The 114,696-nt window shown below is 45.6% G+C and carries 118 protein-coding genes and 2 riboswitches (2 of these 120 running past the window's edge); of the genes, 79 read left to right on the top strand and 39 right to left on the bottom strand.

What is annotated here, in order from left to right; genetic code table 11:
- Both AC4CV5_RS18395 and AC4CV5_RS18390 read right to left on the bottom strand, forming a co-directional pair.
- Positions 1-140 carry the 5' portion of a YcxB family protein gene (locus tag AC4CV5_RS18395; protein ID WP_248602429.1) on the bottom strand. Its footprint begins 418 nt before the window's first position, so the window shows 140 of its 558 coding nt (coding positions 1-140); the start codon lies at positions 138-140; the stop codon falls past the left edge of the window.
- 53 nt (positions 141-193) lie between these two features.
- Complete coding sequence (locus AC4CV5_RS18390) at positions 194-1,132, bottom strand: DMT family transporter (protein WP_373924199.1); 939 nt, start codon at positions 1,130-1,132, stop codon at positions 194-196.
- 126 nt (positions 1,133-1,258) lie between these two features.
- Here AC4CV5_RS18390 and AC4CV5_RS18385 point away from each other — a divergent pair, with 126 nt between their 5' ends.
- Positions 1,259-2,593 (top strand): aminotransferase-like domain-containing protein, encoded by a 1,335-nt coding sequence (locus AC4CV5_RS18385; protein WP_490923534.1) that lies wholly within the window; start codon positions 1,259-1,261, stop codon positions 2,591-2,593.
- Here the strand turns inward: AC4CV5_RS18385 and AC4CV5_RS18380 are convergent.
- The 8 genes from AC4CV5_RS18380 to bsdA all read right to left on the bottom strand — a co-directional run bounded on the left by AC4CV5_RS18380 (position 2,588) and on the right by bsdA (position 9,325).
- Complete coding sequence (locus AC4CV5_RS18380; protein ID WP_166854316.1) at positions 2,588-3,262, bottom strand: 4'-phosphopantetheinyl transferase; 675 nt, start codon at positions 3,260-3,262, stop codon at positions 2,588-2,590. The two genes, AC4CV5_RS18385 and AC4CV5_RS18380, sit on opposite strands and share 6 nt — an antisense overlap.
- Before the next feature lie 53 nt (positions 3,263-3,315).
- On the bottom strand, positions 3,316-4,182 hold the full coding sequence (locus tag AC4CV5_RS18375) for a TIGR03943 family putative permease subunit (protein ID WP_326222657.1): 867 nt from the start codon (positions 4,180-4,182) through the stop codon (positions 3,316-3,318).
- A gap of 3 nt (positions 4,183-4,185) precedes the next feature.
- Complete coding sequence (locus tag AC4CV5_RS18370; protein ID WP_222143656.1) at positions 4,186-5,181, bottom strand: permease; 996 nt, start codon at positions 5,179-5,181, stop codon at positions 4,186-4,188.
- A gap of 130 nt (positions 5,182-5,311) precedes the next feature.
- Positions 5,312-5,959: a YczE/YyaS/YitT family protein gene (locus AC4CV5_RS18365; protein ID WP_166854314.1), complete on the bottom strand. Its 648-nt coding sequence runs from the start codon at positions 5,957-5,959 to the stop codon at positions 5,312-5,314.
- Positions 5,960-6,082: 123 nt separating this feature from the next.
- Entirely contained in the window at positions 6,083-6,826 is a 744-nt protein-coding gene (gene tcyC / locus AC4CV5_RS18360; RefSeq protein ID WP_490923533.1) for a cystine ABC transporter ATP-binding protein TcyC, read from the bottom strand.
- 13 nt (positions 6,827-6,839) lie between these two features.
- A complete protein-coding gene (tcyB, locus tag AC4CV5_RS18355; protein WP_014112631.1) occupies positions 6,840-7,544 on the bottom strand; it encodes a cystine ABC transporter permease TcyB in 705 nt (234 codons plus the stop codon).
- On the bottom strand, positions 7,531-8,337 hold the full coding sequence (gene tcyA, locus AC4CV5_RS18350; RefSeq protein ID WP_166854312.1) for a cystine ABC transporter substrate-binding lipoprotein TcyA: 807 nt from the start codon (positions 8,335-8,337) through the stop codon (positions 7,531-7,533). The genes tcyB and tcyA overlap by 14 nt, the downstream gene beginning before the upstream one ends.
- Positions 8,338-8,452: 115 nt before the next feature.
- Positions 8,453-9,325: a transcriptional regulator BsdA gene (gene bsdA / locus AC4CV5_RS18345; RefSeq protein ID WP_166854311.1), complete on the bottom strand. Its 873-nt coding sequence runs from the start codon at positions 9,323-9,325 to the stop codon at positions 8,453-8,455.
- A gap of 89 nt (positions 9,326-9,414) precedes the next feature.
- Between bsdA and AC4CV5_RS18340 the strand changes: the two genes are divergently transcribed.
- From AC4CV5_RS18340 to AC4CV5_RS18320, 5 genes are all read left to right on the top strand, one after another.
- Entirely contained in the window at positions 9,415-10,029 is a 615-nt protein-coding gene (locus AC4CV5_RS18340; protein WP_166854310.1) for a non-oxidative hydroxyarylic acid decarboxylases subunit B, read from the top strand.
- A 2-nt stretch (positions 10,030-10,031) separates the two neighbouring features.
- Positions 10,032-11,453 carry a phenolic acid decarboxylase BsdC gene (bsdC, locus tag AC4CV5_RS18335; RefSeq protein WP_248602433.1) on the top strand — a complete coding sequence of 474 codons (1,422 nt, stop codon included), beginning with the start codon at positions 10,032-10,034 and terminating at the stop codon, positions 11,451-11,453.
- A gap of 17 nt (positions 11,454-11,470) precedes the next feature.
- Positions 11,471-11,698: a phenolic acid decarboxylase subunit BsdD gene (gene bsdD / locus AC4CV5_RS18330; protein ID WP_019257455.1), complete on the top strand. Its 228-nt coding sequence runs from the start codon at positions 11,471-11,473 to the stop codon at positions 11,696-11,698.
- A complete protein-coding gene (locus AC4CV5_RS18325; RefSeq protein WP_490923530.1) occupies positions 11,695-12,159 on the top strand; it encodes a pyridoxamine 5'-phosphate oxidase family protein in 465 nt (154 codons plus the stop codon). The genes bsdD and AC4CV5_RS18325 overlap by 4 nt, the downstream gene beginning before the upstream one ends.
- A gap of 67 nt (positions 12,160-12,226) precedes the next feature.
- Complete coding sequence (locus AC4CV5_RS18320; RefSeq protein WP_166854307.1) at positions 12,227-13,093, top strand: alpha/beta fold hydrolase; 867 nt, start codon at positions 12,227-12,229, stop codon at positions 13,091-13,093.
- Between the two features lie 15 nt (positions 13,094-13,108).
- On the opposite strand, the gene AC4CV5_RS18315 is transcribed toward AC4CV5_RS18320, so the two are convergent.
- On the bottom strand, positions 13,109-14,587 hold the full coding sequence (locus tag AC4CV5_RS18315) for a peptide MFS transporter (RefSeq protein WP_166854306.1): 1,479 nt from the start codon (positions 14,585-14,587) through the stop codon (positions 13,109-13,111).
- Positions 14,588-14,866: 279 nt separating this feature from the next.
- Here AC4CV5_RS18315 and AC4CV5_RS18310 point away from each other — a divergent pair, with 279 nt between their 5' ends.
- A complete protein-coding gene (locus AC4CV5_RS18310; RefSeq protein WP_490923529.1) occupies positions 14,867-16,621 on the top strand; it encodes a right-handed parallel beta-helix repeat-containing protein in 1,755 nt (584 codons plus the stop codon).
- A 13-nt stretch (positions 16,622-16,634) separates the two neighbouring features.
- Here AC4CV5_RS18310 and AC4CV5_RS18305 read toward each other — a convergent pair whose 3' ends face one another.
- On the bottom strand, positions 16,635-16,856 hold the full coding sequence (locus AC4CV5_RS18305; RefSeq protein WP_166854304.1) for a YczF family membrane protein: 222 nt from the start codon (positions 16,854-16,856) through the stop codon (positions 16,635-16,637).
- A gap of 125 nt (positions 16,857-16,981) precedes the next feature.
- On the opposite strand from AC4CV5_RS18305, the gene gerKA reads away from it, so the two are divergent.
- From gerKA to gerKB, 3 genes are read left to right on the top strand one after another with little or no spacing between them, the layout of a single operon-like run.
- Positions 16,982-18,610, top strand: a complete 1,629-nt coding sequence (gene gerKA / locus AC4CV5_RS18300; protein WP_222143539.1) for a spore germination protein GerKA — start codon at positions 16,982-16,984, stop codon at positions 18,608-18,610.
- The gene (locus tag AC4CV5_RS18295; RefSeq protein ID WP_166854302.1) at positions 18,600-19,823 is read left to right on the top strand and encodes a Ger(x)C family spore germination protein; all 1,224 of its coding nucleotides are present in this window, start codon (positions 18,600-18,602) and stop codon (positions 19,821-19,823) included. Before gerKA ends, AC4CV5_RS18295 begins: the two co-directional genes overlap by 11 nt.
- A 23-nt stretch (positions 19,824-19,846) precedes the next feature.
- Complete coding sequence (gene gerKB, locus AC4CV5_RS18290) at positions 19,847-20,971, top strand: endospore germination permease GerKB (RefSeq protein WP_166854301.1); 1,125 nt, start codon at positions 19,847-19,849, stop codon at positions 20,969-20,971.
- Positions 20,972-21,073: 102 nt separating this feature from the next.
- On the opposite strand, the gene AC4CV5_RS18285 is transcribed toward gerKB, so the two are convergent.
- Together AC4CV5_RS18285 and AC4CV5_RS18280 are read right to left on the bottom strand one after the other, a co-directional pair.
- Positions 21,074-21,754 carry an ABC transporter ATP-binding protein gene (locus AC4CV5_RS18285; protein WP_490923527.1) on the bottom strand — a complete coding sequence of 227 codons (681 nt, stop codon included), beginning with the start codon at positions 21,752-21,754 and terminating at the stop codon, positions 21,074-21,076.
- A gap of 15 nt (positions 21,755-21,769) precedes the next feature.
- A complete protein-coding gene (locus AC4CV5_RS18280) occupies positions 21,770-23,236 on the bottom strand; it encodes an ABC transporter permease (RefSeq protein WP_490923525.1) in 1,467 nt (488 codons plus the stop codon).
- Positions 23,237-23,448: 212 nt separating this feature from the next.
- Here AC4CV5_RS18280 and yclJ point away from each other — a divergent pair, with 212 nt between their 5' ends.
- The 4 genes from yclJ (at position 23,449) to phrC (ending at position 26,951) form a co-directional block, all read left to right on the top strand.
- Positions 23,449-24,132 carry a two-component system response regulator YclJ gene (yclJ, locus tag AC4CV5_RS18275; RefSeq protein ID WP_003224983.1) on the top strand — a complete coding sequence of 228 codons (684 nt, stop codon included), beginning with the start codon at positions 23,449-23,451 and terminating at the stop codon, positions 24,130-24,132.
- The gene (gene yclK, locus AC4CV5_RS18270) at positions 24,119-25,534 is read left to right on the top strand and encodes a two-component system sensor histidine kinase YclK (protein WP_166854298.1); all 1,416 of its coding nucleotides are present in this window, start codon (positions 24,119-24,121) and stop codon (positions 25,532-25,534) included. Before yclJ ends, yclK begins: the two co-directional genes overlap by 14 nt.
- A gap of 162 nt (positions 25,535-25,696) precedes the next feature.
- Positions 25,697-26,845, top strand: coding sequence for a response regulator aspartate phosphatase RapC (rapC, locus tag AC4CV5_RS18265; RefSeq protein WP_166854297.1), 1,149 nt, complete (start codon positions 25,697-25,699; stop codon positions 26,843-26,845).
- On the top strand, positions 26,829-26,951 hold the full coding sequence (gene phrC, locus AC4CV5_RS18260) for a phosphatase RapC inhibitor PhrC (RefSeq protein ID WP_003224994.1): 123 nt from the start codon (positions 26,829-26,831) through the stop codon (positions 26,949-26,951). Before rapC ends, phrC begins: the two co-directional genes overlap by 17 nt.
- Positions 26,952-27,043: 92 nt before the next feature.
- On the opposite strand, the gene AC4CV5_RS18255 is transcribed toward phrC, so the two are convergent.
- Together AC4CV5_RS18255 and AC4CV5_RS18250 are read right to left on the bottom strand one after the other, a co-directional pair.
- Positions 27,044-27,151 carry a YjcZ family sporulation protein gene (locus AC4CV5_RS18255; RefSeq protein ID WP_071578333.1) on the bottom strand — a complete coding sequence of 36 codons (108 nt, stop codon included), beginning with the start codon at positions 27,149-27,151 and terminating at the stop codon, positions 27,044-27,046.
- 150 nt (positions 27,152-27,301) lie between these two features.
- Positions 27,302-28,666: an aspartate kinase gene (locus AC4CV5_RS18250; RefSeq protein WP_490923524.1), complete on the bottom strand. Its 1,365-nt coding sequence runs from the start codon at positions 28,664-28,666 to the stop codon at positions 27,302-27,304.
- Between the two features lie 385 nt (positions 28,667-29,051).
- Between AC4CV5_RS18250 and yclN the strand changes: the two genes are divergently transcribed.
- From yclN to AC4CV5_RS18230, 4 genes are read left to right on the top strand one after another with little or no spacing between them, the layout of a single operon-like run.
- Entirely contained in the window at positions 29,052-30,002 is a 951-nt protein-coding gene (gene yclN / locus AC4CV5_RS18245; protein WP_490923523.1) for a petrobactin ABC transporter permease YclN, read from the top strand.
- On the top strand, positions 29,995-30,942 hold the full coding sequence (yclO, locus tag AC4CV5_RS18240; protein WP_490923521.1) for a petrobactin ABC transporter permease YclO: 948 nt from the start codon (positions 29,995-29,997) through the stop codon (positions 30,940-30,942). The genes yclN and yclO overlap by 8 nt, the downstream gene beginning before the upstream one ends.
- Complete coding sequence (gene yclP / locus AC4CV5_RS18235) at positions 30,936-31,694, top strand: petrobactin ABC transporter ATP-binding protein YclP (RefSeq protein WP_373924185.1); 759 nt, start codon at positions 30,936-30,938, stop codon at positions 31,692-31,694. The genes yclO and yclP overlap by 7 nt, the downstream gene beginning before the upstream one ends.
- Positions 31,695-31,715: 21 nt before the next feature.
- Positions 31,716-32,672 (top strand): siderophore ABC transporter substrate-binding protein, encoded by a 957-nt coding sequence (locus AC4CV5_RS18230; protein WP_222143547.1) that lies wholly within the window; start codon positions 31,716-31,718, stop codon positions 32,670-32,672.
- A 48-nt stretch (positions 32,673-32,720) separates the two neighbouring features.
- On the opposite strand, the gene AC4CV5_RS18225 is transcribed toward AC4CV5_RS18230, so the two are convergent.
- The 4 genes from AC4CV5_RS18225 to AC4CV5_RS18210 all read right to left on the bottom strand — a co-directional run bounded on the left by AC4CV5_RS18225 (position 32,721) and on the right by AC4CV5_RS18210 (position 36,253).
- Positions 32,721-34,139, bottom strand: a complete 1,419-nt coding sequence (locus AC4CV5_RS18225; protein WP_166854291.1) for an MDR family MFS transporter — start codon at positions 34,137-34,139, stop codon at positions 32,721-32,723.
- 19 nt (positions 34,140-34,158) lie between these two features.
- Positions 34,159-35,037 (bottom strand): TetR/AcrR family transcriptional regulator, encoded by an 879-nt coding sequence (locus tag AC4CV5_RS18220; protein WP_166854290.1) that lies wholly within the window; start codon positions 35,035-35,037, stop codon positions 34,159-34,161.
- Positions 35,038-35,199: 162 nt separating this feature from the next.
- Positions 35,200-35,949 (bottom strand): oxygen-insensitive NADPH nitroreductase, encoded by a 750-nt coding sequence (nfsA, locus tag AC4CV5_RS18215; protein ID WP_166854289.1) that lies wholly within the window; start codon positions 35,947-35,949, stop codon positions 35,200-35,202.
- 16 nt (positions 35,950-35,965) lie between these two features.
- A complete protein-coding gene (locus tag AC4CV5_RS18210; RefSeq protein ID WP_003225015.1) occupies positions 35,966-36,253 on the bottom strand; it encodes a putative quinol monooxygenase in 288 nt (95 codons plus the stop codon).
- A 139-nt stretch (positions 36,254-36,392) separates the two neighbouring features.
- Here AC4CV5_RS18210 and AC4CV5_RS18205 point away from each other — a divergent pair, with 139 nt between their 5' ends.
- Complete coding sequence (locus AC4CV5_RS18205; protein WP_010330808.1) at positions 36,393-36,707, top strand: ArsR/SmtB family transcription factor; 315 nt, start codon at positions 36,393-36,395, stop codon at positions 36,705-36,707.
- A 1-nt stretch (position 36,708) separates the two neighbouring features.
- On the opposite strand, the gene gabR is transcribed toward AC4CV5_RS18205, so the two are convergent.
- On the bottom strand, positions 36,709-38,148 hold the full coding sequence (gene gabR / locus AC4CV5_RS18200) for a MocR-like transcriptional regulator GabR (protein WP_166854288.1): 1,440 nt from the start codon (positions 38,146-38,148) through the stop codon (positions 36,709-36,711).
- Positions 38,149-38,253: 105 nt separating this feature from the next.
- On the opposite strand from gabR, the gene gabT reads away from it, so the two are divergent.
- The 4 genes from gabT to gdh all read left to right on the top strand — a co-directional run bounded on the left by gabT (position 38,254) and on the right by gdh (position 42,813).
- Entirely contained in the window at positions 38,254-39,564 is a 1,311-nt protein-coding gene (gabT, locus tag AC4CV5_RS18195) for a 4-aminobutyrate--2-oxoglutarate transaminase (RefSeq protein WP_490923519.1), read from the top strand.
- A 69-nt stretch (positions 39,565-39,633) separates the two neighbouring features.
- Positions 39,634-41,022: a succinate-semialdehyde dehydrogenase gene (gene gabD / locus AC4CV5_RS18190; RefSeq protein ID WP_166854286.1), complete on the top strand. Its 1,389-nt coding sequence runs from the start codon at positions 39,634-39,636 to the stop codon at positions 41,020-41,022.
- Between the two features lie 123 nt (positions 41,023-41,145).
- Positions 41,146-42,009, top strand: a complete 864-nt coding sequence (gene glcU / locus AC4CV5_RS18185) for a glucose uptake protein GlcU (RefSeq protein WP_490923517.1) — start codon at positions 41,146-41,148, stop codon at positions 42,007-42,009.
- Positions 42,010-42,027: 18 nt separating this feature from the next.
- Positions 42,028-42,813, top strand: coding sequence for a glucose 1-dehydrogenase (gene gdh, locus AC4CV5_RS18180; RefSeq protein ID WP_222143552.1), 786 nt, complete (start codon positions 42,028-42,030; stop codon positions 42,811-42,813).
- Between the two features lie 42 nt (positions 42,814-42,855).
- On the opposite strand, the gene AC4CV5_RS18175 is transcribed toward gdh, so the two are convergent.
- The 3 genes from AC4CV5_RS18175 to cutR are packed head-to-tail and all read right to left on the bottom strand — an operon-like array spanning position 42,856 to position 45,715.
- Positions 42,856-43,470, bottom strand: a complete 615-nt coding sequence (locus AC4CV5_RS18175; protein WP_248602441.1) for a YcnI family copper-binding membrane protein — start codon at positions 43,468-43,470, stop codon at positions 42,856-42,858.
- 13 nt (positions 43,471-43,483) lie between these two features.
- A complete protein-coding gene (gene ycnJ / locus AC4CV5_RS18170; RefSeq protein ID WP_490923515.1) occupies positions 43,484-45,109 on the bottom strand; it encodes a copper transporter YcnJ in 1,626 nt (541 codons plus the stop codon).
- 33 nt (positions 45,110-45,142) lie between these two features.
- On the bottom strand, positions 45,143-45,715 hold the full coding sequence (cutR, locus tag AC4CV5_RS18165; RefSeq protein ID WP_166854281.1) for a copper uptake transcriptional regulator CutR: 573 nt from the start codon (positions 45,713-45,715) through the stop codon (positions 45,143-45,145).
- A 164-nt stretch (positions 45,716-45,879) separates the two neighbouring features.
- On the opposite strand from cutR, the gene AC4CV5_RS18160 reads away from it, so the two are divergent.
- The 5 genes from AC4CV5_RS18160 to AC4CV5_RS18140 all read left to right on the top strand — a co-directional run bounded on the left by AC4CV5_RS18160 (position 45,880) and on the right by AC4CV5_RS18140 (position 50,763).
- Complete coding sequence (locus tag AC4CV5_RS18160) at positions 45,880-46,233, top strand: hypothetical protein (RefSeq protein WP_166854280.1); 354 nt, start codon at positions 45,880-45,882, stop codon at positions 46,231-46,233.
- A gap of 368 nt (positions 46,234-46,601) precedes the next feature.
- On the top strand, positions 46,602-48,032 hold the full coding sequence (locus AC4CV5_RS18155; protein WP_490923514.1) for a PTS mannitol transporter subunit IIBC: 1,431 nt from the start codon (positions 46,602-46,604) through the stop codon (positions 48,030-48,032).
- 24 nt (positions 48,033-48,056) lie between these two features.
- Complete coding sequence (locus AC4CV5_RS18150; protein ID WP_326222630.1) at positions 48,057-48,488, top strand: PTS mannitol transporter subunit IIA; 432 nt, start codon at positions 48,057-48,059, stop codon at positions 48,486-48,488.
- Position 48,489: 1 nt separating this feature from the next.
- Positions 48,490-49,611 carry a mannitol-1-phosphate 5-dehydrogenase gene (locus tag AC4CV5_RS18145; RefSeq protein WP_166854277.1) on the top strand — a complete coding sequence of 374 codons (1,122 nt, stop codon included), beginning with the start codon at positions 48,490-48,492 and terminating at the stop codon, positions 49,609-49,611.
- Between the two features lie 87 nt (positions 49,612-49,698).
- A complete protein-coding gene (locus tag AC4CV5_RS18140) occupies positions 49,699-50,763 on the top strand; it encodes a tartrate dehydrogenase (RefSeq protein ID WP_222143557.1) in 1,065 nt (354 codons plus the stop codon).
- Here the strand turns inward: AC4CV5_RS18140 and AC4CV5_RS18135 are convergent.
- Positions 50,749-51,357: a dienelactone hydrolase family protein gene (locus AC4CV5_RS18135; RefSeq protein WP_326222629.1), complete on the bottom strand. Its 609-nt coding sequence runs from the start codon at positions 51,355-51,357 to the stop codon at positions 50,749-50,751. The two genes, AC4CV5_RS18140 and AC4CV5_RS18135, sit on opposite strands and share 15 nt — an antisense overlap.
- Before the next feature lie 84 nt (positions 51,358-51,441).
- Between AC4CV5_RS18135 and AC4CV5_RS18130 the strand changes: the two genes are divergently transcribed.
- Complete coding sequence (locus AC4CV5_RS18130; RefSeq protein WP_166854274.1) at positions 51,442-51,834, top strand: 3-hydroxyacyl-ACP dehydratase FabZ family protein; 393 nt, start codon at positions 51,442-51,444, stop codon at positions 51,832-51,834.
- A gap of 34 nt (positions 51,835-51,868) precedes the next feature.
- On the opposite strand, the gene AC4CV5_RS18125 is transcribed toward AC4CV5_RS18130, so the two are convergent.
- Complete coding sequence (locus AC4CV5_RS18125) at positions 51,869-52,033, bottom strand: YczO family protein (protein WP_373924174.1); 165 nt, start codon at positions 52,031-52,033, stop codon at positions 51,869-51,871.
- A 132-nt stretch (positions 52,034-52,165) separates the two neighbouring features.
- On the opposite strand from AC4CV5_RS18125, the gene AC4CV5_RS18120 reads away from it, so the two are divergent.
- The 9 genes from AC4CV5_RS18120 (at position 52,166) to AC4CV5_RS18080 (ending at position 59,590) form a co-directional block, all read left to right on the top strand.
- On the top strand, positions 52,166-52,915 hold the full coding sequence (locus AC4CV5_RS18120) for a phosphoglycolate phosphatase (RefSeq protein WP_166854272.1): 750 nt from the start codon (positions 52,166-52,168) through the stop codon (positions 52,913-52,915).
- A 206-nt stretch (positions 52,916-53,121) separates the two neighbouring features.
- Positions 53,122-53,895, top strand: a complete 774-nt coding sequence (locus AC4CV5_RS18115) for a 5-oxoprolinase subunit PxpA (RefSeq protein ID WP_222143560.1) — start codon at positions 53,122-53,124, stop codon at positions 53,893-53,895.
- 14 nt (positions 53,896-53,909) lie between these two features.
- Positions 53,910-55,124 carry an NRAMP family divalent metal transporter gene (locus AC4CV5_RS18110; RefSeq protein ID WP_222143561.1) on the top strand — a complete coding sequence of 405 codons (1,215 nt, stop codon included), beginning with the start codon at positions 53,910-53,912 and terminating at the stop codon, positions 55,122-55,124.
- Positions 55,125-55,129: 5 nt separating this feature from the next.
- Positions 55,130-55,921, top strand: coding sequence for a putative hydro-lyase (locus AC4CV5_RS18105; protein WP_282707825.1), 792 nt, complete (start codon positions 55,130-55,132; stop codon positions 55,919-55,921).
- Between the two features lie 44 nt (positions 55,922-55,965).
- On the top strand, positions 55,966-56,688 hold the full coding sequence (gene pxpB / locus AC4CV5_RS18100; RefSeq protein ID WP_222143562.1) for a 5-oxoprolinase subunit PxpB: 723 nt from the start codon (positions 55,966-55,968) through the stop codon (positions 56,686-56,688).
- Positions 56,689-56,690: 2 nt separating this feature from the next.
- Entirely contained in the window at positions 56,691-57,698 is a 1,008-nt protein-coding gene (pxpC, locus tag AC4CV5_RS18095) for a 5-oxoprolinase subunit PxpC (RefSeq protein WP_222143658.1), read from the top strand.
- A 15-nt stretch (positions 57,699-57,713) separates the two neighbouring features.
- On the top strand, positions 57,714-58,466 hold the full coding sequence (locus tag AC4CV5_RS18090) for an IclR family transcriptional regulator (RefSeq protein ID WP_456520994.1): 753 nt from the start codon (positions 57,714-57,716) through the stop codon (positions 58,464-58,466).
- A gap of 63 nt (positions 58,467-58,529) precedes the next feature.
- On the top strand, positions 58,530-59,171 hold the full coding sequence (gene lipC, locus AC4CV5_RS18085; RefSeq protein WP_222143563.1) for a spore germination lipase LipC: 642 nt from the start codon (positions 58,530-58,532) through the stop codon (positions 59,169-59,171).
- 173 nt (positions 59,172-59,344) lie between these two features.
- Positions 59,345-59,590, top strand: a complete 246-nt coding sequence (locus AC4CV5_RS18080; protein ID WP_003225068.1) for a YczI family protein — start codon at positions 59,345-59,347, stop codon at positions 59,588-59,590.
- A 2-nt stretch (positions 59,591-59,592) separates the two neighbouring features.
- Here AC4CV5_RS18080 and AC4CV5_RS18075 read toward each other — a convergent pair whose 3' ends face one another.
- Positions 59,593-59,883, bottom strand: a complete 291-nt coding sequence (locus AC4CV5_RS18075) for an antibiotic biosynthesis monooxygenase family protein (protein ID WP_222143564.1) — start codon at positions 59,881-59,883, stop codon at positions 59,593-59,595.
- 151 nt (positions 59,884-60,034) lie between these two features.
- Here AC4CV5_RS18075 and pbpC point away from each other — a divergent pair, with 151 nt between their 5' ends.
- From pbpC to AC4CV5_RS18055, 4 genes are all read left to right on the top strand, one after another.
- Positions 60,035-62,041 (top strand): penicillin-binding protein 3, encoded by a 2,007-nt coding sequence (gene pbpC / locus AC4CV5_RS18070; protein WP_490923509.1) that lies wholly within the window; start codon positions 60,035-60,037, stop codon positions 62,039-62,041.
- 100 nt (positions 62,042-62,141) lie between these two features.
- On the top strand, positions 62,142-63,044 hold the full coding sequence (locus AC4CV5_RS18065) for an aldo/keto reductase (protein ID WP_166854265.1): 903 nt from the start codon (positions 62,142-62,144) through the stop codon (positions 63,042-63,044).
- Positions 63,045-63,234: 190 nt separating this feature from the next.
- Complete coding sequence (gene mtlR, locus AC4CV5_RS18060) at positions 63,235-65,319, top strand: mannitol operon transcriptional activator MtlR (protein ID WP_166854264.1); 2,085 nt, start codon at positions 63,235-63,237, stop codon at positions 65,317-65,319.
- Between the two features lie 211 nt (positions 65,320-65,530).
- Positions 65,531-67,042, top strand: coding sequence for a class I adenylate-forming enzyme family protein (locus AC4CV5_RS18055; RefSeq protein WP_166854263.1), 1,512 nt, complete (start codon positions 65,531-65,533; stop codon positions 67,040-67,042).
- 17 nt (positions 67,043-67,059) lie between these two features.
- Here AC4CV5_RS18055 and AC4CV5_RS18050 read toward each other — a convergent pair whose 3' ends face one another.
- Positions 67,060-67,656, bottom strand: a complete 597-nt coding sequence (locus AC4CV5_RS18050; RefSeq protein ID WP_490923507.1) for a class I SAM-dependent methyltransferase — start codon at positions 67,654-67,656, stop codon at positions 67,060-67,062.
- 150 nt (positions 67,657-67,806) lie between these two features.
- Between AC4CV5_RS18050 and AC4CV5_RS18045 the strand changes: the two genes are divergently transcribed.
- The 5 genes from AC4CV5_RS18045 to amj all read left to right on the top strand — a co-directional run bounded on the left by AC4CV5_RS18045 (position 67,807) and on the right by amj (position 71,639).
- A complete protein-coding gene (locus AC4CV5_RS18045) occupies positions 67,807-68,667 on the top strand; it encodes an SDR family oxidoreductase (RefSeq protein WP_490923506.1) in 861 nt (286 codons plus the stop codon).
- Between the two features lie 15 nt (positions 68,668-68,682).
- A complete protein-coding gene (lyxE, locus tag AC4CV5_RS18040; RefSeq protein ID WP_490923505.1) occupies positions 68,683-69,186 on the top strand; it encodes a D-lyxose ketol-isomerase in 504 nt (167 codons plus the stop codon).
- Between the two features lie 87 nt (positions 69,187-69,273).
- The gene (locus AC4CV5_RS18035) at positions 69,274-69,825 is read left to right on the top strand and encodes a GNAT family N-acetyltransferase (protein WP_490923504.1); all 552 of its coding nucleotides are present in this window, start codon (positions 69,274-69,276) and stop codon (positions 69,823-69,825) included.
- Positions 69,826-69,902: 77 nt separating this feature from the next.
- Positions 69,903-70,325, top strand: a complete 423-nt coding sequence (locus AC4CV5_RS18030) for a pyridoxamine 5'-phosphate oxidase family protein (protein WP_166854259.1) — start codon at positions 69,903-69,905, stop codon at positions 70,323-70,325.
- Positions 70,326-70,829: 504 nt separating this feature from the next.
- A complete protein-coding gene (amj, locus tag AC4CV5_RS18025) occupies positions 70,830-71,639 on the top strand; it encodes a lipid II flippase Amj (RefSeq protein ID WP_166854258.1) in 810 nt (269 codons plus the stop codon).
- Positions 71,640-71,686: 47 nt separating this feature from the next.
- Here amj and AC4CV5_RS18020 read toward each other — a convergent pair whose 3' ends face one another.
- Entirely contained in the window at positions 71,687-71,977 is a 291-nt protein-coding gene (locus AC4CV5_RS18020; protein WP_003240278.1) for a DUF3817 domain-containing protein, read from the bottom strand.
- A gap of 185 nt (positions 71,978-72,162) precedes the next feature.
- Here AC4CV5_RS18020 and lrpC point away from each other — a divergent pair, with 185 nt between their 5' ends.
- From lrpC to AC4CV5_RS17970, 10 genes are all read left to right on the top strand, one after another.
- Positions 72,163-72,597, top strand: a complete 435-nt coding sequence (gene lrpC, locus AC4CV5_RS18015; protein WP_326222622.1) for a transcriptional regulator LrpC — start codon at positions 72,163-72,165, stop codon at positions 72,595-72,597.
- Positions 72,598-72,661: 64 nt separating this feature from the next.
- Positions 72,662-74,848, top strand: coding sequence for a DNA topoisomerase III (locus tag AC4CV5_RS18010; protein ID WP_166854256.1), 2,187 nt, complete (start codon positions 72,662-72,664; stop codon positions 74,846-74,848).
- Positions 74,849-75,049: 201 nt separating this feature from the next.
- Positions 75,050-76,138 (top strand): lipoprotein YdaJ, encoded by a 1,089-nt coding sequence (locus AC4CV5_RS18005; protein WP_490923502.1) that lies wholly within the window; start codon positions 75,050-75,052, stop codon positions 76,136-76,138.
- Entirely contained in the window at positions 76,119-76,970 is an 852-nt protein-coding gene (locus AC4CV5_RS18000; RefSeq protein WP_490923500.1) for a diguanylate cyclase domain-containing protein, read from the top strand. Before AC4CV5_RS18005 ends, AC4CV5_RS18000 begins: the two co-directional genes overlap by 20 nt.
- A gap of 10 nt (positions 76,971-76,980) precedes the next feature.
- Entirely contained in the window at positions 76,981-78,690 is a 1,710-nt protein-coding gene (locus AC4CV5_RS17995) for a DUF2334 domain-containing protein (RefSeq protein ID WP_490923542.1), read from the top strand.
- Complete coding sequence (locus tag AC4CV5_RS17990; protein ID WP_003240289.1) at positions 78,683-79,945, top strand: glycosyltransferase family 2 protein; 1,263 nt, start codon at positions 78,683-78,685, stop codon at positions 79,943-79,945. Before AC4CV5_RS17995 ends, AC4CV5_RS17990 begins: the two co-directional genes overlap by 8 nt.
- 5 nt (positions 79,946-79,950) lie before the next feature.
- The gene (locus AC4CV5_RS17985; protein WP_490923499.1) at positions 79,951-82,062 is read left to right on the top strand and encodes a cellulose biosynthesis cyclic di-GMP-binding regulatory protein BcsB; all 2,112 of its coding nucleotides are present in this window, start codon (positions 79,951-79,953) and stop codon (positions 82,060-82,062) included.
- Between the two features lie 135 nt (positions 82,063-82,197).
- A riboswitch (cyclic di-AMP (ydaO/yuaA leader) is annotated at positions 82,198-82,341 on the top strand.
- Positions 82,342-82,532: 191 nt separating this feature from the next.
- Positions 82,533-84,356 (top strand): potassium transporter KimA, encoded by a 1,824-nt coding sequence (gene kimA, locus AC4CV5_RS17980; protein ID WP_490923497.1) that lies wholly within the window; start codon positions 82,533-82,535, stop codon positions 84,354-84,356.
- 56 nt (positions 84,357-84,412) lie between these two features.
- Entirely contained in the window at positions 84,413-84,862 is a 450-nt protein-coding gene (locus AC4CV5_RS17975) for an NUDIX hydrolase (protein ID WP_490923496.1), read from the top strand.
- A 66-nt stretch (positions 84,863-84,928) separates the two neighbouring features.
- A complete protein-coding gene (locus AC4CV5_RS17970) occupies positions 84,929-86,653 on the top strand; it encodes a pyruvate oxidase (RefSeq protein WP_490923494.1) in 1,725 nt (574 codons plus the stop codon).
- Positions 86,654-86,850: 197 nt separating this feature from the next.
- Here AC4CV5_RS17970 and AC4CV5_RS17965 read toward each other — a convergent pair whose 3' ends face one another.
- From AC4CV5_RS17965 to AC4CV5_RS17950, 4 genes are all read right to left on the bottom strand, one after another.
- Entirely contained in the window at positions 86,851-87,117 is a 267-nt protein-coding gene (locus AC4CV5_RS17965; RefSeq protein WP_490923492.1) for a hypothetical protein, read from the bottom strand.
- A gap of 104 nt (positions 87,118-87,221) precedes the next feature.
- A complete protein-coding gene (locus AC4CV5_RS17960) occupies positions 87,222-88,499 on the bottom strand; it encodes an Nramp family divalent metal transporter (RefSeq protein ID WP_166854249.1) in 1,278 nt (425 codons plus the stop codon).
- Positions 88,500-88,727: 228 nt separating this feature from the next.
- Positions 88,728-88,985, bottom strand: coding sequence for a GlsB/YeaQ/YmgE family stress response membrane protein (locus AC4CV5_RS17955; protein WP_003225121.1), 258 nt, complete (start codon positions 88,983-88,985; stop codon positions 88,728-88,730).
- 77 nt (positions 88,986-89,062) lie between these two features.
- Positions 89,063-89,515: a DUF2188 domain-containing protein gene (locus tag AC4CV5_RS17950; protein ID WP_490923489.1), complete on the bottom strand. Its 453-nt coding sequence runs from the start codon at positions 89,513-89,515 to the stop codon at positions 89,063-89,065.
- 118 nt (positions 89,516-89,633) lie between these two features.
- Here AC4CV5_RS17950 and AC4CV5_RS17945 point away from each other — a divergent pair, with 118 nt between their 5' ends.
- The 4 genes from AC4CV5_RS17945 (at position 89,634) to AC4CV5_RS17930 (ending at position 91,778) form a co-directional block, all read left to right on the top strand.
- Positions 89,634-90,452, top strand: a complete 819-nt coding sequence (locus AC4CV5_RS17945) for an EcsC family protein (RefSeq protein ID WP_326222615.1) — start codon at positions 89,634-89,636, stop codon at positions 90,450-90,452.
- Between the two features lie 127 nt (positions 90,453-90,579).
- Complete coding sequence (gsiB, locus tag AC4CV5_RS17940; RefSeq protein WP_014112711.1) at positions 90,580-90,951, top strand: glucose starvation-inducible protein GsiB; 372 nt, start codon at positions 90,580-90,582, stop codon at positions 90,949-90,951.
- 132 nt (positions 90,952-91,083) lie between these two features.
- Positions 91,084-91,425 carry a cupin domain-containing protein gene (locus AC4CV5_RS17935; protein WP_166854246.1) on the top strand — a complete coding sequence of 114 codons (342 nt, stop codon included), beginning with the start codon at positions 91,084-91,086 and terminating at the stop codon, positions 91,423-91,425.
- On the top strand, positions 91,419-91,778 hold the full coding sequence (locus AC4CV5_RS17930) for a YdbC family protein (protein WP_373924158.1): 360 nt from the start codon (positions 91,419-91,421) through the stop codon (positions 91,776-91,778). Before AC4CV5_RS17935 ends, AC4CV5_RS17930 begins: the two co-directional genes overlap by 7 nt.
- Positions 91,779-91,814: 36 nt before the next feature.
- Here AC4CV5_RS17930 and AC4CV5_RS17925 read toward each other — a convergent pair whose 3' ends face one another.
- Together AC4CV5_RS17925 and AC4CV5_RS17920 are read right to left on the bottom strand one after the other, a co-directional pair.
- Positions 91,815-92,636 (bottom strand): manganese catalase, encoded by an 822-nt coding sequence (locus tag AC4CV5_RS17925; protein WP_490923487.1) that lies wholly within the window; start codon positions 92,634-92,636, stop codon positions 91,815-91,817.
- An 86-nt stretch (positions 92,637-92,722) separates the two neighbouring features.
- Complete coding sequence (locus AC4CV5_RS17920; protein WP_490923485.1) at positions 92,723-93,775, bottom strand: TRAP transporter substrate-binding protein; 1,053 nt, start codon at positions 93,773-93,775, stop codon at positions 92,723-92,725.
- Positions 93,776-93,844: 69 nt separating this feature from the next.
- Here AC4CV5_RS17920 and dctS point away from each other — a divergent pair, with 69 nt between their 5' ends.
- The 9 genes from dctS (at position 93,845) to AC4CV5_RS17875 (ending at position 103,686) form a co-directional block, all read left to right on the top strand.
- On the top strand, positions 93,845-95,452 hold the full coding sequence (gene dctS / locus AC4CV5_RS17915; protein WP_490923484.1) for a two-component system sensor histidine kinase DctS: 1,608 nt from the start codon (positions 93,845-93,847) through the stop codon (positions 95,450-95,452).
- The gene (dctR, locus tag AC4CV5_RS17910; RefSeq protein ID WP_166854241.1) at positions 95,442-96,122 is read left to right on the top strand and encodes a two-component system response regulator DctR; all 681 of its coding nucleotides are present in this window, start codon (positions 95,442-95,444) and stop codon (positions 96,120-96,122) included. Before dctS ends, dctR begins: the two co-directional genes overlap by 11 nt.
- Before the next feature lie 119 nt (positions 96,123-96,241).
- Positions 96,242-97,507, top strand: a complete 1,266-nt coding sequence (gene dctP, locus AC4CV5_RS17905) for a C4-dicarboxylate transporter DctP (protein ID WP_222143576.1) — start codon at positions 96,242-96,244, stop codon at positions 97,505-97,507.
- Positions 97,508-97,656: 149 nt separating this feature from the next.
- Positions 97,657-98,709, top strand: a complete 1,053-nt coding sequence (locus AC4CV5_RS17900) for an AI-2E family transporter (protein ID WP_166854239.1) — start codon at positions 97,657-97,659, stop codon at positions 98,707-98,709.
- A gap of 48 nt (positions 98,710-98,757) precedes the next feature.
- A riboswitch (cyclic di-AMP (ydaO/yuaA leader) is annotated at positions 98,758-98,888 on the top strand.
- Between the two features lie 74 nt (positions 98,889-98,962).
- Positions 98,963-100,201, top strand: a complete 1,239-nt coding sequence (locus tag AC4CV5_RS17895; RefSeq protein WP_166854238.1) for a dicarboxylate/amino acid:cation symporter — start codon at positions 98,963-98,965, stop codon at positions 100,199-100,201.
- A 91-nt stretch (positions 100,202-100,292) separates the two neighbouring features.
- The gene (locus AC4CV5_RS17890) at positions 100,293-101,219 is read left to right on the top strand and encodes an ABC transporter ATP-binding protein (protein WP_490923481.1); all 927 of its coding nucleotides are present in this window, start codon (positions 100,293-100,295) and stop codon (positions 101,217-101,219) included.
- Positions 101,212-101,979, top strand: coding sequence for a DUF2705 family protein (locus AC4CV5_RS17885; protein WP_490923479.1), 768 nt, complete (start codon positions 101,212-101,214; stop codon positions 101,977-101,979). The genes AC4CV5_RS17890 and AC4CV5_RS17885 overlap by 8 nt, the downstream gene beginning before the upstream one ends.
- A gap of 94 nt (positions 101,980-102,073) precedes the next feature.
- Positions 102,074-102,409: a hypothetical protein gene (locus tag AC4CV5_RS17880; RefSeq protein ID WP_019257527.1), complete on the top strand. Its 336-nt coding sequence runs from the start codon at positions 102,074-102,076 to the stop codon at positions 102,407-102,409.
- 131 nt (positions 102,410-102,540) lie between these two features.
- Complete coding sequence (locus AC4CV5_RS17875) at positions 102,541-103,686, top strand: acyl-CoA dehydrogenase family protein (RefSeq protein WP_490923478.1); 1,146 nt, start codon at positions 102,541-102,543, stop codon at positions 103,684-103,686.
- Between the two features lie 23 nt (positions 103,687-103,709).
- Here AC4CV5_RS17875 and fbpB read toward each other — a convergent pair whose 3' ends face one another.
- The gene (gene fbpB, locus AC4CV5_RS17870; RefSeq protein WP_166854234.1) at positions 103,710-103,889 is read right to left on the bottom strand and encodes a Fur-regulated basic protein FbpB; all 180 of its coding nucleotides are present in this window, start codon (positions 103,887-103,889) and stop codon (positions 103,710-103,712) included.
- Entirely contained in the window at positions 103,843-104,007 is a 165-nt protein-coding gene (locus AC4CV5_RS17865; protein WP_003225157.1) for a Fur-regulated basic protein FbpA, read from the bottom strand. The genes fbpB and AC4CV5_RS17865 overlap by 47 nt, the downstream gene beginning before the upstream one ends.
- 246 nt (positions 104,008-104,253) lie before the next feature.
- On the opposite strand from AC4CV5_RS17865, the gene AC4CV5_RS17860 reads away from it, so the two are divergent.
- Entirely contained in the window at positions 104,254-105,126 is an 873-nt protein-coding gene (locus tag AC4CV5_RS17860) for a cation diffusion facilitator family transporter (protein WP_166854233.1), read from the top strand.
- A gap of 14 nt (positions 105,127-105,140) precedes the next feature.
- On the opposite strand, the gene AC4CV5_RS17855 is transcribed toward AC4CV5_RS17860, so the two are convergent.
- Entirely contained in the window at positions 105,141-105,461 is a 321-nt protein-coding gene (locus tag AC4CV5_RS17855; protein ID WP_003225161.1) for a thioredoxin family protein, read from the bottom strand.
- Positions 105,462-105,614: 153 nt separating this feature from the next.
- On the opposite strand from AC4CV5_RS17855, the gene AC4CV5_RS17850 reads away from it, so the two are divergent.
- The 5 genes from AC4CV5_RS17850 to AC4CV5_RS17830 all read left to right on the top strand — a co-directional run bounded on the left by AC4CV5_RS17850 (position 105,615) and on the right by AC4CV5_RS17830 (position 112,152).
- Positions 105,615-106,700: a D-alanine--D-alanine ligase gene (locus AC4CV5_RS17850; RefSeq protein WP_326222612.1), complete on the top strand. Its 1,086-nt coding sequence runs from the start codon at positions 105,615-105,617 to the stop codon at positions 106,698-106,700.
- 73 nt (positions 106,701-106,773) lie between these two features.
- On the top strand, positions 106,774-108,147 hold the full coding sequence (locus tag AC4CV5_RS17845) for a UDP-N-acetylmuramoyl-tripeptide--D-alanyl-D-alanine ligase (protein ID WP_490923477.1): 1,374 nt from the start codon (positions 106,774-106,776) through the stop codon (positions 108,145-108,147).
- A gap of 399 nt (positions 108,148-108,546) precedes the next feature.
- Positions 108,547-110,031, top strand: coding sequence for a degradosome RNA helicase CshA (cshA, locus tag AC4CV5_RS17840; protein WP_166854230.1), 1,485 nt, complete (start codon positions 108,547-108,549; stop codon positions 110,029-110,031).
- A 170-nt stretch (positions 110,032-110,201) separates the two neighbouring features.
- Positions 110,202-110,681, top strand: coding sequence for a PH domain-containing protein (locus tag AC4CV5_RS17835; protein WP_014112728.1), 480 nt, complete (start codon positions 110,202-110,204; stop codon positions 110,679-110,681).
- A complete protein-coding gene (locus tag AC4CV5_RS17830) occupies positions 110,671-112,152 on the top strand; it encodes a PH domain-containing protein (protein ID WP_166854228.1) in 1,482 nt (493 codons plus the stop codon). The genes AC4CV5_RS17835 and AC4CV5_RS17830 overlap by 11 nt, the downstream gene beginning before the upstream one ends.
- On the opposite strand, the gene AC4CV5_RS17825 is transcribed toward AC4CV5_RS17830, so the two are convergent.
- Positions 112,149-112,748 (bottom strand): rhomboid family intramembrane serine protease, encoded by a 600-nt coding sequence (locus tag AC4CV5_RS17825; protein ID WP_166854227.1) that lies wholly within the window; start codon positions 112,746-112,748, stop codon positions 112,149-112,151. The two genes, AC4CV5_RS17830 and AC4CV5_RS17825, sit on opposite strands and share 4 nt — an antisense overlap.
- 94 nt (positions 112,749-112,842) lie before the next feature.
- Between AC4CV5_RS17825 and acpS the strand changes: the two genes are divergently transcribed.
- From acpS to alr, 3 genes are all read left to right on the top strand, one after another.
- The gene (gene acpS / locus AC4CV5_RS17820) at positions 112,843-113,208 is read left to right on the top strand and encodes a holo-ACP synthase (protein WP_490923476.1); all 366 of its coding nucleotides are present in this window, start codon (positions 112,843-112,845) and stop codon (positions 113,206-113,208) included.
- A 164-nt stretch (positions 113,209-113,372) separates the two neighbouring features.
- Positions 113,373-114,389 carry a LolA family protein gene (locus AC4CV5_RS17815; RefSeq protein WP_166854225.1) on the top strand — a complete coding sequence of 339 codons (1,017 nt, stop codon included), beginning with the start codon at positions 113,373-113,375 and terminating at the stop codon, positions 114,387-114,389.
- 114 nt (positions 114,390-114,503) lie between these two features.
- Positions 114,504-114,696, top strand: partial view of an alanine racemase gene (alr, locus tag AC4CV5_RS17810; RefSeq protein WP_490923475.1) — the 5' end (the start) only. The gene runs 977 nt beyond the window's last position; the window shows 193 of its 1,170 coding nt (coding positions 1-193); the start codon lies at positions 114,504-114,506; its stop codon lies off the right edge, out of view.

The raw sequence follows: 114,696 nt of genomic DNA, 5'->3' as shown, positions 1-114,696 counted from the left end.
TAAACTGCAGCAAAAATGGCGCAAAATAATATAAAGTAAAAGAATGAGATTTTTCCGAGTTGATAAAAAAAGATTTCTCTTACGTCTTTGAAAGTAATTTTTCCTGGAAGATGAATACTTTCACTAGCATATTGAATCATACGGTAAACTTACACCTCAAACCATGTTTTTCCTATCAGTCTAGCATAATTTCTCATTTTTTTGCAGGGAACCTATGGCGATTTGTCTTTTTCTGCAGATTGGTATTGCTCCCCACCACGCCAATCATAATACAAATCGCTCCGGCAAGATGATACCAGGCCAGGGTTTCGTTTAGAATCACCACGCCTGCAATCATCGTCACGATAGTGGCTACATGATTAAAAGCGCTCATTTTAAACGCCTCAATCCGTGACAGTGTATAGTTGGACAGAAACGAAGTGACGAGTGAAGACAGTACGCCCAAATACACAATGGCGAGAACAAAGCCGGGCTCCCGGAATGGCTGAAAATAAGTGCTGACAGTTCCAGCCGCGCCGTGGCGAATAAGGGCGATGGCGTTGAAGACGACAAAGCCGATGGCTGACATGATGTAGGTAAGCTCGGTCAGTTTGAACCGCTGGGTCATTTTTCTGGCAGCGGTATTGTACATCGCGGAGGACAAAGCGGACAGCAGGATCAGCAAAGAGCCTGTTAAGCTGGCTGATTCCACATCGACGCCTTTCATCACAAAAATAAACATGACGCCGGCCACGGATAAAACCGTGAAACCCTTCTGCGTCCATGTCGAGCGTTCCTTTAAAACATAGGCGGCAAGAACCATCGTGAAAATCGGAATCGCTGCCTGAATAATTCCCGCTTCAGAGGAGGACGAGTACACAAGGCCGAATGCCTGAAAGCTAAAAAACAATGCCGGATACAGCAGGGCAAGCGGCAAAATGGCAATGACGTCCTTTACGCGGATTGATAGCTTTATCCAGCCGAATAAGACGGGTACAGTGGCCGCAGCAAACGCAATGGTGAACCGGTGCGCCAGAATATCAAACGGTTCGGCTGTTTGCAGTGCGATTTTTACGAATAGAAAAGATAAACCGATAATGAACGAATATAAGATAGCCGCCATATAAGCGGAGGCTTGCTGATTGTTAACCATAATGGAAGGTGCTCCTTTACCTAAATTGCGCCGGTCGCTTTATTTTATTGTATGGCCGTGACCAGAACGGTACAATGAGAAAAACAATGAACTGTACCGGTACACAATAGGGAGAGAGGAGAAAGCATGGAGAAATATATGAGTCTTTTAATGAGGATAGAGGAGATGATGCAAAGCAGCGCCTATCAAGAAGGAGACAGGCTTCCGTCCATCCGTCAGCTGTCCGCCCGCTACCAAGTCAGCAAAAGCACAGTGATCCGGGCGCTGCAGGAGCTGGAAAAGCGCCACCTCATCTACTCTGTTCCGAAAAGCGGCTATTTTATTGTGAAAAAGACGGGAAAATCAAAAAGCGGCCAGCCGGGCTCCATCGACTTTGCCACTTCTGCTCCGGACCCAGATGTGTTTCCGTATCTTGATTTTAAGCACTGCATCAACAAAGCAATTGATACATACAAAAATGATTTGTTTATTTATGGAACGCCAAAGGGGCTTCCATCACTCATCCGTGTACTCCGAAAGCTGCTGGCCAATCAGCAGGTATTTGCGGATGAACGGCACATTTTCATTACATCAGGTATCCAGCAGGCGTTGTCCCTGCTTTGTGCAATGCCGTTTCCAAATGGGAAAGAGAAGATCGCCATTGAACAGCCAGGCTACCATTTGATGATTGAACAGCTTGAGACGCTTGGGATTCCTGCCATCGGTGTGAAAAGAACGGAAGAGGGGCTTGATATGGGTGAGGTCGAGCGGTTGTTTCAGACAGAATCGATCAAATTTTTTTATACGATGCCGCGCTTCCATAACCCGCTTGGCTGCTCTTTATCAGAGCGTGATAAACGAGAGCTTGTGAGACTCGCAGAAATGTATGATGTTTATCTCGTTGAGGATGATTATCTTGGTGATTTGGAGGAAAATAAAAAGGCAGATCCGCTGTACGCATATGATCTGTCCTCGCATGTCATCTATTTGAAAAGCTTCTCAAAAATGATGTTCCCCGGCCTTCGCGTGGGGGCCGCTGTTTTGCCGGATGCGCTGACTGACACGTTTCACACTTACAAAAAGCTAAACGACATCGACTGCTCTATGATTTCTCAAGCAGCGTTGGAGATTTATCTGAAAAGCGGCATGTATGGCAGGCATAAGGAGAAGATCCGCGCTTCCTACAAGGACCGGTCACTGAGGCTTCATCAAGCCATTCACACACATAGGCAGCTGGGAAGCGGACGCTTTACGTTTTCCGGCGGGCAGGCGCCCTGTATGCACACCCATCTGGTGCTTCCTCCGGATCTGCCTGCCTCAAGGGTGATTCAAAGGCTGAAAAAACAAGGGGTTCTCCTTGAGGCAATAGACCGTCATTATTTAACAGATTATCCGAAAGAAAATCTATTAAAAATCAATATTTCCAATGTGAAAACGGAAGATATTGAGCATGGCGTCAAGCTGCTGATGAGCCGCTTATAAAAGCGCTTCGTACGTGACCATTGTGATATCCTCGGGGAAATCAGGGTGCGCGGCGCACACAGCCATTTTGTAGCCGGGATCCACCTCATAGGTTTTGATATAGCATGGTGTATGGCTGTCAGGAAGCTCAATGGATACTTGCCCGTCCTGGTGCAGGCGCACTGAAAAAGAATCAAGCGGAAGCGATAAGCCTTTGCCTTCCTGTTTGATAAAGCTTTCTTTCATTGACCATAGATGATAAAAATAGTCTGTCTGCTCGTCCTTATTTTTTGCTAAAAGGTCGCTGTACTCTGTTTTTGAAAAGAAACGTTTGGCGATCTCAAGGCTGATCGGTTTCATTTTTTCAATATCGATGCCAATCGGCTGTGAATCAAACGCACAAATGACCCAGCGGCCGGAGTGAGAAATATTGAAATGGGCGTCAGGAAGATCAGGGATGCAGGGTTTCCCGTATTCCTGAGCGCTGAAGCGGATATCGGCTTTGTCCAGCTGATACTGTCCGCTGATGACTGAGCGAACGAGCACATCTCCCAGCAGGGTGCGGTGAGCATCTTCTTTATGATAAAATCTCCGGCATTTCTCCCGTTTTTCTGGCGATATGAAAGACATGAACCGTTCAGTCTCTTCCTGGGAAAGCGGGCGGTCCATATAAATTCCGTAAATCTTCATTCTAGATCCTCCGTCTGCAAAAGATTGTCAAAACCATCCTATCATATTTTGTTTTACTTCGGAGTAAGATCCTCGATGATCTCATATACATAGGGGCTTTTTGGCGTATTGATTTTTTTCGTGTGTGTGACAGATACGATTGGAAGATGTTCGCCATTCTTCTGAAAAACAGCAAGCCTCCCCGTAATGTGAACCCATTCGCCTTCCTTTACACCCGTTTTTTCTGTGAATGCAGCCGGCAGTCCGTAAACCGCAGCATCTGCAATGCAACAGGATATGCCAAAACGTCCGACGATATAGTGATTCAGCTGTTCATCAAAATAGACAAATCCTTTCATGTCGATCTCTTTCTCTGCATAATCTCCTGCATTGTCCAGCAGGAGATTGATGATTGGAACATAATATTGATCTGAAATCTGAATAACATTCTTCCGTTCCAGCTCCTGCGCCAGTTCTTTTTCATAACCGCTTGGCAGTACAGCTGCTGCACCTGTTTCATCAGGGGATTGCGTTTGAGTATCCCATTTCTTCTCTTCTGAGATCTTGGTGCTGTTTGCTGAGAAAATTCTGTTCTTTGCCACATCTTTTGTCAGCACGTGGTTAGGGAAAAGAAAACCGGAAACGATAGGGATCAGAAAAAAGCTGTACAGCCATGGGTGAGACGGAGAATGTGTATGACTGCTTGCACATGCGCAGCAGGCGTGCGGAGTGTCTTGTTTTCTCCATATAAATGACAGTATGCCAAGCGCAAAAGCAGCCAAAATAAAGAACTTTGTAAATAAAAGCATACGCGGAGAAATGAAATGCAAAATGTGCCCTGTCAAATAAAGTTTTAATGTCATCAATGCAAAGCCAATTAATAAAAGACCCTGAACAACAGCATCAAAAGAATACGTTTTATTTTCTTTCAACTCACTCACCCTTTATGAGGTAATCAAACCATACAGCCAAACGATTGCAAGAACTGAAGCTGAAATGACAACAAAAAATACAAACACAAAACGTTTTTTAAAAAAGGAAGCATAAACAAACGTATTTTTTAAATCTAACATCGGGCCGTACAGCATGAAGGAGAGAAGGGAAGCGTGAGAATAGGTGCCTGAAAAAGTAGATGCGACAAACGCATCCGCATGTGAGCAAAGTGACAGGACAAATGCCAATCCCATCATGACAGCGGAACCTGACAGGTCACTTGTCCCAAGCTCAGCGAGAGCCCCGCGATTTAAGAACGTTTGAAACAGGCTGGCGATACATGCACCCATTATCAAATAGCGGCCCATATCGAAAAACTCTTCAACTGCATGGGTGATGATAGGTTTCAAGCGTTTTCCGAGAAGCTGTTGACTGTACTCCGGTAAGGGATCTGATTTTTGTGGTTTCAGCATTTTCTTATTTCCGAATATCCAATACATCATAAGCCCTGTTATGATACAAATGACAACAGCTAGTCCAATCCTCGCGTACACAAGCTCCAAATGCCTGCTGAAGGCATAGTAGGTGGAGAGGATGACAATCGGATTTAATATGGGGGCGCCCACTAAGATCACCGAGCCGACATGCAGAGGAAGCCCTTTTTGAATGAGTCGGCGCACCACCGGAATCACAGCACACTCACATACAGGGGAAAGAATACTGATGACGACGGCGGACCCTATTGCGCCATACGGATTCTTGACGATCCATTTGGTCATCCATTCATCAGAGACAAAGAACTCAATGCAAGAAGAAAAAAAGATGCCGAGCATGATAAATGGAATAGATTCAAGCAAAATACTCAGGAAAATGGTATTTACATTTAGCAGTGACTCCGGAATATGAAAAGACAGCTTATTAGGTTCAAGCAGAATAAAACAATACAGTAAAAAGAAAAAGAGCAATATGCTGAAGGTGCGTCTTGCAAATTGTTGGAGAGATTCCATCATGTTACCTTCCGTCTCTAGTATTTCTCTATCATAAGAGATAGTACCAATTTATGAGACAAGCCTGGAGAACATGAATGAAAACAAAAAAACGGGCCAATGAACTGGTCCGTTTTTGTCTGACAAATGATTAGTGCAGTGGCGGAGATGCTTTCACAGCGGCTGTCCGCCTTGCCACAGCATAATTCAGCAGCTGGATTGACTGGGGCAATGAAAAGCGCAAAATGAGTCCGGTGAGGATGGCGGTCAAAATGGTACCATAACCGATCGGACCGCCCATGCCCCATGCCGCAAACAAAATCGTTATTTCCATACCGTTCCGCACCCATTGCACATTCCAGCCGGTTTTTTCTGTAATCAGCATCATCAGTGAATCACGCGGCCCCGCGCCAAGACCTGCTGATACATATACACCGACGCCGTAACCGATCAGCACCACGCCGAGAGAGAAGACGATGACGGAGCCCATGTAGGTCGAGGGGGCAGGCAGAATGAAATTGAAAAAATCTATAAATACACCTATGAGCACCATGTTCAGGATCGCCCCAATTTTCGGCCAAGCCTTCGTGAACAATGACGTTAATCCGACAATGAGCGCTCCAATAATAATAGACCACTGGCCGACGGTAAGCCCGAAGTGCTGAAATAGGCTGTAATGAAATGCATCCCACGGACTTATTCCGAGTGCTTTTCCTTCTATCGTCAGGGATACACCAAAAGCCAAAATGATCAAACCGGCAAAATAAAATGTCCAGCGCAGAACAAGTTCTTGCTTCACGTGAGTCCCTTCTTTCGTAAAAATCAGTCGATTGTCATTGTAGCACATCTGACAGAAGGGCGGAATAGGCGGAAGGTGCTCAACAAAAAAAACAGGGCCGCCGCAGGCGCCCTGTTTTTCTGATTACAGCGGGTTTAAAATCCGGTTCAAGAACCGCTGCGTCCGTTCCTCTTTTGGTGCGGAGAAAATTTGCTCCGGTGGTCCCTGTTCCACGATCACGCCGCCGTCGATGAAGACGACTTCGTCCGCCACATCCTGGGCGAATTTAATTTCGTGGGTCACGACGACCATGGTCCAGCCTTCATTGGCCAAATCTTTGATAACCTTCAGCACCTCTCCGACAAGCTCGGGGTCAAGTGCTGATGTTGGTTCGTCAAACAGCATGAGCTCAGGCTGAATTGCCAATGCACGGGCGATGCCGACGCGCTGTTGCTGTCCGCCGGAAAGCTGGAACGGATATAAATCCATTTTGTCCTTCAATCCGACTTTATCAAGAAGTTGAATCGCTTCTTTTCTGACTTCCTCTTTGTTCCGTTTTTGCACCTGAACAGGACCCTCCATCACGTTTTCAAGGGCTGTGCGGTGCGGGAACAGATGATACGCCTGAAACACCATTCCGGATTTCCGGCGAAGCTTTAGGATATCTGCCTGTTTCACCTTTTTGGAGAAATCGATGGCGAAGTCAGCAAATGCAAGCTCTCCGCGATTTGGAATCTCCAGCGCGTTTAGGCAGCGGAGCAGCGTCGTTTTCCCTGAACCAGACGGCCCAAGTATGGCAATGACTTTCCCTTTTTCAATCTTCATATCTATCTTTTTTAAAATTTCATTTTCACCGAATGATTTGTTTAATCCTCTAACGGTAAGCATACTCGGAACCTCCTTATTTGGCCACGTAGCGGTCAAGACGCCGTTCGATGACATGCTGGACGAGTGAAAGCAGGAAGCAGATAATCCAATAAATAAAGGCTGCTTCAATATAAATCACTAAAATCTGATCAAGATTCCGCGCGCCGATTTCCTGAGCTTTTCTGAACAGCTCAGCGACCAAAATCTGAGAGGCGAGGGATGTATCTTTGATCAGGCTGATAAAGGTATTGGATAATGGCGGGATCGACACACGAAACGCCTGCGGCAAAATGACGCGGAACAGCGTTTTCTGATGTGTCATGCCAATTGTGTAACCGGCTTCCCATTGCCCTTTCGGCACGGATAAAATAGATGCCCGGATGATTTCAGATGCATAGGCGCCGACGTTTAATGAAAAGGCGATAACTGCGCTTGGAAAAGGATCTAGTGTAATGTTAAAGGCCGGGAACAGATAGAAAATGATGAACAATTGAACGAGAAGAGGAGTGCCGCGTATGGCGGATACGTATATGCTGAACACCCATCTCAAAGGTCTCACTTTCGACATTCTGGCAAGCGCCGTAATCAGCGCCAGTATCATTCCGAATATAAAGGAAAGAATCGTAAGGGGAATCGTATAGTAGATTCCCCCTGAAAGTATCGGCCAGAATGACTGCTGCACCAGATCCCACGGGATCGCCGTGCCAAGCGTCAATGCCGGCAGATTATTTAGAAACATCTTCGCCGAACCATTTTTTAGAAATTTTAGAAAGAGTCCCGTCCTCTTTCATTTCTTTTAATGCTTTGTTGACTTGATCAACAACCTCGCCGCTTCCTTTGCGGAACGTGAAATACGTTGACTGTGGATCGCCTGTTTCAAACGCGATTTTCACGTTTTTGTTGCCTGATGTTTTTAAGTAGTTCAATACGGCAAGCTTATCGTTGTATGTCATATCGACGCGTCCTTGCTGGATCAATTGAAGGGATTGTGCCAAGCCTTCAACTCCTTCAACTTTCGCGCCCGCATCTGTAGCTAATTTGTTGTAGTTGCTTGTCAGTGATTGAGCTGACGTTTTTCCTTTTACATCTGCTTCAGACTTAATATCGTTGTTGTCTTTCTTCGTAACGACAACGGCTCTTGATGTTGTGTATTTATCTGAGAAATCATATTTGTCTTCACGATCTGTTTTTCCGACTTGGTTGGCAATGACGTCAAACCGTTTGGAATTCAGGCCGGCAAACATGCTGTCCCATTGCGTTTCCTTAAAGTCGACTTTCAGCCCTAGGCGTTTTGCGACTTCTGTGATGACTTCCACATCATAGCCAGTCAGCTTGTCAGTCTCTTTGTCGTGATAAGTGAACGGTTCATATGTTCCTTCCGTACCGACTGTCAGGACACCTTTTTTCTTAATAGAAGCCCAAAGATCGCCGTCTTTGGCGTTATCTTTTGACTGATTGTCATTTCCTGCTCCGCAAGCTGCGAGAACTGCAATGCTTACGACCATGAATAAAGCCAATAATGCTTTTTTCATCTTATTCCCCACTTTTCTGGTTGATTTTATTGAAATAAAAAATTAGCTTACAAATCTAAAGGATAACTTTTTTTTAGTATGAGTCAAGTATTTGGTTTTCATAAGGCAAAATCTTTTAAAACAAATCCAAAAATTGCTGTACCGGTTTAGGCAAATAACTATCCGTTCTCCACATGACAGCCGGTGTCATAATGAAGGGATTGTTTTCGATATGGACGGTGTGAACATGGTTTCTCATATGAACGGGAATCATTGTGATGGGCAGAATGGATGCGCCGAATCCGGATGAGACGAGACTGAGCAAAGTTGCAGAATCGTGGCATTCGCAAACAATGCGCGGCTCCAGATTCAGACGATGAAATTCATTCATGACCTGATTATAGACGCCTTTTCCGTTGACAGGCCGGAGCAGAATCAGCGGAAAGGAAGGAATGTCCTCCATTTTAATGGTGTCCCCGCAAGGATATCCGGCCTCTTCTGAAAGCACGAGCACACATGGAATGTCCTCAAGCTGTTTGAATTGAACCGTGTCGCTTTTCATCAGTGTCGTCGTGACCGCCGCATCGATTTGACGGCTTTCCAGCAGCTCTAACAGCGTCGCAGGCTCATTCTCCCAAATATTAAAGGTGAGATGTGGATATCTCTCTTTGATCTGTGTTACTTTTTCAAGCATCAAAGCGGCGCAATAAATCGTTGAACCCACGGCCAGCGTGCCGGCCACCTTCTCCTTCAGCTCTTGTACCTCAATGGCGGCATCCTCAAATCTGTGAAGAATCTCCTTGGCTCTTTTCAGAAAAACAGTTCCTTCATATGTAAGTGTCATTTGTTTTTTCTTATTCCTGTCAAACAGAACAACACCTAACTCGTCCTCCAGCTGTTTCAGCTGCCTGCTTAAAGGCGGCTGCGCCATGTGGAGTTTTTTGGCGGCGGACGTGATTTTCTGTTCTTGGGCTATAGTGATGAAATATCGAAGCTGGCGAATGTCCAAAGGAAAGTGCCTCCCTATTATACCTTTAAAGTATTAAATATAGATTTAACAGATATTTTTCATATGGATATATCAGGAGTATGATGGAAATGAAAGCAGAAATCAAGCGTAAAGGAGGGGGCAAAGTGAAACTCGTTGTCGGAATGACAGGGGCAACAGGGGCTATTTTCGGGATCAGGCTGCTGGAGTGGCTGAAGGCCGCTGAAGTGGAAACCCATCTCGTTGTGTCTCCTTGGGCTAACGTCACGATCAAACACGAAACAGGCTATACCTTAAAAGAAGTAGAACAATTGGCCACATATACTTATTCGCATAAGGATCAGGCGGCAGCCATTTCAAGCGGGTCGTTTGATACCGATGGAATGATTGTTGCGCCATGCAGCATGAAATCTCTCGCAAGCATTCGCACCGGGATGGCGGATAATCTGCTGACACGTGCGGCGGATGTCATGCTCAAGGAGAGAAAAAAACTCGTTCTCTTAACGAGAGAGACGCCTTTGAACCAGATTCATCTCGAAAATATGCTAGCGCTTACGAAAATGGGCACTATCATTCTGCCTCCGATGCCGGCATTTTATAATCAGCCGAGCAGCTTAGAGGAAATGGTCGACCATATTGTATTCAGAACGTTGGACCAATTCAGCATTCGTCTTCCTGAAGCGAAACGCTGGAATGGGATTGAAAAACAAAAAGGAGGAGCTTGATCATGGCTTATCAAGATTTCAGAGAATTTCTCGCTGCCCTTGAAAAAGAAGGGCAGCTGCTAACAGTGAATGAAGAGGTTAAGCCCGAGCCAGATTTAGGGGCCGCAGCACGCGCAGCCAGCAATCTTGGCGATAAAAGCCCAGCGCTCTTATTTAACAACATTTACGGCTATCACAACGCGAAAATTGCGATGAATGTGATTGGCTCCTGGCCGAACCACGCAATGATGCTGGGGATGCCGAAAGACACGCCGGTAAAAGAACAGTTTTTTGAATTCGCGAAGCGTTATGACCAGTTTCCAATGCCGGTCAAACGTGAGGAAACAGCGCCGTTTCATGAAAATGAAATCACAGAAGATATCAATTTGTTCGATATACTGCCTCTTTTCAGAATTAACCAAGGAGACGGCGGTTACTATTTAGACAAAGCATGTGTCATTTCCCGCGATCTTGAAGACCCTGAGAATTTCGGCAAACAAAACGTCGGCATTTACAGAATGCAGGTCAAAGGAAAAGACCGCCTTGGCATTCAGCCTGTGCCGCAGCACGATATTGCGATCCATCTGCGTCAAGCTGAAGAACGCGGCATCAATCTTCCGGTTACCATTGCGCTCGGCTGTGAGCCGGTCATAACAACGGCGGCATCGACTCCGCTTCTCTATGATCAATCAGAATACGAAATGGCAGGTGCGATTCAAGGCGAACCATATCGCATCGTCAAATCTAAGCTGTCTGACCTTGATGTTCCATGGGGTGCTGAAGTTGTGCTTGAAGGTGAAATCATTGCCGGAGAGCGTGAATATGAAGGCCCGTTCGGTGAGTTCACAGGCCATTATTCCGGAGGACGCAGCATGCCGATTATCAAAATTAATCGCGTATATCACAGAAATAATCCGATTTTTGAACATTTATACTTAGGCATGCCTTGGACAGAATGCGATTATATGATTGGCATTAATACTTGTGTGCCGCTTTATCAGCAGTTAAAAGAAGCGTATCCGAATGAAATTGTCGCTGTGAACGCCATGTATACTCACGGTTTAATCGCGATTATTTCCACAAAAAACCGCTATGGTGGATTTGCGAAAGCAGTCGGCATGCGTGCTCTTACAACGCCGCACGGACTCGGCTACTGCAAAATGGTCATTGTCGTTGACGAAGATGTAGATCCATTCAACCTGCCGCAGGTCATGTGGGCGCTTTCGACCAAAATGCATCCAAAACACGATGCGGTCATCATTCCGGACTTATCTGTCCTGCCGCTTGACCCGGGATCTAACCCATCAGGGATCACTCACAAAATGATTCTTGACGCCACTACACCGGTTGCACCGGAAACAAGAGGCCATTACTCACAGCCGCTTGATTCACCTTTAACAACGAAAGAATGGGAACAAAAATTAATGGACCTAATGAATAAATAAGGAAAGGATGATCCGATATGCATACATGTCCTCGATGCGATTCAAAAAAGGGAGAAGTCATGAGCAAATCGCCTGTAGAAGGCGCATGGGAAGTTTATCAGTGTCAAACATGCTTTTTTACATGGAGATCCTGTGAGCCGGAAAGCATTACAAATCCGGCGAAATACAATCCGGCGTTTAAAATTGATCCGAAGGAAACAGAAACAGCAATTGAAGTTCCGGCTGTGCCGGAACGAAAGGCTTGATCAGCGTGAGCGGCATTTCAGACCGTCTCTTTGAGCTGCTCGACGGGAATCGCCTGAAAGAGAAGCAGCAGGAGGCTTTTGTTTTACAAACGGTATCGGAGGATGGCTGGCCGCACGCCGCTATGATCAGCGCGGGAGAAATTATCGCTCTGAGCCGAACAGATATCCGAATCGCTCTGTGGAAAAACACAGCGACTGCAGCCAACATCCGTCGCACCGGAAAAGCGCAGTTCACGGCATGGTGGAAGGGAGCCGCTCATTATGTGAAGCTGCACTGTGAGCCCTTGCCGCCTCTCAAAAAAACCGAATTTGACAGAGACCGTTTTGCCTGCCGCATCGTTTCAGTGAAGGAGGACGTCGCGAAATATGCTGATTTGACTTCTGGTGTCCGTATCCGGCTTCACAGCCCAGAAGAGGTGCTAAACAGATGGGAAAGAACGCTTGAGGAATTAAAACGGTAATATCGAAAGCCTGACGCCATGCGTCAGGCTTTTATTTTATATAATGAAAACAAAGGGGGCGTGAGAAATGGAACGTACGGGGATCTGTCACTCAGACGGTTTTGATTTATCTTATCGAATCGAGGGAGAGGGCGCACCCATCCTTGTAATCGGAAGTGCGGTTTACTACCCTCGTCTTTTTTCCTCAGACATCAAACAGAAGTATCAATGGATTTTTGCCGATCACAGAGGATTTGCCAAGCCAAAGCGGGAACTGCGGACAGAGGATCTGAGGCTTGATGCCGTTTTGGCCGATATTGAAAGGATGAGAACGTCTCTTCAGCTTGAGGATGTGGTCATCTTCGGGCATTCTGGACATGCTTTTATGGCTTTAGAATATGCCAGAACATACCCTGAACATGTCCGGAAGGTTGCGCTTCTCAACACTGCACCTGATAACAGTGAAGCAAGACGGCGAAAAAGTGAATTGTTTTTCATGAAGACAGCCAGTCTTGAGAGAAAAAAACGCTTTGAAAAAGATATCGCGAATTTGCCGCTGGACATCGAGAAAGATCCCGAAAGACGCTTCGTGCACATGTGTATTCGCGCTGAGGCGAAAAGCTTTTATCAAGAGCGGCCGCATGCTGCTGCTTTATGGGACGGTGTTATCACGAATATGCCGATTATCGATGAATTATGGGGGCATACATTTGCCCAACTTGATCTTATTGAGCGGTTAGCTGATGTTCAAGTGCCGGTTTACATCGGATTAGGGAGATATGATTATTTAGTTGCGCCTGTTACGCTGTGGGATGATGTTGACGGCTTATATCCCCATGTGAAGAAGGTTATTTTTGAGAGGAGCGGCCATCAGCCGATGCTGGAAGAACCGCAAGCCTTTGATCAAAGCTTCAGCAAATGGATGGACAAATATAAAAACAGCCCGCCAAAATAGGCAGGCTGTTTTTAATTATAAGACCCCTTTCATCGCGCGTTTGATAATCGGCGAAAGCAGCAGGAGAATGCCGCCAAGCACGATAGATATCAAACCGATGGTGCCGAAGTAGGTTGTTTCAGGAATTTTATCAAACAATCCGGCTACTTGGGCATTGATCGCTTGGGCTGCTGCGTTAGTCAGAAACCACATGCTCATTGTCTGTGCAGAGAATGCAGCTGGCGCCAGTTTCGTTGTTACGGATAAACCGACTGGAGACAGGCACAGCTCTCCAAGCACGACAAGCAGGAAGCTGAGAACGAGCCAAAGCGGGCTTACGAGTGCTTCTTTTCCTTGCATTGCAGGGAATACCATAATGATAAATGACAAGCCAGCTAGAATAATTCCGATTGAGAATTTAACTGGTGTGGACGGCTGGCGTTTGCCAAGCTTCATCCATAGCCACGCGAAAATTGGCGCGAAAATGACAACAAACAATGGATTTAATGATTGGAACCAAGATGACTGAAGTTCTAATCCGCCCAATGAAAGCCGTATGCGTTCATCAGCGTAAACCGCAAGAATGGTCGCTCCCTGTTCCTGAATGGCCCAGAACATGACAGCACCGATAAACAAAGGGATGTAAGCGGCAAGACGAGATTTCTCTGTTTTGTCCGCTTTTTTGCTTGTAAACATGATGATGAAATAAACAATAGGAATCAAAATACCGAGAATACTTACAAGGTCGATGAAACCATTGATCGTCAGCATGCCTGTTTGTACAGAGATCATCACTGCGATTGCCACAATGATAACACCGATTCCAGTACCAATCGCAGATTTTTTAGACAGCGGATTCGGCACATTTGAGCCTGCAAGCCCGAGATTATTCTTTCTTGTCAGAGCAAATACGATAAGTCCGAGAAGCATTCCAACTGCGGCAGCTCCGAAGCCGAGATGATAGTTGTACTTCTGTCCGAGTGTTCCGACAATTAACGGCGCAAGTAAACCGCCAAGGTTAATCCCCATGTAGAAAATACTAAAACCTGAGTCGCGGCGCGGGTCTTCTTTCGTGTAAAGATCTCCAACCACGCTTGAAACGTTTGGTTTTAATAAGCCTGTTCCGATAATGATAAGCGCCATGCTGATATAAAATGCTGTCGCGCTGCCCGGATAGGCTAGTGCAATGTGGCCGAACATAATGAATATGCCGCCGTAAAACACAGTGTTTGCGGTTCCGAATACCCGGTCAGCAAGCCATCCGCCAATAATAGTGGACATGTATACGAGTGACCCGTAGATCGACATGATGGCAACCGCTGTGCCTTTATCAAAGCCAAGCCCTCCGTTAACCGTTTCTGTATACAAATAGTAAAGCAAGATTGCTCTCATACCATAGTAAGAGAAACGCTCCCAAAATTCGGTGAAAAATAGTGTGAATAGTCCTCGCGGGTGACCAAAGAACCCTTTTTGCGGGACGCTTTTAATGATACTTTCGTTATCAATCGAAGCCATGTCAGCCAAACCCTTTCTTAAAAAAGTGTATTACAAAAATCATATTCTTATATAATACTTGTGTCAATATAATTTATACTCATTTCAAATAGTTCCATAATGGAAAAATTATAGATGTATAAAAATAGTGATTTCATCCTAATTATTAAGTCCTTTTTTGTAAGGTTTTCTTACAAAACTATTCCTTTATATTTTTTTAATAAAATTTTAGAGAAATGTACAAGCGGATCGGGCCTTTGTGAGTATCATGATAGTAATCATAGAGAAGGAGGCTCGCAATTGGCTGAATTCATATTAAATGCGGCGGATTTCGGTATCTTAGGAGATGGTAAAACAGATTCAACAGAACTGATTAATCAATGCCTCAGTACGGCTGTTTCGAAAGGATATCATACTGTCTGGTTTCCAAAGGGAACATATTTAATAGACGGAACGCTTGGAGGAGATTCCAATCAGAAGTTTCGAAACGCCGGGATCATTGTTCCCGGCAACCTTGAGATTGTGATGGACCCCGAGTGTATCATCAAAGTGATCCCGAACAATTCGTGGGGTTATTCCGCATTTTATGTAGGCAAGCAAGAGAATATAACCATTTCCGGAGGACAAATTATCGGCGAACGTGATGAGCATACGTATGCGTCAGCAGGGATAAGGTCAACCCATGAATGGGGCTTTGGCATTTGTATTGAAGGATGCTCGAATGTTGTCATTGATGATGTCAAAATTTCTGATTTTACCGGAGATGGGATCATTGTCAGCCCGAGGGGATTAAAGACAAATAATGATTATCGAACGTCAGAGCAAATTATCATCCGCCGCTGTGAGGTTCGGCGATCAAGAAGAAATAATATTTCCATTACCGGATGTGATATGGTTACGGTGGAGGAATGTGTGATCGCAGACGCCGGGACGGGAAATGGAACAGCGCCGAGATTCGGAATTGACATAGAAGGATATGGCGAAGGAGATATTGATTATGAGGAACCGATCAATGTATCCATTCGCAATAACCATTTTATCGGAAACGTTTCAAGTTCTGTGACCAATTTTAACGGGTACGGCATTTCAATAGAAGGAAACCACTCAGACAATACGATCAGTTATGGGTATGGAACGCAAACGGTAATTAAAGGAAATATCCTCAGACGGGCGGAAGGCGCGGCGGCTGCACCTAGAGTCGGGATTACCGGACTCGGTGTGTCACAAGGAAAAGAGAGCAGTGATGCGGTCATCGCAGGCAATCTCATTACCGGGTTTTCGACCGGGATTGATGTCAGGGGAAAGAGCGTTCTTGTTACGAACAATAAAATCAGCAACTTTGAAAACACAGGGATATTGGTTTATCAGTCTTCCGACGTAAAGGTAGACGGCAACCAGATTCAAAACGGACTGTCTGAAACAAGGCGCAGTACCGGCCTTCGCGCAGTGCTGTCAGATGATACCGCATTTCTGAATAACTGCCTCATTCAAGTCATTGACGGCGTGAACATATCGGGCGGTGATATGATCATTAAGGATAATGTACTGAGAAAATTCAGCCGGGGGATCTGGATCGCTCAAGGAAACGCGGTGATTGAAGGAAATACACTGAATCCTGACGCGTTTGAAGCAGCCCCAGAATCATATACTGTTTCTGTTACAAACAATGCGAGCGCTATCATTAAAAACAACACATGTAAAGAGTTTAAAAATTACCCGATTTACTGTTCCACAAGTGCGAAAACCTCAATTATCAGCAACCACTTTGAGAGATCTCCGCTTTTGGTCACCATCTATATCAACGCCGGTGTGCATGAGATTTTTGATAACACCATTTCAGTCAACAGAACAGCCGGAAATCCGATTGTCATTTATATCAACGGTTCTGCAGGCTCTATCATATCTGGAAACACCATCAATAACCTCTCCGCTGGCACGGCGACAGCTATTCAAACAAACACCTCAACCAATTCTAAAATCATCGGCAATCGCATTTTCAAAGGAACCATCAACAAACATAGCAGTGATACAGCAGATGGCAATATTATCGCTTGAAAAAGCGCCCCTTTTAGGGGTTCTTTTTTTTCGATTTATAGATCACATACATTTCTCTGGCCAATATCAAAACAAAAAAGAAAAGCACAACCCATTCTGCGAACGTCGTCATCTTAAAGCTGGACATATTGTTATAAATGGCTTTTGTCAAACTGAAACCTTGAAGCATGTCCATAAAAACAGAAATGGTTAATAAACAAATCAGTATGATCCCTGTCACGCCTAATATCTTCATGCTTCATCACCCTCCGCTTTTAGTGTCTATCTTTATCAGCGAAGTTATACCGCAGTCAGCCGCATGCATAATCTCAACTCCAGAAGGAAGAATATGAGAAAACGACAAGGAAAGGTATTTTGTGTATGCCTTTATTTTCTAAGCAAAAGAACAATTCAAGAGACAAACAAAAAACAGAAGAGAAGAATCAGGAACAGCGGCATGAAAAAGAAAGGCCGATTCACATTTCCCCAAGTTTGGCAAAAAACATAGCTGAAACGAAGAAGGAAGTCGGAAGCAGCTCTGATGTCATCATTCGGGAGATCAAAATCGGGGAACAGGACCTTGTCCACCTTGCCGTTATTTATATTGCGGGTCTGGTCGATAATAACACGATTCATGAATCCTTAATCGAGCCTTTAGTTCAGGATCAGTCCATCCAAAATTCTCAAGCCATCCAGCAGATTCTTGAAAAAACCCTCCCTCTGGGCGGAGTGAAAGCGGAAAAGAGCTGGGATAAGTTGTTTACTGAATTGATGCTTGGAAATACGCTGATTTTTGCCGACGGTTCCGATGAGGCGCTTATCTGCAGCACACAGGGTGGGGAGCAGCGTTCCATCCAAGAGCCGAGTACCCAGGTGTCCTTCCGCGGCCCGCGCCAAGGATTTACAGAGTCTTTGCAAACAAATATTTCAATGATCCGGCGATACATTAAAAATCCGAATCTGTGGGTTGAAAAAATGAAAATCGGTTCTGTCACTAATACGGACATCGCTCTTATGTACATTGAAGGAATATGTGATGAAAAGGTGCTGAAGGAAGTGAAACAGCGCCTGAAAAAAATAGACATTGACAGTATTTTAGAATCCGGATATATCGAGCAGCTGATTGAGGATGAAACCTTTACGACGTTTCCGACCATGTATCACACAGAACGCCCTGATGTTGTAGCGGGTAATCTGTTAGAAGGAAGATTCGCAATCGTTGTGGACGGAACGCCGTTTGTGCTCATTGCACCGGCCTTATTTATTCAATTTTTTCAGTCAGTTGAAGACTATTATTCGCGTTTTGATATTGCGACAAGCATTCGCGTTCTGCGGATTTTAATCTTTTTTATTTCACTTGTTTCGCCAGCTGTTTATGTGGCAGCCACAACGTTTCACCAGGAAATGATTCCGACGCAGCTGTTAGTCGTGATTGCAGCCCAGCGGGAAATCGTGCCGTTTCCGGCTGTTGTCGAAGCACTCACGATGGAGGTTGCTTTTGAGATCCTAAGGGAAGCCGGCGTCAGGCTGCCGCGAGTTGTCGGCTCGGCGGTATCGATCGTAGGTGCGCTTGTTATCGGACAGGCTGCCGTACAAGCTGGTATCGTCTCTCCAGCCATGGTTATTATTGTTGCGATCACCGCGATTGCCAGCTTCGCGACACCTGCTTTCGCCATGGCAATTTCAGCCCGTCTTATTCGATTTATGTTTATTATTGCGTCTTCTATTATGGGGTTTTACGGGTTGATTTTAGGAATCATTATGATGTTTGTCCATTTATGCAGCCTGCGCTCTTTCGGTGTTCCTTATATGTCGCCGCTCGCTCCTTTTTCATCTCAAGGCGTAAAGGACACACTGTTCAGGGTTCCATGGTGGGCTGATGAAAAAAGGCCGGAATCGATCAGCAAGCAAGATAAGGTGCGGCAGGCGGAAGATCAGCGCCCAGAGCCTGACGGTTCACGCGGAATGGTGAACAAAGATTTGGAAGAAGGGGATCATAATGGTACGTAAACGTGTATTAACCGTTCTCATGCTTTTGAGCGTCATTGTGCTGCCCGGCTGCTGGGATAAGCGGGAACTGACGGACCTTGCGATTATCTCGGCGATTGGCATCGATCGGACGAACGAAGGCAACTACGTGCTGCATCTTCAAATTATCAATCCCGGAAATGTTGCCGGCGGGCTTCAGGGAGGCGGTGCTGGAGACAGGCCGCCTGTATCTGTCTATTCGATTGAAGGCGACAATATGACGGAAGCGCTAAGAAAAGCCTCCATGAAGGTATCGCGGCGGCTTTACTTTGCCCATACCAATCTCGTCGTAATCAGCGAAAAGCTTGCGAAAGAGGAAGGCTTGGATTTTGTGTTAGATAATCTTGACCGCGATACGGAATTCAGGACAACGGCGACATTCGTCGTGGCTCATAAAACAAAAGCAGAAAATATCGTAAAAATCCTGACACCGATTGATAAAATCCCGTCAAATAAAGTCAATAAAACACTCGACTTCACGGAGGCACAATACGGACGGGTGGTCAAAACTAATATTCAGGATGTCCTGAAAACACTTGCCAACAGCACAAGAGCACCGGTTATCCCGGGATATATGATGATTGGTGACGATAAAAAAGGAATCAGCATGGAAAACACGCAGGCGACTGATCCGAAAGCGATTCTTCAGGCAGACGGTTTAGCGATTTTTGATAAGTCAGGGCATTTAAAGTATTGGATTGAAGATGATGAAAGCGTTGGGGCTGTCTGGCTTATGAATAAGGTTCAGCATACGTTTATTAATGCTGACTGGGAAAAGACGAAGGATGCGGTCAGCTTGCAGGTCACTCATCAAGACACAAAGCTGGTACCCGAGATGCGAAAGGGACATCCGCACATCCATGTGCATGTGACGGTTGAAGGAATTATAGATGCTGTCAAATACCCTTTCAATTTGTCTGATCCAAAGGTGCTTGCCGCTATTGAAAAAGCTCTCAACAAAGAGCTGGAAAAGGAAATCAACCATACTGTGAAAAAGGTCAAGAAGAATAAAGTGGACTTTATCGGTTTTGGTGACTTGATATATAGAAAGTATCCGAAGCAGTGGGAAAAAATGAAAGACACATGGGAAAAAGAGTATTTGCCTGATTTGTCTGTCGATGTGAAGGCGGAGACGTATATCAGAAGAACGGGATTGCGAAACAATCCGATCAGACACCAGCTTGAAGATGAATAGGTCTGGAGAAAGGGGAATGACAGATGGAAAAAGCCAAAATTAGTATAAGGCAGCTGTTTGTCATGATTATCATTTTTGAGCTGGGCAGCTCCTTATTGATTACACCGGGATCAATGGCGGGCCGGGATGCTTGGATAGCAGTTCTATTGGGCTGTGCGGCCGGTTTGTTCCTTTTCTATTTGTATCAGGGCATTTATCAATGTTACCCGGAATCTTCTCCGAAAGAATACATGGATGATATGCTGGGAACCAAGCTGAGCTGGTTGTTTTCATTTCTGTATATCCTGTACTTTGCCTATATTGCCGCACGGGTGCTGCGTGACTTTGGAGAAATGTTGCTGACCTTTGCTTATCATGATACACCTATCGTAATCGTCAATGCTTTATTAATGCTAGTAAGCATATATGCCGTCAGAAAAGGAATTGAAGTGCTCGCCCGCGCGGCCGAGCTTCTTTTCGGAGCCATGTATATACTGGGCGCGCTCGGCCTCGTGCTGATCATTGTCTCAGGTACCGTAGACCCTCATTATTTAAAACCAGTTTTAGCAGACGGCATTTATCCTGTCATTCAATCTGTTTTCACTCAAACCATGTACGTTCCGTTTGGTGAAGTCGTTTTATTTGTAATGATTTTCCCTTACCTTAATGACAGAAAAAATGTGAAAAAAATGGGGATGATCGCGATGACCATCAGCGGATTGGTTGTGGCGCTGACCGTTGCGATTAATATCAGCGTGCTTGATGTTGATCTTACACTTAGATCCCAGTTTCCTCTTTTAAGCACGATTCAGACGATTAAGGTTGAAGAATTTTTAGACCGTCTCGATGTCTTTTTTATGCTGGCGCTGATCATTGGCGGTTTCTTCAAAGTCAGCCTTTACTTGTACGCGGTGGTAATAGGCACTTCCACGCTCTTTAAAGAAAAGAACCCTTCTCAACTGGCTTATCCGATGGGCTTTGGCATCTTAATCCTTTCGATTACGATCGCGACTAATTTTTCGGAGCATTTGAACGAAGGCCTGAAGGTGGTGCCGCTGTATATTCATTTGCCCTTTCAGTTTTTGTTTCCGCTCTTTCTGTTTATTGTTGCTGTTTGGAAAAAGAAGCGAAGAGAGAAATCAAAGGGGCAGAAAACAAAAAAACGATAAAAAGAGCGGGGGGATGCAGCCGCCGCTCTTTTTATGTTCACTTCTATATAAAAGGGGGATTTAGGGTGCGCCCCTGTCTGCACTGGCAGAGGCGCGTTTTTGTTATACGACTGCGGCGTTTTCCTTCACAGTAAAGCTTCCTTTTGAAAGTCTGATGTTGATGTCCGATACTTTTGCAATTTGCTCATCGTGCGTTACCATGATGACGCATTTATTTTCCTTGTGTGCCAGATCTTGAAAGAGCCGCACGATTTCTTTTGATGTATCCTCATCAAGATTTCCGGTCGGTTCATCGGCTACGATGAGGTCCGTGTCACAGCAGAAAGCTCTTGTAATCGATACCCGCTGCTGCTGTCCGCCGCTCAGTGTCAGCACTTTTTGCCGTGCTTGTTTTTCATTGATGCCAACCTTCTGCAGCATTTCCAGCGCATACGCTTCTTTGTTCTTTTCTTTAGAACCTGTGATTTCCATGGCGGTCGTGACGTTCTGCAGAGCCGTCATATATGGGAGCAGGTTGTACGCCTGAAAGACAATTGATACATATTGATTTCTGAAATTTGTTAAGCCGATTTTAGAAACAGCTTTTCCGTTGTAAAGGATCGTTCCTTCCTTTGGTGCGTCAAGTCCGCCTGCCAGAGACAGGAAAGTGGTTTTTCCTGTCCCCGATGTGCCGACGATTGTATAGAATTTTCTTTTTTGAAAGCTGATGTTGATATCCTGAAACAATGGCTGGCTTTTGTCTTTATACCAGTAGCCGACTTGTTGAAATTCTAATAAGCCCATAAGTTTCGCCTCTTTCTATTCCTGTTTTGTCAATATCGTTTTCGGATGGAGCCGCAGTACTGAAATAGACGGCAGCAATGTTGCGATGATGGCGATTAAGATGCCGATTCCTCCAAGAATAAGCATGTCGTTCATAGAAATTGCAACGTTCAGAGAATCGATAACGTTCACGTTTGATGAGCTGTGGCCGAACACTCCGCCGCCCATGCCGCCACCGCCGCCAGGCATTTGTCCGCTTGCGGTTTGCGTTGAATCAGTTGAAGAACTGACCTGCTGGGATAAAAGCTGATTGCCGAGCTGGTTCGCGACTAGATTTCCCGTTACTGATGCAAGGCCGATTGCGATTACCGCGACGATCAGAATCTCAGTTAAGAACTGCCCAATCAATTTCCAGCGTTTTTCACCGATGGCCATTAACACGCCCATCTCATATTTGCGCTCTCTGATTGACATCATGACGATCAGGCCGAGAATGACAGCACCTGCCACTGATACAAGATACACGACGTTTTTAGAGAAAGAAGCTACATTTTCAATCGGGCCGACCATTTGCTGGTAAAGCTGATCGTTTGTATTCAGTGTGTACGTGTCGAAGTCAATTGATGTTTTCTTCGCTGCTTTTACGAAAGCATCCATATTTTTTGCATCGTCCATATAGTAAACAGCTGAGTCAATTGTATTTTTATAGTCGTCACCTTTTAGCGCTGCTGTTGCTGTGTAAGGCGTGTAAAGCTTGTTGTAAGGATTTAAGAAAGAGAAATTCTGGGCTTGGTCATCGCCTGAAGACGTTGTTTTATAGATACCGATGATCTTCAGCTTTACTGTTGTATCTTCATCTGTTGCTGATTCAATCGTGATCGAATCTCCAACGCTTAAATCATTTTCTTCCGCTAATGTTTCGTTGATCACCGTTACTTTTTTGCCGACATCTGATTTAGTAATCGCGCGTCCGTCAGTGATTTTTGCCTCTCCGTCAGAGAAATCATCAACTAACGCTGTGCTGATGACACCTTCAATCGAAAGATCGGCTTGAACCATTTGCGGTCTGCCTTGTCCGCCGCCTTGGCTGTTTTTATCATTCGGGCTTGAACTGCTTGAGCTGGAATCACTTGAACTAGTGCTTGAGCTTTCAATCGCATCAAAGTTTCCTGCGTTGGCTGAAGCTGATGTGATGTAGTTGTAGCTCTTCACATGATCAAGTGCTGCAAGCTTATTCGCATCAGACACTTTGATCGGTGTTGATTCGAAGCTGCGTTTTTCTCCGCTGTCCTGCTGTTTTTCCATTTGCTTTTGGCGGTCCACTTGAAGCGTTACGCTTCCGCCGAGCTCCTGTCTGGCCAGTTCACTTGATTTTTGTGCTGCCGACTGGATTGTGAGGCCTGACAGGACAAAGACACATATGACTGTAAACACAAATAATTGCAATAACGTTTTTCCCTTTTTAGCCTTCATATTCCAAAAGGCCCGTTTGATAAAGTTCATTTATGTTCCTCCGTATAGGTATTTTTATTGGTAAGGCCGCCTGTGGGGCGGTCCCGCTTGTTGATAAATTAATAGTAGTCCAAAGGTATGAAAAAAGTATGAACAATCTATTTCTAGTTGATTAAATAAAAACTAACAATTGTGAAACACAAAACCTTCTGTATAAAATGGTGCTATTATATAAAAAAGCAACAAAGCAACCGGAGGATATAATGAAAATATTAATGATAGAAGATAATGTTAGTGTATGTACGATGACGGAGATGTTCTTTTTTAAGGAAGGTTTTGAAGCGGAATTCGTTCATGACGGGTTAGAGGGATACCAGCGTTTTACGGAGGAAAATTGGGATCTGATCATTTTGGATATTATGCTTCCGTCCATGGATGGCGTGACCATCTGCAGAAAAATAAGAGAGACAAGCACGGTGCCGATTATCATGCTGACTGCCAAAGACACTGAATCAGATCAAGTCATCGGTTTTGAGATGGGAGCGGATGATTATGTCACAAAGCCGTTCAGTCCACTGACATTGGTTGCCCGCATCAAAGCTGTCATCAGAAGATATCAGGCAACAGGCAAGGCGGTCATTGATGAAGATATGATCGAATCGGAATGCTTTACCATTAATAAGAAGACAAGAGAAGTATTTTTAAACGGAGAGCCTGTTGAAAACCTCACACCGAAGGAATTCGATCTGCTTTATTACCTTGTCCAAAATCCGCGGCAGGTGTTCTCTAGAGAACAGCTGCTCGAGCAGGTATGGGGCTATCAGTTCTACGGAGATGAGCGAACGGTTGACGTTCATATCAAACGGCTGCGGAAAAAGCTTGCCAGTGAAGACAAGCCTTTCCTGTATACGGTGTGGGGAGTAGGGTATAAATTTGATGAAGATTAAATATCTATATCAGCTGCTGCTGAGCCATATCAGCCTTTTGATTTTAGCGTTTGTCATTATCATTTCTCTCTTTTCCCACTTTGTGAAAGAGTTTGCCTATCAAAACAAAGTAGAGGAATTGACGTCATATGCGGTACAGATCGCAAACGAATTCCAAGGCGGCCAGGTTGATCTGCATAGGCTGTACCCTTATCAAGATTTGTTGAGCACAAGAAAGACACAGTTTATGCTCTTTGATGAAAAGCAGCGCCCTTATTTCATGCCCGAAGGCTTTCCGCCAAGGGAAAAGCTGAAGAAATCAGAATGGAATAAGCTGAAAAAAGGGCAGACTGTCATGATCAGAGCCGATGGCCGTTTTGATGATGAAGTGTCCCTTGTGGCACAGCCTATTTTTGTTCAGAACCAATTTAAAGGCGCCGTTCTGCTTATTTCTCCGATCAGCGGCGTTGAACAGATGGTCAATCAGGTCAATCTCTACATGTTTTATGCTGTGATCAGCACGCTTGCCATTACCATACTGGTCAGCTGGCTGCTATCGAAATTCCATGTAAAACGGATTGAAAAGCTGAGAGAAGCGACGGATAAAGTGGCTTCCGGCGATTATGACATCCACTTGGAAAACAGCTACGCGGACGAAATCGGCGTGCTGGCGTCTGACTTTAATATCATGGCGAAAAAATTAAAGCAATCAAGAGATGAAATCGATCGCCTTGAGAAGCGGAGAAGGCAGTTTATTGCTGACGTGTCACATGAATTAAAAACACCGCTGACGACGATCAACGGTTTGGTTGAAGGGCTGAACAGCCATACGATTCCTGAGGATAAGAAGGAAAAATGCTTCTCGCTCATCAGTGAGGAAACGAAGCGAATGCTGCGGCTCGTAAAAGAGAATCTGGACTATGAAAAAATCAGATCCCAGCAAATTACCTTAAACAAGCTTGATGTTCCGCTGATCGAGGTTTTTGAAATCGTAAAAGAGCACTTGGAACAGCAGGCAGAAGAAAAGCAAAACAAGCTGGCGATTCAGGTAGAGGATAACGTCATCGTTCATGCCGATTATGACCGGTTCATTCAAATTCTCGTCAACATTACGAAAAACAGCATCCAATTTACGCAAAACGGCAACATTTGGCTGCGTGGAATAGAAGGATACAAAGAGACGATTATTGAAATTGAAGATACGGGTATCGGCATTTCAAAAGAGGATATTGAGCATATTTGGGAGCGGTTCTACAAAGCTGATATTTCAAGAACGAACACCGCATACGGGGAATACGGACTCGGTCTCTCCATCGTCAAGCAGCTTGTTGAAATGCATCAGGGCACAGTAGAAATCAAGAGTGAAGAAGGAAAAGGCACGACATTCATCATCCGCCTTCCTTTAATGGCAAAACAGCAATAACATACAGGGCGGCGGCATCGTCAAATGCAGCCGCCTTTTTTGCACACCGCTTCGGTTTATTGCGTGCTCCCGAAACAAAGATTGCGTGTTTTTCGGGTCGGGACGGTCTGTAAACATGATAAAATATGACATAAACAGTTTTTGATGGGAGAGGGTGAAGGAATGAAGAGCGGGGTAATTCCTTCTTCAGCGGTCGGTCAAAAAATTAACGAGTGGTACAAATATATCCGGACATTCAGCGTACCGGATGCCGAAGTGTTAAAAGCTGAAATCCAGCAGGAACTGAAACACATGCAGCACGATTCCAACTTGCTGCTTTATTATTCATTAATGGAATTCCGCCACCAGCTTATGCTTGATTATCTAGAGCCGTTAGAGAAATTAAATATCGAAGACCAGCCGAGCCTGTCTGAATTATCGAGAAACATTGACAGCAACCAGGCAGATCTCAAAGGGCTGCTCGACTATTATGTGAATTTTTTCCGCGGAATGTATGAGTTTGATAAGCGGGAATTTATTTCTGCCATTACATACTATAAACAGGCGGAGAAAAAGCTTTCCTTTGTTGCAGATCATATTGAACGGGCTGAATTCTATTTTAAAATCGCGGAAGCCTATTATTATATGAAGCAAACGTACTTTTCACTGATCAATATAAAAAACGCCTACGAGATTTACGTGGAGCAGGAAACCTATAATGTGAGAATCATTCAGTGCCATTTTGTGTTCGGGGTCAACCTGATGGATGAAAGGAATTTTGAGCAAGCCGCACGCCATTTCAAATTGGCGCTCGATATGGCCGAAGCAGAACAAAAAGCGCAGCTGGTCGGAAGAGCATATTATAATCTTGGACTATGCTATTACAATCAAGAACATCTTGACCCAGCTATTGACTACTTTGAAAAAGCGGTCTCCACGTTTGAAAGCAGCAGGATCATCAATTCGCTGCCACAAGCCTATTTTTTAATCACCTTGATTTATTATAAACGGGGAAAACATGATAAAGCTTCGGAATATCACAAGCGGGGCTATGAATATGCTAAAGAAACAGACGATGCAGACTATGCGGTAAAATTCGAGTTTTTACAATCCCTATATCAGGATCAGCCCAATGAAGAAGGAATCGAACGATGTTTCCAATACTTGAAAAATAAAAATATGTACGCTGATATAGAGGATTTAGCCCTAGAAGTAGCAAAATATTACTATGAACAGAAATGGTTCAAACTGTCTGCTTCCTACTTTCTACAAGTTGAAGAGGCAAGAAAACAAATACAAAGGAGTGAAGGTTTGTATGAAATTGAAATCTAAGTTGTTTGTTATTTGTTTGGCCGCAGCTGCGATTTTTACAGCGGCTGGCGTTTCTGCTAATGCGGAAGCACTCGACTTTCATGTGACGGAAAGAGGAATGACGTAAAAACCAGCCCCTTCTCATTAGAGAAGGGGTTTTTCTTTTAAAAAACGCCGCAAGGCATAGTCTTACGGCGCTCCGCAGAGATGGTCAGCAGCTTAGAAGCCGCCAACAAACGCAGTCCCAACGATAATTAAAAGAATAAACAATACAACGATTAAAGCGAAAGAATTGCCGTAACCGCCACCGTTAGAGTATCCTGACATAAGGTTTCACCTCCCTATGAAGGATACTATAAGGTATGCAGAAACGATGAGCTTGGCAGGGATAATAGTGGACAAGAGAAAAAATGAACAATTCGGCTATATAAGGTGATATAAAAAATAGCGGACGCTTGCGCCCGCTATTTATGTATATTAAGAGATCAGCACGCCGGCGAAAAATTCCTGATATAACGCTTGGACGGCTTTTCTCTCTTCGGCTTCTTTCACGCCGAACATCATGCTTACCTCAGATGATCCTTGGTTGATCATTTCGATATTCACCTTTGCCTCTGACAATGCTTTTGCTGCTCTTGCCGTTGTGCCGACATTGTGGCGCATCGCTTCTCCTACAACCATAATCAGTGCGAGATGATGCTCGACAATCACTTCGTCAGCGTGCAGATCTTCTTGAATCCGTTTGATAACGCTGCGTTCAGTGGCGGCATCCATTTGACCCTCCCGTAAGATGATGGTCATGTCATCAATCCCTGATGGAACATGCTCATACGTTAAACCGTGCTCCTCTAGGATTTGAAGTGCTTTGCGGCCAAATCCGATTTCTCTGTTCATTAAATACTTGCTGATATAAATGCTGCAAAAGCCGATATCGCTGGCAATGCCGACGACAGGCCCGTTTGTGTTATCCCGCTTGCTGACGACCCGGGTGCCTTGTGCTGACGGGTTGTTCGTATTTTTGATTTGCACAGGAATTCCCGCCCTGAATGCCGGAATAAGCGCTTCATCATGAAACACTGAAAAGCCCGCGTAGGACAGCTCTCTCATCTCTCTGTATGTCAGTTCGCTGATTTCCTTTGGATTCTCAACGAAGGACGGATTGACAGAGTACACAGCGTCCACGTCCGTAAAGTTTTCGTACAAATCAGCTTGAAGCCCGTTGGCAAGAATCGAGCCGGTAATATCAGAACCGCTCCGTGAGAATGTGATCACATCGCCAGCCTCGCTGAATCCGAAAAAACCGGGAAAAATGATGAGACCGTCACGTTCCCGAAGACGATAGAGGTTTTGATAGGATTCAGGAAGAACTTGCGCGTTGCCGGGTTCATTTGTCACAAATAGGCCGGCATCCTTCGGGTTGACATATTCCGCTTTGACGCCTTTATGGCGGAAATAGGCGGCGATCAGCTTGGCGTTGTTATCCTCCCCGCTGGCTTTGACTGCATCAAGATATTGCTCAGGATTGCTTTTATCTCCTTCTAAAAGCGTAAACAGATCATCGCGGATTTTTTCGATAATGGTTCGCTCAAGCTGAAGCTCATTTGCGATGAGGGCATACCGTTCCACAACAGCTTCTGCCAGTTCAGGGGCGCTGCCTGACGCCAAATATTGTTCTGCACATGCGATTAAGAGATCAGTCACTTTCGTATCCTCAGCATAGCGTTTTCCCGGAGCTGAAACGACTACAGCTTTCCGTGCCGGGTCTGAGGTTACGATGTCAAACACCTTTTCAAGCTGGGCGCCTGAAGCGAGTGAGCTGCCTCCGAATTTAACGACCTTCATGTTTACATCTCCTAATGTTTAAAATTTTCACACAAATTTAGTATTTATTATCTCTCTTTCAGACCTGTAAATCAAGGGGGAATTTCTTTCTGGAGTGAACATTTGTATTTTCCATGAGGAATTATGTCAGGTAAACTACCTGTATACATGCGTTTTGAAGATAAATATGGTAAACAACCTAACGAAATGGGATGGAAAATGATTAGAATGATTAGTAAAATTAAATACATGACTAGGTTAATATTTTGAAAGAATATTGACTAACACTAGAAAAATGGTAATATGTAAATGATAATGATAATCAATTACTATATGGCCATATTGTTTTGAGTCCTTGCGGAGTAGGAGATACGTTCTTTTTGCTGTAAGGATGTAAGGAGGCAGCATGAAGTTACGTTACTTATTTATTCTACTTATCATATTAGCAGTCACATCTGTGTTTATCGGCGTAGAAGATCTGTCGCCGCTTGATCTCTTTGATTTAAGCAAACAAGAGGCATCAACGCTGTTTGCAAGCCGTTTGCCGCGATTGATCAGCATTGTCATCGCGGGATTAAGCATGAGTATCTGCGGTTTGATTATGCAGCAGATCAGCAGAAACAAATTCGTGTCACCGACTACGGCTGGCACGATGGATTGGGCTCGGCTCGGCATTTTAATATCCTTGCTGCTGTTTACATCCGCCAGTCCTTTAATGAAAATGCTGGTTGCGTTTGTCTTTGCCCTTGCAGGAAATTTTCTGTTTATGAAAATCCTTGAAAGAATCAAGTTTAACGACACCATCTTTATTCCGCTTGTCGGTTTAATGCTCGGGAATATCGTCAGTTCAGTCGCGACATTTATCGCGTATAAATATGACTTGATCCAGAATGTGTCATCATGGCTTCAGGGAGACTTCTCTTTAGTTGTGAAAGGAAGATACGAGCTTCTTTATCTGAGTATTCCGCTCGTCATCATTGCCTATGTGTTTGCGGATAAATTCACATTGGCCGGTATGGGAGAAAGCTTTTCTGTCAACCTCGGCCTGAAGTACAAACGGGTTGTGAACATCGGGCTCATTATTGTGTCCCTGATCACGTCTCTTGTCATTTTGACTGTCGGTATGCTTCCGTTTCTCGGTTTAATCATCCCGAATATTGTATCGATTTACAGAGGAGACAATCTGAAAAACAGTCTGCCGCACACGGCGCTATTGGGAGCGGTTTTTGTGCTCTTTTGCGATATACTGGGCAGAATCATTATCTTCCCTTACGAAATCTCGATTGGCCTGATGGTCGGAATCATCGGCAGCGGCATTTTCCTGTTTATGCTGTTAAGGAGAAAAGCGTATGCGTAACCAGATGAAAATTGCGTTGCTCGTTGTTTTAGCCATCATATGTATTGGCTTGTTTCTGTTTTATGACTTAGGCAATTGGGATTACACCCTGCCGAGAAGAATCAAAAAGGTTGCTGCCATTGCGCTGACTGGGGGAGCGATTGCGTTTTCGACCATGATCTTTCAAACGATTACGAACAACCGTATCCTGACGCCAGGCATCTTGGGCCTTGATTCTCTCTACATGCTGATTCAGACCGGCATTATCTTTTTGTTCGGTTCTGCGAATATTGTCATCATGAATAAAAACATCAACTTTATCATCTCTGTTCTGCTGATGATACTGTTTTCCCTTGTTCTGTATCAAATCATGTTCAGGGGAGAGGGGAGAAATATCTTTTTCCTTCTGCTCATCGGAATCGTGTTTGGCACGCTGTTCAGCAGCCTGTCTTCCTTTATGCAGATGCTGATTGATCCGAATGAGTTCCAAGTTGTGCAGGACAAGATGTTTGCCAGCTTTAACAACATCAATACGGATTTGTTATGGCTTGCGTTCATCATCTTCCTGCTGACAGGCGCTTATGTTTGGCGTTTTACAAAGCTTTTCGACGTGCTGTCGCTCGGGCGCGAGCACGCCGTGAATTTGGGCATCGACTACGACAAAGTGGTGAAGCAGATGCTGATCGTAGTTGCGATCCTTGTTTCTGTTTCAACAGCGCTAGTCGGGCCGATTATGTTCTTAGGCCTTCTCGTCGTCAACCTGGCGAGAGAATTCCTGAAAACGTATAAGCATTCATACTTAATCGCAGGCTCCGTTTTCATCAGCATCATTGCGCTGGTCGGAGGGCAGTTTGTGGTTGAGAAAGTGTTTACCTTCTCAACGACGCTGAGCGTCATTATTAATTTTGCCGGCGGGATTTATTTTATCTACTTGCTGTTAAAGGAGAATAAATCATGGTAGAGGTCAAAAATGTAAGCAAACAATATGGCGGGAAAGTGGTCCTTGAAGAGACGTCAGTCACGATTCCAAAGGGCAAAATTACCTCGTTTATCGGTCCTAACGGCGCCGGCAAAAGCACGCTGCTGTCTATTATGAGCCGCCTGATCAAAAAGGATTCCGGCGAGATTTTCATAGACGGACAAGAGATTGGAGCCTGCGACAGCAAAGAGCTTGCCAAAAAAATGAGCATTTTGAAGCAGGCGAACCAAATTAATATCAGGCTCACCATCAAAGACCTCGTCAGCTTCGGCAGATTTCCATACTCACAGGGCCGGCTGACAGAGGAAGACTGGGTTCATATTAACCAGGCGCTCGGCTATATGAAACTGGAAGATATTCAGGACAAATACCTGGATCAGCTGAGCGGCGGACAGTGCCAAAGGGCGTTTATCGCAATGGTCATTGCCCAGGACACAGATTATATCTTTCTGGATGAGCCGCTGAACAATCTGGATATGAAACATTCAGTTGAAATTATGAAACTGCTGAAACGGCTGGTGGAGGAGCTTGGAAAAACGATCGTGATCGTCATTCACGATATCAACTTCGCATCCGTCTACTCCGATCATATCGTTGCCTTGAAAAACGGCCGAATCGTAAAAGAGGGACCGCCTGAGGAAATGATAGAGACCTCAGTGCTTGAGGAAATCTATGATATGACCATTCCGATTCAGACGATTGATAATCAGAGAATTGGTGTTTATTTTTCTTAATATATAGAAGAGGTGAAGAGCATGAAAAAGTTTGCATTATTATTCATCGCTTTGGTGACGGCAGTTGTCATTTCTGCATGCGGAAATCAAAGCACAAGCAGCAGCAAAGGTTCTGATTCAAAGGAAGAACAAATCACAGTGAAACACCAACTGGACAAAAATGGAACAAAAGTACCAAAGAACCCTAAAAAAGTAGTCGTATTTGATTTTGGAAGCTTAGATACGTTAGATAAACTCGGTCTTGATGATAAAGTAGCGGGCCTTCCGAAACAAGCCCTTCCAAGCTATCTATCTAAATTCAAAGATGACAAATATGCTGATGTCGGAAGCTTAAAAGAGCCGGACTTCGAAAAAGTGGCGGATATTGACCCTGATCTGATCATTATTTCAGGAAGACAATCTGAGTCTTACAAAGAATTCTCTGAAATTGCGCCGACGATTTACCTTGGCGTAGACACAGCGAAATACATGGAATCATTTAAATCAGACGCAGAAACAATCGGTAAGATCTTTGATAAAGAAGACAAAGTGAAAGATGAACTCGCAACAATTGATAATTCAATTGCTGATCTTAAGAAAAAAGCTGAAAAGCTGAACAAAAACGGTCTTGTGATTATGGCGAACGACGGCAAAATCAGCGCCTTTGGTTCTAAATCAAGATATGGCTTAATCCATGACGTATTCGGCGTAACACCGGCTGATAAAAACATCAAAGCGTCTACTCACGGACAAAGTGTTTCTTATGAGTACATTTCAAAAACAAACCCTGATTACCTGTTTGTTATTGACCGCGGTACAGCGATCGGAGAAACATCATCTACTAAACAAGTCGTTGAAAACGATTATGTGAAAAACGTAAACGCAGTGAAAAATGATCATGTCGTTTACCTTGATTCTGCTACTTGGTACTTATCAGGAGGCGGACTTGAGTCTATGACGCAAATGATTAAAGAAGTAAAAGACGGTTTAGCGAAGTAAAACGAAAAAGAGCCTCCGCTCTCAAAGCGGGGCTCTTTTTTTTATGGATCAGCGTGCCGGCTGCTGTTCGGCAGGGCGCTGAGGTTTCTTTAATGTGAAGGATAGAAGTAAGCCGGCAAGCGCGATGCAGGCTGCCACGATAAAAGCGGCGTTCATGCCGTGCAGGGCGGCGTGCTTCACATTTGTTGTGCCTGCGTGAGCCGCCTGGTTACTCATGACGGATACCAATAGTGCGGTTCCGATTGAGCCGCCGACTTGGCGAATCGTATTGTTCATCGCTGTTCCGTGTGGAATCAAGTGGCGCGGCAGCGCGTTGATTCCGGCTGTCGTCACCGGCATCATGATCATGGCCGTACCTAAGAGACGAACCGTGTATAAAACGACTATCCAAGCGAGTGACGTATGGTCAGTCAGCTGCATAAACGGCAGTGATGTCAGGAAGATGATACAGAAACCGGCAATCGCCAGGCCTCTTCCGCCGACACGGTCAAAGATTCTGCCGATAAACGGTGACATGAAGCCCATCACAATGGCTCCTGGAAGAAGCATAAGCCCTGTATCAAAGGCTGTAACGTCTCTGACGTTTTGTGTATAAAGCGGCAGGATGGTTTCCGTACCGATCAATAACGCAAAGACAAGTGTTCCCAGCAGGGTTGTTAAGCTAAAGACACCAAATGTAAATACGCGGAATTCCAGCATCGGTTTTTCAAGCTTCATTTGTCTTGTGATGAACAGGAGCAATGCGATGACACCCACAAGCAATGAAATCAAGACGGTTGAACTGGTCCAGCCGTAAGAGCCGACGCTTGAGAAGCCGTACAGAAGGCCGCCGAATCCAAATGTCGAAAGGATTACTGATAAAATATCAATCTTTGTTTTTCTTAAAGTCGTCACATTCTTCATTAGGATGCTGGCAAGAATTAAATCTATTACAGCAAACGGCAGAATGATATAAAACAATGATCTCCAAGAGAAAGCTTCGACTGCCCATCCAGAAAGAGTCGGCCCGATCGCAGGTGCGAACGAGATGACCAATCCGACCATGCCCATAGCTTGGCCACGCTTTTCAATCGGAAAGATTGTCAGGAATACGGTCTGCATGAGCGGCATCATAATGCCGGCTCCAGCCGCTTGAATGATACGTGCTGTCAGCAGAACCGGGAAGTTCGGCGCAAACGCCCCGACGATTGTTCCGGCAGTGAAAATGCTCATTGCTGTGATGAGCAGCGTCCGGCTTGTGAATTTCTCAATTAAAAACGCGGTAATCGGAATTAAAATTCCATTCGTCAACATAAATGAAGTTGTCAGCCATTGTGCTTGGTTGGCATCTACATTGAAATCCCTCATAATATGGGGAAGTGCGGTAATTAATAGCGTCTGATTCAAAATCGCGACAAACGCCCCGGCTAATAAAATGCCGACAATGACCGAACGGTTAAAAGGTTTTGGTTCAATACTTTTGTCCAATACATATCCCTTCTTTTCTTTAAGTAATTAACAGTGTTTTTAACATCGAAACGGGCTGTGTTAAAACACCGGTTTGTTCCAGATAGCCAATCAGTGATTTGAGCAAAAAAGCGCGAGGTTCTTCCTTCTTTGCTTCTTCCTCCAGCATGGCGGCTGCGGATGTCAGTTCATCTACGTCATAGTCCGCGGCGGGCAGGGAAGAGATGCCTTTATGTAATTCCTTCAGGCTTTCCGACAATAGGGCTGATTTATCCTTTGGCTTGTAGGAGGATGCTGAATGAATGTAAAGCTCGATGGCTTCAGGCGGAAGAAGAGACTGACGGGTTTCCTTGTTTTTGACAATCTGATTGAGGGTGCTGATGATAAACTCTGCGATCGGGTCAAGCTCAAGCGGTTTTTCCTCTATTTTGATCAGCATTAAAAACTCACGCATCATGCCGTGAAGAACGATGACTAGGTCCCAGACAAACGGCAGAATGGTTTCCCCATACGCCTGGATCAGCGAATCGCGGTGCCAGCAAATAATCGTCGATCTGGTCTGATGGATATGCTGTTTGACCCGGTCATTATGCAGCTTGGGGTTACCGTAGGTCAGCATATTGAAAAACTGCTGATTCCGCCTGAAGCCTTCCAGCTCCATTTTGACCTTTTGTGTCAAACGCTCCTCCGGTGTCAGTGAAGTATTTTCCTGAAGTCTTGAGGCCGCGGCCACCATTTGTTTCTGGTTAAAAGACAGCAGCTCCAAAAGCAGATCTTCCTTAGATTGAAACAGCTTATATATCGAAGCTTTTGACATCTTACATTCTTCTGCGATCGCCTGCATGGAAACCGACGTAAAATCCTTTTCCGAAAAAAGCTTTCGCGCAGCTAACAAGATATCTGTTTTTTTATCAAGCATCTCGTGGCTTCCTTCTTTCTTGAACATTAGAAAACCCATTGGTTCACAGAAAACCAATGAGTAACAATGAAAAAATTTTACCAAATAAACTAAATAGAAGTCAATGGATTTTAACCGGACAATTGAAAGGCCTGCCGGAAAATCCGACAGGCCGGGTGAGGCTTATTTTTCAACTTTAAATCCTTGTTTCTCAAGCATTTCACGGATATGCGGATAGTACAGGCGCTCATAATAGGTAGCGATGCTCTGTGACCAGTTTCTTGTTTCTTTTCCGTTTGTCCGTTTATTCATGTATTCAGACATCTGCTCGTCGTATGCCTGAATGTGAGACGTCAGCTCATCTTGATTCAAATATGTTTCCTGATGATTGACTGCTTCCTGCGGTAAGCGCGGTTTTTTCGCTGAACGGTCGGCAGGATGCCCGATGACAAGGCCGGATAAAGGGAACACGTATTTCGGAAGCTCAAGCAGTTCGATCAGCTCTTGAGGGTTTCCGCGAACCGCACCGATCGGAACTGTGCCAAGTCCGAGTGATTCAGCAGCTGCTGTCGCAGTACCGAGGGCGATACCAGCGTCTACTGCACCGACGAGAACAGATTCTAAGCCATTTGTAATTTCCATTTTGAAATCATTCAGTTCCTCAAGCGCGATTTTGGCCCGGTTAAAGTCTGCGCAGAACAGCAAGAAAACAGGAGCCTGGTCAATCCAAGGCTGTCCGCCTGCCAGCTCGGAGATTTTCTTTTTGCGCTCCTTATCCTGCACTGTGATCACAGTCACTTGCTGCCCGTTAATAGAAGTTGGGGCTGATTGTACCGCTTGGATGATTTGGTCCAATTGTTCCTGAGCTACAGGCTCATCTGTGTAGCTGCGAATCGAGCGGTGGTCTGTTAATGATTTAATGACTTCATTCATATGGGACACCCTTTCCTTACTCGCTAAGCTCTGTGCGGACAACATCAAGAGGAGCACTCAGCAGTTCTTTCCCTTTTGCTACAAACCCTTGGAAATGAGCAGTTTCATTGTGGGATTTCATCGCTGCTTCATCTTTCCATTGTTCAAGCATCACAAATGTATTTTCTTCGCCTACTTTTTCGAATAGGTCGTATTGCGCGTTGCCTTCCTCAGCTCTTGAATGTTGAACAAGCGATTGCGCCTCGCTCAAAAATTCCTCGCGTTTTTCTGGTTTTACTTTGATGTAAGCTTGTAATACGATCATGTCAATCTCCTCCATCGTTATGTTGAATTATTGTTCGAATTTCATCGAACTAACTGTAACATGTAATCAAAATGAGGTAAAGGAAAAACCCTTAAATAGTAAAATTGTCATTCTAATTGTTGTGTGATACATTTGTGTCATGAACATTCCAAACCATCCAGAAACAGAAACGTTGCAGCTGACAAAGGTTCTTCACGCACTGAGTGATCCGCTTCGTTTAGAGTTGGTAAAGCAATTGGCTGAAGCGAAAGAAAAAACGTGCGGCACCTGTGCGGATGTACAGGTTGCCAAATCGACCTTGTCACATCATTTTAAAGTATTGAGAGAATCAGGCATCGCTCAAGTTCGTATAGAAGGAAAGCGCCGGTATTATTCACTTCGCGCTGAAGACCTCGAAAAGGCATTTCCAGGCCTGCTTGAAGCCGTGCTGAATGTGGACCAGGACCGCTGGTGAATCAATCCCCTGTACCGGGGATTTTTTTATGTCCGTAAACAGCGCGGAAAAGCCTCTCAACACCCTCCTGAATGTCTTCTTCCTTTAGCCGGGCGAATCCGATAATAAGAGCGGGCCTGCCTGTTTGCCTTCTTTTTTCCTTCAAATCAAACCGGCTCATTCCAAAGATTTCAAGCTGCTGGCCGGCGGCATGTGCCAGGATATCTTGTTCGGAGCGGCTGGTATCAAATTCGGTAACAAAGTGCAGTCCCGCATTTGCCCCCTTTACGGTAACCTCTCCGTTGAACTCTGTTTTTAAAGCGGTGATCAGACGTTCTCTCTTTTCTTTATAATGCTGCTTCATTTTTTTTATATGCTTCTGATATTCTCCGGACTCGATAAATTCCTGCAGGGTGAGCTGCGTAAGCGACGAGCATGTCTGCAAATCATAGCCCCGCTGTTTGTATTTTCGCAATAGCTCCGGCGGCAAAACCATATAGCTGATCCGCAAGCCGGGGAGAAGGGACTTTGAAAAGGTGCCCATATAGATGACATTTTGAAAACGGTCAAGGCTTTGCAGTGCCGGAATACTGTCTACATCATATGTAAATTCGCTATCATAATCGTCTTCAATAATATAGCGATGCTGCTCTTCAGCTGCCCAGTTAAGCAGCTGAATTCTTCTGGATACAGGCATAATCGTTCCGGCCGGAAATTGATGAGATGGAGTCGTCACCAGCACATCAGGCTGCTGTCTGCTGATTTCAGCAATCGACATGCCTTTTGCATCCAACATGATGGTCTTCACCTGATTTCCGGCATTTTTTAAAAGCTGGTACATGCGCCTGTAACCGGGCTCCTCCATCGCATACACTGCTTCCTTAGGCAAAAGCTCAGTCAATAGCTGCATAAGCACCTGTGTGCCCGCCCCTATGACGATTTGCTCCGGCCGGCATTTTACGCCCCGTGTCAGGGAAATGAGCCTGGTAATGGCCGCTCTCACTTCATATATCCCTTGCGGATGTGACATATCGCCGAGCGTGCGGTATGAACGGGAGGTTGCTTTTTGCTCGCAGCGAAACCAGCTTTTGATCGGAAAATGGTCTGTATCGGCACTCATGTGTGAAAACGAAATCCAATTGCTCTGATCGATGTGAACCTCTTTCAGGTCATCAGGCAGTGCAAATGGGGGGTGCTCCTCGGCAGAAAACATGTCCAGCTTCTCCACGAAAAAACCCTTTCGCTCAATGGCGTACAAATATCCCTCAGCCAGCAGCTGCTGATAGGCTGAATTCACTGAGTTTACGCTGACCTTCAGCTTCTCAGCCAGCTCCCGTTTGGAGGGAACCTTCGAGTGTGGCAGCAGATTGCGGCTGAGGATTTCTTTTTTCAGCTTTTGATAAATTTGCTGATAGATATAATCGGCTTGTTCTGAGCGATCGAGTGTGATTGTGATGTCCATTTGCGCTTTCTCCTTCTGGTACCATCAAAAAGTTATAATTGGTACTTTTCATCATACCAAAAAGAAGTCAGAATGATAAGAAAATAGCGACAGGGGGACATTCACATGAGTCAAACAACAGCAAGCATTACGACTGCCCAGTGGCAGCAAAAACGGGATCAATTCGTGTCAAAAGGTGTAAGCAACGGCAACCGCAGTTTGGCGGTAAAAGGAGAAGGGGCTGAGCTGTACGATTTGGACGGCCGGAGATTTATTGATTTTGCAGGCGCCATCGGAACATTAAACGTCGGACACTCGCATCCGAAGGTGGTTGAGGCTGTGAAGCGTCAGGCGGAGGAGCTGATTCACCCGGGCTTCAATGTCATGATGTATCCGTCTTATATCGAACTAGCGGAAAAACTATGCAGTATTGCACCGGGCGGCCATGAGAAAAAAGCGATCTTTCTGAACTCAGGGGCGGAAGCGGTCGAAAACGCTGTAAAAATTGCCAGAAAGTATACAAAGCGCCAAGGGGTAGTCTCGTTTACACGCGGGTTTCATGGGCGCACGAATATGACCATGAGCATGACGAGCAAGGTAAAACCTTATAAATTCGGCTTCGGCCCTTTTGCATCAGAGGTTTATCAAGCGCCGTTCCCATATTATTATCAGAAGCCGGCCGGCATGAGTGATGATAGCTATGATGACATGATCATCCAAGCGTTTAATGATTTCTTCATCGCTTCAGTCGCGCCGGAAACAGTAGCATGTGTCGTGATGGAGCCTGTACAGGGAGAAGGCGGCTTTATTATTCCATCGAAACGATTTGTGCAGCATGTCGCATCCTTCTGCAAAGAACACGGTATTGTTTTTGTCGCTGATGAAATTCAAACGGGTTTTGCCAGAACAGGCACTTATTTCGCAATTGAACATTTTGATGTAGTTCCTGATCTGATCACGGTTTCTAAATCACTTGCAGCGGGATTGCCGTTAAGCGGTGTGATCGGCCGTGCGGAAATGCTTGATGCAGCAGCGCCAGGGGAGCTGGGCGGAACGTATGCTGGGAGCCCGCTCGGGTGCGCGGCAGCTTTGGCAGTCTTGGATGTTATTGAAGAAGAAGGACTGAATGAGCGATCTGAAGCAATTGGCAAAACCATTGAAAACAAGGCGTATGAGTGGAAACAAGAATTCCCGTTTATCGGTGACATCCGCAGACTCGGAGCAATGGCGGCAATCGAAATCGTCAAGGATCCTGACACGCGTGAGCCTGATAAAGCAAAAGCAGCAGCAATTGCAGCGTATGCGAACCAAAATGGATTGCTTTTGCTGACTGCGGGAATAAATGGCAATATCATCCGCTTTCTGACGCCGCTCGTCATCTCAGACAGCCTTCTGAATGAAGGGCTGAGCATCTTGGAAGCAGGACTGCGAGCTTAATCATTGGAAAGAAAACGGTTGGGTCTGCTATCATTTTAAGTAATCATAAATTAGAAAGGAATGTTCAATATGCCAGATCAATTAACGGTCTACAACCCGGCTACGGGCGAGGAGATCAAAACGATTCCTCAGCAATCAGCCAAAGACGTAGAAGAAGCCATTGAACGTTCACATCAAGCGTTTAAAACGTGGTCTAAAACATCAGCGAACGAAAGAGCGTCTCTTTTGAAAAAATGGTATGAGCTGATTGTTGAACATAAAGAAGAACTTGCAGATTTAATTACAAAGGAAAACGGAAAACCGTATCAGGAAGCGGTCGGCGAGGTCCTATACGGCGCAGGCTATATCGAATGGTTCGCAGAGGAAGCGAAGCGAGTGTACGGAAGAACGGTCCCTGCTCCGACAACTGGTAAACGAATTGTCGTTACACGCCAGCCTGTCGGTCCTGTTGCTGCCATCACGCCTTGGAATTTCCCAAATGCGATGATTACACGCAAAGCGGCGCCTGCTCTTGCTGCCGGCTGTACGTTTATCATCAAGCCGGCACCGGACACACCGCTGTCTGCCTATGAGCTTGCGCGCCTCGCATATGAAGCGGGTATTCCGAAGGACGTTCTTCAAGTTGTCATCGGCGATGGAGAAGAAATTGGAAATGTGTTCACAAGCAGTCCGAAAATCCGCAAAATTACGTTCACAGGATCAACGCCGGTAGGAAAAATCCTCATGAAGAATAGTGCGGACACCGTGAAACATGTTTCCATGGAGCTCGGCGGTCATGCTCCGCTGATCGTGGATGAAGATGCAAACATTGACCTTGCCGTTGAACAGGCGATGGTGTCTAAATACCGAAACGCGGGCCAAACATGCGTATGTGCGAACCGCCTGATCGTTCATGAATCCATCAAAGATGACTTTGCGGCGAAACTGAGCGAGCAAGTGTCTAAGCTGAAAGTCGGAAATGGACTTGAAGAGGGCGTCAATGTCGGCCCGATTATTAACAAAAGAGGCTTTGAAAAAATCGTCAGCCAAATTGATGATGCGGTTGAAAAAGGTGCAAAAGTTCTCGCTGGGGGCACGTATGACCGAAACGATGACAAAGGCTGCTACTTCGTCAACCCGACAGTACTCGCCGATGTAGATACGTCCATGAATATCATGCACGAGGAAACATTCGGCCCGGTTGCACCGATCGTTACGTTTTCTGATATTGACGAGGCGATTCAGCTTGCCAACGATACACCGTACGGCCTAGCTGCTTACTTTTTCACAGAAAACTACCGCCGCGGCATCTATATATCCGAAAATCTTGAGTACGGGATTATCGGCTGGAATGACGGCGGACCTTCAGCGGTTCAAGCGCCATTCGGCGGAATGAAAGAAAGCGGCATCGGCCGCGAAGGCGGTTCGGAAGGCATCGAGCCGTACCTTGAAACAAAATATATGTCCATCGGTTTGTAAAAGAATGCAAGCTCCTGAGAGCTGCCGGATCTTCCGGCAGCTCTTTTTGTTGTTCCGGTGAATAAACCCAGTGATTCCAGACAAAATAACAGCAAATACATTTTGAAAGAAGGTTCCCCAACAATGGATTTATTATTGGCTCTTCTCCCGGCTTTGTTTTGGGGGAGCATTGTTCTCTTCAATGTGAAATTAGGCGGCGGGCCGTACAGCCAGACACTGGGAACGACGATCGGTGCGCTCATTGTTTCTATCGTTATTTACTTTTTTGTTCAGCCCGTTCTGTCACTGCGCATTTTTATTGTTGGCATCGTATCCGGCTTATTTTGGTCACTTGGGCAGGCCAACCAGCTGAAAAGCATTGAATTGATGGGTGTATCTAAAACAATGCCGATTTCCACAGGAATGCAGCTCGTTTCCACATCGCTGTTCGGTGTGATCGTGTTCCGTGAATGGTCAACACCGATTGCGATTACGCTTGGCATTCTCGCTCTGATCTTTATCATTGTGGGAATTATTCTCACATCTTTGGAAGATAAGAAGGATAAAAAGGAGGGCGAGCCAAGCAACTTGAAAAAGGGCATTTTGATTCTCCTTGTCTCGACTCTTGGTTATTTGGTTTATGTAGTCGTGGCTAGATTGTTCAATGTGTCCGGCTGGTCCGCGCTGCTTCCTCAGGCGATTGGCATGGTGGTTGGGGGGTTAATTTTAACCTATAGACACAACCCCTTTAACAAATATGCGATCAGAAATATTCTCCCAGGCTTAATCTGGGCAGGCGGAAATATGTTTTTGTTTATTTCTCAGCCGAAAGTCGGCGTCGCAACAAGCTTTTCCCTCTCACAAATGGGAATTGTCATTTCAACGCTGGGCGGCATTTTCATCCTGCGTGAAAAGAAAACAAAACGCCAGCTTATTGCGATTGCCATCGGGATTGCACTGATTATTGCTGCCGCTGTATTTTTAGGAATCGCCAAAACGAATTCATAACAATTGAGGAGGATGTATATGTATCCAGATTTAAAAGGAAAAGTCGTTGCCATTACAGGAGCTGCATCAGGTCTTGGAAAAGCCATGGCCATTCGCTTCGGCAAGGAGCAGGCAAAAGTGGTCATCAACTATTATAGTGATAAGCAGGATCCAAACGAGGTAAAAGAAGAGGTCATCAAGGCGGGCGGTGAAGCCGTAATCGTCCAAGGAGATGTCACGAAAGAGGAAGATGTAAAAAATATTGTGCAAACTGCGATTAAAGAGTTCGGCACTCTCGATATCATGATTAATAATGCTGGTCTTGAAAATCCCGTTCCTTCTCATGAAATGCCGCTGAAGGATTGGGATAAAGTCATCAGCACGAACTTAACAGGTGCCTTTTTAGGAAGCCGTGAAGCGATTAAATATTTTGTTGAAAACGATATAAAAGGAAATGTCATTAATATGTCGAGCGTACATGAAGTGATTCCGTGGCCGTTATTTGTTCACTATGCGGCAAGTAAAGGCGGAATTAAGCTGATGACGGAAACATTGGCGCTGGAATATGCGCCGAAGGGCATTCGTGTCAACAATATCGGGCCAGGTGCGATCAACACGCCAATCAATGCTGAAAAATTTGCTGATCCTAAGCAGAGAGCAGATGTAGAAAGCATGATTCCGATGGGATATATCGGTGAACCGGAGGAAATTGCGGCAGTAGCAGTCTGGCTTGCTTCGAAGGAAGCCAGCTACGTCACAGGCATCACGTTATTCGCGGACGGCGGTATGACACAATATCCTTCCTTCCAGGCAGGACGCGGATAAATCTAAAAAAGCGACCCAGAACTCATCTGGATCGCTTTTTTATTACGCACGCTTTTTCTTTACAAGCGCTGCTACAGATAAAATAATGGCTGCCGCAGACAGCACAATCGCTGTGATGTCGAGAGCTGAAGAGCCTGAGTCCTCAGAATCGTCTTCCGTTTTCGTAGCGCCGTGCTCATCTGTCACTTGCTTTGCAGCGGTGATGTTTGTAATGGAGTGAGGTGTATCCGCATCCTCGTCACCTGTCCATTCGACAATACTGCCGTCTTTGTAATATTGGTATGCATCCCAAGCGGCTTCCTCCGCTTTATCAGGGTTTTTGGCAACAAAGGTAAACTGCTGGAACTGTCCTTCCTGAATGCCGCCGTCAGTTGCTTCCCACGTCACTGACACTGATTTGTCATCGTGTTTCTGAGTGGATACCTTCCAGCCTGGAATTGGCTCGTATTGCTGGAATTCAACATCCTTCGGCATTTTGAGGACGACCTTCGTTGTCGGCAGGTTTTTCTCAGAAGGAACTTTCATTGTATACGTCTCCCAAGAGCCTGCAGCGGATTCAGCAGGCTTTACAGTAACGTGCGCGCTGGCAGGGGCCGTAAAGAATAAGAGAGAGCCGATAATAGCCGGACATAGTGTGAATGCGATTTTTTTTAACAACTCAAACACTCCTTTAATTGGTCTTTGTAAACATGATATTGATTTCGTTAAAGTCTCCGGTCAGCCCATGGACTTTGATCTTCCAGTTTCCCTTTTCATTAATGGATAGGTTTTCATCCTGAAAGACGCCTTTGGTTTTCTCTTTTAATTGAAACGTGCTTTTGTTTTCGCTGCCTGACAGGCCTGTTTTGTAAATTGTTAACGTGATTTGCTGGATGTTTTTCACCGGTTCGCCGTTATGGTCAGTGACCCGCAGCTCAAATTCGTTTTTGCCTGGCTGGTTCGGGCTGATGCTGAGAGAAACGCTTTGTCCGTTCTCAATCGCTTTCGTTTGGAAGAACGGTTCCGGTGCCGGCTCAGGCGGGCTTGGCAGGCTTGTAAACACGGCCGCTGTGATCAATACAGCGATGCCGATTGCCCATTCCGCTTTCAGCGTTCGGCTGATTCCTGTACGGCGCTGCTTTCTGGTGAGCAGAAAATGAATCGCGCCCAAGGCCAGCATCAAAATAAATAGTCCGCTTTTCACTAAAAGAGCTTGGCCGTACGCTGTATGGAACAGTGAATCCATCGATCGAATGATAAAAAATCCATTGAGCAAGCCCGAAAACAAAATGACGCCGACTGCAGTAAGCGCCCACGGGGAGAACCGGCTTACCGTTTCCCATGAGAGCGTTTTGTCAGGCTGCCTCCATTCCTTTGCGAGCAGCAAAACGAGTGCCGCTATTCCGCCGACCCAAATGGAAGCGGAAGATAAATGAAGGAAATCCATTAAAATACCGACTGATTTTTCTTCAACGACAGCTGCATGACCGGTAAACGCTTTGGCAAGCAGGAGACCGAAAAAGAAAATGAGCGGCGCTGTCCAATAGCCAAAGGACGAAAAGCGGTTTTTGCGTATCGCAGGGATGACAGACAGTGCAAGCAGCACGTACAGCACGGTTTGTATGATCCAAATGGTGCCGCCTGCTGTCTCAAGCAGTGTTTCCCTGATGTAGCCCGGCTGAAAGGCGCTGCCCCAGCCGCCGCCCGCGTTCACTTTTGTTTGAATGGGAAGCTGAAGCAAAAGCGCCAGCCCCAATGCAGCGACCGAGACAATCAGGATACGTCTCGTCCGTCTGGCAAGCTGCTGTGAATCTCCTTTATACCAGAAGAGATGGAAGAAAACCGTCCCGATAAACAGAGATAAGGCTGTGTACAAAATCGCGCGGTCTGCGGCTGTTGCGGGGTTCAGCGCCGAGCCGGCGGCTTTTTGGCTGCTGAATCCGCCGTCCGCTTTCCCGATGCTGAACGGAATGACGCCGGAAACCGGATGCCCGTCCGCGGATACGGCATTCCATTCCGCTCTGTACACATCATGCGGCAAATTCTTTTTCAGCTTCACAGTCATGATGTGATTATTATCTTTTTTGATTTCAGTCTTATCTGTATCCACCCGATCGCCGTTTGAATTATAGACTTTAATGTAATGAAATCCTTCTTCAACCGGTTCATTAAATTCGATTTCCACCTGTGAAGGGGCGCTTTTTAATTCGCTGTTTTCCCCAGGTGAAGATGTAACAATATAGGCGTGAGCAAAGCTTGTTTTCGGCAGGAAAACAAGAAAAAGCAGTAGGATGATCCACCATCTGTTTCGCTTCATACTCAGACACCACCTTCCGCTGTATATGTTGTGTTATTTCTGGGTGCAGGTGCAGCGTTTTTTTCTGTCTTGAAGCATGTCCTCCAGCGCCTGGTCGAAGGTGCGGACGGCTCCGCCGAATCCTTTTTGAAACCGTTCAGCATGGTCGAGTGTCGCAAACGGAATCGCCTGAGGCTGGCAGCAATGCAGGTTTAATTCAGTGTTGACGACGAAATAAGCCGAGCTGGCACTGACCGTTGTGTGTAACAGAAAATCTCTGCAAATCAAGTGTGAAACCTCTTCCGTTTTATCTGCGTAACGCAAAAACGCACAATGTGCGCAGCATAGCTGTTCAATGTCTTGGTTTACCGTAATCAGCTGAACCGAATGGGCTTGATTGACCGGCTTCAGGCAATAGCTGCACATATGATCCGCTTGAGGTGTACGGGCTGGGAGCGTGATGCCGCCGGCCGTTTTAATGACCTGATTTGACTGAACAAGCTGATTGACATCTCTGTATACCGTCATTTCCGAAACGCCGAACCTTGCGCTGATGTCAGAGACTCTGAGCGCGCCTTCTTCTTTCAGCCACTTCAGTATGTGCTGCTGTCTATTAATCGGAAGCATTCATACATCCCCTCCAATAAGATCTATTTAAGCGTAGAGGATTTTCAAGACAGAGACAAGTAAGCTGGTGATAAAAAATGTGAAAATGTGTTGAACAGCAACAAAACGAAACAGAAGGGACTCTGGTATAATAGACATATGGAATGGAAAGTGAGGAATACCCTATGAAAGATACACTATGCCCGAACTGCGGCAAACCTTTGACAGGCGACATGGTCAGATCATCAAATGTGCCTTGTCAATTTCGCTGCGGACACTGCCGTGAACGGCTTCATGAATATAAAGTATCAGCTCCGATCATGCTGGTGTCATTAGCAGTCATCGTGCTGCTCATTTATCTTTTGCTGCTCCTCCGCAATGCGGCAGGCTCAATGATACCGGCCGTACAGCACGTGCCGATGGCTGTTTTTGCGCTTGTGTGCGCCTATCCCGTTTTTATTGTGAGTGAGCGGATGATCGCCAAGTACGTGATTCAAAACGGCAGCATTATCTATAGAGGAAAGAGAAAAGGCTCCTGATACCAGGAGCCTTCAGCGTGTCGACAAACCCTCGCATTCGTTGTCAGGCCTGCGCGTCGGTGCTCACGAATTAGAACATTCGCTGTGCTCCAATGCTCGGCCTTCCTAGACTTCAAGGGTTTTCAATCACGCTGAAAAGATGACAAAATGCTAAGTTGAAAACCATTTTAGCATTTTGTCATCAATCTGAAGGCTCCTAATACCAGGAGCCTTTTTATTTTTTAAAAAATTGTCACACCCATGTGCCAAAGTCCTCTTTACTTTCGATTGTATAGGGACTGTAAGCGTTTTAACATAGAGTCAAAGAGAAGCACCATTCTCTGAACATATCTTTGTATCTTACAGCGACAAACAAGGAGGGTTTATATATGCAGCAAGATCAGCAAGGCGGCATGAAAGTGAAAGTGCAGCGCTTCGGGAGTTATTTGAGCGGAATGATCATGCCGAATATCGGCGCGTTTATTGCGTGGGGCATCATTACCGCGCTGTTTATTCCGGCGGGATGGTTTCCGAATGAACAGCTGAATACACTTGTCAGCCCGATGATCACATATTTACTGCCGCTTTTGATAGCGTATACAGGCGGAAAAATGATTTACGACCACCGCGGCGGAGTCGTCGGGGCGACAGCGGCAATCGGGGTGATTGTCGGGTCGGATATTCCAATGTTTTTAGGTGCAATGATTATGGGTCCGCTTGGCGGATACCTCATTAAACAGACTGATAAATTGTTCAAGGATAAAGTCAAACAAGGCTTTGAAATGCTGATTAACAACTTTACGGCAGGGATTGTCGGCGCAGCTTTAACGATTCTCGCGTTTTACGCTATCGGCCCGGTTGTCCTGACGTTAAACAAATTGCTGGCAGCAGGTGTGGAAGTCATTGTACACGCTAATTTACTGCCTGTAGCCAGCGTTTTTGTAGAACCGGCGAAAGTGTTGTTCCTAAACAACGCCATTAACCATGGAATCTTAAGTCCAATCGGAATCGAGCAAGCAGCCCAAACGGGAAAATCAATTCTGTTTTTAGTAGAAGCAAACCCTGGACCGGGGCTCGGCATTTTGCTGGCATACATGTTCTTTGGCAAAGGTTCTTCAAAATCAACGGCTCCCGGCGCGGCGATCATTCATTTCTTCGGCGGGATTCACGAGATTTACTTCCCGTACATTTTGATGAAACCGGCCTTGATTCTGGCGGCCATTGCCGGCGGAGCCAGCGGACTCTTAACGTTTACCATCTTTAATGCAGGACTTGTTGCAGCAGCGTCACCGGGAAGCATCATCGCATTAATGGCGATGACACCAAGAGGCGGCTACTTCGGCGTATTGGCGGGTGTATTGGTCGCAGCGGCTGTTTCGTTCATCGTATCAGCAGTGATCCTGAAATCTTCAAAAGCAAGCGAAGAGGACCTAGCTGCCGCAACTGAAAAAATGCAGTCCATGAAGGGGAAGAAAAGCCAGGCAGCCGCTGCTTTAGAAGCGGAAAAAACGAAAGCTGAGGAAGCGTCTGAGCTGTCTCCTGAAAGCGTAAATAAAATCATCTTCGCATGTGATGCGGGAATGGGATCAAGTGCCATGGGAGCATCGATCTTAAGAAACAAAGTGAAAAAAGCGGAGCTTGACATCAGTGTGACCAACACAGCTATTAACAATCTGCCAAGCGATGCGGACATTGTCATCACCCACAAAGATTTAACAGATCGCGCGATAGCAAAGCTGCCGAACGCGACGCACATATCAGTGGATAACTTCTTAAACAGCCCGAAATATGACGAGCTTATTGAAAAGCTTAAAAAGTAATCTCATAGAAAGAGAGTGATACTCATGCAAGTACTCGCAAAGGAAAATATTAAACTCAATCAAACGGTATCATCAAAAGAAGAAGCCATCAAAATGGCGGGGCAGACGCTGATTGACAACGGCTATGTAACAGAAGACTACATTGGCAAAATGTTTGAGCGGGAGGAAACGTCTTCTACTTTTATGGGGAATTTCATTGCCATTCCACACGGCACAGAAGAAGCCAAAAATGAAGTGCTCCACTCTGGAATCTCAATCATACAGATTCCAAACGGTGTCGAGTATGGAGAAGGCAACACGGTAAAAGTGGTATTCGGCATTGCGGGCAAAAATAATGAGCATTTGGATATTTTGTCTAACATCGCCATCATTTGCTCAGAAGAAGAAAACATTGAACGCCTGATCTCTGCTAAAAGCGAAGAAGATTTGATCGCCATCTTCAACGAGGTGAACTGACATGATCGCCTTACATTTCGGTGCGGGAAATATCGGGAGGGGGTTTATCGGCGCGCTGCTTCACCATTCCGGCTATGATGTGGTGTTTGCGGATGTGAACGATACGATGGTCAGCCTCCTCAATGAAAAAAAGGAATATACAGTGGAGCTGGCAGAAGAGGGGCATTCATCAGAGGTAATCGGTCCGGTCAGTGCCATCAATAGCGGCAGCCAGCCGGAGGAACTGTATCGGCTGATCAATGAAGCAGCGCTCATCACAACAGCGGTCGGCCCGAACGTGCTAAAGCTGATTGCTCCGTCTATCGCAGAAGGGTTAAGACGAAGAGACGCTTCAAACACACTGAATATCATTGCCTGCGAAAATATGATTGGCGGGAGCAGCTTTCTAAAGAAAGAGATATACAGCCATTTAACAGAAGCGGAGCAGGAGTCCGTCGGTGAAACGGTCGGTTTTCCGAATTCCGCCGTTGACCGAATCGTGCCGATTCAGCATCATGAAGATCCGCTCAAAGTATCGGTTGAACCGTTTTTTGAATGGGTCATTGATGAATCAGGCTTTAAAGGGAAAACACCAGCCATAAACGGCGCGCTGTTTGTTAATGATCTGACGCCGTACATCGAAAGAAAGCTGTTTACAGTCAACACCGGTCACGCGGTGACAGCGTATGTCGGCTATCAGCGCGGACTCAAAACGGTCAAAGAAGCAATCGATCATCCGGAAATCCGCCGTGTCGTTCATTCGGCGCTGCTTGAAACCGGTGACTATCTCATCAAAACGTATGGCTTTAAGCAAGCCGAACACGAACAATATATCAAAAAAATCATCGGACGCTTTGAAAATCCATTCATTACGGACGATGTGACCCGCGTGGCAAGATCACCTCTCAGAAAACTGGGAGAGAATGATAGACTCGTAGGCCCGGCAAAGAAAATAAAAGAGCCGAATGCACTGGCGGAAGGGATTGCCGCAGCACTGCGCTTTGATTTCACCGGTGATCCTGAAGCGGTTGAACTGCAAGCGCTGATCGAAAAAAAAGGATACAGCGGCGTGCTTCAAGAGGTGTGCGGCATTCAGTCTCATGAACCGCTGCATGCCATCGTTTTAAAGAAACTTAATCAATAACCGACCCGTGACAGCATGTCACGGGCTTTTTTTACCATCTCGCAATCTAGTATAATAGAAAACGCTTACGATAACAGGGGAAGGAGAATGACAATGAAACAATTCGAGATTGCGGCAATACCGGGAGATGGAGTAGGAAAAGAAGTTGTGGCGGCTGCTGAGAAAGTGCTTCATACAGCTGCTGAGATGCACGGAGGTTTGTCATTCTCATTTACGGCTTTTCCATGGAGCTGTGATTATTACATGGAACACGGCGAAATGATGCCTGAAGACGGAATACATACGCTTACTCAATTCGAAGCGGTTTTCTTGGGGGCGGTCGGAAATCCGAAGCTGGTTCCCGATCATATTTCATTATGGGGGCTGCTGCTGAAAATCCGGAGGGAGCTTGAGCTTTCCATTAATATGAGACCTGCCAAACAAATGGCAGGCATAACGTCGCCGCTTCTTCATCCAAATGATTTTGATCTTATGGTGATTCGCGAGAACAGTGAAGGCGAATACAGTGAAGTCGGCGGACGCATTCACAGGGGCGATGATGAAATCGCCATTCAGAATGCCGTATTTACGAGAAAAGCGACAGAACGTGTCATGCGGTTTGCCTTCGAATTGGCGGAAAAACGGCGCGGCCATGTGACAAGTGCGACAAAGTCTAATGGCATTTATCACGCGATGCCGTTTTGGGATGAAGTCTTTCAGCAGACTGCTGCTGATTACAGCGGAATCGAAACATCATCCCAGCATATTGATGCGCTGGCCGCTTTTTTTGTGACGCGTCCTGAAACGTTTGACGTCATTGTGGCAAGCAACCTGTTCGGTGATATTTTAACCGACATCAGCTCAAGCCTGATGGGAAGCATCGGCATTGCGCCGTCTGCGAACATCAACCCGTCCGGCAAATATCCATCCATGTTCGAACCGGTTCACGGCTCAGCTCCTGACATTGCCGGCCAGGGCCTTGCCAATCCAATTGGCCAGATTTGGACAGCGAAACTGATGCTTGACCATTTCGGAGAGGAAGAGCTGGGAGCAAAGATTCTCGACGTGATGGAACAAGTAACAGCTGACGGCATCAAAACACGCGACATTGGCGGACAAAGCACAACGGCTGAGGTCACGGGCGAAATCTGTGCGCGTTTAAAAAAACTTTGATAAAACAGGGCGGGGCGGTTTTTCTGCCTCGTTTTTTATGATGGAAAGCGTTTTGAAGAAGAGTGATCTGTCAAAATAAACCGAATCAGGGTTGGCGAAGCCATGAAGAGCATCAAATTGATATATCGTCAAATGGGGCTGCTGTTTTTCCCGCAGTTTTTTGATGAGAAGCGCAACGTCAAAAGACGGTTCATAAGAAGGGAAAAACAATAGGACCGGGCATGCAGGTATGTGGTCAAGAGAATCGCGTATCCGGGAACCGTAATAACAAACAGCTCCGCTCACCTCAGGCATCCTGCTGCATTTCCATGCGATCGTTGCGCCCGCGCTGAATCCAATCACAAAGATGCGCCGTCCTGCGTTTTGCCTGATCAAGTTCTGGATGATGATTTCTCCTATTTTCAGCCGTTCGTGTCTGGTAAACTGTTCGTATGCTGTTTTTGCCTCTTGAAGTGTGTAGACTTCACCATCTCCGAGCAGGTTGGGTGTTACCACATCATATCCAGCCATTTTGATCAGCCGGGCGATTTTTTTCATATGGCTGTTTACACCGTATATTTCGTGAGCGAGAATGACGAGCGGTTTTTGGGGCATAACGGTCTCCTTTGCGTTTTTTCCATTATATCCTATTATTCAGCTTAAGGCTGATATATAATAGTTCAAAAAGGAGTAAATAGAATGAACTCATTATCTTTGCCTCACCGCTATCCGTTTTTGTTTATTGATGGCGTGACGGAAAGCGAGCCCGGCAACCGAGCAACAGCGTATAAGCTGATCAGTGAGAACGACTGGTTTATCACTGACATGCAAACAGAAATGCCGTTTTCGCTTGTGATTGAAGCGCTTGCGCAAACCGCGGCTTTTACAGGGATTACAGATGAGAACAGCTTGGGCTTATTATCATCCGTGAAGAAAGCGGAAAAGCTGGGCGCAGCCATACCCGGTGACCGGCTTGATCTTACGTTTGAAGTCACGCGCAATCGGCGCGGGTTTGTGTTTGGACATGCCAAGGCGTCAGTAGGCGGCCAGCCTGTTGCTGAAGCTGAAATCGGCATTTATATTGAAAAATGAAAAAACCCTTCACAACGATTTGTGAGGGGTTCTATTATTTCGTATCGTAATCCCGTTCGCTTTGTGAGTGGTCTCTTTGCTGCCGTTTGTGTTTTTCATCCTTCATGTTTTCCTTCAGCTCTTCATTTGGAATCGGATCGGTTAAGTCATTATGTTCGGGGTTTTCATTTGGCCGGTTTTGCTGTTTTCTTTCTGTCATGTTGAATCACCTCACTGTTTGTTTTCCTCTTATCAGTGCGCCTCAAACATGTGAAATCGCTTTTTTGTTCCGCTGGGTATAATGTATTAGAATAGAAAGAAGCACAAGTAAAAGATAAAGAGAGGTACATATATGTCTATTCGAAGAGAAGATGTAGATATCAAGTTGATCGCAATTGATATGGATGGGACGCTGCTGAATGACGAGCAGCTGATCTCGGATGAAAACCGTAAAGCCATTCGTGAAGCCGAGGATAAGGGCGTATACGTGGTGATCAGCACAGGCCGGACGCTGATGACGTGCCGGGAGCTGGCGGAATCGCTGAAGCTGTCATCCTTTTTAATCACAGCAAATGGCAGCGAAATTTGGGATTCGAATTTTAATTTGGTCGAACGCAAGCTGCTCCATACAGATCATATTCAAATGATGTGGGATTTGCGGAATAAGCACAACGCCAATTTCTGGGCTTCTACCGTGAATAAAGTATGGAGAGGCGAGTTTCCGGAAAACATCACGGATCATGAATGGCTCAAATTCGGCTTTGACATTGAGGATGACGACATCCGAAACGAAGTGCTGGAGGAGCTGAGAAAAAACAAAGAGCTCGAAATTACAAATTCAAGCCCGACAAACATTGAAGTCAACGCGCTCGGCATCAACAAAGCCGCAGCCCTTGCGAAGGTTTCTGAAAAACTCGGCTTTACGATGGAGAATGTGATGGCGATGGGAGACAGCCTCAATGACATCGCGATGATCAAAGAAGCGGGTCTGGGCGTCGCGATGGGCAATGCACAAGACACCGTGAAAGAAACGGCTGATTGGATCACGGAGACAAATATTGAGGATGGTGTCGCAAAAGCGATTCGCCATTGGGTACTATAAAAAAAGGGAGTCCTAAGATGGACTCTCTTTTTTTAGTTTGGCAGGTTTTCTTCTGGGACCATGGTAGGTTTTCTGACAAAAGTATTTCACAAACTGATATGATTGAATTATAATGAAGCAAAGTTCAAAAATTCGGAATAGTCGTTCCGAATTTCGGAACAATAAAATACATAAAGCATATCGTTTGCTTTGGCAGGAGGGATTCTGTGTTTCAAGTTGATTTGAACTGTGATTTAGGAGAGAGCTTCGGAGCCTACACGATAGGCCTTGACCAAGATATTTTAGAGTATGTCACATCAGCGAACATCGCATGCGGATTTCATGCAGGAGATCCCGGTGTCATGCGGAAAACCGTCGCGCTTGCGGCAGAAAAAGGCGTAAAAATCGGCGCGCATCCGGGTTTGCCGGATTTACTCGGCTTTGGGCGCCGCACTATGGCGATTTCTCCTGAGGAAGCGTACGATCTAGTCGTCTATCAAATTGGCGCGCTCTCTGGTTTTCTAAAAGCAGAGGGACTTCACATGCAGCACGTCAAGCCGCATGGGGCTTTATATAATATGGCGGCAGTCGATCAAAAGCTGTCGGACGCCATCGCTGAAGCTGTCTATAAGGTTGATCCCGGCCTGGTTCTCTTCGGACTTGCTGAGAGCGAGCTCGTAAAAGCGGGAGAACGGATCGGACTGCAAACAGCGAGTGAAGTGTTCGCCGATAGAACATACCAAGCGGACGGCACATTGACGCCGCGCTCCCAGCCGGACGCACTCATTGAAAGCGATGCTGCCGCTGTCTCCCAGGTGATCAAGATGGTGAAAGAAGGGGCGGTCAAATCTCAGCAAGGCCATGATGTGTCATTAAAAGCAGATACGGTTTGCATCCATGGAGATGGAGCCCACGCGCTGACATTTGCGCAAAAAATCAGAAAAGAGCTCAAAACAGCAGGAATTGAAGTGACCGCTATTTCAGCACAGAAGTCAACATAAAGGAGGAACAATAGATGGAGCAGCAGAAAAAAACAGCGGGAAAAAAAGCAGGCAGCTGGTCATTGCTGATGGGTGCCGCCTTTTTAATGGCGACATCGGCGATCGGGCCGGGTTTCCTGACACAAACCGCAACATTCACAAACACACTCGCGGCAAGCTTCGGTTTTGTCATCTTAATCTCTATTATTTTAGATATTTTCGCTCAAACGAATGTATGGCGCATCATCGCAGTGTCTGGAAAACGCGGTCAGGAAATTGCGAATATGGTGCTTCCGGGACTGGGGTATTTCATCGCCATTCTCGTCGTGCTTGGCGGACTTGCTTTTAATATCGGGAATATCGGAGGCGCCGGTCTCGGTCTTCAAGTTCTATTCGGCATTACCCCAGAAACTGGCGCTTTGATCAGTGCTGTCATTGCCATTTTAATCTTTTTAATTAAAGAAGCAGGAAAAGCGATGGACCGTTTTACGCAAATTGCGGGCTTTGCCATGATCATCTTAACACTGTACGTTGCAATCACGTCTGCACCGCCAGTCGCACAGGCTGCGGCAAACACCTTTGCCCCTGAACAAATCAGTATATTCGCAATTGTAACACTTGTCGGCGGGACAGTCGGCGGATACATCACGTTTGCCGGGGGACACCGCTTGCTTGATGCTGGGATTAAAGGAAAGGAAGCGATTCCGCAGGTGACAAAAAGCTCAGTTGCCGGGATTTTAATTACATCTGTCATGCGAATTGCCCTTTTCTTAGCTGTGCTCGGCGTTGTGTCAAAAGGCCTGCACATCGATGAAAGCAACCCGGCGGCTTCTGTCTTCAAGCTGGCTGCTGGAAATGTCGGGTATAAAATTTTCGGATTGATCATGTGGTCTGCTGCCATTACCTCTGTTATCGGGGCAGCTTATACGTCTGTTTCGTTTTTTAAAACTTTTTCCCCGAAAATCGAAAAAAACTCACGCGGCATTATTATCGGATTTATCGTGATTTCTACGTTAGCTTTTGTCACAATCGGCCAGCCTGCGAAAATCCTCGTGCTTGTCGGATCACTGAATGGCTTAATTCTGCCGATTGCGCTCGGAACGCTGCTTATTGCCGCATATAAGAAAAAGATTATTGGTGATTATAAGCATCCGCTTTGGCTGACTGTTTCAGGTGCTTTTGTTGTCATCGTAATGGCTGTTATGGGAGTCTACACGTTATTTACACAACTTCCTAAATTGTGGAGCTGATAAATGTGGAGCAATTAAACAAAATGGCGCCGAAGGATGTGCGCGCCCTGGTACGAGAGGGAAAAATAAACGGGCCGACCGCAGGAATGTCCGGCGGCTATGCCCAAGCGAATCTTGTGATTTTGAAGAAAGACCTTGCGTTTGACTTTCTGCTGTTTTGCCAGCGGAATCAAAAGCCTTGCCCTGTGCTGGATGTGACAGAAGCAGGTTCACCTGTGCCGTCTCTGGCTGCGCCGGATGCTGATATCAGAACGGACTTTCCGAAATACCGTATATACAGGCACGGTGTCCTAACGGAGGAAGTATCTGATATTACACCATACTGGGAGGATGACTTTGTCGGCTTTCTGATCGGATGCAGTTTCTCTTTTGAACAGGCGCTGATCAATAATGGAATAGCTGTACGGCATATTGATGAGGGGACAAACGTCCCGATGTATAAAACGAATATTGATTGTGTTCCGGCGGGAGTGTTTCAAGGGCAGATGGTTGTCAGCATGAGGCCCGTTTCAGAACGACTGGCTGTACGCGCCGCACAAGTGACCTCGCGTTTTCCGGCTGTGCACGGAGGGCCGATCCATATCGGCAACCCGGGAGCTATCGGCATTCACGATCTCGACAAACCGGATTTCGGAGATGCCGTTTCCATTCGTGAATGCGAGGTTCCTATTTTTTGGGCGTGCGGGGTAACACCTCAAGCTGTGGCTATGAATGTAAAACCTGAAATGGTCATCACGCATGCGCCGGGGCATATGCTCATCACAGATATTCGAGACGAGTCGCTTGCGGTGCTGTAACCTCTCGTCCTCCTGATGAACGAGAAATAAAAGAGGTGAGAAAGATGACTGTACGATATCAAATCGAACAGCTCGGTGATTCTGCAATGATGATCCGATTCGGAGAAGAAATAAACGAGCAGGTTAACGGCCTTGTCCATGCCGCGGCCGCTTATATAGAAGAACAGCCATTTCCGGGATTCATTGAATGCATCCCGGCTTTTACAAGTCTGACAGTATTTTATGATATGTATGAAGTGTACAAGCATTTGCCTCATGGGATAAGCTCACCTTTTGAGAAGGCCAAGCGCGATGTCGAAGAGCGGCTGAAGGAAATAGCCGCTGACTATGAGAACAACCGCCGCATTGTAGAAATTCCCGTATGCTATGGCGGTGAATTCGGGCCGGATTTAGAAGAGGTTGCTAGGATTAATCAGCTGTCACCGGAGGAAGTCATCGACATTCATACCAGCGGTGAATATGTGGTGTATATGCTTGGCTTTGCTCCTGGTTTTCCCTTTTTAGGCGGGATGTCAAAACGCATTGCAGCTCCAAGAAAATCATCTCCAAGACCGTCGATCCCCGCAGGTTCAGTCGGTATTGCGGGATTGCAGACAGGAGTTTATCCGATTTCGACGCCGGGCGGCTGGCAGCTGATCGGGAAAACGCCGCTGGCTCTTTTCCGGCCGCAGGAAAACCCGCCAACATTACTGCGGGCGGGAGACACTGTGAAATTCGTACGCATCTCAGAAGGAGACTATCACGCCTATAAGGAGGAGTCCAATTGAGCATGAAAGTGTTAAAGCCCGGACTGCTCACGACGGTTCAGGATATAGGCAGAACGGGTTATCAAAAATACGGCGTTCTGGCAAGCGGAGCCATGGACACGGTTTCGCTGCGCATTGCTAATTTGCTGATCGGAAACAGCGAAAATGAAGCCGGTCTGGAAATTACGCTGATGGGGCCCGGTCCGTCGTTTTATTTTTCAAAAACGACGCTGATTGCGGTGACAGGGGCGGACTTCACTTTGCGTATTAATGACGAGGAAGCGCCTTTATGGAAGCCTGTGCTCGTCAAGGAAAACAGCACGGTCAGCTTTGGCCCCTGCAAACTTGGCAGCCGTGCTTATTTAGCGGCAGCCGGTGGCTTCGAAGTGCCTGCCGTCATGGAAAGCAAAAGCACGTACGTCAGAGCAGGGATCGGCGGACTTCATGGCAGAGCGCTTCAAAAGGAAGATGAACTATCCATTGGAGAGACGTCATCTCTTTCGCAAACCATTCTTTCCCGATTAAGCCCGCAGCTTGGAAAGCAGGGATTTGCAGCGCCGAAATGGTCGGTCAGCCGCGGGAGGTTTCTGCCATTAAAAAAGAATCCTGTCATTCGGGTGTTGGAAGGAAAACAATTCGGCTTTTTTACAGAAGAATCGAAAACGCGTTTTTATGAAGAAACATTTCGTGTCACGCCGCAGTCCGACCGTATGGGCTACAGGCTCAAAGGAGAACCGCTCGAACTGAAGGCACCGCTTGAGATGGTGTCAGAAGCGGTTTCGTTTGGAACAGTGCAGGTGCCGCCTGACGGCAACCCGATTATCCTGCTTGCTGACCGGCAAACGACCGGCGGCTATCCGAGGATCGCGCATATCGTATCCGCTGATCTTCCGATTGTCTCCCAAATCATGCCGGGCGAGCACGTCCAGTTTGAACCTGTATCTCTTCAGGAAGCGGAAGCGCTTGCGATTGAACGGGAACAGCATATAAAAGAACTGAAAACGAGAATGAAGATGGAATGGCTAACATAACAAAGGGGATGAATGATGCAGAATAAAAACAAAACCGTAGTCAAATCTATGGCTCTGCTCAATTTGTTTTTGCATGAACCGTGCCTTACCTTAAGTGAACTGGTATCGCTGTCAGGAATGCCGAAAACCTCTGTTCATCGGATGGTCAGCTCTTTGGAGGAAATGGGGTTCCTCAATCGGGATTCGTCCGGCGTTTATTCGCTGGGACTGGTGTTTTTGGAATTCGGGCAGCTCGTCGCCGACAGGCTGGATATCAGAAAAATAGCGAAACCGGTAATGGAAGAGCTTTGCCGGGAAGTGGATGAGGCCGTGCAATTGATCATGAGGGACGGCAATGAAGCGATATACGTTGAGAAAATAGAAGGGACACAGACTGTGCGGCTGTACACGGCGATCGGCAGGCGTTCTCCTCTGTATGCAGGAGCGTGCGCCAGAAGCATTTTGTCCTTTCTCCCCCGGGAAGAAATCGAAACATACATCAAACAAACGGAGCTCATTTCAATTGGCTCCGGAACGATTACCGATCCCGAAAAACTGTTGCAGGAGATTGATGCCTCTGTGCAAAACGGCTATACCGTCAGCTATTCAGAGCTTGAAAACTATACAGCGTCTATCGGCGCCCCGATCTTTAACCATAAGCGCCAAGTGGCGGCCGGCATCAGCATTGCAGGCTTTGAAGCTAGATTTACAGAAGACAGGCTGCCTTATTTAACAGAAAAGGTGAAGGATGCCGCTTTACAGATTTCCAGAAAATTAGGGTATTCTTAAGTAGCCGATCTTTTCTCCGCTGCGTACATTAACGTATCGACATTCAGGAGTGGAGGAAAGAACATGGTGCTTCGATATACAGCACTGGGGGATTCTTTGACGACAGGGAGAGGCTCCGGGCTGTTTTCTCCCGGCTTCGTCCGACGTTTCGGAGACATGATGGAAGCTGACTTGAAAACAAAAACGGCAATATCCATCTTTGCCAAATCAGGCTTAAATACAGAAGAAATTCTGGGACTCCTGTCGTATCCCTATGTGCAAAAATGCATTCAAGATGCTGACATGGTGACCATCACAGGGTGCGGAAACGATCTCATCGATTCGGTCTTAGCCTATCAAACGTCTAAGGACGAAACGATTTTCAGCCGTGTATCCGCCCATTGCCATGAGAATTTTGAAAAGATGATTGCCAAAATCGCTGAGATCAAAGGAGAAAACCCGTCCCCGTACGCCATCCGTGTGTTCAACTTATACAATCCGTTTCCCGGCATTGAAATCGCTGGCAAATGGATCACGTCTTTTAATTCACATTTAGAAACACTTGCATCAGCACCTCATGTCAAAATTGCGGATGCCTACAGCATTTTCAAAGGTAAAGAGCAGGAATATCTGTCCTTTGACGGTGTCCATCCGAACAGCAAAGGCTACCAAGCGATGGCTGAAGCAGTTCACAAGTTAGGCTATAAAGAATTGTCAGTTTCATAGAAAACGCGCCTTATGACAGGGCGCGTTTTTTATGTGTGAATGAAATATTAAAAGAAACTTAAAATTCCCTGTCTCCTGTTCTACAGACAAAAAAAGTGCGCTAGAATAATGGAGGACGTAGGCAAATATAGCCATAACGTTCAATATTTCGTATATAAGGAAGGATGGTCCTTTTGTTTCGGATTTTTAAAATGTCTTTTGCTGTTATCATTATTGCACTGGCGCTTATTGCTTTTAAATATACGGAACACACCTCTGTTATCCAATCGGTCATGCTCGTCTTTCTTGGCGCCGTCATGTTTATGCAGGGGCTTGAAGAGCGCAAAAAAGAAAACGACGGCTCAGGCGCTTTTAATATTTATACCGCCGTTTTCGTATGGTCTGTCTCTCTCATCGGTTTTACACTTCATATTATATAAATCTATTTCACATCCTGAAAATGCTCGACCGTCGGGAACGGGGTATAGAACCGATGAAGCAAGGCTTTCCACTCTTGATACTCTGAAGAACCGCGAAAGCCTTCCGTATGGTCCTCAAGTGTTTCCCACTCCACAAGCAGCAGATATTTATGTGTTTCTTCCATGCATTTTGATAACGAGTGAGTGATATAGCCCTTCATGCCGGAAATGATCGGCACCGCTTGCCGGAATGCCTCCTCAAACTCTTCTTCAAGCCCTTCTTTAATGTGAAGCATTGCTGCCTCTCTGACCATGTCATCCCTTCTTTCCTTCTTTTCAAATAGTCTACAGCAAACGACAGGTGATTTCTGCAAAATCGGTGAACCTTTTCCTTCATTTTCAAAAAAATCTTGCACGCACCAATTCATTTAAGAGAAAATAACAAGTGGAAGGCAGGGGAAAGTCATGTTAAAAAAGTGTATTCTACTAGTATTTCTATGCGTCGGATTGATTGGGTTAATCGGATGCTCCAAAACAGATTCACCAGAGGATCGTATGGAAGCATTCGTGAAACAGTGGAACGATCAGCAATTCGATGACATGTATCAAAGCCTGACCAAAGATGTCAAAAAAGAAATCTCCAAAAAAGATTTCGTCAACAGGTATAAAACCATCTATGAGCAGGCAGGCGTAAAACATTTGAAAGTCACTGCGGGAGAAGTGGATGAGGACGATAAAGACAACAAAACGATGAAGCACATCCCGTATAAAGTCAGCATGGATACAAATGCGGGCAAAGTCAGCTTCAAAAATACCGCTGTGCTGAAAAAAGAAAAAACAGATGACGAGGAGTCATGGAATATAGATTGGGATCCATCGTTTATTTTCAAGCAGCTGGCTGATGACAAAACGGTACAAATTATGAGCATTGAACCGAAACGCGGCCAAATTTACGATAAAAACGGGAAAGGCTTAGCCATCAATACAGATGTTCCAGAGATCGGAATTGTTCCCGGAGAGCTTGGCGATAAAAAAGAAAAAGTCATAAAAGATCTCGCGAAAAAACTTGATTTGACTGAAGATGAAATCAAGAAAAAGCTGGATCAAGGCTGGGTGAAAGACGATTCGTTTGTGCCGGTCAAAAAGGTCAAGCCGGACCAGCAAAAATTAGTGTCTGAGGCGACGTCATTACAAGGTGTAACAAGAACGAATGTCGGCTCCCGCTACTATCCGTATGGCGAAAAGACAGCCCATTTGACAGGCTATGTCCGCGCCATCACTGCTGAAGAATTGAAGAAAAAGAAAGACGGAACGTACAGCGATACATCTAACATCGGCATCGCGGGACTTGAAAATGTGTATGAAGACAAACTAAGAGGCACAACCGGATGGAAAATCTACGTGCCGCAAACAGGAGAAGTCATCGCCGAAAAGAAAGCGAAGGACGGCGAGGATCTTCACCTCACAATTGATATCAACACGCAAACGAAGCTGTATGATGAATTGAAGGATGACAGCGGCACAGCAGTTGCACTGCAGCCGAAGACAGGTGAAACACTTGCTCTTGTCAGCGCACCTTCTTACGATCCAAACGGATTTATTTTCGGCTGGAGTGATAAGGAATGGAAAAAACTAAACGAAGATAAAAACAATCCGTTCTCAGCGAAATTCAACAAAACATACGCACCGGGTTCTACGATTAAACCGATCGCGGCGGCTATCGGAATCAAAAATGGCTCCCTTAAAGCAGATGAGAAGAAAACAATCAAAGGAAAAGAGTGGCAAAAGGATTCAAGCTGGGGCGGTTATTCAGTGACACGTGTGTCTGAGAGCCTTCAGCAAGTCGATTTGGAGAATGCCCTCATTACATCAGACAATATTTATTTTGCACAGAACGCGCTTGATATGGGTGCAGACAACTTTACAAAAGGGTTGAATACGTTTGGCTTCTCAGAGGACATTCCGTATGAATTCCCGATCCAGAAGTCGTCTATCGCAAATGACAAGCTCGATTCAGACATTTTGCTTGCGGATACAGGGTACGGACAAGGGCAAATGCAAATGTCTCCTCTTCACTTGGCAGCTTCTTACACGCCATTTGTTGACAACGGGGATCTTGTCAAACCGACATTGATCAAAAAAGACTCACAAACAGCAGATGTCTGGCACAAGCAAGTGGTCACGAAGGAAGGAGCGGCAGACATTACAAAAGGTCTGAAAGGCGTTGTGGAAGACGAGCGCGGATCAGCGTATCAGCCTGTCGTGAAAGGAATCACTGTTGCCGGAAAAACAGGAACAGCTGAGCTGAAAACATCAAAGGATGATAAAGACGGCGCAGAAAATGGCTGGTTCGTCGGCTACGATTACAAAAACAAAGACCTGCTTGTCGCCATGATGATTCAAAATGTGCAGGACCGCGGCGGCAGCCACTATGTTGTGGAGAAAGCGAAAAAGCTATTTCAATCGAATTAAAATGCCTTTTTGACGGGAGCGAAAGGATAAAGGGGATCTGAGGCCGAATGAACTAGTAAGGGGCAAGACCCGGTTTATCCAAAGAAAAGAGGGATTTTGCATGCAGCGTATTCAATTGGCGGAGGATCTTCAATTTTCAAGAGTCATACACGGGCTTTGGCGGCTGAATGAATGGGATTATTCAGATACTGAACTGCTCAGCCTCATTGAATGGTGTATCGATCACGGCATCACGACCTTTGATCATGCGGATATTTACGGAGGCTATACGTGCGAAAAACTGTTTGGAAACGCCCTTTCCCTTTCGCCCGGATTAAGGGAAAACATAGAGCTGGTCACAAAATGCGGCATCGTTCTTGAATCACCTGAACGTCCCGCTCACAGTTCGCATCACTACAACACAAGCAAGTCACATATTTTGGCATCTGTTGAGCAATCCCTTCTAAACCTTAGAACGGATTATATCGACGTGCTGCTGATTCATAGACCGGACCCGCTCATGGATCCGGAGGGAGTAGCAGAGGCGTTTCAGGCGCTGAAATGCTCCGGCAAGGTCAGACACTTCGGCGTTTCCAATTTTAAAGATCACCAGTATCGCATGCTGGAATCGTATTTGCCTGAGAAGCTCGTGACCAACCAAATTGAGCTTTCGGCATATGAATTAGAAAATGTACTCGACGGCACTTTGAACTTGTGCCAAGAAAAACGGATTCCGCCAATGGCTTGGTCACCGCTCGCAGGCGGCAAAGTATTCACTGGTAACACAGGTAAAGACCGCCGTGTCCGCACGGCGCTTGAATCTGTTCAGGCGGAAATCGGAGCCGCTTCATTGGACGAGGTGATGTATGCATGGCTGTTTACGCATCCGGCCGGCATCATGCCGATTGTCGGAAGCGGAAAACGCGAGCGGATTTCCTCCGCCGTAAACGCGTTGGCATACAAGCTTGATCAGGATCAGTGGTTCCGCATTTTTACAGCCGTACAGGGTTATGATATTCCTTAACAAAAAGCATCAGCATAGCAGCTGGTGCTTTTTCAATATTGTCACACCCCTTAGTGCCAAATTACCATTTATAAGTGATTGAAACTTGTTTGAAAGCGTTTTATATTATAAAGAAAACCTCTCTTTTTCCTCTCCTGTATCTCCTTGCGACTTCATCCGCACATCACGACTGTCTAGGAGGCCTTTTTTTATGTACATGACTGCCAGAGAACAAAAGCTTTTAAAGCACTTGTTATTACAAAATCGATATGTAACCGTAACTGAGCTTGCGGAGCTGATGGAAGTCAGCACGAGAACCATTCACAGGGAGCTCAAATCAATTAAGCCGCTAATGGAAACCGTCGGGCTTACGCTCGATAAACAGCCTGGCAAAGGGTTGAAGGCAGTGGGAAGTCCCGAAGATAAACAAAAGCTGCTCACCGATTTATCATATGAACAGCATGAATATAGCGCGGACGAACGGAAACTGCTTATTCTCTGTTCGTTATTAGAGTCTCAGGAACCTGTCAAGCTGTACACGCTAGCTCATGACCTGCAAGTAACGAATGCAACGGTCAGCTACGACTTAGACGAGCTGGAGAAATGGATTTCTCCCTTTGGATTGACACTGATCCGTAAAAGAGGTTTTGGCATCCAGCTCATTGGGCCGGAGAATGCAAAACGTAAAATTGTCGGCAACCTGATTGTGAACCGCCTCGACATCCAAATGTTTTTGGAAGCGGTTGAATTAAACATCAAAGGAAAAACTGATTCTACAGAGAAAATGTTCGGCGTAGTCAGCAAAGGCGAGCTGTTAAAAATGGAGCGTATCTTATTTCAGATGAAAGAAAAAATCGCTTTTTCATTGTCAGACAGCTCCTATATAGCGCTCGTCGTCCATCTGACGTATGCGATCGAACGGATTAAGCTTGGGGAAACCATTACCATGGAGCCAACCGAGCTTGAGGAACTGAAGAATGCGAAAGAATACAGCTCGGCTCTTGAAATCGCGGGCGAGCTTGAACGTGCCTTCGGCGTGACGATTCCGGAGGCGGAGGTCGGCTATATTACGATCCATCTTCGAAGCGCCAATCGCAAATACAAAACAGAATATAAAGCACAGGAAATCGAACTGGAAACAGCCCTGCAAACAAAGCGGCTTATTGCGTTTATTTCAGACAAAATCAGGATGGATCTTACGAAAAACTACTCTTTATATGAAGGCTTGATTGCCCACTTGGAGCCGGCCGTCAGCCGCATAAAAGAGAATATCGAGATATATAACCCGATGAAGGAACAGATCAAGCGCGATTACTTTCTGCTGTATATGGCAATTGAAGAAGGCGTGGAAAAGTATTTTCCGGGTATGTCCTTTTCTGATGATGAGATCGCTTTTATCGTCCTGCACTTCGGGTCTGCCCTTGAAATCAAAAAAGAAGGAGCAAAAGTGAAAGCGCTTGTCGTTTGCTCAAGCGGGATCGGCTCTTCGAAAATGCTTGCTTCCAGACTAAAGAAAGAACTGCCGGAAATTCAATCGTTTGATATGTCATCCTTGATTGAGCTGAAGGGCAAAGACGTCCAAGCCTATGATATGATCGTTTCCACCGTTCCGATTCCTTACGAAAACATTGATTACATTATGGTCAGCCCCCTTTTAAATGAGGAAGACGCAAACCAGGTGAAGCAGTATATCAAGCGGAAAATTCCGCTCATTCTTGAGAAAAAAAGAATCCCGATAGAAGAAGCGCAGCAAGCGGACGTACCTGACATGCTGGAAGCGGCGGAAAGCATAGGACAGTACATGTCCGTCATTCAGGATGTTTTGAGGCACTTTACACTATCTCACCTTAAAACAAACCCGGATCATAGTATGCTTCTGTTAGAGCTTTTTCAACAGCTGAAGAAAGATGGCTTGATCCGTGATCCGAAAAAAGCGGCAGTTTGCCTGGCGGAGCGGGAGAAACAAGGGGGATTGGGGATCCCGGGGACAAACATGGCGCTTTATCATCTCAAAAATGATGAAATCGTCCTGCCTTTTTTCAAAATGTATGATCTCAGCACCTCTTATGAAGTGAATGGCATGGACGGAAATACCCTCAGCATGACACGCATTCTCGTCATGATGGCGCCTGGCTCATTATCTGCTGAAGGATCGGAGATTTTAAGCGCGATCAGCTCCGCCATTATCGAGAGCAGAGAAAGCATGGCGGGGTTTCAGGAAGAGGGAGAGCAAGAACTGTACCAGCGGTTAAATCGCATATTTTTCACATGGATGAAGGAAAAAAACATACTGTAATCCGGCATGGCACACGTCAAAAAATTGGCGTGTGTTTTTATGTGGAGAGGGTACAAAATAAGCAAAAGTGGGACTATTTTATCATTCAGTAATGGAATAATTCCAAAATGAAATAGTTTTACAAGTTATCTTTTTTGGGTTAAAATGGGTGAGGTAAGGAAGGAAATCTAACAAATAATTGAAGATTCAAGAGAATATAGGAGATGACGATATGGAAACATTACAGCATCTGATTCTGCATGACATGCCGGATAGCGAAGAAATAGAGGCTGTAAAAAGCGGAGCCCATACACTGACATATAAAGGTTACCGTAAACGGATTAATCAGCTGGCGAATGCCATGCTTCAAAAAGGAATTCAAAAAGGCGACCGTGTTGCATTGCTATGCAAAAACGGTCATCCCGCATCAACTGTTATGTTTGCTGCGCTGGAAATAGGTGCTGTTGTCGTACCTGTCAGCTGGCAGCTGAAACCATATGAAATGACGGGCATTTTAAAAGCAAGTGAGCCAAAAGCGATGTTTTATGGAGCGGAGTTTAAAGAGACACTGGACGAAGTTCTTCCTGAACTGTCTACGCTGCGTATAACAATGGAAACAGGTACAGCTTATGAAACATCTGCTGAGTTTGAAGCTCTGTTTACCGGTCCTGATCATTTGCCCGAAACTGAAATGGTTTCCCCTGATGATACAGCGCTTCTAATGTTTACGTCTGGAACGACAGGAAATCCGAAAAGATGTATGATCACACATGGCGGTATTTACAGATACGTAACAAGATCCAACAGCTCAACAACACGCATGAAGGGCCTTCGTTTTCTCGCATGCCACCCGATTTACCATACGAGTGCGCTCATTTGCATCATGCTTGGAACCTTTGCGGGAACAACCTTCATTTTTACGAAGGATCAAGATCCTGTTCATATGCTGAAGGTCATTGAAGAAGAAAAAATTCAAACCGTCATGGCTCTTCCTGTGTTTTACACGTATTTGCTTGAAGCGTGGGAAGCGCATCAAACCGACTTATCTTCGCTTGTGATTTTGATGACAGGCGGAACAAAAGTGCCGAGCAGCCTGATCCGCCGCTATCTTGATATCGGCATTCCGCTCGCGCACGGCTATGGAAGCACTGAGGCTTGGGGAATCAGCACTTGGCTGCCTGAGATGGGAATGGATAAAGCAGCCTCTGCCGGAAAGCCTGTGGAAGGTGTTAAAGTCAAAGTCGAAGATCCTGAGACAGGAGAAGAACTCCCTCAAGGGGAGATCGGCGAAATCGTTGTTCATACCCCATTTTTATTTAAAGGCTATGAAGACAACCCTGAAGCGACAGCAAAAGTGCTGCAAAATGGCTGGTTCAAAACCGGAGATTCAGGCTATGTAGATGAAGATGGTTTTATTTTCATCACTGGACGCTATAAGGATGTCATTATTTACGGAGGCGATAACGTCTATCCGGATCAGGTTGAAGAAGTCATCCAACAGATCCCGGGAATCCTTGAAACAGCGGTGGTTGGTATACCAGACCCGCTATACGGGGAAAAACCGAGAGCTTTTATCGTGAAAAACGGTGCCCAGCGCTTGACGGAAGACGATGTCATCGCTTTTTGTCAGGAACGCCTTTCCGCCTACAAAATACCTGAGGTTGAATTCGTTAACGAACTGCCCAAAAATAACCTAGGCAAGGTGAAAAAAGACGTCTTGCGCAAGCAGGCCGTACATTCATAAAAGGAGAAGCCCGCCACTTAAGTGGCGGGCTTTTTTGCAGTAACACAGACAGAAAGCTCAGGCTTAATGTTTTTAAATTGCAACTCAATGTCTTCGAAGCCGGCTTCTTTAAAGTCGGCAATCATCTGTTTTCCAAATAATTTGGTTTTCTCGGGACTGGCATCCGCTTCCCGCGGCTGCATCGTAATCGCTGCTTTGCCTCCGGGCTTTAGCGCCTGATAAATCTGTTTCATGCCTTTTGTCTGGTCATTCCAGATGGTGTAGTTGTTAACGGAAATCACTTTATCATAAAACGAGGCGGTAAGAGGAAATGTCTCGACGCTTCCTTGTATCAGTCGCACACCTTTCGATTTTACTCTGCGAGCGGCCAGCTTCAGCATGGCCTCTGACACATCTATCCCATGAAGATGAATGTCCTTTTCACGTTTCATCATCTGCTGCATGCAGTATCCCGGCCCAAATCCGACTTCTAAAATGCTATCCCCCCGTGTGATCGCCAGATGGTCTATTGTCCACTGATTCAGTGTCTGATTTTCAGCCGCCATGATGTACCCGGCAATCATGCCGAATACGCCCTTTGGCTTGCTGAATTTTTTAGAAAGCATGTTAATCATTCAGCAACCCCCTTTGCAAGTTATTTCCTCCTTTCGTTTCATGTGAAACATTTTTCTGATAAAGCAATGTGAAGGTGCCAATCCATGTTTATCCAACGAACGTGTGAGGTACACAACAAATAGACATGAAAACAAAGGAGGAGAATCATCATGGCCAATTATCCAAAAGAACTGCCGGCCCAAACCCAAAATCACCAGCCGGGAATTGAAAGCGACATGAATCCAAGTCCGGTGTATGAGTATGAGGATTATAAAGGAGCGGACAAATTAAAAGGAAAAGTAGCGCTCATTACAGGCGGCGACAGCGGGATCGGACGCGCGGTATCCGTTGCTTACGCAAAGGAAGGTGCTGACATCGCCATTGTGTATAAGGATGAGCATGAGGACGCCGAAGAGACGAAGAAGCGCGTAGAACAAGAAGGCGTAAAATGCCTGCTGATCGCTGGTGACGTAGGTGAAGAGGAATTCTGCAATGAAGCGGTTGAAAAAACGGTAAAGGAACTAGGCGGCTTGGACATCCTTGTAAACAATGCCGGTGAACAGCATCCGAAGGAAAGCATCAAAGACATTACCAGCGAACAGCTTCACCGCACATTCAAAACAAACTTTTATTCTCAATTTTATTTGACTAAAAAAGCAATTGATTATCTGAAACCGGGCAGCGCCATCATCAACACAACTTCTATCAACCCGTATCGCGGGAACCCGACGCTGATTGATTATACAGCGACAAAGGGTGCGATCAATGCCTTTACAAGAACAATGGCGCAGGCGCTTGTCAAAGACGGCATCCGTGTAAACGCAGTCGCGCCAGGACCAATTTGGACACCATTAATCCCGTCTACGTTCTCTGAAGATAAAGTTGCACAATTTGGGCAAAATACGCCGATGGGCCGTCCGGGTCAGCCTGTTGAGCACGTTGGCTGTTATGTGCTGCTGGCTTCAGACGAGTCATCTTACATGACAGGCCAGACGCTGCATGTCAACGGCGGGGATTTTGTGACGACGTAAGAGGGAGTGAGACACATGAGCATCACGAAAGAGGAAGTAAACGGCTACTATCAAAAAGCTGGTATTGTCTTAACGGATAAGGAAGTAGACCAAATCCAGCTGATGGACTACGGCTTAGGAAAAGAAAGAAAAGTCGGGCTCCAGCTCTTTGTCTACGTCAATACAGACCGTTATTGCTCAAAGGAACTGGTACTGTTTCCGGGACAGACTTGCCCGGAACACCGCCATCCGCCGGTAGGCGGCCAGGAAGGCAAGCAGGAGACATTCCGTTGCCGCTACGGAAAAGTGTATCTTTACGTAGAAGGAGAAAAAACGCAGCTTCCAAAGGTTCTCCCACCGCAGGAGGATAGAGAACACTATACGGTCTGGCACGAAATTGAACTTGAACCGGGCGGGCAATATACCATTCCCCCAAACACCAAGCATTGGTTCCAGGCCGGGGAAGAAGGTGCCGTGGTGACGGAAATGTCTTCGACGAGCACAGATAAACATGATATCTTTACAGATCCAAGAATATAAGGATGAGGCGTAACAGCCCATCCTTTTTTGTATTGAAAAAAATAAAATCACCGCTATAATGGGTAAAAAAGGAAAGAGGGCGAGGGAATGTTTACCTGCAAGGTAAATGAGCACATCACCATCCGGTTACTGGAGCCAAAGGATGCGGAGCGGCTTGCTGAACTTATTATAGAAAATCAGCAGCGGCTTGGCCAGTGGCTGTTTTGGGCGGAAAATCCAAGCAGTGCTGAAACGTACAGTGAAACGATCATCCCAGGTTGGCGGCGGGAGTATGCCGACCTAAGCAGCATCGAAGCGGGGCTCCTTTATGACGGCAGCCTATGCGGCATGATCGGCCTGCATCATCTAGACCAGATCAATCGTAAAGCCGAAATCGGATACTGGATTGCCAAAGAATTTGAAGGCAAAGGCATCGTTACCGCCGCCTGCCGAACACTCATCACATATGCTTTTGAAGAGCTTGGGCTGAATCGCGTTGCTCTCTGTGCTGCTGTCGGGAACAAAAAAAGCAGAGCGGTCCCGGAGCGGCTCGGCTTTCAAGAGGAAGGAACGGCACGGGACGGCTTATTCGTTAATGGCAGGTATCATGACCTTGTCTATTACAGCTTGCTGAAGCGTGAATGGAAAGGTTCAAAATAAAGCGCGCATTTTCTTGTTTAAATCTTACCCAGATGTGGAAAAGTAACAGCGGAGACGTTAAAAAGGAGTGATTCGAGATGAATCAGCAAGACATTAAACAAAAAGTGCTTGATGTTCTAGATCACCATAAAGTAGGTTCGCTCGCAACGGTTCAAAAGGGCAAACCGCATTCCCGCTACATGACATTTTTCCATGATGGGCTGACGATTTACACACCGACAAGCAAGGACACTCATAAAGCCGAAGAAATTGAGAATAACCCCAATGTTCACATTTTATTAGGCTATGATTGTGAAGGCTTTGGCGACGCGTATGTTGAAGTTGAAGGAAAAGCCAAAATCAACAATTCGGCTGAACTGAAGGATAAAATATGGAGTTCCAAATTAGAGCGCTGGTTTGACGGTAAGGATGATCCGAATCTGGTGATTCTTGAAATTGAACCGGAGGATATCAGATTAATGAATGCCGGAGAGAAAACACCGGTCTCACTCGAGCTATAAGAAATTTGTGTTTTCAGGGGCGATATGTTATCATGAATAGCTAGTAAGAAAAATAAGCAAATAAAAAAGAAAGTAAACTTCTTTTTTCTGTTTTGAGAGAGAAGCTTACCGCTTCCAAGCAGCATAACCAGCTGCCCTTATTCTTTTCCTTCATAACAAATCGCCCCTAACGATGAGATGGAAAAAAGACTTTTTTGTTTTACAATTCACACCGGCGCGGCTTCGGAGCCGCAGTGACGATTGAGAGGTAGGGCTTTCGTTGTCTTGTGTTCAAGAAATTTCCATGGTGTTTACTTTCCAGAATGATTCTTCGGAACAATGCTTTATGAATCTAACCCGCCCGACTTGGCGGATGATATAATCTTTATTTGCGTATAGAAAAGAATAAGACAAACCGCTCGGCGTATGCCGGCGGTTTTTTTATTGTTAAAAAACACATCGCACTGAAACCTCTTTGTCTTCTTTCCAGTCTTATCTCTAGGATGAAATTGGAGGAAGAATAACGTGCATGTCATTACAACACAAGTACTTTTTATATTCTGTTTTTTATTATTGATTCACTCGATAGAAACCTTAGCTTACGCCACAAGGCTTTCCGGAGCCCGCGTGGGATTTATTGCGTCCGCGCTCTCCCTGTTTAATGTCATGGTCATCGTGTCTAGAATGTCGAACATGGTGCAGCAGCCCTTTACCGGACATTTAATTGATGATGCGGGAAAAAACGCCCTTGAGATTGTAGGTGAGCAGTTCCGCTTCTTGATTTTCGGATCGACAGTCGGCACCATTCTGGGCATTATCTTGCTCCCGTCTTTTGTTGCGCTTTTTTCACGGGCGATTATTCACTTGGCGAACGGCGGCGGCTCTGTTTTTCAAGTGTTTCGAAAGGGATTCTCGAAACAAGGATTCAAAAATGCCCTTTCCTATTTGCGTCTGCCGTCTGTTTCGTATGTAAAGGGATTTCACATCCGCCTGATACCAAAGCGTTTGTTTGTCATCAACATGCTGATCACATCAATTTATACGATTGGCGTGCTTTCGGCTTTGTACGCAGGCCTTCTGGCGCCTGAGCGCAGCACGACAGCCGTCATGGCATCGGGCTTGATCAACGGGATTGCGACGATGCTGCTGGCGATTTTTGTTGATCCAAAGGTATCCGTTCTTGCCGATGATGTGGCAAAAGGAAAACGAAGCTATACGTATTTAAAATGGACCTCTGTAACGATGGTCACATCAAGGGTGGCGGGGACTCTCCTCGCTCAGCTGATGTTTATTCCGGGCGCCTACTATATCGCGTGGCTGACAAAGTGGTTTTGATAATAAGAAAGGCTGGATCATAAAGATCCAGCCTTTTTCGCGCTTACTTATTTATATTTCCTTAATCCGCGGTCGTACAAAAAGTTTCCGAATGGGACAAAAGCAGCGATGAAGCCGGCGGCTGACCATTTCAGCGACCATTTGACAGAGAGTGTCGCATACGCCAAGACAAGCAAATACAAAATGAACAACCCGCCGTGAACCGAACCGACAATTGTTACCGCAAGCGGAAGGCCCGCCCAATATTTTAGCGGCATGGCGATGAACAGCAGGATTAAGAGTGACATTCCTTCAATAAACCCCATCGTGCGAAGTCTTCCGATCGGTGTTTGCAGCATAAATCGCCCTCCTTGTGGACACGTTTTCATTCTATACTATAAACAATCCAGGGAGCGCATATGACAGCTTTCAGAAAATGTTCGGAAAACATTCATTTTTACATGCTATTTCTAGGGGACTGTACTTGTCATTTACAAAAATACCCGAGATAATGTGTACAAAATCATAAAAGAAGGATGTTGAAATGAAACTTGACCAGATTGATCTGAATATCATTGCGGAGCTGAAGAAAGACAGCCGTTTGTCAATGAGGGAATTAGGCAGGAAAATTAAGCTTTCGCCGCCATCCGTGACAGAACGGGTAAGGCAGCTTGAATCGTTCGGGATCATCAAGCAATACACGCTGGAGGTCGATCAGAAAAAGCTGGGGCTTCCCGTTTCCTGCATTGTGGAAGCAACCGTCAAAAACGCGGATTACGAGCGGTTTAAAAGCTATATACAAACATTGCCGAATATCGAATTTTGCTACCGGATTGCGGGAGCGGCCTGCTATATGCTGAAAATCAACGCTGAAAGCCTCGCAGCGGTAGAAGATTTCATTAACAAAACATCGCCCTACGCGCAAACCGTCACTCACGTTATTTTCTCAGAAATTGACACAAAAAACGGGCATTGTTAGAGAGTGCTTATTCAAGTCTGTTATAATAAAAGGATGAGCGTGAAAGAAAGAGAAGTGATCAAGCATGTCAAAAACAGTTGTATTAGCTGAAAAACCTTCAGTCGGCCGGGATTTAGCCCGGGTGCTGAAGTGCCATAAAAAAGGAAACGGTTATCTCGAAGGAGATCAATATATTGTTACATGGGCTTTGGGCCACTTGGTGACACTTGCTGATCCGGAAGGCTACGGAAAAGAGTTTCAGTCATGGCGGCTCGAGGATCTGCCGATTATCCCTGAACCATTAAAGCTTGTTGTGATCAAAAAAACCGGAAAACAGTTCAATGCGGTTAAATCGCAGCTAACCCGTAAAGACGTCAATCAGATTGTCATCGCGACTGATGCAGGACGGGAAGGGGAGCTTGTTGCGCGCTGGATCATTGAAAAAGCGAATGTCCGCAAGCCGATCAAGCGGCTGTGGATTTCATCTGTGACAGATAAAGCGATCAAGGAAGGCTTTCAAAAGCTGCGCAGCGGCAAAGAATATGAAAACCTGTATCATTCTGCCGTCGCCAGAGCGGAAGCGGATTGGATTGTGGGAATTAACGCGACCCGTGCACTCACCACAAAATTCAATGCCCAGCTCTCGTGCGGCCGTGTTCAGACACCGACGCTTGCCATGATTGCAAAACGCGAGGCGGACATTCAAGCGTTTACGCCGGTTCCCTATTACGGCATCCGCGCGTCGGTTGATGGCATGACGCTGACGTGGCAGGACAAAAAATCAAAGCAGACGAGAACGTTCAATCAAGATGTAACAAGCCGTTTGCTACAAGACCTCGAAGGAAAGCAAGCGGTCATTGCTGAGCTGAAAAAAACAGCGAAAAAAAGCTTTGCTCCTGCGCTTTATGATTTAACGGAGCTTCAGCGTGACGCCCACAAGCGCTTCGGATTTTCTGCCAAAGAAACGCTTTCTGTGCTGCAGAAGCTGTATGAGCAGCATAAACTCGTCACATATCCGCGGACGGACTCAAGATTTTTATCCGGTGACATTGTCCCGACGCTAAAAGACCGTCTGGAAGGCATGGAAGTAAAACCGTATGCCCAATATGTCAGCCAAATTAAAAAACGCGGCATCAAATCCCATAAAGGCTACGTCAATGACGCGAAGGTATCAGACCACCACGCGATTATCCCGACTGAAGAGCCGCTCGTTCTCAGCAGTCTGAGTGATAAAGAACGGAAACTGTATGACCTGATTGCGAAACGTTTCCTTGCTGTATTAATGCCGGCATTTGAATATGAGGAAACAAAGGTCATCGCAGAAATCGGCGGAGAAACCTTTACGGCGAAAGGAAAAACTGTGCAGTCACAAGGGTGGAAAGCCGTTTATGACATGGCGGATGAGGATGATGAGCAGGAGGATGACAGAGATCAGACACTCCCTGCACTTCAAAAAGGCGATGCTCTTGCCGTCCGCACGTTAACTGAAACAAGCGGTCAAACGAAGCCGCCTGCCCGCTTTAACGAAGGGACCCTGCTGTCAGCGATGGAAAATCCAAGCGCCTTTATGCAGGGAGAAGAAAAAGGCCTCGTCAAAACGCTTGGAGAAACAGGCGGCCTCGGCACGGTGGCAACGCGTGCGGACATTATTGAAAAACTGTTCAACAGCTTTTTAATAGAGAAAAAAGACAAAGATATTTTTATCACTTCTAAAGGAAAACAGCTCCTGCAGCTTGTTCCGGAGGATTTGAAATCACCGGCCTTAACGGCAGAATGGGAGCAAAAGCTGTCTGCGATCGCCGCCGGCAAATTAAAATCAGCTGTCTTTATTAAAGACATGAAGGCTTATGCTAACCAAACGGTAAAAGAAATCAAAAACAGCAGCCAAACCTTCAGACATGATAACATCACGGGAACGGCATGCCCCGAATGCGGCAAAATGATGCTGAAGGTAAACGGCAAACGCGGCACGATGCTCGTGTGCCAAGACCGTGAATGCGGAAGCAGAAAAACGATTGCCCGAAAAACAAACGCGCGCTGCCCGAACTGCCATAAAAAAATGGAGCTTCGCGGCCAAGGTGAGGGACAGACCTTTGCGTGTGTATGCGGGCACCGTGAGAAGCTTTCCGTATTTGAAAAACGAAAAAATAAAGATAAAGGGCGCGCTTCCAAACGGGACGTTTCCTCTTATATGAAAAAACAAAATAATAAAGAAGAGCCGATTAACAACGCCCTGGCAGAACAGCTGAAGAAACTCGGTTTGGATAAATAATAGAAAAACCTGTGCATATCGCACAGGTTTTTTATTGGACTTAGGTCCCGTTATTTGGATGTTTAAAAAGGGAAAAAAAAGCTAGCAATCTGCATTTTTTTCTTTTATAGTAAATGTAATTTGTAACATGGCAGTCATATTTTCGTCTACATATATTTGTGAGCGTCTGATTCGCTTCAGGCGACAAAGGGGGATTTGCCTGTGAGGCATGTGTTAATTGCTGTCATCTTATTCTTCTTATCTATCGGACTTTCCGCAGGGTGCGCTGAAGCTGGAAACAAAACCCAAAATCAGTCAGCGGCAGAAGTGAATGCCAGCCCGCTCCAGCCGGCGGAGTATTTCATCTATCACAATCTAATGAATAGCCAAGGGTTGATCAAAACCGATTTTTCAGACCAGCCTTCGTTTTTATCAGAATCTCTCGGCCTGTGGATGGAGTTTCTGATCAGCAAAAATGACGCTCCGCATTTTCAGGAGCAATATCAGCATCTGACTGATTCATTTCTGATGAGCAATCACTTGGTGACGTGGAAGATTCAAAATGGCCAAGCGAGCGGGACGAATGCGCTGATAGATGATATGAGAATTATGCTGTCTCTTGACCAAGCCGCCGCCAAATGGGGCCGAAGCGACTATGCGCAAACGGCCCGGGATATCGGCACGGCTTTGAAGATACACAATATGAACAACGGGTTATTTACAGACTTTTACGACTCACAGGCCGCTTCAAAGGATGTGACGATTTCATATGTCATGCCTGATGCGTTAGCTGTCTTAAAGAAGAATGGAATCATAGACGAAGAAACGGAACGGCGGAATGCCAATGTTCTCTATTCAGCTCCTTTAAAAAATGGCTTTCTGCCGAAGACATACAGCTCTGAGACAAAGGAATACACATATGACAGCGAAATCAACCTGATTGATCAGCTGTACGCTGCGTGGCATTTGCCGGAAGGGGATGAAAAAGCCGCTGTTTTAGCGGACTGGATCAAGCAGGAATTTCAGACAAACGGAAAGCTGTACGGACGATATTCGGCAGATACGAAGGAGCCTGCCGTCCAATATGAGTCGCCATCCGTATACGCATTAGCCGTATTATTTTTAACGAAACAGCATGAAGACAGCTCTGTCATCAAAGCCATATATGACAGAATGAGTGACTTTGAAATTCATGATCCGGTGAAATCGTATTATGGAGGCTATATGAGCGGCACTCAGACGCATTCTTTTGACAATCTGCTGCCGCTGTTAGCCGAAAGGAAGCTTTTTAATGAAAATATCATTCAATGAATCACAAAAATTATTTTCTTATTTTTCAGGGCTCATCGCAGCCCTGTCTCTGTTTATTTATTATGTGTCAGCCCAGCAATCGGAAGGGGCTCTGATTCTTTGCATCACGTTTGTCGTCATCGCCGCAGGCATCTGGTTCGGCCCGACTTACGCGCTGGCATTAACCTTAATCGTACTCTTTGTTCTCGGTACCTTAATGATGTTTTTCCAGACTGGACAGGCTGCGCTATTTTCGGCTGAGGAAGGGCTGAGAATGCTTGTCGTGTGGGGAGTTGCACTTTTGCTGTTTTCTTTTATAGCTGGAAGAATCCATGATATTGCAGCAGAGCTTCGGCGTTCAGTTACACGCCTTCAATCCGAAATCAAAAGCTTTGTCGCTGTTGACAGAGTGACCGGCTTTGATAACAAGCAGAGAATGAAGCTGGAACTTTCAGAAGAAATCAAGCGGGCGGAACGCTACGGCAATTCTTTCGTGTTTTTGCTGCTGCATATGCACTACTTCAAAGAGTTTAAGTCTTTATACGGTGAAAAAGAAACGGACCGTCTCTTCCAATATGTCAGTCAGCAAATCAGGTCAAGCGTCCGGGAAACGGATAAGAAATTCCGTCCCTCTGACGAGCGTATCGGGATTGTGCTGACGCACACGCCCGCTGAACATATGCCGGCTGTCCTGACAAAGCTGAAAAAACAATTGGACACATATCAGCTGGAAAATGGCAAGTATGTGTCGCTCACGTTCCACGTCTGCTATTTGCCTTACCGCAAAGATATCAAAACAGCAGATCAATTTTTAGAAGAACTGGAAAACGAGATGATGATGAATGAACTATAAAGGAATCACGCTGCTCTGCGTCACGATGCTTCTGCTTTCAGCTATTGCGTCTTTTCCCGTTTCCGCACAAGCGAAAGGGCATGATGCCGGCATTCTCATCATCTATTCAACCTTGGACGGCAAAGAGTCGTCTCAAGTCAAAATGCTCGATTTGCTTGCGGGCCACTTTACATCCCATGTGACTGTCAAAAAAGATTCAGACGTCGAAGGGTCGGATTTTAAAGGCAAAGACCATGTGATTTATTACGGCCAAACGAAAAGAAAGCTCAGCAAAAAACTGGTGTCTCTTATCAGCAGCGTAAAAAAACCTGTTGTCGCTATAGGCTATAACGCAGGACAAATCAGCCAATTTTCCGGGCTTTCATTAGCCCGCAAAGAAAATGTGTATCAGGTCCACAGCAGGTCGGAAAAGACCGATGTATCTCTGGAGAGCGGGCTTAACGTCCTGAGCGTATCAGGCTTGAAAGGAAAGGCGCTTTATACCTTCAAAGCTGATGACGGCAAAACGCATTCTTTTATATGGAAAACAAAAAAAGCGAATGTGTACATTGGATTAACGAATTTGTTAAATGACAATTTGATCGTGGCGAAACAGCTCAGGGAAGCCTTCGGGGAGAAGGCGGGGACGTCGTTATTGTATTTGCGTCTCGAGGATATCAGCCCGATGTCTGATGAAAAATTGCTGCTTCAAGCCGGTGCATATCTGCATAAGAGGCATGTTCCTTTTATTCTGGCGGTGATTCCGGTTTATTTGAATCCGGAAACAGGCGACAAAGTGTATATGTCTGATAAACCGAAGATGGTCAAAGTGCTGAAAAAGCTGCAAAGCATGGGCGGCAGTATCATTGTTCACGGCTATACACACGCCTATCGCTACAGTGAAACAGGCGAGGGCTTTGAATTTTGGGATGCAAAGGCTGATCAGCCGATTACATCCGGAAATGCCGAAGACAACCCGTCTATTTTGGAAAAAGAACAAGACTTTCCGAACGAACAAGCCTATAACAGCTATCTAAAACCATTTCGTGAAAAGGAAGAAACATATACAAAGCAAAAACTGACGCGTGCCATCGAGGATTTGACATCATTGGGTCTCTACCCGCTGGCGTTTGAAGCGCCGCATTACACGATGTCCGAATACGGCTATCAAATTGCCTCGCAATATTTTACAAGCATATTCGGCCAGATCCAGCTCAGCGGCACAACGTGGAAAACATCCGGTGCATCTCCGTTTGTGAGTGCTCCTTCGATGCTGTACGGCATGACGCTGTATCCGGAAACGATCGGCTTTGTTGATACATCAAAGCAAAATCCGCTCGGCGATATGGAGGAGCACATCTCCCAGATGATTGATTTTGAAGGCGGAGTTGCCGGAGGATTTTATCATCCATATCTCGGGATGAAATATCTGCCGGAGCTGGTTGATCAGATGGAACGCATTCCGGACAGTGAATGGCTTGATTTAAAGAAAACGAAACAAACCGTCAAAACAGACAAAGTGGAAATCCATACAAGCGGTGACGGAACGATTCAGGTGAAAAACGGCGTCAGTGCCATTGACGAGTTTTTCGATCATCATCGGCAAACCCCTCTGGAAAAGGCGTTATGGATTCTCTCCGCAATCGTGCTCTTATTTGTCGTGATGTTTGTCAGTTATACGTTTTACTTGAGAGCCACATTGAAAAAACGAATTTTTAAGGAGAGAAGAAGCCTTGGGTAATACGCTGTTCTTTATCTCGCTAAGTTTAATATGGGTCATGCTTCTCTACCACATGTTTCTTATGCAGGGCGGGTTCCGCCACTATATGACCTTCGAACGGAACATCCCGAAGTGGAGAGAAAACATGAAGGAGCTGCCAAAGGTCAGTGTCCTCATCCCGGCGCATAACGAAGAGGTTGTGATTCGGCAGACGCTGAAGGCGATGGTCAACCTTTATTATCCGAAGGACCGGCTGGAAATTATCGTCGTTAATGACAATTCATCAGACCGGACGGGTGACATCGTCAATGAATTTTCCGAGAAATACGATTTCATCAAAATGGTGATCACCAAGCCGCCAAACGCAGGAAAAGGCAAATCCTCTGCACTTAACTCTGGTTTTGCTGAATCAAACGGCGATGTGATCTGTGTATATGACGCCGACAACACGCCTGAGAAAATGGCCGTGTATTACCTTGTGCTTGGCCTGATGAATGATGAAAAGGCAGGCGCCGTGGTTGGGAAATTCCGCGTCATCAATGCGGCAAAAACGCTCTTGACTAAGTTTATTAATATCGAAACGATCTGTTTTCAATGGATGGCCCAGGGAGGCAGATGGAAGTGGTTCAAAATCGCCACCATCCCAGGCACCAACTTCGCGATCCGCAGAAGCATTATTGAAAAGCTCGGAGGCTGGGATGACAAAGCGCTCGCCGAGGATACTGAGCTGACCATCCGGGTGTATAACCTCGGCTATCACATCCGCTTTTTCCCTGCCGCCATCACTTGGGAGCAGGAGCCGGAAACGTGGAAGGTGTGGTGGCGCCAGCGCACCAGATGGGCGCGCGGCAATCAATATGTTGTGCTGAAATTTTTGGCGCAGTTTTTCAAGCTCAAACGAAAACGGATTATCTTTGATTTGTTTTATTTTTTCTTTACGTACTTCTTGTTTTTCTTTGGCGTGATCATGTCAAATACGATATTTGTAGTCAATCTGTTTTATGATTTGCATTTGTCGGTCGGCTTTTTGGCTATGATTCTCTGGATTTTGGCGTTCTTTTTATTTATGACAGAGGTCATGATTACGTTGAGCATTGAAAAAACAGAAATGAACAGGCAAAACTTTTTTATCGTATTTCTCATGTACTTTACATACTCGCAGGCATGGATTGTGCTGGTCATCTATTCTTTATTCGTAGAAATCAAGCACCGTTTATTCAAGCAGGAGGTCAAATGGTACAAAACAGAACGATACAATCAACATAAAAGCGGGTGACCTTTTTGAAACCAATAATGATTTTTCTCACTAGCCTCATGCTGCTTGTGATGACTGGACAAGCGGCTTTTGCCAAAGAGGTGGAGGTCAGCGGTTCGCTTCTCGGAAAAAGCAGCCAAGAACAATCCAAACAGCAGGTGCTGACAAGCGACCTGATTACACTGTACGGATCAAAAGACAGCGCAGAGCTGACGTATCAAATCCCGGCAGGTGCTTCTACCGGCAATCAGCAATTGGTGATTGAATACGAGGCATCAAATCTTTTAATTTCTCCATCATCATTAACGGCTGTCATAGACGATGAACCGGTCAAAACGTTAAAGCTTGATGGTGATTCCAAACGGAAAACAGTGAAGCTGAACCTGAATAAAAGCCAGTCTGCCCAAGGCTATCACAACGTATCGCTGAAATTTTACGGCGTGATGAAAGAGGGCGTCTGCGTCGGGCAGGATACGTCCGGCAACTGGATCAAAATTTATCCGGACAGCCGTCTGACACTGGCGGACAGCAGTGAAGCGAAGGGTACCTCGCTGGACCATTATCCATATCCTTTCGCCCAGTCGGGAAATACAGCGGAAGAAACAGCCATCGTCATTCCCGATGACCCAAGTTCGGCGGAAATTGAAGCTGCAGTGAAAACAGAAGGCTATTTGAAAACGGTGGATAGCAGTGTCAGCATCTCGTATGTCACGGAATCTGAACTGAAGAAAATCGACAAGCCGACAATTTTCATCGGAGTGGACAAGCATTGGAACGGCAAGGTGAAAAAGTTGCTGAAACAAGCCGGCTTACAAGCAAAAGGGGAAAAACTTCTGCTAGCGGAGCGGGTGTTAAAAGCAGAGGCTAAGCAGCAGCCGGTTCTGTTTGCACAAGCGGCATCTGATGACGTGCTCACTGAAAAAATCAGTGTCATCACGGATCAGACTTACACAGGCCAGCTCAGCGGCGATACACTCTCAATCAGCAAGCTAAAGCAGGTTGAAAAAAAAGAAAGCAATAAGCTGACCCTCGAGAATTTTGGAGCGGGTGATATCACAATTGGAGCTGACAAAACATCTTCCGCACATTACTTTTATCCAGCTTCGGCGGTTTTAGACCAAAACCAATCTGCAAAGCTGTCGCTAAAGTTGAAGAAGTCCGAAACGATTCAAGCCTCAACGGCTGAGAATGGATCGGTTTCTCAGGCGGCAGAACTGAAGGTCATGATCAACGGCCAGCCGCACTCGGTCCGTCTTGATGATTTAGGAAAAGAAGATAAAAACGGATTCTATCATGTCATGCTAAAAGTGGACCCTAAGCTGCTGCAAAAAAACCGCTACATTGATACTCAGTTTGTCACAACTGGATTAAAGGAAAACAATCCTTGCAACACGACTGATGAAGAAAAGTGGGTCTTTATCGATAAAAGCAGTACATTGTCTTACGCCATCAAAGACATGTCTCCGTCAGCGGATTTCCAAGAGTGGCCGCTTCCTTACGCCGGAAATCAGGAAAAAACAACGTTAATCGTGCTTCCTGACACCGTAAGCCAATCGAAGCTTGAGGAGCTTTCTCTTGTAACGGAGTCCTTTGGAAGCGAAGCGCAGCATTCATACAAGGTCAAGAAATCATCTGACGTAACAGCAAATGATGCCAAAGGTCGGAACCTCATTTTCATAGGGAGTATCAGTCAATTTTCTCTTCTGAAGGAGAAATCATCAGATCTGCTTGTGCCGCAAGTGAAGAACGGCTCGTTTGATGTATCAGGTTTTGAGATGTTGAATGAGACAACAAAACAAGTGGCATTTACTCAACCATCTCTTTGGGATTCACGCTACACAATGGCTGTCTTTGCGCCTTTAAAAGGAAATGGCACGGCTGTCACGAAAGAGATCATCAGTTATCTGAACAGTACCGATGACTCGGCAACCGTTGTTAACGAAACCAACAGCCAGCAGGTGTTTACAAACCACCAGCAGCTCAAATCTGAAACAAACAGTTCCAGTACAGAACAACCATCACAGGATAATAGCCAGAAATGGCTGTATATTGGTGTGCTGGCACTTATTATGGTGATTGCGGCAGTGTTCATTTGGGTTGCTGTAAGACGAAGAAAAAGAAAGACAGATACAGAATAAAACAGAGGCAATCACGCCTCTGTTTTTTATTTTTTTGGTACATAAATTCCATTTGTGGAACCTGTCATTTTATTTTTTTCGCCCGGCCAATAAGCCTCTTTACAACGTGCAGGAACGGGAGTATGATCTCTTTTAGAAAACAAATCGCTTAATCTGAAATCAGAGCGGGGGACCCACTAGAACGGCTTTTTGCCGTTGGGGTGAATCCTTTTTAGGTAGGGCTAACTCTCATATGCCCGAATCCGTCAGCTAACCTCGTAAGCGTTCGTGAGAGGAGATGAATGAAACCTGTGTTCGATGTAATGGCACAGGGGCATCCGTTTGCCTCTGTGTTTTTTGCTGTTCATTTTTAGAATGGAAATTTCGTACAGAGATACCATAGCAGAAAGGACTATTACAAAATGTGAGAGCAGATGCTGATGTTTTATTGTTTTAATTGAAAAATGAGAAATTAAAAGGGGAAGACATCGATGTATCATTCAATCAAACGTTTTTTGATTGGGAAACCACTAAAATCTCAAGCAGCTGGAGAGCAAAAACTGACAAAATTAAAAGCCTTGGCGATGCTTTCCTCAGATGCGCTGTCATCTGTCGCATACGGCACAGAGCAAATTTTAATCATTCTGGCGACAATCAGTGCTGCCGCATTTTGGTACTCCATTCCGATTGCGATTGGCGTTCTCATATTGCTGCTCGCACTGATTCTTTCATACAGGCAAATTATTTACGCTTACCCGCAGGGCGGCGGGGCGTATGTTGTTTCGAAAGAAAACCTCGGTGAAAAGCCGGGATTGATCGCAGGCGGTTCCTTGCTTGTCGATTATATTTTAACAGTAGCGGTAAGTATATCTGCAGGAACGGACGCCATCACGTCGGCCGTTCCTGTATTGCATGATTATCATGTGCCGATTGCTGTTTTACTGGTTTTAGTCATTATGATTTTGAACCTGCGCGGGCTTTCGGAATCGGCATCGATTCTTGCCTACCCGGTTTATCTGTTTGTGGCGGCGCTTTTGGTTTTGATAACAGTCGGGTTGTTTAAACTCATGACAGGACAAATAGATCAGCCAGTCCATCATACTCCGCTCGGCACACCGGTAGCGGGCATTACGCTGTTTTTGCTGCTCAAGGCTTTTTCTTCGGGCTGCTCGGCTTTGACCGGAGTTGAGGCTATTTCTAACGCGATTCCTGCTTTCAAAAACCCGCCTGCGCGTAACGCAGCAAGAACTCTTGCAATGATGGGCATTTTGCTGGCGATTCTATTTTCCGGTATCACCGTGCTCGCCTACGGCTATGGAACGGCGCCGAAGCCCGATGAAACGGTGGTTTCACAAATTGCATCTGAAACCTTCGGGCGGAATGTGTTCTACTATGTCATTCAAGGTGTCACATCACTTATTTTGGTCCTTGCGGCGAATACGGGATTTTCAGCCTTCCCGCAGCTTGCCTTCAACCTGGCGAGAGACCAGTACATGCCGCGTATGTTTACAGTCAGAGGCGACCGCTTAGGCTTCTCAAATGGGATTATCTTTTTAGGCGTTGCTTCGATTATGCTCATCCTGTTATTCGGAGGACAGACAGAGCACTTGATCCCGTTATATGCTGTAGGCGTATTTATTCCATTTACGCTTTCGCAAACCGGCATGTGCATCAAATGGATCAAGCAAAAACCAAAAGGGTGGATCGGAAAAATGCTGATCAACTCCTGTGGCGCTTTGATATCGTTTATGGTTCTGTCCATCCTGTTTGTGACGAAGTTTATTGTCGTATGGCCTGTGTTAATCTTTATGCCTATCGTCGTTTTATTGTTTTTTGCGATTAAAAATCACTACACAGCTGTCGGTGAACAGCTTCGCATCGTAGACAAAGAGCCAGAAGAAATCAAAGGCACGGTCGTGATTGTGCCAGTAGCCGGTGTCACCACAGTCGTGCAAAAATCGATTCAATATGCAAAATCACTGTCCGATCAGGTCATCGCCGTTCACGTGTCATTTGACAGAGAACAGGAAAAGAAAGTTGAAAAACGCTGGGAAGAGCTCAATAACGGGGTGCGTCTCGTTACGCTTCATTCCTCATATAGAAGCCTGGTCCATCCGTTTGATAAGTTTTTGGAAACTGTAGAAGCAAAAGCGAAGAAGGAGCAGTTTTCCGTCATGGTGCTGTTTCCGCAATTTATAACGAAAAAACGCTGGCACACCATCCTTCACAACCAATCAGCCTTCCTCCTCAGAGTCCGGCTGTTCTGGAAAAAGGACATAATGGTTGCCACGCTGCCGTATCATTTTAAAAAGTAAAGCATCCAGGACCAAGGGAATCACCTTGGTCTTTTTTGCGGGAATAGGAGAAAGCAATGTATACACAAGGTGCATTTGTGATCCTACTGAACGAAAATCAGCACATTTTGCTGGTTAAACGAAACGATGTCCCTTTATGGGATCTGCCGGGCGGCAGGGTCGATCCCGGGGAAACGGCTGAGGTAGCGGCAATTCGGGAGGTATTGGAAGAAACGGGATTCAGCGCAGCGCTTTCTGCAAAAATAGGTGTCTACCAAAGGCCAAAGTTTCAGGATGAACAGCATGTATTTGCCGGGCACATAACAGGCGGACAAGTAATAGCGAACGGGATGGAGACAGCGGAATTGAAGTGGTTTTCTCCGCAGCGTCTGCCGCTTAAAATGGTGCCGAACCGAAAAAGACAAATCAAAGATTTCCGGAATGGCGCTCTAGATGCAACTATCACCCTCAAGGACAGAGGCATGCTTGCGGCGATCGACCTGTTGAAACGAAGACTGGGCAAGTGATAAAGGTCTCCGGGTTTTAAAGCTATTCTCCGGTGGTATTGAAAAAAGGAAAAAGGAGGATACGGCATGGCACATAAAACTGCAGGACAAGCAATGACAGAATTGCTTGAACAATGGGGAGTTGATCATGTTTACGGCATCCCCGGAGACAGTATAAATGAGTTTATCGAAGAATTAAGACACGAAAGAAATCAATTGAAATTCATTCAAACCCGCCATGAAGAGGTGGCGGCGCTGGCGGCCGCGGCTGAGGCAAAACTCACCGGCAAGATCGGCGTCTGCCTGTCAATCGCAGGGCCGGGTGCGGTGCACTTATTAAACGGTTTATATGATGCAAAAGCGGACGGCGCTCCTGTGCTGGCAATTGCAGGACAAGTTTCATCAGGCGAAGTCGGACGGGATTATTTTCAGGAGATCAAGCTTGAGCAAATGTTTGAAGACGTAGCTGTGTTCAACAGAGAGGTACATAGTGCGGAATCACTGCCGGATCTCTTGAATCAGGCGATCCGCACCGCCTACAGCAAAAAAGGCGTTGCGGTATTGAGCGTGTCTGATGATTTGTTTGCGGAGAAAATCAAACGGGAGCCCGTACACACCTCACCAGTGTATATTGAAGGGAATCTTGAACCGAAAAAAGAACAGCTTGTCACTTGCGCGCAATATATAAATAACGCTAAGAAGCCGATTATCTTGGCGGGGCAGGGAATGAAAAAGGCGAAACGGGAGCTCCTGGAGTTTGCGGACAAAGCTGCAGCCCCGATCGTTGTCACACTCCCGGCAAAAGGCGTGGTCCCCGATAAGCATCCGCATTTTCTCGGCAATCTCGGGCAGATCGGCACAAAGCCGGCCTACGAGGCAATGGAGGAATGCGATTTACTAATCATGCTCGGGACCTCATTTCCATATCGCGATTATTTGCCTGATGACACACCGGCCATCCAGCTCGACTCAGATCCGGCAAAAATCGGAAAACGCTATCCGGTGACAGCGGGCCTTGTCTGCGATTCAGCTCTCGGCCTGCGCGAATTGACGGAGTATATTGAACGGAAGGAAGATAGAAGATTCCTGGATGCCTGCACGGAACATATGCAGCATTGGTGGAACGAAATCGAAAAAGATGAGACTGAGGCGGAAACACCGCTCAAGCCCCAGCAGGTCGTGGCACGTCTTCAGGAAGCGGCAGCCGATGATGCGGTGCTCTCTGTAGATGTCGGCACTGTGACAGTCTGGATGGCGCGGCATTTCAAAATGAACGCGAACCAGGATTTCATCGTTTCCAGCTGGCTTGCGACAATGGGCTGCGGTCTGCCGGGAGCGATCGCGTCAAGCTTGGCCGAACCGGAGCGCCAGGCGATCGCCGTTTGCGGTGACGGGGGCTTTTCCATGGTTATGCAGGATCTCCCGACCGCCGTCAAATACAAGCTTCCGATTACCGTCGTCATTTTAAACAACGAAAATCTCGGCATGATCGAGTACGAGCAGCAGGTTAAAGGCAATATCGACTATGTCACAAAACTTCAAAATGTCGACTATGCCGCATTTGCAGAAAGCTGCGGAGCAAAGGGCATCAAGGTGACCAGAGCGGAAGAGCTTGCACCTGCTTTCCATGAGGCGTTACAGGCTGACCAGCCGGTCGTTGTGGACGTCATGATCGGAAACGAACCGCCGCTGCCTGGCAAAATCACCTACGGACAGGCAAAAGGCTTCAGCAAATACATGCTGAAAAATTTCTTTGAAAACCAAAAAATCGAAATGCCGTCATTAAAGAAAAGTTTAAAACGGTTATTTTAAAAAAACAGGGGTCTTTTGAGGCCCCTGTTTTTTATGTGTTGGATTAAATTAGTGGTACTTATTAGGATTCGCCATGCTCAAAACGCACAAAAGGACAAATGCATCTTCTTTCAAAGCAAAAAGATCAGCGCATTTGTCCTTGTATGTTTCATATGTTTATTCTTATCAAATCTTACAGAGTTCATGTCTTTATAAATTTATTTCTCTTTTTTCTTAAGCCCGAAAAAGAAAGGAAAAGCAGAACCGACCAGGAAGGTGCCGAATAAAAACATTCCGCCGATAAACACGTGGAAATTCGTGTGTCCGACCGTAAAAGCGGTGATCAAGGAAATGATACTGAGCACGATCATGGCAATCCCAGGCGCGACTCTCATTTTCCCCTTGGATTTATAGGCAATAACAGAACATAAAATGCCGATTACAATAGGAACAATCCACAAATAAAACAGAATAAATATTGACATCATCAAAACTCCGATTTTTTCTTCTATCATAACAAATTTCTGTCAAAAAGGGTATCTAATGAGCTTTTGTGCAAAAATAAAAAACCGGCTTAGCAGCCGGTTTTTTAACGAAACGTATCAACAATTAAAAATACATTCAAAGCAACGATCAATACAGCAATCAGCCAAGAAACCACTGTGACCCATTTGGCGTTGATCAGTGACCCCATAATCCGTTTATTGCTTGTAAACATAATAAGCGGGATTAAGGCAAAGGCGATGCCGAAGGACAGCACGACCTGGCTCAGCACGAGAGCGGTAGTCGGATTGACGCCTGACGCGATGATCAAGATCGGCGGAATGATCGTAATAAACCGCCGTACATACAGCGGGATCCGGTAGTTGATAAATCCCTGCATGATCACGTCGCCTGAAAGTGTGCCGACAGACGAACTGGATAGACCGGCAACAAGCAGGCCGATCCCGAATAAAGCCGCTGACACAGGGCTGACAAGATGTCCGAATTGCTGAAATGCGACATCGAGATCCTCGACAAACAGGCCGTTTTTGAAGAATAATGCAGCAGCCACAATCAGCATACTTGCATTAATAGCCCCTGCAATCAGCATCGCTATTAAAATATCAATAAATTCAAATCTGAAGATTTTTTTCCGTTCAGCATCAGTTTTGCCTACCACCCGCCGCTGTGTAAGGGCAGAGTGTAAATAAATGGCGTGCGGCATAACGGTTGCGCCGAGAATACCTGCTGCAAGAAGCACACTGTCCGTGCCTTGAAACGCCGGGACAAAAAGGCCCTTCATCACTGACGCGGCATCAGGCTTTGCGAAAAAGGTCTGCAGCGCAAAGGCGATCACCACCACAAACAGCATACCGGCAATGCCGGCTTCAAGTGAGCGATAACCGCGGCGCTGAAGCTCCAATATCGCGAAAGAACCGATCGCCGCTATAATAGATGCTTCAAGCATCGGAATGCCAAACAGCAAATACAGTCCCAGAGCCGCCCCGATAAATTCCGCCAGATCAGTTGCGATAATGACCAGCTCGCCCTGAATCCATAATCCGATGGAGACAGGCTTTGGGAATTCTTCGCGGGCAACCTCAGGCAGATTTTTGCCTGTTGCAATACCGAGTTTGGCTGATAGTGATTGGATTAAAAGTGCCATGATATTAGAAAATAAAATCACCCATAGCAACATATATCCGTATTTAGATCCCGCCGATATATTCGTTGCGAAGTTGCCGGGATCAATATAGGCGATGGCTGCTATAAATGCAGGGCCCAGAAAAGGGAGCAGCCCTCTGAATCCTCTAATTTTCCCGTCAAGCGCATCTTGGACTGCTTTGGAACGGGGAGATTGTGCTGTGATGTCCTTGTTCATCATGTCTCACCTGAATTCTGTTTGTTTTTGCCGAACAACAAAGAGTTTCCTTAAGGCAAATTATTTTATCTACATCATATGACCATCCCGGTTTCTTGTCAACTGGAAATGTTCAAAGTACATTCCTGAATTTTTCCCTGTTATGTAACATGATATGTAGGAATTCGGATAAGGTCCCATATAAAAAGACATCGTTTCAGTTCGAAACGATGCCTCCTGTATGAAATGAGACTAGGCTTCCTTACGTAGCCCGCGGAATACGAGGCTCAGTAAGAAGACGAAGATGGCGGCCCCGATGATGGCTGGGAAAATAGCAAAGCCAGCGAGGCTCGGTCCCCAAGTGCCAAGGAGTCCGTGTCCAATCCAAGCGCCGATCAGCCCGGCAATCATAGAACCGAAAATTCCTCCCGGCATCCGGTTTCCTACGATGGCGCTTCCGATTAATCCGATTACGATAGCAACAACTAATGAAACCAAAAAGCTAATCATCATACTCACCTCTCATAAATAATTTATAAATCAATAACCGCTCATGCCAAACCCGAAACCCCGAAAAGCATATCGCTTTATGATCCTGCTTTCATTTTTCTCTGCACGCTGCCGTCGGCAAAGTGAACAATCACCTCAGTGCCTTTATGCGCTGCAATTTCCTTTGCACGTTCAATCGCATCCTTCTTTGTATCTTTGATCTCAGAGACACGTTTGGCACCCTCGGCTTTGACCGCCCAGCCGTTTTTATGCTTGATGACATGCTCTGCTCTATCCATGAGCTCAGGGCCGTTGCCGCTGCTTGAATCCTCATCGCGATCTGTCTCATCATCATGCTTGAGGAAATCATCAATTTCCTTTTTAGAGGCGTTTTCCGCCCATTCCTTTGCTTTGCTTGTCGCAATCGGAATCGCGCGTCCGTCCTCATAGCCCTCATCAATCATCGCATTCGCAATCTCAATTGCTTTTTTCTTCACCGGCTTCTCAAGATTTTTTAATGAAGCGGGATAATCCTTCATCGACCAAGGCATGTTCATCACTCCTTTTCCTTTTATAAAAAAGGTACCCGCAGGTGAAAAATAAAAACGTTTCCGTGAAAATGAAGGTATACTATATAGGAGAAAAAAACGGAAGGGAAGTGCGAGTTGGGTGACAGCAGGACGAAAAGAAGACTTACATCAGCAATTAAAAGAAATAGAGAAATGGGAAAAAGAACAGCAAAAAGTCTGGTTTTGGGAAAAGCTCAGCCGTCTCCCGTTTCAGCTGCTGGACAAGCTGACACCGGAATTCATTCAGAAAAAGATCGGCAAGCTTTTGGATGAGATCGGCAGCTTTGTTCAAACAGGAGGACAGTATCTGACATCGGAAAAACAGATTATTAAGATGTTTCAAAAGAAACTGCCGGAAGATACCTTCGAATCACTGGAAGACGTTCAAAAAGCGCCTCTGCCTGTCATGGATGAAATTGCGGAAGGAATGGGCAAAAACAGAATCAACACGGCAACCGTACAAGGCGCGACAACGGGTGTGGGCGGTGTGTTCACGCTGGCGGCTGACATTCCGGCTGTGCTTGGCCTGTCGTTAAAAACGTTACAGGATATCGCGGTTGCGTATGGCTATGATCCAAAGGAGAAAAAAGAGCGTGTCTTCATCGTAAAATGTTTGCAGCTGACATCGGCTGATGTTGTCGGCAAAAAAACGATTTTGCAAGAATTAAAAGACTATGATCAAGATCGTACATATAAGAATGTCGCTTCTCAAATCCAAGGCTGGCGTGAAGTCGTTTTAGGCTATCGCGACACGTTTGGCTGGAAAAAGCTTTTTCAACTGGTGCCGGTCGCGGGAATGGTCTTTGGCGCGGCAGCCAATCGCTCAACCATAAACGACATTACCGAAACGGGTATGATGCTGTATAAAAAGCGGCGCATTCTTGAGCGGCTGAAAGAAACAGAACAAGAGATGGAATAGAAGAAAGCAGACGGACACCGCGTTCCGCCTGCTTTTTTAGTGGAAACACACCCAATGTGTTTAGTTTGTTTAAAAGAATTGATAGCGGGAATACAACAACCAACACCAATTAAAGGAGGAATTCAAAATGGCAGACGATAACAAAATGAGCAGAGAAGAAGCAGGTAGAAAAGGCGGAGAAACAACAAGCAAAAACCATGATAAAGAATTCTATCAAGAGATTGGCAAAAAAGGTGGAGAAGCCACTAGCGAAAACCATGACAAAGAATTCTATCAAGAAATCGGTGAAAAAGGCGGAGAAGCCACTAGCCAAAATCATGACAAAGAGTTCTATCAAGAAATCGGCGAAAAAGGCGGAGAAGCCACTAGCGAAAATCATGACAAAGAATTCTATCAAGAAATCGGCCGTAAAGGCGGAGAGGCAACAAGCAAAAATCATGATAAAGAATTCTACCAGGAAATTGGCTCAAAAGGCGGAAATGCCCGCAACAACGACTAATCAAAAGCATAAAGGCAGACAACCTGTAGATAAAAAGCGATCCGGCACACCAGCTGGATCGCTTTTTATTTTGAAAATTTCTCAATCTACACTGGTATTGCGATACAATAAGTCAAAAAGGGGTTTTTGCTAATGTCCGAGATGCAAAATTTGCTCGCCATCGCCAATGCAGTCAAAGAAAAACACGCTAATTTTTCAATCTCAGAGGTCAACGACCACTGTGTGCGCCTCGCAGTGTTTACAGGAGAATATGACTGGCACCATCATCCTGACTCAGATGAATTGTTCATTGTTCTTGAAGGTGAGCTGCTGATCGATTTTAAGGACAAAGAAACCGCGGTACTCAAAGCAAATGACAGCCTGCTGATCCCCAAAGGAACGGTTCACCGCACACGCTCTTACGTCAGAACGGTGAACCTCTGTGTCGAGCATACACAAGCGAAAACAGTCATCATAGAGGAATTGCCATGCTGATCAAAAGGATTGTATGTGAAGTAGACGCTGCGAACGCTGAAGCATTTTCAAAAGCGCAGTCACAGTGGGGAGCACTATCACATGTAAATGGCTTCATCAAACAGGCCGGCGGCTGGCGGAAAACAGCAGATGGGCTGTTTTCCGCAGAAATCATCAGCGTTTGGGAGAACAGAGAAGTGTATGAGGCTTTTATGGAGAACGTACATGACAGCATATACGAAGAAAACGAACAGAAGGCTGTGCTTCTTTCGATAAAAGTGACGCTGTATGAAGAGGATGAATCGTTCAGTTACGATCTGTTACATAACTCTGATATCCGATGCGAACCAGACTGGACCGTTCTGAAGGCATAATTAAAGCCCAAAACATCATGTTTTGGGCTTGTGTCTTTACTCGCGTCCTGGAAGCGTATCATGAACAAAAGGCGGTGCTGGTTTTAACTCCGGTTTTTCTCCAAACGCTTTAGCTTCTTTCACATATTCAAAGGCCTCTCCATCCGGCGCTTTTTCGTTCAGCCAGGTTTGTTCGGCGCTTTCTTCGCCTTCAGAGAAATTGATCAGCTGATGCGAGAACTCTTGTTTTTCGAGTGCTTTTGGGAATGTCCCAGGCACAATCGGGCCTTCCTGTGCTTCTAATTCTTTAATGGCTGCGAGCCATTGATTTTGGTGCATCGTGTCACGCGCCAGCAGGAAGCTGAGCATGTCTTTAACGCCTTTGTCATCCGTCATTTCAAACAGGCGTGCAACCTGCAGACGGCCTTGTGATTCTGCATTCAGATTGGCGCGGAAGTCTGCCAGCAGGTTTCCGCTTGCTACGATATAACCGCCGCTCCAAGGTACGCCTGTACTGCTTTCCGGCATGGCGCCAAGTCCTGATACAATCGCATGGTGAGGGTTCATGCCGCCGAGGATGGAGCCGATGACCGGATCTTCAGCGGCTTTTTCCTGCTGATCAAGCGGGGCATCCTCAAGAAGTCTGGCGATCATTGTGGCGATCATTTCAACATGCCCGAGTTCCTCAGTAGCTGTATCCATCAGTAAATCCTTGTATTTTTCATTTCCTCTTGTATTCCAGCCTTGAAATAAGTATTGCATAGCAACAGAAATTTCTCCGAATTGCCCGCCTAAAATTTCTTGCAATTTTTTAGCGAATAATGGATCTGGACGATCTGGTTTAGCAGGATGCTGCAGCATTTTCGTGTGCTTAAACATGTTCCCATCTCCTTTTTTCGTTTATCTCTTTTTATATTTCCTCTCAATTGAAAGATAAACGAAAAGAAGCGTATCGAGATGGGGGATTACGAATCCTCCCGCAGCTCTAAAAGCTCCTGGATCAGCTTTCGGCCGAAGATGGGCTCGTACTGCTGATAAACAGGATCAAGGCGCTTCATCCATTCTTTTTTCTCTTTATCTGACAGCTCGTAAATTTTAATAGATGAATTTTTTTTGATTTCTTCCAGCTGCTCCTTGTTCATTTCTTCAGCATATGTTTCATTCCACTCCGTCGTTTCCTGCATCGCTTCAGTCAAAATGCGTCTTGTTTCCGGCGTTTGCGCGTTCCAGAAATGCTCATCAGTCATGACAGCATAGCCGAGATAACCGTGGCTGCTTATTGTCAAATAGTCCTGAACATTATAAAATTTTTTAGAATAGATGTTTGAGATTGTATTTTCTTCGCCATCGACTATATTGTTTTCTAACAGCTGAAAGGTAGAATTGAAGGATTCCTGGTGAGGTGTTGCGCCAAGCAGCTTGAACTGATCCTCTATCACATCGCTTTGCATAATGCGGAGATCTTGTCCTTTTAAATCATCCGGGCCTTTGACCGGTCCTTGATTTGTCGTGATTTGCTTAAAGCCGTTTGTCCAATAGGCAAGGCCTTTTAATTGATTTTTCTTTAGAGAATCAAACAGCTGTGTACCGATGCTGCCGTTCAGCCCTTTTTTGACGGCATCGTAATTTGTAAATGCATACGGCAGATCCAGCACGCCCCATACAGGCGAGAGCATGCCGAGCTTCGATGTGGAGGGGGCGATAAATTGAACATCGCCGTTTTGCAATGCTTCAATTTCTTCGATGTCCGAATACAGGCTTCCATTCGGGAACACTTCAATTTTCATTTTCCCGCCTGATTTTTCGTTCACCAGCTCGGCGAACTTATTGGCGGCCAGCCCTTTCGGCGTATTTTCCGCAACCACATGGCTGAATTTAAACACAATTTGATCCTGTAAGCCTTCCTGGTCGTCATCATAAACAATCTCTTCACTGCCGGCATGATCATGGAATCCGATAAATAAAGCGGTTGCAATTCCGGCGAACATCAGTGCGAGACATGCAAGCAAACTCTTCATGAAAAGCCCTCCCCTTAGTTAAGGATAATGGGGGCAATGCCATTCGTAAAGACCTGAAAGGAGAAGCTGATGACCAAAAAGAAGCTCTCAATCCGTTGGAAAATCACAATCCTATCCTATATACTCGTCATTTTCTCCTTTTTGATCGGCGGCATTGTGCTCATTGGCAATATCCAGCATACAGAGGAGCGGGAGCTGAAAAAACGTTTGATGAATACGGCCCGAACGGTGTCGGAGATGACAGAAGTGAAAGAGGCCTTGGCGCGAAAAAAACAAACAGAAGCTGTTCGCCATGCGGTTGAAGAGATCAGGATGATTAATGAAGCAGACTATATTGTCGTCATGGATATGAATCACATCCGCTACACACATCCTGTCAGCACAAGCATCGGCAAGAAATCTGAAGGTGCTGACGAAGAGGCAGCGTTTGCGGAGCACATTTATTTCTCGGAAGCAAAGGGCGAGATCGGCACGGCGGTCCGCGCTTTTTATCCGGTAAAGGATCATGATCTAAACCAGATCGGCGTAGTGCTAGTCGGGAAAACGCTGCCGGGAATCGCTGACATCCTGCTTCATTTAAAGCGTGATATCACATTTATCGTTGTGCTGACACTCAGTTTCGGCCTTGCAGGGTCCTTTCTGCTGGCCCGCCATATCAAAAAACAAATGTTTCAGCTTGAGCCTCATGAGATTGTCCGAATGTATGAAGAACGGACAGCGACGTTTCACTCAATGAATGAAGGCGTAATTGCCATCGACAATCGGCTTACCATTACAATTTTCAATGAAAAAGCGAAACAGATCTTTGAAGTGCAGGGGGATCTGGTCGGAAAGGTGATCTGGGAGGTTCTCAAGGATTCGCGGCTGCCCGAAATCGTGGAGCGGAACAAAGCGGTTTATAATGAAGAAATTCGCGTTAGCGGAAAAGTCATCATGAGCAGCAGAATTCCGATTGTCATGAAGAAAAAAGTCATCGGCGCCGTCGCGATTTTTCAGGACAGAACGGAAGCGGCTAAAATGGCGGAGGAATTGACGGGCGTCAAAAACTTTGTGGAGGCGCTCCGCGTCCAAAACCATGAGCATATGAATAAGCTGCATACAATCGCCGGACTCATCCAGCTGGGGAAATCTGAAAAGGCCTTGCAGCTTGCATTCGAGGCATCAACTGAGCAGGAAAATGTGACTGAATTTCTGCACCGTTCGATTCAAAATGACTCCGCGGCTGGCCTTCTATTAAGTAAAATCAGAAGAGGAAGAGAGCTCGGCATTGCTGTTCATATTGATGAAAACAGCAGTCTTCAGCAATTTCCCGAGCATGTTGATCAACATGATATCGTCGTGCTCCTCGGCAACCTGATTGAAAATGCCTTCGGTTCATTTGAAACGGTTCAATCTGATGATAAACGAATTGACATCAGCATCGAACAAACGGATGATATTCTTGCTATTTTAATAGAAGATAACGGCTGCGGGATTGAACCGGCACATATGCCGCACCTTTACGAGAAAGGATTTACGGTCAATAAAACGGGCGGCACAGGCTACGGCCTGTATTTAGTGAAACAAATCACAGACAAAGGATCGGGCACGATAGAAGTTGATTCACACGCGGGACAGGGAACATCTTTTTCTATCGTTTTTCCAATGAAGGAGGAGGAAGCACAGCATGGCTCGTAAGGAATGGAAGGTTCTGCTCATTGAAGACGATCCGATGGTTCAAGAGGTAAACAAGGATTTCATCACAACTGTCAAAGGCTTTACGGTCTGTGCAACAGCGGGAAACGGAGAAGAAGGCATCAAACTGATTAAAGAAAAACAGCCCGACCTCGTCATTCTCGATGTATACATGCCGAAAAAAGACGGAATCAAAACCTTGCAGGAGATCAGAAAGCAAAAGCTTGAAGTGGATGTCATCGTCGTTTCCGCTGCAAAAGACAAAGAAACGATCTCTCTTATGCTGCAAAATGGAGCGGCTGACTATATCTTAAAACCGTTTAAGCTTGAGCGAATGAGACAGGCACTTGAAAAGTACAAGCAATATAAACAAAAAATAGAGGCGAGCGATACACTGTCCCAGGAACAGCTCGATGCGATCCTGAATATTCCGCAGCAGGCCGTACAGAATCTGCCGAAAGGGCTGAATCATTTCACGATGAATGAAGTCACTGCTTTTTTGAAACAGCAAACCGCATCTCTTTCTGCAGAAGAGGTCGCCAAAGCGCTCGGCATCGCCAGAGTGACAGCCAGACGATATCTTGATTATCTAGAAAAAACCGGAACGATTAAGCTGGACGTTCAATACGGCGGAGTCGGCCGGCCCGTCAACCGCTACGTGTTCAAAGGATAAACCTGAGACCAAAAAGACCAAAATGTCCGTTATGATCATAAACTTCCCCAGACGATATGAAAACGCTATCATTCTAGTAAGAAAGACACAAAGGTGAATAGGACAGGGGGATGCAGGATATGAAACTGTTTAAAAATTTAACAGTTCAGGTCATAACTGCGGTCATCATCGGGGTCATTGTCGGACTGGTCTGGCCAGATGTCGGCAAAGAAATGAAACCGCTTGGCGATACATTTATCAATGCTGTTAAAATGGTGATCGCTCCAATCATTTTCTTCACAATCGTTCTCGGGATTGCAAAAATGGGCGATATGAAGAAGGTTGGAAAAGTAGGGGGAAAAGCGTTTATTTATTTTGAGGTTGTCACTACCCTCGCACTCATTATTGGTTTATTTGTCGTCAATATCATGAAGCCGGGCGCGGGTCTTGATTACAGCAAGCTTGAAAAGGGAGATGTATCACAATACACGCAAAATGGCGGTCAGGGAATCGACTGGATTGACTTTATCACACACATTGTTCCGTCCAACATGGTTGATGCCTTCGCAAAAGGGGACATTTTGCAGGTCTTATTCTTTTCTATTCTTTTCGGAGTCGGTCTTGCAGCATTAGGTGAAAAAGGCAAAAGTGTCATTGATTTCTTCGACAAGCTTTCTCACGTCTTTTTCAAAATCATCGGCTACATCATGCGTGCCGCGCCAATCGGGGCATTCGGGGCGATGGCGTATACGATCGGGCACTTCGGTCTCGATTCCATCAAGCCTCTGGCAAGCTTAATGATGTCTGTTTATATTACGATGTTCCTGTTCGTATTTGTTGCTTTAAATATCATCTGCAAGCTTTACGGATTCAGCCTGTTGAACTACCTGCGCTTCATTAAAGATGAGCTTCTGATCGTGCTTGGCACAAGCTCTTCAGAATCGGTGCTTCCGCGAATGATGGATAAAATGGAGCGTTACGGCTGTTCGAAATCCGTTGTCGGGCTTGTCATTCCGACGGGCTATTCGTTTAACCTTGACGGCACATCCATTTATTTATCAATGGCGACGGTTTTTCTGGCACAGGTGTTTGGAGTAGACCTCAGCATCGGCCAGCAAATTACAATTATCCTCGTTCTGATGCTGACATCGAAGGGAGCGGCCGGTGTGACGGGAAGCGGATTTATCGTCCTTGCCTCAACACTGTCAGCGCTTCAGGTCATTCCGCTGGAGGGCCTTGCACTCCTGCTTGGAGTCGACCGTTTCATGAGTGAAGGAAGAGCGATTGTGAACCTGATCGGAAACGGAATCGCCACGATCATTGTTGCAAAAAGCGAAAATGAATTCGATGAAGCAAAAAGCATAGAGGCTGTTGAAGGCATGAAAAAAATGAAAACAGCAGTCTGAAAAAAAGAACGGCCCATCCATGGGGCCGTTTTTTTAATTGTTTAAGAATAATTAAGGTGAGGACAGAGACCTCAGCATTTTTTTGTTATATAATTTACAAATGGATACTATATTGAATGAAGGACGTTTGTCCTAACAGGAGTGTATAAATGGCCGCTTTAGTTAAATTTTTTCAGCACCCGGGAGTAAGACGTTTTTCCATCTTTGTCGTGTTAACTGGTGTGTTATATCTATTTAAGAGCATGATCAACTTAATATTGCTGACCTTCATTTTCACATTTCTTATGGATCGTTTGGAGCTTGTCGTACGGCAGTTTTTAAGCCGGTTCTTCCGAGTGAGCCAGCGGGTTGTCATTACGTTTCTTTACATGTTGCTGGCTGTGCTGCTTACAGTCGGAGGTTTTGTGTTTTATCCGGTCGTCGCGGCGCAGATTCAGCAGCTGGTTAAGCAGATTAAACATATTGCGTATCACCCGGACACCATCCCTTTCTTTGATGAGATCACAAGTGTTTTCGGAGATATTAACATCAGTTCATATGTCAAAGAGGGCTTCAATGTGGTGTATACGTATCTGGCCGATATCAGCACATTCGGCTTGCAGATTGTAATGGCGCTCATTCTCAGCATGTTTTTCTTATTTGAGAAAAAGCGGCTTACTGAGTTCATGGCGAAATTTAAAACAAGCAAACTAAGGGTCTTTTATGAGGAAATTGCTTTTTTCGGAAGCAAATTTGCAAGAACGTTCGGCAAAGTTCTTGAGGCTCAATTTATCATTGCGCTCGTCAACTGTATTCTGACGTTTATCGCGCTTTGGATTATGCATTTCCCGCAGCTGTTTGGGCTTTCTATTATGGTGTTCTTCCTCGGATTGATCCCTGTAGCAGGCGTCGTCATTTCTCTGATCCCGCTCAGTATTATTGCCTACAGCACTGGCGGCGGAATGTATGTGCTCTACATTGTGCTTGTCATATTCGCCATACATGCGATCGAAACGTATTTCTTAAATCCGAAGCTAATGTCTGCGAAAACGGAGCTGCCGATCTTTTTCACCTTCACAGTACTCATTTTCTCTGAGCACTTTTTAGGCATTTGGGGTTTAATAATCGGGATTCCGATCTTTGTGTTTCTCCTTGATATTCTTGATGTCACCAACAAGGAAGAAGGACCCAAAAGATTCCAAGAGAAAAGTAACAAAAAATAGTTTACAAAATTGGATCTTTTCTGTATAAATAAACTAAATCATACAATAGTAAGCCACACGCTTAATCCTTTTAGAAGGAGTGGGGGACCCAATCTTTTGGGGTTAATTTTTCATCTGAAAAACGGACATCTCTTCGTCCGAACCCGTCAGCTAACCTCATCAGCGTGAAGAGAGAGTCCTGTGGTTTGAAGATACAGCCAAAGCCCACGGGAAGTCTCTCGCGGGCTTTTTTTCAAAAAAGGGAGGAATGCGGATGAAACTGGCTACAAAGATAATCATTGCATTGGTGCTAGGTGCGGTCACGGGGATTATTTTGAACGTAACATCACCTGAATTATTTGAAAATTTAAATAAGTTTGTATTTGGGCCGCTTGGCACAATCTTTTTAAACCTCATTAAAATGCTTGTCGTTCCGATTGTCTTTTTCTCACTGACACTGGGAGTAGCCGGGCTGGGCGATCCTAAGAAGCTTGGCAGAATCGGTGTAAAGGCGATTTCTTATTTTCTCGTCACGACAGCAGTGGCGATTACCATTGCCATCATTTTAGCTCTTGTCATCAAACCGGGAGAGTTCGGAACGTATGACACATCGTCTGCCGAATTCACTGCTGAAAAAGCGCCAAGTATTGCAGACACCCTGTTAAACATTATTCCGACCAACCCTGTTCAAGCGATGACGGAAGGGAATATGCTGCAAATTATCGCTTTTGCCATTTTTGTCGGGCTTGGGATTACAATGCTCGGAAAAAAAGCGGATATGCTGCTCAAGGTTGTTGAACAAGGAAATGAATTGATGATGTACCTAGTGAATCTTGTAATGAAGTTCGCTCCGTATGGTACATTTGGTCTGATTGCGACAGCTATTGGAAGCCAAGGCTTCAGTGCAATGAAAGCAATGGGCTTGTACATGATTGTGGTTACCATGGCATTACTCATACATGCAGTCGTTACCTACGGATCTACGGTTGCGCTTATAGCCAGAAGAAATCCGATTACGTTCTTTAAAAATTTCTCAGAAGTTATGGTCGTCGCATTCAGTACTTCCAGCAGCAATGCAACTTTGCCGGTTTCAATGGATGTGGCCCAGAAAAAATTAAAAGTGCCTGAGCCGATCAGCAGCTTCGTCCAGCCACTCGGCGCTACAATTAATATGGACGGAACAGCCATCATGCAAGGGGTAGCCACCGTCTTCATTGCGCAGGTATTTGGGCACGATTTAACATTCACTCAGCTGCTGATGGTGATACTGACGGCAGTGTTAGCAAGTGTCGGAACTGCAGGTGTTCCGGGAGTCGGTTTGATTATGCTCGCCATGGTCCTTCAATCTGTCGGCCTGCCTGTCGAGGGAATCGGATTAATTCTCGGAATTGACCGCCTGCTTGATATGCTCCGTACAGTGGTGAATACAACAGGAGACGCGGCTTGCGCCGTCATTATTACAGAAACAGAAAAGAATAAACAGCCTGAGCAAGCGCCGACTCTATCGGTTTAACCAAACATTTGGAAGCAACAAATGCTATAATACAAACAGTGCCTAATTTTTGGGCACTGTTTATTTTTTGTCGAAAAAGGAGGAAGGCTTTATGGCTGAGCCGATTTTACATATTGAAGGCCTCGATAAAAAGATTGGGTCTAAACAAATTTTAAAACAGATCAGCATGGACGTCATGGAGGGCGAAATCATCGGGCTGCTCGGTCCGAATGGTTCCGGAAAAACAACACTCATCCGTATCATCGTCGGGCTGTTAAAACAAAACAGCGGAAGTGTGACAATCAGCGGATTTCAGCATGATACAGAGTTTGAAAAAGCGATGGAAGCGGTTGGAGCGATCGTCGAAAATCCGGAGTTCTATCCGTACCTGACAGGCTGGGAAAACCTCAAGCACTTTGCGAATATGCACAAAAAAATAGCGGATGAACGGCTTGATGAAGTAGTGGAACGTGTCGGGCTGACATCAGCGATTCATGATAAGGTGAAAACCTATTCCCTTGGCATGCGCCAGCGTCTTGGCATTGCACAAGCAATTCTTCACCGCCCGAAGCTTCTCATTTTAGATGAACCGACAAACGGTCTCGATCCTGCGGGGATGAAGGATTTTCGCGATCATATTAAGGAGCTCGCAGAAAAGGAAGGAACAGCAGTCCTGTTCGCTACTCATTTATTGCGTGAGGTAGAGGATCTGTGCGACCGTGTCATCATCATTCAAAAAGGCGAGATCCAAGCGGAAGTCAGCTTACATGGGACAGATCAAAAAACAGAAAAAGCGATCATTGAAGTGCAGCCGGAAGAAAAAGCGCTCAATTGGCTGGCAGGCAATCAATATCAAGCAGAACGGCAAGACGGGGCGATTGTTGTTGAGGTAGCGAAAGAAAACATTCCGGAGCTGAACCGTTCACTTGTCGGACAAGACCTGAATGTCTTTTCCATTACGCCTTATACGCAATCACTTGAAGATGAATTCATAAAAGCGACAACTGCTCATCAAGAGGAGGGAGAAGAGCTTGTCTAAATTAATTTGGAATGAACATATGAAACTTTTTAACCGGAAGGTCACATTGGTGTCTCTTATCCTGATGGCGGTCTTTCAATTTTTCATGGCTTTAATCATTAAACGGATTGTCATCAGTGCCGGAACAGATGAAAACTTCATCGGCTATTTATCGTATACACCGAGCCTGAACATCCTGCTGCAGGCTTTAACGATCGTGATTGCAGCGACAATTGTTTCAATGGAATTTGATAAAAAGACAATCAAATTTCTGCTCATTCGTCCGGTTAAACGCCAAAAGGTCTTTTGGTCAAAATTAATCACAGTCGTGATGGTCAGCTTTTATTTGTATCTGGCATACTACATTTTGGCATTATTATTTGGTCTCGTCTTTTTTGGCACATCGGTGACCGCGGAATCAAAGACATTGCTGGTTAACACTATGGCGCTGATCGGGTCAAACTGGCTTGAAGCCGTAATGATGGGATTATTCGGGCTGCTTTGTTCTTCGCTGTTCCGTAACAGCGCAGTAGCAGTTGTCGTTTCTTTTGTCGTTTTATACGGAGCGAGTACACTTGTCCAGCTCATGAAGCTCTTTGAAAACAAATGGGGCAGCTTTTTGCTTTTTGCCAATACTGACTTTACGCAATACAGAAGCGGAGGGACAGCGTTGTTTTCCGGGATGACGCCATTGTTTTCAGCGGGGATTATCATCATCCATGCCATATTCTTCATAGCCGTTGGCTGGTGGTGCTTCTGTAAACGGGATGTCCGTGTGTAAAGGCAAGGAATGACATTTTTGTGAAAAAGCTCACGTAAATCAATATCATTTGATATTTTGGTTTATACTAAAGGTACTGACGGAGGTGTCTCGATTGAGGAACTTTATTACCGCTTTACCGATTGTATTACTGCTTGGATTCTCATTTGTGTCATTCATGTTTCAGTTTGAACATCTTGTTTATTTCAGACTCGCGCTTGGGTTGTTCTCTCTCGCGGGGCTGTACATGATATATAAAATGAAAACGGGCATCCGTTATTTTATCATCTATCTCTATGCAAGCTGGATTGTGCTTGCGGCAGTGACTGCTTTTGAAGAGCCGATTTTCTCGAGCTTTTTCTTTGGCGGCCTGGTGATGACAATGGGTTACCTGACATATATGCTGATTTATCTCGGCATGAAACAAGACCGGGATGCAAATCCTGTGTAATGACGCTGTTCCCTTGAGGGAACGGCGTGTTTTTTTATACTTGGCAAAAAGGTTAACAGTTGCGGAATAATGGCAGGAAATCTATAATACATATTAAATTTATCGGAATTAAAACCTTGGGGGGCTGCCGGATGTCATTATTTATAAAAAACGATCAACAGCGGCAATGGATGGAGAAAATCGGACGGATTGCGGATGAATTTCAGCAAACTGCAGCTGAAGATGACGAACAGGGACGTTTTCCTGTAGAAAAAATACAAAAACTGCGTGATGCTGGGTATACGGCATTAACATTGCCGGCATCTCATGGAGGAGGGGGCATTTCTGTTTACGATATGCTCCTGTTTCAAGAACGGCTTGCACGGGGAGATGCTCCAGCAGCGCTGAGCATTGGCTGGCATTTGAGCGTAATCGGAGAGCTAGGAGAAGGAAACAGCTGGAATAAAGACGTGTTTGCGTTTATTGCTAAGGAAGTCCAAAACGGAGCCATTATCAACAGGGCGGCGACAGAAGCGAAAACCGGAAGCCCGACAAGAGGAGGGCGCCCCGGTACAAACGCCGTCAAAACGAATGGCAAATGGTCAGTGAACGGAAGAAAAACCTTTACGACGATGTCACAAGCACTGGATTATTTTTTAGTGACGGCATGGATTGAAGAAAAACAAACAACAGGCGTGTTTCTCATTCATAAAGATGATCCCGGTTTGTCGATCGAAGAAACGTGGGATATGATGGCGATGCGGGCTACTGGAAGCCATGACCTTGTACTGAATGGGGTAACGCTTGATGAGGATAAACTGGTGGAATTTCTTCAAGGGCCTCGGGGAGCAAAGCCGAATGGCTGGTTGCTTCACATCCCGGCGATTTATCTTGGCATTGCTCAAGCAGCGCGAGACTATGCGGTGCAATTTGCGTCTGAGTATTCTCCAAACAGTTTGAAGGGACCGATCAAGAATGTTCCAGCCGTACAGCAAAGAACAGGCGAAATGGAGCTTGAACTGCTCAACGCCAGACATTTTCTTTTCCATATCGCTCAGTTGTATGATGATCCGGAGCGCCGCCCTCACTTGAGAAGCGAGCTCGGTGCGGCGAAACATATCGTCACAAATGCTTCGCTGTCTGTTGTCGATAAAGCGATGAGAATTGTCGGAGCTAAAAGCCTTGAACGAACCAACCCGCTTCAGCGCTATTACCGTGATGTGCGTGCCGGCCTTCATAACCCGCCTATGGATGACGCGGTGATTCAAAAGCTGGCCGGAGAAGCGTTTGAATCATAAAAAAAGAGCCTTCCCGGCTCTTTTTATGTATTGTTTTGCTCTTGCAGATTTTTTTGATGCTTGCGGTCGATCCTGTCATAAATGACGTTCATCAGCTTTGGATTGCCCATTATCGCCTCTTTGTTTTCCTGGATCAGCTGTTGGTAAGTTTTGACTTTACGCTTCGGCATGCTCTGGCGCCCTCCTGACATGTTTGTACTCACTTTCTAACTCTGTCAGCGACAATTCATACAAATGACGCTTTGACTTTTTGTATATACCATTCTGTATTAACAGATGAATGAGCTGTTTTTTTCTGATTTCTGCAGACTGAGGTGTCATTGAGTCACCAACCTCCAATCAAACGATATTGATAATCATTATCAATTAACTTCAGTATACAATGTCCACAATTGCCTGTAAAGGTGAAAACAGTCCTATTCTTTCGCATATTTGCAAACATTCAACAAATCGACAAAAAGTTTCCCGGGCAATAATTTGCTGTCGAAATGTCCCTTCTCGGAATGTTGCCGCTCTATTTTTCATGATTTGAACCATACTATGTAATAGAATGGAGGCTGGTATTCAATGGAGCGGACAGAAAATCTGAAAAAAGGAGAAAAAGGGGCGCTCCTCAATATTTTGGCATATGTCATCCTTGCTGTTGTGAAGCTTGTAATCGGGATTCTATATCATTCCGAAGCGCTGAGAGCAGACGGATTAAATAATGGAACAGATATTGTTGCGTCAGTAGCGGTGCTGATTGGATTGCGTATTTCCCAAAGGCCGGCTGACAGCGATCATCCATATGGCCATTATCGGGCTGAAACGATTTCGTCTCTTGTTGCGTCTTTTATTATGATGGTTGTCGGCATTGAAGTGTTAATTGGCGGAGTAAGAGCGATAGCGGGCGGAACAACGGAAACGCCAAGTCTTATCGCCGCATGGACGGCGTTAGGCAGTGCCGTGTTTATGTATGGCATCTATTTATATAACAAAAGGCTGGCAGCATCCATTAAAAGCTCTGCTCTAATGGCAGCGGCAAAGGACAGCAGGTCAGACGCTTTTGTAAGTGCCGGAGCATTTATCGGTGTGATGTCATCCCAGCTGCAGCTGCCGTGGATCGATCCGGTAACGGCTTTTATCATCGGCATCATCATCTGCAAGACGGCGTGGGATATCTTTAAAGATGCTTCACATTCTTTAACAGACGGATTTCATTTAAAAGATCTAGAGCCTTACAAACAGACTGTCGGCAGGATCGAGAATGTACATCGTCTAAAAGATGTGAAAGCGAGATATCTAGGAAGCACAGTTCATATCGAGATGGTCATTACGGTTGATCCGAAGCTTACAGTAGAAGAAGGCCATGGCGTGGCAGATGAAGTAGAAGACAAAATAAAACATGAACACGATGTCACTCATGTTCATGTTCATGTAGAGCCTGACGACATAAAATAAGGCTGTTTAACGAATTAGCTTATATGTTCAGATAAAAATTCAGTCACTTCTTCAGGCGTTTTGGCATTGGCGCTGTGAAGGTGAGCTGTTTTTTCACCGTTTTTGAAGATAAGCAAGCTAGGAATACCCATTACTTGGTATTTTTCAGCCAATTCAGGAAGCTCGTCCTTATTCAGCTCATACCAGTCGTTTTGGTTGTACTCTTCCAAAATATCGCCGATGAACATATTCATGCGTGTGCAGTCTGGGCACCAATCAGCATAAAACTTTACGATGATTTCTTTATCAGATTGAATCAGTTCATTAAATTGTTCGTTTGTTGTGATTTTTTTCATATGTCACATCTCCTTTTCAATGCCATTTTAATATAAAATAAAAAGGAATTACATACAAATGCATTCAGCATCAGCATGCCCAAAAATAATTAGATCATTTTCTTGTGAAAGTGATAAGATAGTAAAGATGAATTGTAGTGGGGGGAGTATCCATTGAAAACAAGTCTAGGATTAGTGTACGGAGGAAAGTCGGCAGAACATAATGTTTCCCTGCAGACAGCTCTGGCTGTAATCAAAGCGCTAAATACTGAGAAGTTTGATATACATCCGATTTATATAACAGAAAAAGGCGAATGGGTAAGAGGCGCCCGTTTAACTGAGCCTGTTTCAAATGTGAAAATGCTTCAATTTGAGCAAGGAGGCAGTGCTTTTTCTCCAGCTGCCCTAAACCAGGAGATGTTTCCACAGGAAACGTCACAGCAAAATGAAGCCATCGACGTCGTATTCCCGCTCCTCCACGGACCGAACGGAGAAGACGGTACGATCCAAGGAATGCTCGAGCTGTTGAATATTCCTTATGTCGGTAACGGTGTGCTTGCTTCCTCAGCTGGCATGGATAAAGTTGTCATGAAACATTTATTCGCACAGGCCGGTCTTGCTCAGGCTAAATACGCAGCTTTCCTTAAGAAAGACTGGACTCGTTCTCCGGAAGAAAGCTGTGAGCAGGTCGAACAGGAATTAGGCTATCCTTGCTTCGTAAAACCGGCAAACCTTGGCTCAAGTGTCGGAATCAGCAAATGCCGAAACCGTGAAGAACTGCAAAAAGCATTTGAGCTTGCATTCCAATATGACCGCAAAGTCGTCGTTGAAGAAGGAATTAACGGCCGCGAGATCGAAATCGGCGTTCTTGGAAATGACGATCCTAAATGCTCTGTTGTGGGAGAAATCGCACCGAAGACAGATTTCTACGATTACAAAGCGAAATATGAGGATGGAGATACTGATCTGATGATTCCGGCAATTGTGACCGATGAGGAATACGCAACAATCAGTGATATGGCGATCAAGGCGTTTAAAGCGATCGATGGGTCAGGACTCGTCAGAGCGGACTTTTTCCTGACAGCTGACGGCGAAGTTCTGATCAATGAAGTCAACACAATGCCTGGCTTTACACCTTTCAGCATGTTCCCGCTGCTCTGGAAAGAAGCCGGAGTGGAATACGCTGACCTGATTGAACAGCTTGTGGAGCTCGCAAAAGAACGCCACGCTGAAAAACAATTGATTAAGCATACATTCTAATAATGAAAATGGACACTGCCGTAAGAGGGCAGTGTCTTTTCCCGTATATACAAAAGAAAGAGAGGGACCTCACTTGATTAAGCGAACAGTAAAGAACATTGCCGAGATGGTCAAAGGCACACTGACAAATCCGCAATATGAACAAACAGTCATTCATGGAGTGGCAACTGATACAAGAAAACTGGAACAACATCAGCTTTTCATCCCGCTGAAAGGGGAACACTTTAACGGCCACACTTTTGTGCCACAGGCTTTTGAAGCTGGTGTAGCGGCCGTCCTTTGGGATCGGTCAGAACCAAATCCGCCCGAGAATCAAGCCGTCATCTTAGTGGACGACACCCTTTCCGCTCTTCAGCAACTAGCAAAAGCCTATTTGCAGGAGCTTGGCACCCGTGTCATCGGGGTAACCGGAAGCAATGGCAAAACGACAACGAAAGATATGATTCACGCCGTCCTGGGAACCCGGTACCGTGTCCACAAAACAGGAGGAAACTTCAATAATCACATCGGTCTGCCGCTGACGGTTTTAGCTATGCCTGAAGATACGGAGATCGCTGTATTGGAGATGGGAATGAGCGCCAAAGGAGAAATTGATCTCCTGTCCCGCCTGGCAAACCCGGATGCGGCAGTGATTACGAATATCGGCGAATCCCACATGCAAGACCTTGGCTCAAGAGAAGGCATCGCGGAGGCGAAGCTTGAAATCATTAATGGGCTTAAAGAAGATGGAGTGCTGATTTATATCGGCGACGAACCGCTCCTTCAAAAAGCATACAGCTGCCCAACGAAAACATACGGAACGGGAGCGCAAAATGATTATCAGCTTCAGGATGTCAGCCAGAGTGAGGAAGGAACTCATTTTACAATCAAGGGAATGGAAAAAACGTTTTTTATGCCGATCCTCGGCAAGCACAATGTCATGAACGCCATGGCTGCGATTGCTGCGGGGGTGTATTTCGGCATCACGCCTGAGGATGCAGCAAAAGGACTGAGCGGACTAAAGGTAACAGGCATGAGACTTGAACTCACCAAAACAGACAGCGGCATTTCAATTATCAATGACGCTTATAATGCGAGTCCGACATCCATGAAGGCTGCCATTCAATTGACAGAAAGCCTTGAAGGCTACGGGAAAAAAATGCTCGTGCTCGGCGATATGCTTGAACTTGGCGATCTTGAAGAAACGTTCCATAAAGAGTGCGGCGCTGTGATCAGTCCTGAAAAAATCGACCGCGTCTTTACGTACGGTAAATTGGGAGCATTTATTGCGGAAGGCGCACTGAAACACTTTGAGAAAGACCGCGTCAGCCATTTTACTGAGAAAAAAGATCTCCTCCAAGCTGTGAAGGAAAACGCATCAAAAGGCGATTTGATTTTATTCAAAGCGTCCAGAGGTATGAAGCTTGAAGAAATCGTTAAAGATTTAATAGAGAGCCCGCTTTCATAAGAAAAAATCTTTCAGAAAAAACGCATATTGCATCATAAAATAACATAATGTGCAAACACTAATGTATGCCGGCCAGAAATTATGTATATCTGGCCGGCTGAGGCTATGATACAATAAATACAGGTTATTTCGTGATACGGAAAATATTTGTCCGGACGTTCCTCCGCTGGCCCACGTTCTCCCGCCGGACATATGGGAGCGGATGGAACAGCATCCGGCACATTGAGAAGTCGATCTGCTTCTCATCTTATTGAAAAACAAATAGTGTAATGGTAAGATAAAACTTAGAAGTAATTCGGGCTTTGTATACGTATGGACCTGTCCTTTTTGTGTAAGGGGCAGTTTTTAGTGGTAAATCACGACATTACTGAAACAGCAATTAGAAGGAGTTTGAATAATTTGACTATAACGTTTCAAGATTTTAATTTAAGTTCTGATCTCATGAAAGCTATAAATCGCTTGGGATTTGAAGAAGCAACGCCTATTCAGGCACAAACGATTCCGCTCGGACTTTCAAATAAAGATGTCATTGGACAAGCGCAAACAGGTACAGGTAAAACAGCTGCGTTTGGTATACCCCTTGTTGAGAAAATCAACCCCGAGTCTCCTAATATTCAAGCAATCGTAATCGCGCCAACCCGTGAATTAGCCATTCAAGTATCTGAAGAATTGTATAAAATCGGACAGGATAAGCGTGCTAAGGTTCTTCCTATTTACGGCGGACAGGATATTGGACGGCAAATTCGGGCGTTAAAGAAAAATCCGCATATCATTGTGGGAACACCTGGACGTCTGCTTGATCATATCAATCGTCGTACTCTTCGTTTAAACACTGTTAACACTGTTGTAATGGATGAAGCCGATGAAATGCTGAATATGGGATTCATTGACGACATTGAATCTATTCTATCAAACGTGCCGAGTGAGCATCAGACACTTCTGTTCTCTGCTACAATGCCAGCGCCGATCAAACGCATTGCAGAGCGCTTCATGACTGAGCCTGAGCACGTAAAAGTAAAAGCAAAAGAAATGACGGTTTCTAACATTCAGCAGTTCTATTTAGAAGTGCAAGAGCGCAAAAAATTCGATACACTGACTCGTCTTCTTGACATTCAGTCTCCTGAGCTTGCGATCGTATTCGGACGCACAAAGCGCCGTGTCGATGAGCTGGCTGAAGCCCTGAACCTTCGCGGATATGCGGCTGAAGGAATTCATGGTGACTTAACGCAGGCGAAACGTATGGTTGCGCTTCGCAAATTTAAAGAAGGCGCAATCGAAGTGCTTGTCGCAACTGATGTTGCCGCTCGCGGACTTGATATCTCAGGCGTAACACACGTGTACAACTTCGACGTGCCTCAAGATCCTGAAAGCTATGTTCACCGTATCGGAAGAACAGGCCGTGCAGGAAAAACAGGTATGGCGATGACGTTTATTACACCGCGTGAGAAAAGTATGCTTCGCGCAATTGAACAAACGACAAAACGCAAAATGGACCGCATGAAGGAGCCTACACTTGATGAAGCGTTAGAAGGCCAGCAGCAGGTTACTGTTGAACGTCTTCGCACGGCAATCAGTGAAAACAACCTGAACTTCTACATGACAGCAGCAGCTGAGCTGCTTGAAGATCATGATGCAGTAACAGTGGTTGCGGCGGCTATCAAAATGTCTACAAAAGAGCCGGACAACACACCGGTTCGCTTAACAGACGAAGCACCGATGGTCAGCAAACGCTACAAGAACCAACGCTCTTCTAAACGCAGAGACGGACAAGGCGGCGGCTACCGCGGCGGAAAAGGGAAAAGCAACAACCGTTCTTCCTATGACAAAAAGCGTTCAAACGATCGCCGTTCTTCAGGTGACAGACGCCAGAAAAAATCTTACTAATTCTATCGATTAAAAGCCCAAAACATGACGTTTTGGGCTTTTTTTGTTCACAAATGGATATTCAGCAAACTTTCAGCTGACGGATGCGGCTTTTCTCTGTATGCTTAAGAATGAAACCTTTCTGTCTAAGAGACGTATAAGTAATGACGAAAAAACGGGAGGTAGGTATTTTGAGAGACCAGCCAAAAAACCAAATCAGTCCAGATGGATTAAAGGTTTGGCGACTTCAAGAAATCATCATATCCGCTGTCTGCTTGCTTATCGTCATAGCAGTTGCAGTGTTAAGCTATTATTTTCATTGGCCGTACTGGATCAGCGGCGGGCTCGGCGCGGCTTGGCTGCTGGGTTCGGTGGTGACGGTCTTTATCATTCCAAAGATCCGTCATAAAGTGTGGCGCTATGAAGTTCATGAACATGAAATAGATATTCAGTCAGGTATTTTTGTGGTGACGCGTGTGATTGTCCCGATGGTCAGAGTTCAGCACGTCGATACGTCACAAGGGCCGTTACTGAAAAAGTACAACCTGGCAACCGTAAAAATTTCCACGGCCGCGACCGTTCACTCGATCCCCGCTTTGGCGATGGAGGAAGCGGATCGGCTGAGAGACTCCATATCCCGTCTGGCAAGGGTGACTGACGATGATGTCTGAACCGAAACGCCTGCACCCGGCGGCAGTCATTTTGAATTTATGCCATACCATTATTCAAACGATAAAAAATATCATTCTGCCATTCTTTTTTGTGTATATCGTCAATTCGAACAATACTGTCCGCTTTTACGGAGCCATTGCGCTCGGTGTGCTGTTCATCTGGCTTATAGCCGCAAGCATCATCAAATGGAGAAAGTTTACCTATCGAATTGAAGATGATGAATTTAGAATCGAAGAAGGATTGTTTGTCACGAAAAAGCGATACATATCGATCGATCGGATTCAAACGATGAATACGAGCGCGGGCGTGGTCCAGCAAATTTTTAAGCTTGTGAAGCTGCAAATTGAAACGGCAGGCGGAGGCAAGGAGGCGGAAGCTGTTCTTTCTGCTATTTCTGTTGAAGAAGCCGAACGCATCAAGGAAGCCGTCTTTAAGAAAAAAGCGCAAAGGCGCGAAAGCGAACAAGATGAAGATTGGCTTGAAGCTGAGCAGGAGTACACTCCGGCCGTCGAACCGCAGGAGCACTATCGGATGAACGTGAAAGAATTGCTTATGGCCGCTTCTACCTCCGGCGGAATCGGAGTGATTATCTCGGCTGTATTTGCACTTTTTACCCAGCTTGACGAAGTGCTGCCGATGGATTGGTTTTTCGATAAATTTTCCTTCCTTCAGCACGCAAGCATCGGCATTTACGCGGTACTCATTTTTATTGGTTTATTTATCGCTTGGGTGTTCAGCATCGCCGGTATGATGTTTAAATACGCGAACTTTCAAATCATAAAAAAAGAGCAGGAATTGGTGATTTCAAGGGGAATTATTGAAAAACACCAAGTCACGATTCCGCTTCGGAAAATACAAGCCATTAAAATAAAAGAAAACATCATCCGCCAGCTTTTCGGCTTTGTGACGGTGTCCATCGTCAGCGCGGGCGGTGGCGACAGGGAAAAAGAAGAGGGCGCTTTGACCATTCTTTTTCCAATGATTCATAAAAAAAAGCTTCCGCACATGCTCCGGACATTTACACCGGAATATATGCTGGAAGAAAACGTCCGCCGTCTGCCGCGGCGTGCGTTGAAACGATATCTGTTCCGTTCCGTCATTTTTTCACTCTTTTTAATCATCCCATTATGTATCTACTTTCAGCCATGGGGGTATCTGTCGATCATCCTGCTGCCGATTGAATTGATCTTCGGCTATCTTGCATATAAGGATGCAGCATGGACGATCAACGGGGACCGTCTTCAGCTGACATCAAGATTTATCAGCAGAACAACCGCGATTGTGTTGAAAAGACGAATGCAGGTTTGCAAGTTCAGCCAATCCTATTTTCAAAAGAAAGGCCGCCTGTATACGATTTCTACCTCGGTAAAATCATCGAGTCATATGGAAGAGTTAACGGTGAGGGATGTAGGGGAAGAGGATGCAGACTTCATTTTAAATTGGTACTCATATGAAAAAGCGGACGGTTAATACCGCCGCTCTTTTTTTTGCACACATAAAAACGAGAGAAGAAACCCGCCGCAAAGTCCAAACAGATGGGCCATCATGTTAATATTGGAGTTGATAAACGACATGAGAACGGCAAATGCGAGCAGTGTGAGAATCATTTTGGAATGCTCATGCCCGATCAGCTCTTTGCGAAAAAGAACCATAAACAGATACACACCGAACAGCCCGAAAATCGCGCCCGAAGCCCCGACATGCACGTAATCAAGCGGCTCTGTAACATATGTGCCGATATTGCCGATGATGCCGGAGCCAGCATATACAAGAAGGAAACGCGCTTTTCCCAGCATGCGCTCCAAAGCTGGGGCAAATAAAAAGATGGACATGGAATTAAACAGCAGATGGGTAAAACCGGCGTGCAGCAAAACGGGTGTGATCAGCCGCCACCATTCACCGTTAGCGACGCCTAAATTATAGCCTGTGACCGCATCTCTCCATAACACGACTGAATGGACAGGGAGTGAAAAAAACAGCCAGAGAAGAGCTTGCAAGGCCAATATAAAGGTGACAACGGGATAAAGCCTGATAAACGTTTGAAAATTTTCGGTCCGTATAAACATTCCGAGCCCCTTTTCTTCATTTTGGTATTTCTATAGTAACACGTTTATGAGACAAACCTTTCAAATAGTACGTATGCAAAGGAGGTTATCACACATGATTTACGGCATTGGACTAGACATCACCGAGCTTAAACGGATCGCTTCGATGGCCGGCCGCCAGAAAAGATTTGCTGAGCGGATTTTGACACAAAGCGAGCTTGACCAATATCAAGAGCTTTCAGAGAAAAGAAAAATCGAATTTCTCGCGGGCAGATTTGCGGCAAAAGAGGCATTCTCGAAAGCATATGGCACTGGTATAGGGAAGCAGCTCAGCTTTCAGGACATTGAAATTAAGAAAGACCAAAATGGCAAGCCTTATATCATTTGCGCGAAGCTGAGCCAGGCCGCCGTTCACGTATCAATCACTCATACAAAGGAATACGCGGCCGCGCAAGTTGTGATTGAAAGGTTGTCAAGCTAGTCTGCATATTAGGGAAACCCCACTCATATATTTGATAGTGCATTAAGGGAGACAAGTTGTTTGAGGCTTTTATGGTACGCATCCGTTCTGTCTAACGTGTACCGAGCGTACCGTTAAAGTCAAACAAGCGATTTCTTCCTTTTACATCAATTGAGAAAAAGGGGTTGAAAAAGGTGAGAAAAAGCTTTGTTTTGCTTTTAACGGGACTGCTTGCTGTCCTTATTCTTTCTGCCTGCGGGCAAAAAACGCAGCAAGATATTGTGACCGGTTTAGATGAAAAGGCGAAAGAATACACCTCGTACAAAGCAAAAGCAAAAATGACCATCGAGACAGGGAGTGAGCCTCAAGTATACAATGTGGAAATCTGGCACAAAAAGCCGTCTCTGTACAGGGTTTATTTAGAAAATCCGAAAAAGGACCAAAATCAAGTCATTTTACGAAACGAAAACGGAGTATTTGTTCTCACGCCGTCTTTAAATAAGAGCTTCAGGTTTCAAAGCGACTGGCCGAACAACAGCAGCCAAGTCTACCTGTTTGAATCGCTCGTAAAGGATGTTCAAAACGATTCGGATGCAGTTTTCACTGCGAAAGAAAAGAAATATGTATTTGAAACAAAAACGAACTATCAGCATAACAAAATGCTGCCAACGCAAGAAATTACGTTTAACAAAAAAGATATGAGCCCGTTATCTGTGAAAGTGATGGATACAGACCGGAAAGTCATGGTGAAAGTAGAATTCAGCAGCTTTGAATTTAATAAACAATTCGACAAAGAATCATTTGACGAAAAGAAAAATATGACTCTTTCTCAAATGGATGTCGCCACAAGCGCGAAGCCATCCGATACGTTCGCGGTCAAAACACCGCTTGAACTGCCGCTGGGCGTAAAGCTGCTTGAAGAAAAAGATATCTCTACTGAAGACGGGAAGCGGATCATCATGACCTACGGAGGAGAAAAATCATTTACTTTAATCCAGGAAAAAGCCCAGATTGCCAAAGCCTCTTCCTCAGTTAAGATGAATGGCGAACCGGTAAATCTCGGCTACACTATCGGCGCCTTGTCGGATGCATCATTATCATGGACATATGACGGCGTAGACTACCTTCTCTCCTCTAAAGATCTTTCAAAAGAGGAAATGGTGACAGTCGCGAAAAGCATGCAGGGACAATCATCTAAATAACCGCCAAAGGCCAAACATGATTTGGCCTTTTTTTCGTCGGACATCGTTTCCCTTTGTCCTTTAATTTTAGTATGATATGTAAATGATATTGAATAAAAGCTAGGAAGTGTCATAATGAGCACAAAACCTTTTTACAGAGATACGTGGGCGGAAATCGACTTGTCCGCGATAAAAGAAAATGTCAGCAACATGAAAAAACATATCGGCGAGCATGTCCATCTGATGGCAGTTGTAAAAGCGAATGCCTACGGGCATGGTGACGCAGAAACAGCGAAAGCGGCTCTTGACGCAGGTGCTTCATGCTTGG

This window comes from Bacillus sp. NS1 (genome assembly GCF_058248265.1).
This window is presented reverse-complemented; position numbering and strand designations above follow the sequence as displayed.

Excerpts from the sequence above, each read along its gene's own strand:
- AC4CV5_RS18390 (WP_373924199.1), bottom strand. The coding sequence starts at position 1,132 with ATGGTTAACAATCAGCAAGCCTCCGCTTATATGGCGGCTATCTTATAT.
- AC4CV5_RS18385 (WP_490923534.1), top strand. The coding sequence starts at position 1,259 with ATGGAGAAATATATGAGTCTTTTAATGAGGATAGAGGAGATGATGCAA.
- AC4CV5_RS18380 (WP_166854316.1), bottom strand. The coding sequence starts at position 3,262 with ATGAAGATTTACGGAATTTATATGGACCGCCCGCTTTCCCAGGAAGAG.
- AC4CV5_RS18370 (WP_222143656.1), bottom strand. The coding sequence starts at position 5,181 with ATGGAATCTCTCCAACAATTTGCAAGACGCACCTTCAGCATATTGCTC.
- tcyC (WP_490923533.1), bottom strand. The coding sequence starts at position 6,826 with ATGCTTACCGTTAGAGGATTAAACAAATCATTCGGTGAAAATGAAATT.
- tcyB (WP_014112631.1), bottom strand. The coding sequence starts at position 7,544 with ATGTTTCTAAATAATCTGCCGGCATTGACGCTTGGCACGGCGATCCCG.
- tcyA (WP_166854312.1), bottom strand. The coding sequence starts at position 8,337 with ATGAAAAAAGCATTATTGGCTTTATTCATGGTCGTAAGCATTGCAGTT.
- AC4CV5_RS18340 (WP_166854310.1), top strand. The coding sequence starts at position 9,415 with ATGAAAGCAGAAATCAAGCGTAAAGGAGGGGGCAAAGTGAAACTCGTT.
- bsdC (WP_248602433.1), top strand. The coding sequence starts at position 10,032 with ATGGCTTATCAAGATTTCAGAGAATTTCTCGCTGCCCTTGAAAAAGAA.
- bsdD (WP_019257455.1), top strand. The coding sequence starts at position 11,471 with ATGCATACATGTCCTCGATGCGATTCAAAAAAGGGAGAAGTCATGAGC.
- AC4CV5_RS18320 (WP_166854307.1), top strand. The coding sequence starts at position 12,227 with ATGGAACGTACGGGGATCTGTCACTCAGACGGTTTTGATTTATCTTAT.
- AC4CV5_RS18315 (WP_166854306.1), bottom strand. The coding sequence starts at position 14,587 with ATGGCTTCGATTGATAACGAAAGTATCATTAAAAGCGTCCCGCAAAAA.
- AC4CV5_RS18305 (WP_166854304.1), bottom strand. The coding sequence starts at position 16,856 with ATGAAGATATTAGGCGTGACAGGGATCATACTGATTTGTTTATTAACC.
- gerKA (WP_222143539.1), top strand. The coding sequence starts at position 16,982 with ATGCCTTTATTTTCTAAGCAAAAGAACAATTCAAGAGACAAACAAAAA.
- AC4CV5_RS18295 (WP_166854302.1), top strand. The coding sequence starts at position 18,600 with ATGGTACGTAAACGTGTATTAACCGTTCTCATGCTTTTGAGCGTCATT.
- gerKB (WP_166854301.1), top strand. The coding sequence starts at position 19,847 with ATGGAAAAAGCCAAAATTAGTATAAGGCAGCTGTTTGTCATGATTATC.
- AC4CV5_RS18285 (WP_490923527.1), bottom strand. The coding sequence starts at position 21,754 with ATGGGCTTATTAGAATTTCAACAAGTCGGCTACTGGTATAAAGACAAA.
- AC4CV5_RS18280 (WP_490923525.1), bottom strand. The coding sequence starts at position 23,236 with ATGAACTTTATCAAACGGGCCTTTTGGAATATGAAGGCTAAAAAGGGA.
- yclJ (WP_003224983.1), top strand. The coding sequence starts at position 23,449 with ATGAAAATATTAATGATAGAAGATAATGTTAGTGTATGTACGATGACG.
- rapC (WP_166854297.1), top strand. The coding sequence starts at position 25,697 with ATGAAGAGCGGGGTAATTCCTTCTTCAGCGGTCGGTCAAAAAATTAAC.
- phrC (WP_003224994.1), top strand. The coding sequence starts at position 26,829 with ATGAAATTGAAATCTAAGTTGTTTGTTATTTGTTTGGCCGCAGCTGCG.
- AC4CV5_RS18255 (WP_071578333.1), bottom strand. The coding sequence starts at position 27,151 with ATGTCAGGATACTCTAACGGTGGCGGTTACGGCAATTCTTTCGCTTTA.
- AC4CV5_RS18250 (WP_490923524.1), bottom strand. The coding sequence starts at position 28,666 with ATGAAGGTCGTTAAATTCGGAGGCAGCTCACTCGCTTCAGGCGCCCAG.
- yclN (WP_490923523.1), top strand. The coding sequence starts at position 29,052 with ATGAAGTTACGTTACTTATTTATTCTACTTATCATATTAGCAGTCACA.
- yclO (WP_490923521.1), top strand. The coding sequence starts at position 29,995 with ATGCGTAACCAGATGAAAATTGCGTTGCTCGTTGTTTTAGCCATCATA.
- yclP (WP_373924185.1), top strand. The coding sequence starts at position 30,936 with ATGGTAGAGGTCAAAAATGTAAGCAAACAATATGGCGGGAAAGTGGTC.
- AC4CV5_RS18230 (WP_222143547.1), top strand. The coding sequence starts at position 31,716 with ATGAAAAAGTTTGCATTATTATTCATCGCTTTGGTGACGGCAGTTGTC.
- AC4CV5_RS18220 (WP_166854290.1), bottom strand. The coding sequence starts at position 35,037 with ATGCTTGATAAAAAAACAGATATCTTGTTAGCTGCGCGAAAGCTTTTT.
- nfsA (WP_166854289.1), bottom strand. The coding sequence starts at position 35,949 with ATGAATGAAGTCATTAAATCATTAACAGACCACCGCTCGATTCGCAGC.
- AC4CV5_RS18210 (WP_003225015.1), bottom strand. The coding sequence starts at position 36,253 with ATGATCGTATTACAAGCTTACATCAAAGTAAAACCAGAAAAACGCGAG.
- AC4CV5_RS18205 (WP_010330808.1), top strand. The coding sequence starts at position 36,393 with ATGAACATTCCAAACCATCCAGAAACAGAAACGTTGCAGCTGACAAAG.
- gabR (WP_166854288.1), bottom strand. The coding sequence starts at position 38,148 with ATGGACATCACAATCACACTCGATCGCTCAGAACAAGCCGATTATATC.
- gabT (WP_490923519.1), top strand. The coding sequence starts at position 38,254 with ATGAGTCAAACAACAGCAAGCATTACGACTGCCCAGTGGCAGCAAAAA.
- gabD (WP_166854286.1), top strand. The coding sequence starts at position 39,634 with ATGCCAGATCAATTAACGGTCTACAACCCGGCTACGGGCGAGGAGATC.
- glcU (WP_490923517.1), top strand. The coding sequence starts at position 41,146 with ATGGATTTATTATTGGCTCTTCTCCCGGCTTTGTTTTGGGGGAGCATT.
- gdh (WP_222143552.1), top strand. The coding sequence starts at position 42,028 with ATGTATCCAGATTTAAAAGGAAAAGTCGTTGCCATTACAGGAGCTGCA.
- ycnJ (WP_490923515.1), bottom strand. The coding sequence starts at position 45,109 with ATGAAGCGAAACAGATGGTGGATCATCCTACTGCTTTTTCTTGTTTTC.
- cutR (WP_166854281.1), bottom strand. The coding sequence starts at position 45,715 with ATGCTTCCGATTAATAGACAGCAGCACATACTGAAGTGGCTGAAAGAA.
- AC4CV5_RS18160 (WP_166854280.1), top strand. The coding sequence starts at position 45,880 with ATGAAAGATACACTATGCCCGAACTGCGGCAAACCTTTGACAGGCGAC.
- AC4CV5_RS18155 (WP_490923514.1), top strand. The coding sequence starts at position 46,602 with ATGCAGCAAGATCAGCAAGGCGGCATGAAAGTGAAAGTGCAGCGCTTC.
- AC4CV5_RS18150 (WP_326222630.1), top strand. The coding sequence starts at position 48,057 with ATGCAAGTACTCGCAAAGGAAAATATTAAACTCAATCAAACGGTATCA.
- AC4CV5_RS18145 (WP_166854277.1), top strand. The coding sequence starts at position 48,490 with ATGATCGCCTTACATTTCGGTGCGGGAAATATCGGGAGGGGGTTTATC.
- AC4CV5_RS18140 (WP_222143557.1), top strand. The coding sequence starts at position 49,699 with ATGACAATGAAACAATTCGAGATTGCGGCAATACCGGGAGATGGAGTA.
- AC4CV5_RS18135 (WP_326222629.1), bottom strand. The coding sequence starts at position 51,357 with ATGCCCCAAAAACCGCTCGTCATTCTCGCTCACGAAATATACGGTGTA.
- AC4CV5_RS18130 (WP_166854274.1), top strand. The coding sequence starts at position 51,442 with ATGAACTCATTATCTTTGCCTCACCGCTATCCGTTTTTGTTTATTGAT.
- AC4CV5_RS18125 (WP_373924174.1), bottom strand. The coding sequence starts at position 52,033 with ATGACAGAAAGAAAACAGCAAAACCGGCCAAATGAAAACCCCGAACAT.
- AC4CV5_RS18120 (WP_166854272.1), top strand. The coding sequence starts at position 52,166 with ATGTCTATTCGAAGAGAAGATGTAGATATCAAGTTGATCGCAATTGAT.
- AC4CV5_RS18110 (WP_222143561.1), top strand. The coding sequence starts at position 53,910 with ATGGAGCAGCAGAAAAAAACAGCGGGAAAAAAAGCAGGCAGCTGGTCA.
- pxpB (WP_222143562.1), top strand. The coding sequence starts at position 55,966 with ATGACTGTACGATATCAAATCGAACAGCTCGGTGATTCTGCAATGATG.
- pxpC (WP_222143658.1), top strand. The coding sequence starts at position 56,691 with ATGAAAGTGTTAAAGCCCGGACTGCTCACGACGGTTCAGGATATAGGC.
- AC4CV5_RS18090 (WP_456520994.1), top strand. The coding sequence starts at position 57,714 with ATGCAGAATAAAAACAAAACCGTAGTCAAATCTATGGCTCTGCTCAAT.
- lipC (WP_222143563.1), top strand. The coding sequence starts at position 58,530 with ATGGTGCTTCGATATACAGCACTGGGGGATTCTTTGACGACAGGGAGA.
- AC4CV5_RS18075 (WP_222143564.1), bottom strand. The coding sequence starts at position 59,883 with ATGGTCAGAGAGGCAGCAATGCTTCACATTAAAGAAGGGCTTGAAGAA.
- pbpC (WP_490923509.1), top strand. The coding sequence starts at position 60,035 with ATGTTAAAAAAGTGTATTCTACTAGTATTTCTATGCGTCGGATTGATT.
- AC4CV5_RS18065 (WP_166854265.1), top strand. The coding sequence starts at position 62,142 with ATGCAGCGTATTCAATTGGCGGAGGATCTTCAATTTTCAAGAGTCATA.
- mtlR (WP_166854264.1), top strand. The coding sequence starts at position 63,235 with ATGTACATGACTGCCAGAGAACAAAAGCTTTTAAAGCACTTGTTATTA.
- AC4CV5_RS18055 (WP_166854263.1), top strand. The coding sequence starts at position 65,531 with ATGGAAACATTACAGCATCTGATTCTGCATGACATGCCGGATAGCGAA.
- AC4CV5_RS18050 (WP_490923507.1), bottom strand. The coding sequence starts at position 67,656 with ATGATTAACATGCTTTCTAAAAAATTCAGCAAGCCAAAGGGCGTATTC.
- AC4CV5_RS18045 (WP_490923506.1), top strand. The coding sequence starts at position 67,807 with ATGGCCAATTATCCAAAAGAACTGCCGGCCCAAACCCAAAATCACCAG.
- lyxE (WP_490923505.1), top strand. The coding sequence starts at position 68,683 with ATGAGCATCACGAAAGAGGAAGTAAACGGCTACTATCAAAAAGCTGGT.
- AC4CV5_RS18035 (WP_490923504.1), top strand. The coding sequence starts at position 69,274 with ATGTTTACCTGCAAGGTAAATGAGCACATCACCATCCGGTTACTGGAG.
- AC4CV5_RS18030 (WP_166854259.1), top strand. The coding sequence starts at position 69,903 with ATGAATCAGCAAGACATTAAACAAAAAGTGCTTGATGTTCTAGATCAC.
- AC4CV5_RS18020 (WP_003240278.1), bottom strand. The coding sequence starts at position 71,977 with ATGCTGCAAACACCGATCGGAAGACTTCGCACGATGGGGTTTATTGAA.
- lrpC (WP_326222622.1), top strand. The coding sequence starts at position 72,163 with ATGAAACTTGACCAGATTGATCTGAATATCATTGCGGAGCTGAAGAAA.
- AC4CV5_RS18010 (WP_166854256.1), top strand. The coding sequence starts at position 72,662 with ATGTCAAAAACAGTTGTATTAGCTGAAAAACCTTCAGTCGGCCGGGAT.
- AC4CV5_RS18000 (WP_490923500.1), top strand. The coding sequence starts at position 76,119 with ATGAAAATATCATTCAATGAATCACAAAAATTATTTTCTTATTTTTCA.
- kimA (WP_490923497.1), top strand. The coding sequence starts at position 82,533 with ATGTATCATTCAATCAAACGTTTTTTGATTGGGAAACCACTAAAATCT.
- AC4CV5_RS17975 (WP_490923496.1), top strand. The coding sequence starts at position 84,413 with ATGTATACACAAGGTGCATTTGTGATCCTACTGAACGAAAATCAGCAC.
- AC4CV5_RS17970 (WP_490923494.1), top strand. The coding sequence starts at position 84,929 with ATGGCACATAAAACTGCAGGACAAGCAATGACAGAATTGCTTGAACAA.
- AC4CV5_RS17965 (WP_490923492.1), bottom strand. The coding sequence starts at position 87,117 with ATGTCAATATTTATTCTGTTTTATTTGTGGATTGTTCCTATTGTAATC.
- AC4CV5_RS17960 (WP_166854249.1), bottom strand. The coding sequence starts at position 88,499 with ATGATGAACAAGGACATCACAGCACAATCTCCCCGTTCCAAAGCAGTC.
- AC4CV5_RS17955 (WP_003225121.1), bottom strand. The coding sequence starts at position 88,985 with ATGATTAGCTTTTTGGTTTCATTAGTTGTTGCTATCGTAATCGGATTA.
- AC4CV5_RS17950 (WP_490923489.1), bottom strand. The coding sequence starts at position 89,515 with ATGCCTTGGTCGATGAAGGATTATCCCGCTTCATTAAAAAATCTTGAG.
- gsiB (WP_014112711.1), top strand. The coding sequence starts at position 90,580 with ATGGCAGACGATAACAAAATGAGCAGAGAAGAAGCAGGTAGAAAAGGC.
- AC4CV5_RS17935 (WP_166854246.1), top strand. The coding sequence starts at position 91,084 with ATGTCCGAGATGCAAAATTTGCTCGCCATCGCCAATGCAGTCAAAGAA.
- AC4CV5_RS17930 (WP_373924158.1), top strand. The coding sequence starts at position 91,419 with ATGCTGATCAAAAGGATTGTATGTGAAGTAGACGCTGCGAACGCTGAA.
- AC4CV5_RS17925 (WP_490923487.1), bottom strand. The coding sequence starts at position 92,636 with ATGTTTAAGCACACGAAAATGCTGCAGCATCCTGCTAAACCAGATCGT.
- AC4CV5_RS17920 (WP_490923485.1), bottom strand. The coding sequence starts at position 93,775 with ATGAAGAGTTTGCTTGCATGTCTCGCACTGATGTTCGCCGGAATTGCA.
- dctS (WP_490923484.1), top strand. The coding sequence starts at position 93,845 with ATGACCAAAAAGAAGCTCTCAATCCGTTGGAAAATCACAATCCTATCC.
- dctR (WP_166854241.1), top strand. The coding sequence starts at position 95,442 with ATGGCTCGTAAGGAATGGAAGGTTCTGCTCATTGAAGACGATCCGATG.
- dctP (WP_222143576.1), top strand. The coding sequence starts at position 96,242 with ATGAAACTGTTTAAAAATTTAACAGTTCAGGTCATAACTGCGGTCATC.
- AC4CV5_RS17900 (WP_166854239.1), top strand. The coding sequence starts at position 97,657 with ATGGCCGCTTTAGTTAAATTTTTTCAGCACCCGGGAGTAAGACGTTTT.
- AC4CV5_RS17895 (WP_166854238.1), top strand. The coding sequence starts at position 98,963 with ATGAAACTGGCTACAAAGATAATCATTGCATTGGTGCTAGGTGCGGTC.
- AC4CV5_RS17890 (WP_490923481.1), top strand. The coding sequence starts at position 100,293 with ATGGCTGAGCCGATTTTACATATTGAAGGCCTCGATAAAAAGATTGGG.
- AC4CV5_RS17875 (WP_490923478.1), top strand. The coding sequence starts at position 102,541 with ATGTCATTATTTATAAAAAACGATCAACAGCGGCAATGGATGGAGAAA.
- AC4CV5_RS17865 (WP_003225157.1), bottom strand. The coding sequence starts at position 104,007 with ATGACACCTCAGTCTGCAGAAATCAGAAAAAAACAGCTCATTCATCTG.
- AC4CV5_RS17860 (WP_166854233.1), top strand. The coding sequence starts at position 104,254 with ATGGAGCGGACAGAAAATCTGAAAAAAGGAGAAAAAGGGGCGCTCCTC.
- AC4CV5_RS17855 (WP_003225161.1), bottom strand. The coding sequence starts at position 105,461 with ATGAAAAAAATCACAACAAACGAACAATTTAATGAACTGATTCAATCT.
- AC4CV5_RS17830 (WP_166854228.1), top strand. The coding sequence starts at position 110,671 with ATGATGTCTGAACCGAAACGCCTGCACCCGGCGGCAGTCATTTTGAAT.
- AC4CV5_RS17825 (WP_166854227.1), bottom strand. The coding sequence starts at position 112,748 with ATGTTTATACGGACCGAAAATTTTCAAACGTTTATCAGGCTTTATCCC.
- acpS (WP_490923476.1), top strand. The coding sequence starts at position 112,843 with ATGATTTACGGCATTGGACTAGACATCACCGAGCTTAAACGGATCGCT.